Source organism: Chitinophagaceae bacterium (assembly GCA_016717285.1).
Lineage (GTDB): Bacteria > Bacteroidota > Bacteroidia > Chitinophagales > UBA10324 > JACCZZ01.
The window spans coordinates 230,687-346,029 of the sequence record JADKFU010000004.1 but is presented as its reverse complement, the minus strand read 5'-3'; the positions used below and the strand labels follow the sequence as shown (position 1 = coordinate 346,029).

At 41.7% G+C, this 115,343-nt stretch carries 96 protein-coding genes (2 of these 96 running past the window's edge); 49 read left to right on the top strand and 47 right to left on the bottom strand.

Features of this window, described 5'->3' with window-relative positions; all coding sequences use genetic code 11:
- On the bottom strand, positions 1 to 31 hold the 5' portion of the coding sequence (locus IPO83_06770) for a sigma-70 family RNA polymerase sigma factor (protein MBK9730973.1). 536 nt of this gene lie to the left of the window's left edge; 31 of the gene's 567 nt are visible here — the first part of the coding sequence; the start codon lies at positions 29 to 31; the stop codon falls past the left edge of the window.
- A gap of 56 nt (positions 32 to 87) precedes the next feature.
- A complete protein-coding gene (locus IPO83_06765) occupies positions 88 to 1,701 on the bottom strand; it encodes a PKD domain-containing protein (protein ID MBK9730972.1) in 1,614 nt (537 codons plus the stop codon).
- Positions 1,702 to 1,939: 238 nt separating this feature from the next.
- Between IPO83_06765 and IPO83_06760 the strand changes: the two genes are divergently transcribed.
- Positions 1,940 to 3,589: an aryl-sulfate sulfotransferase gene (locus IPO83_06760; GenBank protein ID MBK9730971.1), complete on the top strand. Its 1,650-nt coding sequence runs from the start codon at positions 1,940 to 1,942 to the stop codon at positions 3,587 to 3,589.
- Between the two features lie 165 nt (positions 3,590 to 3,754).
- Positions 3,755 to 5,404: an aryl-sulfate sulfotransferase gene (locus IPO83_06755; protein MBK9730970.1), complete on the top strand. Its 1,650-nt coding sequence runs from the start codon at positions 3,755 to 3,757 to the stop codon at positions 5,402 to 5,404.
- A gap of 75 nt (positions 5,405 to 5,479) precedes the next feature.
- Here the strand turns inward: IPO83_06755 and IPO83_06750 are convergent, their stop codons facing one another.
- From IPO83_06750 to IPO83_06740, 3 genes are all read right to left on the bottom strand, one after another.
- Positions 5,480 to 5,962, bottom strand: a complete 483-nt coding sequence (locus tag IPO83_06750) for a nuclear transport factor 2 family protein (GenBank protein MBK9730969.1) — start codon at positions 5,960 to 5,962, stop codon at positions 5,480 to 5,482.
- Between the two features lie 136 nt (positions 5,963 to 6,098).
- The gene (locus IPO83_06745; protein MBK9730968.1) at positions 6,099 to 6,533 is read right to left on the bottom strand and encodes a L,D-transpeptidase; all 435 of its coding nucleotides are present in this window, start codon (positions 6,531 to 6,533) and stop codon (positions 6,099 to 6,101) included.
- 379 nt (positions 6,534 to 6,912) lie between these two features.
- Positions 6,913 to 7,785 (bottom strand): WG repeat-containing protein, encoded by an 873-nt coding sequence (locus tag IPO83_06740; GenBank protein ID MBK9730967.1) that lies wholly within the window; start codon positions 7,783 to 7,785, stop codon positions 6,913 to 6,915.
- A gap of 233 nt (positions 7,786 to 8,018) precedes the next feature.
- Between IPO83_06740 and guaB the strand changes: the two genes are divergently transcribed.
- Entirely contained in the window at positions 8,019 to 9,488 is a 1,470-nt protein-coding gene (gene guaB, locus IPO83_06735) for an IMP dehydrogenase (protein MBK9730966.1), read from the top strand.
- A 52-nt stretch (positions 9,489 to 9,540) separates the two neighbouring features.
- Here the strand turns inward: guaB and IPO83_06730 are convergent, their stop codons facing one another.
- A complete protein-coding gene (locus IPO83_06730) occupies positions 9,541 to 10,983 on the bottom strand; it encodes a hypothetical protein (GenBank protein MBK9730965.1) in 1,443 nt (480 codons plus the stop codon).
- 583 nt (positions 10,984 to 11,566) lie between these two features.
- On the opposite strand from IPO83_06730, the gene IPO83_06725 reads away from it, so the two are divergent.
- Together IPO83_06725 and IPO83_06720 are read left to right on the top strand one after the other, a co-directional pair.
- The gene (locus IPO83_06725; GenBank protein MBK9730964.1) at positions 11,567 to 12,358 is read left to right on the top strand and encodes a M48 family metalloprotease; all 792 of its coding nucleotides are present in this window, start codon (positions 11,567 to 11,569) and stop codon (positions 12,356 to 12,358) included.
- Positions 12,359 to 12,678: 320 nt separating this feature from the next.
- Entirely contained in the window at positions 12,679 to 13,938 is a 1,260-nt protein-coding gene (locus IPO83_06720) for a hypothetical protein (GenBank protein ID MBK9730963.1), read from the top strand.
- A 156-nt stretch (positions 13,939 to 14,094) separates the two neighbouring features.
- Here the strand turns inward: IPO83_06720 and IPO83_06715 are convergent, their stop codons facing one another.
- Entirely contained in the window at positions 14,095 to 15,813 is a 1,719-nt protein-coding gene (locus IPO83_06715; protein ID MBK9730962.1) for a DUF4397 domain-containing protein, read from the bottom strand.
- 442 nt (positions 15,814 to 16,255) lie between these two features.
- Between IPO83_06715 and IPO83_06710 the strand changes: the two genes are divergently transcribed.
- The 4 genes from IPO83_06710 (at position 16,256) to IPO83_06695 (ending at position 22,295) form a co-directional block, all read left to right on the top strand.
- Positions 16,256 to 17,239 carry an NAD-dependent epimerase/dehydratase family protein gene (locus IPO83_06710; protein MBK9730961.1) on the top strand — a complete coding sequence of 328 codons (984 nt, stop codon included), beginning with the start codon at positions 16,256 to 16,258 and terminating at the stop codon, positions 17,237 to 17,239.
- Positions 17,240 to 17,384: 145 nt separating this feature from the next.
- Positions 17,385 to 18,824, top strand: coding sequence for an aminotransferase class V-fold PLP-dependent enzyme (locus IPO83_06705; GenBank protein ID MBK9730960.1), 1,440 nt, complete (start codon positions 17,385 to 17,387; stop codon positions 18,822 to 18,824).
- A gap of 138 nt (positions 18,825 to 18,962) precedes the next feature.
- Positions 18,963 to 19,877, top strand: a complete 915-nt coding sequence (locus IPO83_06700; GenBank protein MBK9730959.1) for a hypothetical protein — start codon at positions 18,963 to 18,965, stop codon at positions 19,875 to 19,877.
- A 6-nt stretch (positions 19,878 to 19,883) separates the two neighbouring features.
- Positions 19,884 to 22,295, top strand: a complete 2,412-nt coding sequence (locus IPO83_06695; protein ID MBK9730958.1) for a TonB-dependent receptor — start codon at positions 19,884 to 19,886, stop codon at positions 22,293 to 22,295.
- Between the two features lie 309 nt (positions 22,296 to 22,604).
- Here IPO83_06695 and IPO83_06690 read toward each other — a convergent pair whose 3' ends face one another.
- Complete coding sequence (locus IPO83_06690) at positions 22,605 to 23,513, bottom strand: SDR family NAD(P)-dependent oxidoreductase (protein ID MBK9730957.1); 909 nt, start codon at positions 23,511 to 23,513, stop codon at positions 22,605 to 22,607.
- Between the two features lie 183 nt (positions 23,514 to 23,696).
- Between IPO83_06690 and IPO83_06685 the strand changes: the two genes are divergently transcribed.
- The gene (locus IPO83_06685; protein MBK9730956.1) at positions 23,697 to 26,351 is read left to right on the top strand and encodes a carbohydrate binding family 9 domain-containing protein; all 2,655 of its coding nucleotides are present in this window, start codon (positions 23,697 to 23,699) and stop codon (positions 26,349 to 26,351) included.
- Positions 26,352 to 26,387: 36 nt separating this feature from the next.
- On the opposite strand, the gene IPO83_06680 is transcribed toward IPO83_06685, so the two are convergent.
- Entirely contained in the window at positions 26,388 to 27,005 is a 618-nt protein-coding gene (locus IPO83_06680; GenBank protein MBK9730955.1) for an FMN-binding negative transcriptional regulator, read from the bottom strand.
- A gap of 61 nt (positions 27,006 to 27,066) precedes the next feature.
- On the opposite strand from IPO83_06680, the gene IPO83_06675 reads away from it, so the two are divergent.
- The 4 genes from IPO83_06675 (at position 27,067) to IPO83_06660 (ending at position 30,241) form a co-directional block, all read left to right on the top strand.
- A complete protein-coding gene (locus IPO83_06675) occupies positions 27,067 to 27,960 on the top strand; it encodes a DNA-3-methyladenine glycosylase 2 (protein ID MBK9730954.1) in 894 nt (297 codons plus the stop codon).
- Between the two features lie 523 nt (positions 27,961 to 28,483).
- Positions 28,484 to 29,191: an SDR family oxidoreductase gene (locus IPO83_06670; protein ID MBK9730953.1), complete on the top strand. Its 708-nt coding sequence runs from the start codon at positions 28,484 to 28,486 to the stop codon at positions 29,189 to 29,191.
- Between the two features lie 91 nt (positions 29,192 to 29,282).
- Positions 29,283 to 29,792 carry a DUF4199 domain-containing protein gene (locus IPO83_06665; protein MBK9730952.1) on the top strand — a complete coding sequence of 170 codons (510 nt, stop codon included), beginning with the start codon at positions 29,283 to 29,285 and terminating at the stop codon, positions 29,790 to 29,792.
- Positions 29,789 to 30,241 carry a GNAT family N-acetyltransferase gene (locus IPO83_06660; protein MBK9730951.1) on the top strand — a complete coding sequence of 151 codons (453 nt, stop codon included), beginning with the start codon at positions 29,789 to 29,791 and terminating at the stop codon, positions 30,239 to 30,241. The genes IPO83_06665 and IPO83_06660 overlap by 4 nt, the downstream gene beginning before the upstream one ends.
- Before the next feature lie 275 nt (positions 30,242 to 30,516).
- Here the strand turns inward: IPO83_06660 and IPO83_06655 are convergent, their stop codons facing one another.
- The gene (locus IPO83_06655) at positions 30,517 to 32,343 is read right to left on the bottom strand and encodes an ABC transporter ATP-binding protein (GenBank protein MBK9730950.1); all 1,827 of its coding nucleotides are present in this window, start codon (positions 32,341 to 32,343) and stop codon (positions 30,517 to 30,519) included.
- Between the two features lie 306 nt (positions 32,344 to 32,649).
- On the opposite strand from IPO83_06655, the gene rbfA reads away from it, so the two are divergent.
- The 5 genes from rbfA to obgE all read left to right on the top strand — a co-directional run bounded on the left by rbfA (position 32,650) and on the right by obgE (position 36,873).
- Complete coding sequence (gene rbfA / locus IPO83_06650; GenBank protein MBK9730949.1) at positions 32,650 to 33,018, top strand: 30S ribosome-binding factor RbfA; 369 nt, start codon at positions 32,650 to 32,652, stop codon at positions 33,016 to 33,018.
- An 80-nt stretch (positions 33,019 to 33,098) separates the two neighbouring features.
- Complete coding sequence (locus IPO83_06645) at positions 33,099 to 34,325, top strand: FtsX-like permease family protein (GenBank protein ID MBK9730948.1); 1,227 nt, start codon at positions 33,099 to 33,101, stop codon at positions 34,323 to 34,325.
- Between the two features lie 187 nt (positions 34,326 to 34,512).
- Positions 34,513 to 35,046: a hypoxanthine phosphoribosyltransferase gene (gene hpt, locus IPO83_06640; GenBank protein ID MBK9730947.1), complete on the top strand. Its 534-nt coding sequence runs from the start codon at positions 34,513 to 34,515 to the stop codon at positions 35,044 to 35,046.
- Positions 35,047 to 35,217: 171 nt separating this feature from the next.
- A complete protein-coding gene (locus tag IPO83_06635) occupies positions 35,218 to 35,811 on the top strand; it encodes an adenylate kinase (GenBank protein ID MBK9730946.1) in 594 nt (197 codons plus the stop codon).
- Positions 35,812 to 35,880: 69 nt separating this feature from the next.
- Complete coding sequence (obgE, locus tag IPO83_06630; GenBank protein MBK9730945.1) at positions 35,881 to 36,873, top strand: GTPase ObgE; 993 nt, start codon at positions 35,881 to 35,883, stop codon at positions 36,871 to 36,873.
- Positions 36,874 to 36,996: 123 nt separating this feature from the next.
- Here obgE and IPO83_06625 read toward each other — a convergent pair whose 3' ends face one another.
- Both IPO83_06625 and IPO83_06620 read right to left on the bottom strand, forming a co-directional pair.
- Entirely contained in the window at positions 36,997 to 38,769 is a 1,773-nt protein-coding gene (locus IPO83_06625; protein MBK9730944.1) for a gliding motility-associated C-terminal domain-containing protein, read from the bottom strand.
- 32 nt (positions 38,770 to 38,801) lie between these two features.
- Positions 38,802 to 40,142: an insulinase family protein gene (locus IPO83_06620; protein MBK9730943.1), complete on the bottom strand. Its 1,341-nt coding sequence runs from the start codon at positions 40,140 to 40,142 to the stop codon at positions 38,802 to 38,804.
- Between the two features lie 460 nt (positions 40,143 to 40,602).
- Here IPO83_06620 and IPO83_06615 point away from each other — a divergent pair, with 460 nt between their 5' ends.
- Positions 40,603 to 41,268 (top strand): hypothetical protein, encoded by a 666-nt coding sequence (locus tag IPO83_06615; GenBank protein MBK9730942.1) that lies wholly within the window; start codon positions 40,603 to 40,605, stop codon positions 41,266 to 41,268.
- Positions 41,269 to 41,292: 24 nt separating this feature from the next.
- Here the strand turns inward: IPO83_06615 and IPO83_06610 are convergent, their stop codons facing one another.
- Positions 41,293 to 43,104 (bottom strand): agmatine deiminase family protein, encoded by a 1,812-nt coding sequence (locus IPO83_06610; GenBank protein ID MBK9730941.1) that lies wholly within the window; start codon positions 43,102 to 43,104, stop codon positions 41,293 to 41,295.
- Positions 43,105 to 43,165: 61 nt separating this feature from the next.
- The gene (locus IPO83_06605) at positions 43,166 to 44,404 is read right to left on the bottom strand and encodes an insulinase family protein (GenBank protein MBK9730940.1); all 1,239 of its coding nucleotides are present in this window, start codon (positions 44,402 to 44,404) and stop codon (positions 43,166 to 43,168) included.
- A 211-nt stretch (positions 44,405 to 44,615) separates the two neighbouring features.
- Here IPO83_06605 and mqnC point away from each other — a divergent pair, with 211 nt between their 5' ends.
- Positions 44,616 to 45,740, top strand: a complete 1,125-nt coding sequence (mqnC, locus tag IPO83_06600) for a dehypoxanthine futalosine cyclase (protein MBK9730939.1) — start codon at positions 44,616 to 44,618, stop codon at positions 45,738 to 45,740.
- 54 nt (positions 45,741 to 45,794) lie between these two features.
- Here mqnC and IPO83_06595 read toward each other — a convergent pair whose 3' ends face one another.
- Positions 45,795 to 47,483, bottom strand: a complete 1,689-nt coding sequence (locus IPO83_06595; GenBank protein ID MBK9730938.1) for a L,D-transpeptidase family protein — start codon at positions 47,481 to 47,483, stop codon at positions 45,795 to 45,797.
- Between the two features lie 114 nt (positions 47,484 to 47,597).
- Positions 47,598 to 48,143 carry a DUF421 domain-containing protein gene (locus tag IPO83_06590; protein MBK9730937.1) on the bottom strand — a complete coding sequence of 182 codons (546 nt, stop codon included), beginning with the start codon at positions 48,141 to 48,143 and terminating at the stop codon, positions 47,598 to 47,600.
- Between the two features lie 186 nt (positions 48,144 to 48,329).
- Between IPO83_06590 and IPO83_06585 the strand changes: the two genes are divergently transcribed.
- Positions 48,330 to 50,780: a hypothetical protein gene (locus IPO83_06585; GenBank protein ID MBK9730936.1), complete on the top strand. Its 2,451-nt coding sequence runs from the start codon at positions 48,330 to 48,332 to the stop codon at positions 50,778 to 50,780.
- 255 nt (positions 50,781 to 51,035) lie between these two features.
- Here IPO83_06585 and IPO83_06580 read toward each other — a convergent pair whose 3' ends face one another.
- The 4 genes from IPO83_06580 to IPO83_06565 all read right to left on the bottom strand — a co-directional run bounded on the left by IPO83_06580 (position 51,036) and on the right by IPO83_06565 (position 53,796).
- Positions 51,036 to 51,719: a hypothetical protein gene (locus tag IPO83_06580; protein ID MBK9730935.1), complete on the bottom strand. Its 684-nt coding sequence runs from the start codon at positions 51,717 to 51,719 to the stop codon at positions 51,036 to 51,038.
- 336 nt (positions 51,720 to 52,055) lie between these two features.
- Entirely contained in the window at positions 52,056 to 52,337 is a 282-nt protein-coding gene (locus IPO83_06575; protein ID MBK9730934.1) for a hypothetical protein, read from the bottom strand.
- 206 nt (positions 52,338 to 52,543) lie between these two features.
- The gene (locus IPO83_06570; GenBank protein MBK9730933.1) at positions 52,544 to 53,152 is read right to left on the bottom strand and encodes a hypothetical protein; all 609 of its coding nucleotides are present in this window, start codon (positions 53,150 to 53,152) and stop codon (positions 52,544 to 52,546) included.
- On the bottom strand, positions 53,131 to 53,796 hold the full coding sequence (locus IPO83_06565; protein MBK9730932.1) for an acyloxyacyl hydrolase: 666 nt from the start codon (positions 53,794 to 53,796) through the stop codon (positions 53,131 to 53,133). The genes IPO83_06570 and IPO83_06565 overlap by 22 nt, the downstream gene beginning before the upstream one ends.
- Positions 53,797 to 54,066: 270 nt before the next feature.
- Here IPO83_06565 and IPO83_06560 point away from each other — a divergent pair, with 270 nt between their 5' ends.
- Positions 54,067 to 54,774, top strand: a complete 708-nt coding sequence (locus tag IPO83_06560) for an isoprenylcysteine carboxylmethyltransferase family protein (GenBank protein ID MBK9730931.1) — start codon at positions 54,067 to 54,069, stop codon at positions 54,772 to 54,774.
- Positions 54,775 to 55,128: 354 nt separating this feature from the next.
- Positions 55,129 to 56,208 (top strand): PD40 domain-containing protein, encoded by a 1,080-nt coding sequence (locus IPO83_06555; protein MBK9730930.1) that lies wholly within the window; start codon positions 55,129 to 55,131, stop codon positions 56,206 to 56,208.
- A 138-nt stretch (positions 56,209 to 56,346) separates the two neighbouring features.
- Here IPO83_06555 and IPO83_06550 read toward each other — a convergent pair whose 3' ends face one another.
- The 4 genes from IPO83_06550 to IPO83_06535 all read right to left on the bottom strand — a co-directional run bounded on the left by IPO83_06550 (position 56,347) and on the right by IPO83_06535 (position 59,187).
- Entirely contained in the window at positions 56,347 to 57,126 is a 780-nt protein-coding gene (locus IPO83_06550) for an enoyl-CoA hydratase/isomerase family protein (protein MBK9730929.1), read from the bottom strand.
- Positions 57,127 to 57,141: 15 nt separating this feature from the next.
- Complete coding sequence (locus IPO83_06545) at positions 57,142 to 57,846, bottom strand: ZIP family metal transporter (protein MBK9730928.1); 705 nt, start codon at positions 57,844 to 57,846, stop codon at positions 57,142 to 57,144.
- Complete coding sequence (locus IPO83_06540) at positions 57,847 to 58,344, bottom strand: phosphatase PAP2 family protein (GenBank protein MBK9730927.1); 498 nt, start codon at positions 58,342 to 58,344, stop codon at positions 57,847 to 57,849.
- Between the two features lie 108 nt (positions 58,345 to 58,452).
- Complete coding sequence (locus IPO83_06535; protein ID MBK9730926.1) at positions 58,453 to 59,187, bottom strand: class I SAM-dependent methyltransferase; 735 nt, start codon at positions 59,185 to 59,187, stop codon at positions 58,453 to 58,455.
- A gap of 240 nt (positions 59,188 to 59,427) precedes the next feature.
- Between IPO83_06535 and glmM the strand changes: the two genes are divergently transcribed.
- Both glmM and IPO83_06525 read left to right on the top strand, forming a co-directional pair.
- Positions 59,428 to 60,819: a phosphoglucosamine mutase gene (gene glmM / locus IPO83_06530; protein MBK9730925.1), complete on the top strand. Its 1,392-nt coding sequence runs from the start codon at positions 59,428 to 59,430 to the stop codon at positions 60,817 to 60,819.
- A gap of 33 nt (positions 60,820 to 60,852) precedes the next feature.
- The gene (locus IPO83_06525) at positions 60,853 to 61,995 is read left to right on the top strand and encodes a cysteine desulfurase (protein MBK9730924.1); all 1,143 of its coding nucleotides are present in this window, start codon (positions 60,853 to 60,855) and stop codon (positions 61,993 to 61,995) included.
- Positions 61,996 to 62,012: 17 nt separating this feature from the next.
- Here IPO83_06525 and IPO83_06520 read toward each other — a convergent pair whose 3' ends face one another.
- A complete protein-coding gene (locus IPO83_06520; GenBank protein MBK9730923.1) occupies positions 62,013 to 63,020 on the bottom strand; it encodes an acyl-CoA reductase in 1,008 nt (335 codons plus the stop codon).
- A 130-nt stretch (positions 63,021 to 63,150) separates the two neighbouring features.
- On the opposite strand from IPO83_06520, the gene IPO83_06515 reads away from it, so the two are divergent.
- Complete coding sequence (locus IPO83_06515; GenBank protein MBK9730922.1) at positions 63,151 to 63,498, top strand: 4Fe-4S dicluster domain-containing protein; 348 nt, start codon at positions 63,151 to 63,153, stop codon at positions 63,496 to 63,498.
- 423 nt (positions 63,499 to 63,921) lie between these two features.
- On the opposite strand, the gene IPO83_06510 is transcribed toward IPO83_06515, so the two are convergent.
- Entirely contained in the window at positions 63,922 to 64,092 is a 171-nt protein-coding gene (locus IPO83_06510) for a hypothetical protein (GenBank protein MBK9730921.1), read from the bottom strand.
- Here IPO83_06510 and IPO83_06505 point away from each other — a divergent pair.
- From IPO83_06505 to rimO, 6 genes are all read left to right on the top strand, one after another.
- Complete coding sequence (locus IPO83_06505; protein ID MBK9730920.1) at positions 64,010 to 65,278, top strand: MFS transporter; 1,269 nt, start codon at positions 64,010 to 64,012, stop codon at positions 65,276 to 65,278. The two genes, IPO83_06510 and IPO83_06505, sit on opposite strands and share 83 nt — an antisense overlap.
- Before the next feature lie 373 nt (positions 65,279 to 65,651).
- Positions 65,652 to 65,888: a 50S ribosomal protein L28 gene (gene rpmB / locus IPO83_06500; protein ID MBK9730919.1), complete on the top strand. Its 237-nt coding sequence runs from the start codon at positions 65,652 to 65,654 to the stop codon at positions 65,886 to 65,888.
- 75 nt (positions 65,889 to 65,963) lie between these two features.
- Positions 65,964 to 66,146: a 50S ribosomal protein L33 gene (gene rpmG / locus IPO83_06495; protein MBK9730918.1), complete on the top strand. Its 183-nt coding sequence runs from the start codon at positions 65,964 to 65,966 to the stop codon at positions 66,144 to 66,146.
- Between the two features lie 8 nt (positions 66,147 to 66,154).
- Positions 66,155 to 66,343, top strand: a complete 189-nt coding sequence (locus IPO83_06490) for a DUF4295 family protein (GenBank protein ID MBK9730917.1) — start codon at positions 66,155 to 66,157, stop codon at positions 66,341 to 66,343.
- A gap of 135 nt (positions 66,344 to 66,478) precedes the next feature.
- A complete protein-coding gene (gene ftsY / locus IPO83_06485; GenBank protein ID MBK9730916.1) occupies positions 66,479 to 67,435 on the top strand; it encodes a signal recognition particle-docking protein FtsY in 957 nt (318 codons plus the stop codon).
- 69 nt (positions 67,436 to 67,504) lie between these two features.
- Positions 67,505 to 68,815 (top strand): 30S ribosomal protein S12 methylthiotransferase RimO, encoded by a 1,311-nt coding sequence (gene rimO, locus IPO83_06480; GenBank protein MBK9730915.1) that lies wholly within the window; start codon positions 67,505 to 67,507, stop codon positions 68,813 to 68,815.
- A 110-nt stretch (positions 68,816 to 68,925) separates the two neighbouring features.
- Here rimO and IPO83_06475 read toward each other — a convergent pair whose 3' ends face one another.
- Positions 68,926 to 69,384 carry a DUF4920 domain-containing protein gene (locus IPO83_06475; GenBank protein MBK9730914.1) on the bottom strand — a complete coding sequence of 153 codons (459 nt, stop codon included), beginning with the start codon at positions 69,382 to 69,384 and terminating at the stop codon, positions 68,926 to 68,928.
- Positions 69,385 to 69,545: 161 nt separating this feature from the next.
- Here IPO83_06475 and IPO83_06470 point away from each other — a divergent pair, with 161 nt between their 5' ends.
- The 3 genes from IPO83_06470 to IPO83_06460 all read left to right on the top strand — a co-directional run bounded on the left by IPO83_06470 (position 69,546) and on the right by IPO83_06460 (position 73,385).
- Complete coding sequence (locus tag IPO83_06470) at positions 69,546 to 70,391, top strand: OmpA family protein (protein MBK9730913.1); 846 nt, start codon at positions 69,546 to 69,548, stop codon at positions 70,389 to 70,391.
- A gap of 442 nt (positions 70,392 to 70,833) precedes the next feature.
- Positions 70,834 to 71,676, top strand: a complete 843-nt coding sequence (locus tag IPO83_06465; GenBank protein MBK9730912.1) for a hypothetical protein — start codon at positions 70,834 to 70,836, stop codon at positions 71,674 to 71,676.
- A gap of 242 nt (positions 71,677 to 71,918) precedes the next feature.
- Positions 71,919 to 73,385 (top strand): glycosyltransferase family 39 protein, encoded by a 1,467-nt coding sequence (locus tag IPO83_06460; protein MBK9730911.1) that lies wholly within the window; start codon positions 71,919 to 71,921, stop codon positions 73,383 to 73,385.
- Between the two features lie 69 nt (positions 73,386 to 73,454).
- On the opposite strand, the gene IPO83_06455 is transcribed toward IPO83_06460, so the two are convergent.
- Positions 73,455 to 74,087: a LysE family transporter gene (locus tag IPO83_06455; GenBank protein ID MBK9730910.1), complete on the bottom strand. Its 633-nt coding sequence runs from the start codon at positions 74,085 to 74,087 to the stop codon at positions 73,455 to 73,457.
- A gap of 358 nt (positions 74,088 to 74,445) precedes the next feature.
- On the opposite strand from IPO83_06455, the gene IPO83_06450 reads away from it, so the two are divergent.
- On the top strand, positions 74,446 to 75,819 hold the full coding sequence (locus IPO83_06450; protein MBK9730909.1) for a GIY-YIG nuclease family protein: 1,374 nt from the start codon (positions 74,446 to 74,448) through the stop codon (positions 75,817 to 75,819).
- A 41-nt stretch (positions 75,820 to 75,860) separates the two neighbouring features.
- On the opposite strand, the gene IPO83_06445 is transcribed toward IPO83_06450, so the two are convergent.
- Positions 75,861 to 77,441, bottom strand: a complete 1,581-nt coding sequence (locus tag IPO83_06445) for a S8 family peptidase (GenBank protein ID MBK9730908.1) — start codon at positions 77,439 to 77,441, stop codon at positions 75,861 to 75,863.
- Positions 77,442 to 77,882: 441 nt separating this feature from the next.
- On the opposite strand from IPO83_06445, the gene IPO83_06440 reads away from it, so the two are divergent.
- Entirely contained in the window at positions 77,883 to 79,217 is a 1,335-nt protein-coding gene (locus IPO83_06440) for a phenylacetate--CoA ligase (GenBank protein ID MBK9730907.1), read from the top strand.
- A gap of 19 nt (positions 79,218 to 79,236) precedes the next feature.
- On the opposite strand, the gene IPO83_06435 is transcribed toward IPO83_06440, so the two are convergent.
- The 3 genes from IPO83_06435 to IPO83_06425 are packed head-to-tail and all read right to left on the bottom strand — an operon-like array spanning position 79,237 to position 81,787.
- Entirely contained in the window at positions 79,237 to 79,617 is a 381-nt protein-coding gene (locus tag IPO83_06435) for a cupin domain-containing protein (GenBank protein MBK9730906.1), read from the bottom strand.
- Positions 79,618 to 79,671: 54 nt separating this feature from the next.
- A complete protein-coding gene (locus IPO83_06430; protein MBK9730905.1) occupies positions 79,672 to 80,871 on the bottom strand; it encodes a PQQ-dependent sugar dehydrogenase in 1,200 nt (399 codons plus the stop codon).
- A gap of 55 nt (positions 80,872 to 80,926) precedes the next feature.
- Complete coding sequence (locus IPO83_06425; GenBank protein ID MBK9730904.1) at positions 80,927 to 81,787, bottom strand: 3-hydroxybutyryl-CoA dehydrogenase; 861 nt, start codon at positions 81,785 to 81,787, stop codon at positions 80,927 to 80,929.
- 376 nt (positions 81,788 to 82,163) lie between these two features.
- On the opposite strand from IPO83_06425, the gene IPO83_06420 reads away from it, so the two are divergent.
- The gene (locus IPO83_06420) at positions 82,164 to 83,576 is read left to right on the top strand and encodes a hypothetical protein (protein MBK9730903.1); all 1,413 of its coding nucleotides are present in this window, start codon (positions 82,164 to 82,166) and stop codon (positions 83,574 to 83,576) included.
- A gap of 219 nt (positions 83,577 to 83,795) precedes the next feature.
- Here the strand turns inward: IPO83_06420 and pheS are convergent, their stop codons facing one another.
- Complete coding sequence (gene pheS / locus IPO83_06415; GenBank protein MBK9730902.1) at positions 83,796 to 84,800, bottom strand: phenylalanine--tRNA ligase subunit alpha; 1,005 nt, start codon at positions 84,798 to 84,800, stop codon at positions 83,796 to 83,798.
- A 213-nt stretch (positions 84,801 to 85,013) separates the two neighbouring features.
- Here pheS and IPO83_06410 point away from each other — a divergent pair, with 213 nt between their 5' ends.
- The 4 genes from IPO83_06410 (at position 85,014) to IPO83_06395 (ending at position 94,357) form a co-directional block, all read left to right on the top strand.
- A complete protein-coding gene (locus tag IPO83_06410; GenBank protein ID MBK9730901.1) occupies positions 85,014 to 87,245 on the top strand; it encodes a CotH kinase family protein in 2,232 nt (743 codons plus the stop codon).
- 268 nt (positions 87,246 to 87,513) lie between these two features.
- Positions 87,514 to 90,597, top strand: a complete 3,084-nt coding sequence (locus IPO83_06405; GenBank protein ID MBK9730900.1) for a TonB-dependent receptor — start codon at positions 87,514 to 87,516, stop codon at positions 90,595 to 90,597.
- 44 nt (positions 90,598 to 90,641) lie between these two features.
- Positions 90,642 to 92,054, top strand: a complete 1,413-nt coding sequence (locus tag IPO83_06400) for a RagB/SusD family nutrient uptake outer membrane protein (protein MBK9730899.1) — start codon at positions 90,642 to 90,644, stop codon at positions 92,052 to 92,054.
- 296 nt (positions 92,055 to 92,350) lie between these two features.
- Positions 92,351 to 94,357, top strand: coding sequence for a S9 family peptidase (locus IPO83_06395; protein MBK9730898.1), 2,007 nt, complete (start codon positions 92,351 to 92,353; stop codon positions 94,355 to 94,357).
- Between the two features lie 72 nt (positions 94,358 to 94,429).
- Here the strand turns inward: IPO83_06395 and IPO83_06390 are convergent, their stop codons facing one another.
- The 3 genes from IPO83_06390 to IPO83_06380 form a co-directional block, all read right to left on the bottom strand.
- Complete coding sequence (locus IPO83_06390) at positions 94,430 to 94,756, bottom strand: iron-sulfur cluster assembly accessory protein (protein MBK9730897.1); 327 nt, start codon at positions 94,754 to 94,756, stop codon at positions 94,430 to 94,432.
- Positions 94,757 to 94,878: 122 nt separating this feature from the next.
- Positions 94,879 to 95,298, bottom strand: coding sequence for a Fe-S cluster assembly scaffold IscU (gene iscU / locus IPO83_06385; protein MBK9730896.1), 420 nt, complete (start codon positions 95,296 to 95,298; stop codon positions 94,879 to 94,881).
- A gap of 65 nt (positions 95,299 to 95,363) precedes the next feature.
- Positions 95,364 to 96,581 (bottom strand): IscS subfamily cysteine desulfurase, encoded by a 1,218-nt coding sequence (locus tag IPO83_06380; GenBank protein MBK9730895.1) that lies wholly within the window; start codon positions 96,579 to 96,581, stop codon positions 95,364 to 95,366.
- Between the two features lie 85 nt (positions 96,582 to 96,666).
- Between IPO83_06380 and mce the strand changes: the two genes are divergently transcribed.
- The 5 genes from mce (at position 96,667) to IPO83_06355 (ending at position 102,237) form a co-directional block, all read left to right on the top strand.
- Positions 96,667 to 97,074 carry a methylmalonyl-CoA epimerase gene (mce, locus tag IPO83_06375; GenBank protein ID MBK9730894.1) on the top strand — a complete coding sequence of 136 codons (408 nt, stop codon included), beginning with the start codon at positions 96,667 to 96,669 and terminating at the stop codon, positions 97,072 to 97,074.
- Positions 97,075 to 97,268: 194 nt separating this feature from the next.
- Entirely contained in the window at positions 97,269 to 98,036 is a 768-nt protein-coding gene (locus IPO83_06370; GenBank protein ID MBK9730893.1) for a GNAT family N-acetyltransferase, read from the top strand.
- Positions 98,037 to 98,261: 225 nt separating this feature from the next.
- Positions 98,262 to 99,533, top strand: coding sequence for a serine--tRNA ligase (gene serS, locus IPO83_06365; GenBank protein ID MBK9730892.1), 1,272 nt, complete (start codon positions 98,262 to 98,264; stop codon positions 99,531 to 99,533).
- A gap of 299 nt (positions 99,534 to 99,832) precedes the next feature.
- Positions 99,833 to 101,407: a T9SS type A sorting domain-containing protein gene (locus IPO83_06360; protein ID MBK9730891.1), complete on the top strand. Its 1,575-nt coding sequence runs from the start codon at positions 99,833 to 99,835 to the stop codon at positions 101,405 to 101,407.
- Between the two features lie 263 nt (positions 101,408 to 101,670).
- The gene (locus IPO83_06355; GenBank protein MBK9730890.1) at positions 101,671 to 102,237 is read left to right on the top strand and encodes a fasciclin domain-containing protein; all 567 of its coding nucleotides are present in this window, start codon (positions 101,671 to 101,673) and stop codon (positions 102,235 to 102,237) included.
- Between the two features lie 98 nt (positions 102,238 to 102,335).
- On the opposite strand, the gene IPO83_06350 is transcribed toward IPO83_06355, so the two are convergent.
- The 5 genes from IPO83_06350 to IPO83_06330 form a co-directional block, all read right to left on the bottom strand.
- Complete coding sequence (locus IPO83_06350) at positions 102,336 to 102,623, bottom strand: hypothetical protein (protein MBK9730889.1); 288 nt, start codon at positions 102,621 to 102,623, stop codon at positions 102,336 to 102,338.
- 188 nt (positions 102,624 to 102,811) lie between these two features.
- On the bottom strand, positions 102,812 to 103,105 hold the full coding sequence (locus IPO83_06345; GenBank protein ID MBK9730888.1) for a hypothetical protein: 294 nt from the start codon (positions 103,103 to 103,105) through the stop codon (positions 102,812 to 102,814).
- Between the two features lie 37 nt (positions 103,106 to 103,142).
- Positions 103,143 to 103,505, bottom strand: coding sequence for a hypothetical protein (locus tag IPO83_06340; protein MBK9730887.1), 363 nt, complete (start codon positions 103,503 to 103,505; stop codon positions 103,143 to 103,145).
- Between the two features lie 48 nt (positions 103,506 to 103,553).
- Positions 103,554 to 105,221: a PspC domain-containing protein gene (locus IPO83_06335; GenBank protein MBK9730886.1), complete on the bottom strand. Its 1,668-nt coding sequence runs from the start codon at positions 105,219 to 105,221 to the stop codon at positions 103,554 to 103,556.
- Positions 105,214 to 105,594 carry a PadR family transcriptional regulator gene (locus IPO83_06330; GenBank protein MBK9730885.1) on the bottom strand — a complete coding sequence of 127 codons (381 nt, stop codon included), beginning with the start codon at positions 105,592 to 105,594 and terminating at the stop codon, positions 105,214 to 105,216. Before IPO83_06330 ends, IPO83_06335 begins: the two co-directional genes overlap by 8 nt.
- A gap of 412 nt (positions 105,595 to 106,006) precedes the next feature.
- Here IPO83_06330 and IPO83_06325 point away from each other — a divergent pair, with 412 nt between their 5' ends.
- Positions 106,007 to 108,592, top strand: a complete 2,586-nt coding sequence (locus tag IPO83_06325; protein MBK9730884.1) for an adenosylcobalamin-dependent ribonucleoside-diphosphate reductase — start codon at positions 106,007 to 106,009, stop codon at positions 108,590 to 108,592.
- A 284-nt stretch (positions 108,593 to 108,876) separates the two neighbouring features.
- Here IPO83_06325 and IPO83_06320 read toward each other — a convergent pair whose 3' ends face one another.
- From IPO83_06320 to IPO83_06295, 6 genes are all read right to left on the bottom strand, one after another.
- Entirely contained in the window at positions 108,877 to 109,518 is a 642-nt protein-coding gene (locus tag IPO83_06320) for a hypothetical protein (GenBank protein ID MBK9730883.1), read from the bottom strand.
- Between the two features lie 1,203 nt (positions 109,519 to 110,721).
- Entirely contained in the window at positions 110,722 to 111,558 is an 837-nt protein-coding gene (locus IPO83_06315) for an MBL fold metallo-hydrolase (GenBank protein MBK9730882.1), read from the bottom strand.
- 138 nt (positions 111,559 to 111,696) lie between these two features.
- Positions 111,697 to 112,035, bottom strand: coding sequence for a DUF975 family protein (locus tag IPO83_06310; protein ID MBK9730881.1), 339 nt, complete (start codon positions 112,033 to 112,035; stop codon positions 111,697 to 111,699).
- Positions 112,036 to 112,049: 14 nt separating this feature from the next.
- Complete coding sequence (locus IPO83_06305; protein ID MBK9730880.1) at positions 112,050 to 112,337, bottom strand: hypothetical protein; 288 nt, start codon at positions 112,335 to 112,337, stop codon at positions 112,050 to 112,052.
- A 505-nt stretch (positions 112,338 to 112,842) separates the two neighbouring features.
- Positions 112,843 to 114,291, bottom strand: coding sequence for a DUF1254 domain-containing protein (locus tag IPO83_06300; protein ID MBK9730879.1), 1,449 nt, complete (start codon positions 114,289 to 114,291; stop codon positions 112,843 to 112,845).
- A protein-coding gene (locus IPO83_06295) for a TonB-dependent receptor (GenBank protein MBK9730878.1) crosses the window boundary here: on the bottom strand, positions 114,288 to 115,343 show its 3' end. Its footprint extends 1,785 nt past the window's final position; 1,056 of the gene's 2,841 nt are visible here — the last part of the coding sequence; its start codon lies beyond the right edge, outside the window — the gene reads right to left on this strand; the stop codon is at positions 114,288 to 114,290. Before IPO83_06295 ends, IPO83_06300 begins: the two co-directional genes overlap by 4 nt.

The window sequence follows — 115,343 nt, the reverse complement described above, 5'->3', positions numbered from 1 at the left end:
ATCTCTTTAGTATGTCTTCGTTGATCTCCATGTAAGGCAAAAGAAAAGGAGCTGCAAATCAACTGCAGCTCCCTTTCTTCTTTGCACCTATTGCTTTACAAAGCTGCCGGTAAATATTTTTCCGTCACTTACAAGTTGTAACAGGTACATGCCTGAATTCAAGTGCCGGAGGTCAACCGTATTGAATCCTCCTGCATTCACTGCAATGTTTTTCTGATCAACCAACTGTCCTACCCTATTCAGGATACGAAGATTTGCAATACCATTAATCGATGCAGGAAAGGTGAATTGCAATGCATCATTTACAGGATTGGGAAATACAGTTAGTTTCTGCGTTTCAATGGGAGAAATTGCTGAAATAACTTGTGGTTTAACATTCAATACAAAACCTGAACGGGTTATGTCAACACCTCCATTTACGAGCGAATCCATTAAGCCTATCCATTGACAATAAGATGATGTGTTGTTACTGTCACACTCAATACTCAGGCAAACCTGGTAGGATCCATTTTGAGCGTAAGTATGGGATGGATATTGAACCGTTGAGGAAGTTCCATCTCCAAAACTCCACAGATAACTGTTCGCACCTGTTGACATCTCTGTAAGCCACACGGTAGAATTTGCGGTATCAATAGCTGCTACTTCAAATGCTGCTTCGCAACTACCACCATTGTTGCTGATGGAATCCGGCGAGTAATAAATGGACTGGCAGGAAGTGGCCATGCAAGAACTGTCTGACACTACAAGACAGACGGTATAAATTCCTTCATCCTGAAATTGATGCGAAACCGATGCATCTGACGCGTAGGTTCCGTCACCAAAATCCCAGAAGTACGTTTTACTTGGATCATAATTGTAGGACATAAAAATTACCGAAGCATACGATTGATAGGCATAAAAATCTGCGTAACAACTGTCGCCGCTGTTTACGTAAAAAGAATCACAGGCTGTTGCAGAACAATTACTGTCAGTGTATTGCAGGCAAACATTATAAAGGCCGGCAGCCGCATAATTGTGGAGCGGATTGACTTGACTGGAGGTTTCTCCGTCGCCGAAGTTCCAGCTATAAGTGCCTGTTCCACCGCTTCCATTGCTGGCATAAAACTGCACCTCGCTTCCAGCGGCCTGAAAGGTAAACGATGCCGAACAGCCGGGATTGGTAACCGTTACAAATTCACAATAGGTATCTGAACAACCCAGCAAACTGCTGATCTGGAGGCAAACAAGATACATTCCTGCCTGGCTGTATTCATGCACCGGTTCGAATGCGGTGGAGGTGCTGCCATCACCAAAATTCCAGCTGCAGGCTATCTGTCCCGCACCCGGAATTGAGCTATTGCTGAACGTGAGTTGCAGTCCATCTTCTGTATAGTTAAATCCGGCAAAACAACTTACTGTGTTTGTAGAATCTACATACAACGTATCACAGTGTTGATCGGCGCAGCCGTTTGCATTCTGCATAAATAAACAAACCTCATATATTCCCTGACTGCTGTAATAGTGTTCAGCATTGATGTCTGTTGAAGAAGTGCCATCACCAAAGCTCCAGACAAAACTGGTGGTACTGTCTATTGGTTCAGATAGATTGGCAAAGTAAACGTTGCTCGCGTTTTGTGAAAATGCAAAATCAACATAACAGACTTGCGCTTGCGAGCTGACTAACAAGGCTAAGAGCAGTGGAATGATGGTAAAAGTTTTCATGGTTTAAATTTATTTAATGGCTAACACGATAAAAAAGATGAAAAGGTTGGGTGACGGAAAAAATAAATATAAATCTAAATGCGGGAATTCTTTGTTCAATCCGGTTTCTAAAAATATTTTCAGAATACGTTTAATTCATCATCAATCTGTCAATTAATCAATAGGAAAGGAATTTCAAGACAGGTGTTAGGCGCATTTAACCTCGAATTGTACATTTGAATTCTTAAACAATGACCCGATGACACGATTTTTACTCTTATGCCTGTGTGCTTTTTCAATAGCAGGCAATGCACAAACAGTTGGCTGGTTTTATAGCAATCCCGGCACAGCAGACGGATATGTGTTGTTCGCACCCGGAAGCAGCAACAATACCTACCTGCTTGATAAATGCGGAAAAAAAATCCATCAATGGCAAAGTTTTTATGATCCCGGACTTGCTGTGTATCTGCTTGAAGATGGCACATTGCTTCGCTGTGGCAATACCAACAATAGTCAGTTCATGGGCGGCGGTCAGGGTGGAATTGTAGAAAAATTTGACTGGAACAGCAATCTGCTCTGGTACTACAAAATTTCCGACAGCGAACAATGCCAGCATCACGATGCCATTCAGTTACCTAACGGAAATGTGCTTGCTATCGCCTGGGAATATCACACTAAAGCTGATGCGCAGGCAAACGGACGCGTATCGTTGGGAACCAAAATGTGGTCCGATAAAATTGTGGAGATTCAACCTGTTGGTGCTGATTCAGGAATTATCGTTTGGCAATGGCGTGCATGGGATCATTTGGTGCAGGACGTGGATAACGCCAAAGCAAATTATGGTGTGGTGACGGAACATCCGGAGTTACTTGACATCAATCTCGGCACGTTAAATACACAACAGGCAGATTGGCTGCATTTAAATGGATTGTCTTATAATGAAACACTTGATCAACTCATGGTCAGTTGCCACAACCTTAACGAGATTTTTATAATCGATCACAGCACTACGCTCGAAGAATCTGCTTCACATGCAGGCGGAAATTCCGGTCATGGGGGTGATCTGATGTACCGTTGGGGCAATCCTGAAAATTATGATCGTGGTACTACTGATGATAGAAAATTGTATCAGCAACATCACGCGCACTGGACTTCCGATGATGATAATGAAATCCTGTACTTCAATAATGGAGTAGGTCGTCCGGGTACCGATTATTCAACAGTGGAAACTTTTAAACTTCCTGCAATGGTTAACAATAATTATCCATTGGGTGCTGATTCCGCTTATCTGCCATTAGCCCAGAACTGGATCTATGCGGCAAACCCGGTATCCTCTCTTTTTTCCATGGTAATGGGTAGCGCGCAGCGGCTGCCGAATGGTAATACACTGATCTGCAATGCTACTGCGGGAACATTTTTAGAAATTGACAGTCAGGGAAATAATCTGTGGAAATATGTGAACCCCATTGATCAGAATGGCAATACTGCACAAGGCGATCAGCCATTTATGAATTCCTGTTTCCGCGTCACCAACTATGCAGCTGATTATCCCGGATTAGCCGGCCAGGTGCTCACTCCCGGTGAACCACTTGAACTGAATCCTGACAATTATATCTGTTCTTCCATTCCCACATTGATTGCAGATGTAGATGTGGATGATCAAAATCCTTCTGTTTATCCTAATCCTTTCCGGAATAATTTTAACCTGCATATTCCTGCTGAATTAAAGCAGGCCAGCCTGCAGATTCATGATGTTACAGGACGATTGCTGTATGAAGAAAATAATATTGCTTTAGCAGCACATACAGATCATCAGGTTTCACTTTTATTGCCTCCCGGTGTTGTAATAATTTCAGTAAAAGATGCGCTGCAGCTTTATAGCTGGAATACGCGGGCAGTGGTGCAATAACCTTATTTGTAAGTGAACAGGACGCTAATTGTATTCGGCAATTCGCAGTTGACTTTTACAACAATCGAAATACTTATATTCTTGATAAAGTTTTGCAACCTGATTTTAAAATTCTTTCAGCGTGATTTCTGTCTGAATATTATTTCCATCTTTAAAAATCGCACCTTGACCAGATTATTAATTTTACTCTTCTGTGCATTTTCATTAACAGCCAACGCTCAAAGTGTAGGTTGGTTTTATAGTAATCCCGGTGCTGCTGACGGATATGTGTTGTTTGCACCTTCGAGCAATAAAACGACTTTCCTTATTGACAAATGCGGCAAACAAATACATCAGTGGCAAAGCGTTTATGATCCTGGCCTTGCTGTTTACCTGCTCAATGATGGCACGTTGCTTCGCTGCGGCAATACTGATAACTTTCAATTTCCAGGTGGAGGTCAGGGAGGTATATTGGAAAAATTTGACTGGAATGGTTCACTGCTTTGGTCTTATCTGATATCTGATAGTGAACAATGCCAGCATCATGATGCCATTCAATTGCCGAATGGAAATATCATTGCCATTGCATGGGAATATCACACCAGCACGGATGCACAAGACAATGGACGTGTAACACTTGGAACCAAAATGTGGTCTGATAAAATTGTGGAGATACAGCCGGTTGGCACTGACTCGGGAATAATTGTGTGGCAATGGCGCGCCTGGGACCACTTGATACAGGATGCAGATAGCACCAAGTTAAATTATGGAGTGGTAAAAGATCATCCCGAACTGATCGACATCAATCTCGGAACGCTCACTACGCAACAACCCGACTGGCTGCACTTGAATGCTTTGTCTTACAATGCAACACTCGATCAACTCATGGTCAGTTGCCACAACCTCGATGAGATTATTATTATCGATCACAGCACGACCCTCGCAGAAGCCTCATCACACCAAGGTGGAAATTCAGGGCATGGTGGCGATTTAATGTACCGTTGGGGCAATCCTGAAAATTACGACCGAGGTACGGTAGACGATAAAAAACTATTTCAGCAACACCATCCACACTGGATTTCAGATGATAATAATGAAATCTTGTTGTTCAACAATGGAGTTGGCAGGCCGGGTATTGATTATTCAACAGTGGAAACATTTAAACTTCCACCGATGATCAACAACAATTATCCGCTTGCAGTGGATTCATCGTATCTGCCACTTGCACAAGATTGGATCTATGCAGCTAATCCCACGTCGTCCCTCTTTTCTTTGGTAATGGGCAGCGCACAACGACTCCCGAATGGGAATACCATCATCTGCAATGCTACATCGGGAACATTTCTCGAGATCGACAGTCCCGGTAACAACCTCTGGAAATATGTAAACCCGATTGGTTTGAATGGCAGCACTTCACAGGGAAATCTGCCCTTGAAGAATTCCTGTTTCCGGGTCACTTACCTGTCAGCTGATGATCCCGGACTGGCCGGTCAGATCCTTATTCCCGGTGAGCCACTCGAGTTGAATCCTAATCCTTACCTATGTGAAAATTTGCCTACTGCTGCCGCTTCGATCAATTTCAATGAGCAGCGATTTACTGTTTATCCGGATCCATTCCGGAATAACTTTAACATTCATATTCCGGTTGCATTGCAAAATGCATTGCTGCAGATTCATGATGTTACCGGCAGACTTTTGTATGAAGAAAAAAACATGGATGCTTTATCTTCTTCGGATCACAGGATTGAGTTTAACAAGCAGCAAGGAATGATTATCATCACTTTGAAAGATGAAACGGGAAATTATCTGTGGAAGACCACAGCAATTGCTTTGTGAAGCGCTGTATAAATTCAATTGCTCCCGGCAAATTTTTTTGCATATGAGTTTATTGTGCATCAGTGATCTCTTAATTCATGGCAATAATCCTGAATTTCCCGTGTCCAGCACATATTTCCAATGGCCGCTGGTATCCTGTTTCCAGATGCTTACATAAGTTCCTGCTTCGGATTCATTTGTGCTTTTAATTTTGAATTTATAAGTGCCATACGTATAACCTAATTCACCGGAGGCAGCAATGTCTGCAAATAGTGGCTGCCAGGTTAGTACAAATGCAGTGTCCGGTTTTGCAAATAAATAGGAGTGCACAGAATCTTTTCCAATAATAGGCAGATGATTTGGCCTTAACAATACACCTTTATCAGCTACATAATTGATGAAGGCTTCATGTGTTCCTTTTTGTAATGACAAATCTGAAAAAGCAATATCTGTTTCCATCAACACCATTTTCATCGAATCAATATTCAACGTATTCTTTTCGGTGCTTTGCTGCGTAACGTGCGAAGTGCAGGCTGGGTTTAAAAAGAAAATACTGATGATCAGTAAAGTGTTTTTCATACTTCGGAGATTGTGAAATGCGGATTAAATCTTTTAGACGAAGAGCGCATTATAAAGGATGTACAATAAATAAAGGAAAAAAGTATAGTGCTTCTTAAGTGAATAGTCTGTTCTGACCTTTATGCAGAACCCGTTTTTATTTCCTGATAATTATCCTGGTTCCCTGCTGCACCCGTTCATATACTTCACTCACATCCTTATTCCTGAGTGATATGCAGCCAAGCGTCCAGTTTCGCTGCTGATCAATCAGCCAGTCCATTCCTGCCGGCACACCATGAATGCCCACTTCTCCACCGATCGCTGTTCCCGCTGCAATATTTCCAGCGGCAATTGCTGCTGCCTGCTTTTTTCTTGAATCATCATTCGGATAATCAATCCACATAAACTTATTCCACTTGCTATGAGGATATTTATCACGAAGAGAAAATATCCCTTCCGGTGTGCAACCATCTCCTTGTCTCAGCTTGTCATCAATGGCATTTGATCCCAACACCACCGCATATTCCTTCAGGAATAAAGTATCCTGCAATAGGAAAAGCCGGTAATCACTCTTATCAAGAAAAATGAACACCTCCTTTGATTGGAAATGTATAGAATCAAGAAATTGAATGATTGATCTTTTTTCCTGTGATGAAACCTCAGCCGTATGAGCAACCATAGCTGACCATACATGAGTGACCGTATTTTCGTTAGTGCAAGCAGTTAAAAAAAGGAACGGCAGCAATGAAAGTATATTCATAAGTGCCATCAACGAAACACTATCGCGAAAATTTTAATTGGAAAAACCTGTCATTCATAGTAAAGGAGAATCTAAGATGCAGTTTGCGAAAAGAATTTAAAAGACAATACATTGAAGACTGCAGGTAAATTTTAATTGTATGGAAATTAATTGCCACAATATATAGATCTGATACAAGGAACAATATCTTCCCTGCAAGAGCAGTCCGGAACTATTTGCCGCAAGGCAGACCATCATGCTCTACGCAATTGCCCTTCCGGTCAATATAAAACTGTTTGCCATTCATTTCAACCATAGAGAGTCCTCCCGAAAAAGTGCCCGTCTTATCATAAATAAGTGGAATTACGATATTCCCTTGCAAATCAATATAACCTCCTTTTTCAGCAATCATTACAGCGGCCAATCCTTCCGAAAACGGGGAGGCATAGTCATATTCCGGTTTTATCACTTCCTGACCTTGACGGTTAATGAATCCCCATCTGTTATCCTTGTTAACCGATGCAAGACCTTGTGAGTAATCGTCAATTTCGAGGTATTTCATAGGAACTACAAAATTGCCTTTAAGATCAATAATACCGGAAAAGCCATCCTTTTCCACAACGGCTAATCCCTGAGAAAACGACATCCCGTAATCGTAAATCAATGGTATAATCACTTTGCCTGTTTTATCAATGGCTCCGGACGAACCATTTTTGGCAACAAAAGCGAGACCTTCATTAAATGGATTGGCCTCATCATATTCAAATGGTAATACAACTTTACCGGTTTTGTCAATATATCCCCAGCCTGTTCCATCAGAAACACTGGCCAGACCTTCAGAGAAAGAGGTGGCTTCTGCATATTGCGGCGCAATCACTTCTTTACCGGTCTTGTCTACATATCCGTATTGCTCATCAAGCGTAACGATTGCCAGACCTTCTGAGAAAATATAAATCTCATCGTACCTGGGCGCCATGATCACCTTTCCGCTTATAGATTCCTTCATTCCGTATTTCCCGTTTGATTCAAAAGTCTCCAATTGCTGGGCGATTCCCGGTAGGTTAAAAGAAAGTGACAGCGAGAAGACAAGAAGTAATTTGTTCATACCATTCATTTTTTCAGTGCGCAAATATCTTTATAGTTTCGATAATTACCATCATCGCTCACCGGATGATTAAAAAATCCTCTTTTTTCTCTCAAAGTGTCGGTGAGAATAAAATGCCAGTCTGCCTGATGAGAAGTATGCTAACCATCTGAGATGCAACTGTCGGTCACAGCTTGCTTCCACGTAAACTATGAAGTGCTATCTTTGCCAAACTTTTTTTAAACCTTACAAATATGCCGGCAAATGCTTCCAAAATATTGTTAGACGGACTAACTTACGATGATGTGCTGCTTTTACCTGCCTATTCTCAGGTGTTGCCACGCGAAGTGGATACAACCTCAAAACTTACCAGGAATATTACTATTAATGTTCCGGTAGTTTCTGCAGCTATGGATACGGTTACGGACTGGGAAATGGCCATCGCGATGGCCAGCCAGGGAGGCATTGGAATCCTGCATAAAAACATGTCCATTGAACGGCAGGCTGAGGCGGTACGCAGGGTAAAAAGAAGTGAAAGTGGTCTCATCATCGACCCGATTACACTCGAAGCGGATCAAACAATTGGCCAGGCTTTGCTCATAATGAAAGAGCATAAGATCGGTGGTATTCCTATCGTGAATAAACAAGGTTTGTTGGTAGGAATCCTTACCAACAGGGACCTGAGGTTTGAGAAAAACACGAAGCGGAAAATTTCGGAAGTAATGACGAAAGACCGGCTGATAACCGCTCCGGAAGGCATGGATCTTAAAAAGGCCGAGGGCATTCTGCAGGATTATAAGGTGGAAAAACTTCCTGTAGTTGATAAGAAAGGTAAATTAAAGGGTCTCATCACCTATCGTGATATTTTAAAACTGAAGAGTCATCCCAATGCCTGCAAGGATAAATATGGTCGATTGCTGGTAGGTGCTGCAGTAGGTGTTACCAACGATATATTCGAACGCATTGCGGCATTAATTCATAACGGAGTGGATGTGATTTGTATTGATACGGCCCATGGTCATTCAAAAGGGGTACTCGATGCTGTGAAAAAAGTAAAGCAGCAATTCAAGGGACTTGAAGTAATCGCAGGTAATGTGGCTACCAGGGAAGGTGCACAGGCATTGGCCGAAGCAGGCGCAGATGCTGTGAAAGTGGGCGTGGGACCTGGTTCTATTTGTACAACTCGCATTGTAACCGGCGCAGGTGTGCCGCAACTTACGGCAATCATGGAAGCAGTTCAGGGCTTGAAAAAATATAATATTCCACTGATTGCGGATGGAGGCATCCGTTATACAGGAGATATTGTGAAGGCTATTGCAGCAGGCGCTGATACCGTGATGGCAGGTTCCCTGTTTGCGGGAGTTGAAGAATCGCCGGGCGAAACTATCATTTTTGAAGGCCGAAAGTTTAAATCTTACCGGGGAATGGGTTCTGTGGAAGCCATGCACGAAGGATCAAAGGACAGATATTTTCAGGATGCTGAAGATGACATTAAAAAACTGGTGCCGGAAGGAATTGTAGGGCGTGTTCCATTTAAAGGTACGTTGGCAGAAGTGATGGTGCAATGTGTTGGTGGATTACGCGCAGGAATGGGTTATACCGGTGCCAGGAACATTCTGTCGTTGCAGGATGCACGCTTTGTAAAAATTTCTACCGCTGGTATTCGCGAAAGCCATGTGCACGACGTGGTAATAACGAATGAAGCACCTAATTATAGCAGGTAGTCTTTGCTGCAGCGTATTTAAAAATGTTACGGCTTTAGCTTCGCCTTACCTGTTATTGAGATTTTTTCACCTGCTTTCTCAGAATTCCGGACAGTGAGGCGTTTTTCACTTTACTTTCTATCCAGCCATTGATGTAAAAATATTTTACTGGAAGTGCGTCCTGGTGGCTATTGAAATGAGTTGTCATGAATGCCTGCGCCTTTTTCCAGGCTTGCTTCTTCTCCTGTTCTGTTTTGATTTTTATCAACTTCTTCAGAAACGACAGAAGAAACATTTCGAAAGCATATGATTTGTTTTTTAAGCGAAGATATTTTTCGGCAGCAGCTATTTTCGAACGGACGATCCGGAGATTGCCCAATTCATAATGTGTTAAAATCTCATCAATCTTAATTCCATTCACTACATCTGCAAGAAAGGAAGAAGGTGTTGTATTAATCGCCCGGTTAATCCAACTCATGGCATCTTCGAATTTTCCTTCAATAAAACAGGCCTGGCCAATCCGCTGCAACATTTGGAGTTCGAATGTTTTACCAATGCTACGTCCATGCAGTTGATATTCCTCGTAGAATGCCGGAACCCTTTCAATCAATGCCTGGAATTTTCCCGTTAGCAGGTAGATGAGAAATTCCTGATGGAAGCCATATTGAAATATCAGGGCACGGTATTTTTCATGAACAGCTTTCAGGCAGCGCATCTGGTCAATGTCTTTCATTGACAAGTCAAACCTGCCCAACGTGCTTGCCGTTATTGATTTGCGCTGCAGCGTTTTTATTCGGGCAGACACACTTTCTTCAAATAATGCCGGATACTCGTGAAACAGCGTTTCTGTTTTTTGTAAAGAAGCATAAGCGGCTTCATACTCATGACCACTATTCTGAATGATGGCACGAAGCGTATAAAAATGATATTTCGCAGAACCGGACAAGGGTACACTTTCCGATGCAAGTAAGGGATGTTGCAACAGCGATTTGTACTTCAACACCTGCTCCTCGTTTCTTGCGTAACCAATTGCAGCCTGCAACTGGTTGAGCTCAATACGAAGTTGATAGTATTCGTAGAGGTTATCTATTTTTTTTCTCAGGTCTTTTAAATTGTTGTTCAGTACTTCCCGTTCCAACTGAATGCGTTCTTTGTTTTCCTCATCAGCAAGGAATTCATAGCGAAGGCTTGTTAGATGAAGCAGGTACGAAAACTTTTCTTTTTTTCCTGCGAATGCCATCGCCTTATCCAGCAATTTCCGGCCTTGCCCAACCAGTCCTTTTTTATGCAGGATCTCTATCTTGCAAATTAATTTGTTGATCTCCACATTGCTGCTTTGATAATACTGATCAAGCGCCTCCAGCAATTGATGATACAAATAATGCTTCAGGAAGGAAAGCTGAGAAGTAATCTTACCATGCAAGTTCTTCTTTAGGATACGCTCATCATATTTATCCATTTTATCAATGGCATCAAATAAAAGCAGATAATTGTTCCGCTTTCCCTTGATATGCACTGAGCTTATCTTTTTAAAGTATCCCTTTTCTGATTTGGATAAAGACTTAATGAGTTCAAAAAGTTGATCGTGTGAATTCATCAGAATCAAAGAAGTGAGTAGTGTAAAGCATTGATTACATTCATTTTAAAGCAATGTTCTTCGCTTTTGAAAACAAAGAATGCAGCCTTAAAGTTATGCATAAAAATAAGTACTCTCTCGTGTATTGCCAATAACTTGCAGCGTCAGTTTTTTTACCTGCATCGTGTAACAAATTTGACAATTGAGAATCAAACCTTTCAATTCATTTTTCCAAACCCCCACCCAAGCATGGACAATCATTTTACTTTTGATTACATCGCCTGTGCAAAACCCAAAGTGAAGTAAAGCTTACCTTAAAATGTTATTCATAACCTCAGGATTAATTTCCTGCTAATGAACACCAACCTTTAAAAAGGTTATGAAAAGCAATGATGAATTAAATGGTACTTTATTTCAAAGCCGTTCCGAAACCGGAACGGCTTTTCTTTTTTTATAGCACCAGGTAAACTACCAATCATTTTTTGGGAACAATAGTTGTCAATGCTCTTTTAAAATTACACCAATGAAATTCAGATATTGGATAACAGCATTGATAGTGATCGCAGTTTCGTGCAATAATCCTGATGATAACAGCATCAATATATTTTCAATTGAAGATGATATTGCACTGGGCAAACAGGTGAGTACAGAAATAGCAAGTGATCCTGTTACCTATCCGTTGCTTGATTCGGTTCAATATGCAGCAGCTTATGATTATGTAAGCAATATCCGCAATAAGATTTTAGGCGCGGGGAAGGTTTTCTACAAAGATGAGTTCGCCTGGGAGATGCATATTATCAAGGACGATAATACCGTAAATGCTTTTTGTACGCCAGGCGGTTATATCTATATCTATACCGGACTGTTAAAATATCTTGATTCAGAAGACCAGCTTGCCGGAGTGATGGGACATGAAATGGCGCATGCGGACCGCAGGCATACCACTGATCAATTGACAACGAGTTATGGCGTGGATTTTCTGCTCTCCATCCTCTTATCAGGAAGTGCTTACGACTATGCATCTATCGCTGCAAGCCTGGCTTTCCTTGAATTCAGTCGGGAAGATGAAACAGAAGCTGATGAATATTCAGTGATTTACCTTTGCCCAACAGATTACAATGCTGCAGGCTCAGCAGGTTTTTTTGAGAAGTTGATTGCTGATGGAAATTCCGGTGATGTTCCTGTTTTTCTAAGTACCCATCCTGATCCGGGAAACAGGGTGGAAGATATTACAGCTACTAAATCAGAACTCGGTTGCTCCGGATCTGCAACGTATGATGAGGCCTACCAGAACTTTCTGGATTTACTTCCCTAATTATTAAGTGGTAAAACAGGCTGACTTAAGTTCAATAGACAAAGACTGAACGCCAGCTAAAACCTTTCTAATAAGCCGCCGTGTATCGAACACTATACAAGGTGGTGTGAGAGCACAGTTAGCCAACTGACCACCTTCCTGCTCGATTTTAAATCAATCCTGAGCTATTAATTATTTACCCGCGATTTATTTGAATCCATTCATTACCCAGCTCAAATCAGAAATTAACCTCTTGAGTAAGAAAGAGTGACAGCGCTGAATCTGTACTGTCTATTTTTATAGCTGTCAATTATACATGACGGAAGATCAAACGATCTGCAATGAAACTGACAGTGATCATCGTTTCAGTAGTTTTTCTATTTGTTTCGCAAATTATGTTCGCGCAAAACCTGGTTCCCAACAACAGCTTTGAAACTAATTCCGGAATGCCGCTTGGTTACGGTGAATGGTCGAAATGCACTACCTGGAACAACGTAAACATGTATCCATTTTTTGTTTTCCCCTATGCAACTCCGGATTACCTTCATGCTAATGCAACAGTAGCAGGTGTAAAGTTACCGACAACAACTTTTGGAACCATCAATGCACACACAGGAAATGCTGTGATGGGTATTGCACTTTACATCGCTTCCACGGCTGATTTCAGAGAATACCTTGCTACAATGCTAACTGTTCCACTGGTGATCGGCCAATTGTATGAAATTTCGTTCTATGTTTCCAACGGAGCCAATGCTTATGATGGTACCGGTTGCAACGGACTGGCAGTAAACTTTTCATCTTCACCACTGACACAGTTTAATCATGAGCATATTAACATTATACCACAATGTGAAAACACAACGCAGATCTGGAATTCAGGATGGGAACTACTAACTTTTTATTATACCGCAACAGCCGCCTATCAATACATTACCATCGGTAACTTCAGAAGTGACGTCGCTACCGCACACACGTACCATGGGCCGGGAAATGATGCAGCCTATTATTTTATTGATGATGTTGAAGTGAAGGCATCCATCGTGCTTCCTATTGAACTCCTGTCCTTTTCAGGCCAAAGAACCGGCATAAAAAACCGACTGGATTGGAAAACTGCTTCCGAAATCAATTCCGATCATTTTGAGATAGAAAAAAGTGAGGATGCAAAAACTTTTTACAATACCGGAATAATCAAAGCTGCGGGAAATTCGTTGCTCCAGTCAGCCTATACTTTTTACGATGATTCGAATCTCCATGCAATTGATTTTTACCGTCTGAAGTTGGTGGACACAGACAACCGTTGCAGTTATTCAAAAGTGATTGCGATAGAAAGTTTATCACAGGAATTTTCTGCCACTGTACTGGAAAATCCGTTTAGCAGCAGGTTGAATATAAGTTGTGAAAGCAATAAAGAATTATTCTGCAGCTATCAGGTTTGTAATCAGCTCGGTGAAATTGTTTGCAACAACTCGCAAAAACTTTTTCCGGGGTCGAACATAATTACCATCAACAATGCTGATTGGATGGATGGAATTTATTTCATCACGCTCATGACAGGTAGCCGGATAATAAATTTAAGAGCAATAAAGCATCGTGTTTGGTAAGAGAGATATTTTCACTTTGATATACTGATGAAGTAAAGTTTTAAAAGCGGTATTTAATGCAATGATTTGTGTCAACTTATTTCAGGATGAGGCATGTCATGTAAAAAAAAGGGCATCCGCTATGATGCCCTTTTTTAGAAAATGATGACTTCCGTTTTACCGGTTCACCACCCATCTTGAAACCTGTTCATCCGCACCGGCCACAATTTTACTGATATAGAGGCCTTCGGGAAACTGATTCACATTGATTATCTCATCGTAAGATCCTGCCGCTTTCATTCCTAAATTTTTCACAAATATTTTTGAACCCAATACATTGTAAACTTCCAAACGAACATCGCTCGCCAAATCCAGATTGAATTGCAATTTAACGTCGTCACTCGCAGGATTGGGAAACAGGGTTACGCCATTCACATTTGCTGCAACATCATCTATTCCGGTAGCTAATGGTAAAGGCACCAATGCTCCACCAGCAGACAATGCCACATATAAACCAAATGCAGCACCATCGCTGTTGTTGGCCGGATTGAGGAATCCGGAAGCAAGCACAGTAAGTGCCTGATCCTGTAAAGCAAGTGTGCCAAGAGGGGCTTCATAGGTGGCAACTGTTGTTGTACCTGTTTCATCCCGCACATCAAGTTTATAATCTGCTGTGAGTAATTCAAGGTATCCGGCGAATTGTGAATAGGAAATATCGTTCACAATTGTGCCAGCTCCAGCTCCCGTTTCCACTACATCTACTGTAGGCGCGTCCGTTGAACCATGATACACTAAAACATCTGTGTTCACCGCTTCTATTGCACGTTCACGACCTGTTGCAAACACATCCAGGTTAAAGGCCGGTGCAGGAAAATAACCTGTTGCACTTACAATACCATTGGCAACAAGCAAATACGTAGCACCGCCCGTAAGGGTATAATTAAACGCAGCTATCGGATCTGCAGCGCTTGTGCTATTTTGATCTTTGATGGCGATGGTTAAGTTTTCTCCTGCAGGTGCATCAATAAAAGGAGTGGCCGTTCTGAATTCAAAATTGTCAATCAGCTTTGTATCATTCAACCATACATCTACTGTTGCTGCTGCTGCATCGGCTGCATTGTGAATCACCTGTACACGAGCGGTTGATATTGCTGCTGAAGGAAGCGCAACTAACGCACCACCTGTCGGGAGTGCCACATAAATTCCAAATGCAGGACCATTGCTGTTAACGGAAGGATCCAAAAATCCTGATGCCAGTGCAACGGCCGCAGCACCATTCAAGCCCAGTGTTGCAAGTGGAGCGTCATATTGCGCCACTGTAGTGATGCCATGCGCATCGCGCACCTGTAATGAATAATCAGCGGTAGGTAAGGCAAGATATCCGGAAAACTCACTGTATGAAAGATCATCTATTACAGTGCCGGCCCCAACGCCCACTTCTTTTACATCTACTGTAGGCGCATCAGTTGCACCATGAAATACCATTACATCAGTATTAGCTGCAAGAGTCGCAGTTTCTTCACCCATGTCATAAGCGTACAAATCAAAAGGTGTTGCCGGTGCATATCCTGTCGGGCTTACGATACCATTTGCAATCACCACGTACGTTTTTCCGGCAGCCAGTGTAAAAGTTTTTGTAAACAAGGCATTTATAGTATCTGTGCTGCCTGCAGGTTGAATACTCACTTTAAAAGCAACTCCGGAAGGCGCATCAATAAATGGTGAAGCTGTCCGGAAATTGAAATCATTAAGGAGCAGCGTATTGTCCAGCCATACGTCAACTGTAGTAGCTGCAAGGTCTGCTGAATTGTGGATTACTTGTAAACGCGCCGTTGCAAAAAGGTTGACACTTGTAAGAAGCAACAAGGCGGATAGGAAAATGCTTATTCGTTTCATGGTAAAAATTGGTTTTAGTTTTTGATTGATTGATTAATTATTCGCAGTATAACTGCGAGTGCACCATTTTGTTTAACATTTGAATTAAAACATTAAACAATATGGCAATCGTATGACAATTTGCGGCAGGTAATAATTTCGAAAGAGGAATCGGAGAGAAACAACCGGCTCTTGAGGTCCAATAGTTACACTAAAAGGATGCTGATTTTTTTAGCAGCTTAATTACTGCTTAACTGCACAGGCGGCTGAGGTACACGACAAATTAGCAACGAAGAAGCTGACGTGATAAAAGCTTATGCTACTTAAGAAATCGGCGTGTTAAAAATCACCAGCTATCTATTAGTATAGCCGGGGCCGCGGTTACAAAACTTGCCTCCAAAGGCGTCATATGTGTTCGATACCCTAAAATTTATTTATCTATTTTTCGTCCAACAAACAACCTATGAAATACTTTGTTACCGGAGCTACCGGATTTGTTGGCGGAAAAATGGTGCGGTTGCTCCGTTCCAAAAATCATGAAGTGAACGCCATTGTACGCAATCCTGAAAAGGCAAAAGATCTGAGTGACATCGGCATTACCGTTGTGAAAGGTGATGTGACGGAAAAAGAAAGTATGCGGGAAGCGATGCGTGGCTGCGATGGCGTGTTTCACATTGCCGGTTGGTACAAGATCGGCGTGCGTGATAAAACACCCGGCCAAAAAATAAACATCGATGGAACCCGCAACGTGCTGGAGCTAATGAAAGAACTCAATATTCAAAAAGGAGTTTACACGAGTACACTGGCCGTTAATTCTGATACACAAGGTCAGTTGCGTGATGAATCTTTTCAGTTTTCTGGTAAGCATCTAAGTGAATACGATCGTACCAAGGCCGAAGCGCACCATATCGCCAAAGAGTTTATTCAACAAAGCTTACCGCTTGTGATCGTAATGCCCGGATTGATTTATGGACCGGGCGATACCAGCATGAGCGGTGATTCTCTGCGCGATTATCTCCGGAAAAAATTACCAATGCTTCCCAAAATAACCGCTTATTCATGGGCTCATGTGGATGATATTGTTACCGCACATTGGCTTGCGATGGAAAAGGGAAAGCCGGGAGAAACTTACATTATCTGTGGACCTTCACATACGCTGAGGGAAGCTTACCAAATCGCAGAAAAAATAACCGGCATCAAATCACCCATGTTTATCTCTCCCGCTGTGCTTAATATCAGCGCAGGCATCGCTTCCGTTATTGAAAAAATAATACCGTTGCCGGAATTGTATGCTTCTGAAACACTGCAGGTGACAGCAGGACATACATATCTTGGCGATAATACAAAGGCTAAACAAGAATTAGGATATGCACCCCGCGCTTTGGAAGTCGGACTTAAAGAAACGTTGCTTTATGAAATGGATGAAATGGGAATAAGACTTAAGTAATCAGCATGAAGAATGTGCCAATGTGCCAATGCTGTAAGGTGCCAATGAAAAAATGACGAATGACCAATCACCAATGACTAATTATCAATGACCAATTAAGAATGGCAATGACTAAGGACTGACGACACTGGACTAACGACTTTTTATGATATCACAACTTGAAGCGCTGGAAAAAATTTCACGGTTACTGGAACCTGTAGCCGGTAAGCGTGATGTCGTAAGAAAAAAAGTGATTGATTATTCGGAGAACTTCATCAACCATATTGAAACACTAAAAGCGTTCGAAGTCAATGATGAAAATGGTGCAGGCCTGCTTTCATTTCCTGTAAGTGAAGAGCCCATCGATATTGAATTGGCGCTTGCTATCCTTAAAAGTCAGGTTGATCATACAGGGCTCAATCCTGCTTCCGGTGGTCATCTGGGTTATATTCCCGGAGGTGGTATTTACTATGCTGCATTAGGTGACTATCTGGCTGATGTATTCAACCGCTATGCCGGTGTTTACTTCGCTTCACCAGGTGCCGTGAGAATGGAAAACTTGCTCATACAATGGATGAGCGGGCTGATGGGTTACCCTCAAAATGCTATCGGTAATCTTACATCAGGCGGAAGTATAGCAAACCTGATGGGTATTGTATGTGCGCGTGACGCTTCCATGATCAAAGCACGTGACTTTGAAAAGGCTGTTATTTACATTACTTCTCAGGTACATCACTCCATTGAAAAAGCCATCCGTATAGCAGGTCTTAAAGAATGCATTATCCGGCATGTGCCATTAGATGAGCGCTACCGGATGAAAGCAGATGATCTGGAAAGAATGATTGTGCTTGACAAAACTAACCGACTGCTTCCATTTTTAGTGGTCGCTTCTGCCGGCACAACAGATACCGGCGCTATTGATCCGCTGGATGATATCGGAAACATAGCAAAGAAGCATGAACTGTGGTACCACATCGATGGCGCATACGGTGGATTTTTTATGCTCACTGCTGAAGGAAAAGAAAAACTAAAAGGCATTGAGCAATCAGATACATTGGTGATTGATCCGCATAAGTCATTGTTTCTACCCTATGGATCTGGTGTATTGCTGGCAAAGGATCCCAGGCAACTGAATGCGTCTCACTTTTATTTTGCCAACTACATGCAGGATACCTTGCAGGCCACTGAAGAAGTATCGCCTGCTGATGTATCGCCTGAACTCACCAAACATTTCCGTGGGTTAAGACTCTGGTTGCCTTTAAAATTACTGGGACTAAAACCTTTCCGTGCGTGTCTCGAAGAGAAGCTGCTCCTTGCAAAATATTTTTATGAAGAAGTTCAAAAACTTGGGTTTGAAGTGGGAGCAGCGCCACAGTTGTCAGTAGTCACCTATCGGTATATTCCGGAAACAGGTGATGCCGATGCCTTTAACAAGCAACTGGTAGAAGCAGTACAGAAAGACGGTCGTGTATTTATTTCGTCTACCATTCTCGATGGAAAATTTACGCTCCGTGCCGCCATCGTTTCTTTCAGAACGCATTTGTCAACGATTGATCTGTTGCTTGCTGTGTTGAAAGAAAAAGTACAATTGTTGAATAAGCAATAAAATCTGCACGAAACATCTGGAGCTACGTATAATGGCATTTACCTCCTTAATGCTATCTAGTCCTCATCACACTTCCCAAACCTGCTTTCCCATATTCCTTCATCATTTTTCTTAGATTTGCTCACCAAATACAACGCTATGCGTAAACAATTACCTCACCTGTTTCTGTGCACTTTGATTTATTTAGTCACTGTCTTTGCTCCGGTTTCCTCCAACGCTCAAAACGCAACACCCAATGCGGGTTTTGAGGACTGGACAGCAGTAAATTTCTTCGGCAATTTTTTTATACCCAACAGTTGGGACAATCTTGATTCAAGTACTGCGATCATTAATATCCTCACTTGTCAACGCACAGAGGACGCTCATTCAGGAAGCTATGCAGTGAAGCTGGTTTCTTATTATGTAAATATTGGGACTATTGTTGATACTGCAAACGGTATTATAACTACCGGTAACCTGATTACCATTCCTCCTTATGGTAACGTAGGGGGCATTACCTATCATGAACGTCCGGACAGCATCTCCGGCTGGTTTAAATACGCACCGGTCGGCGGCGATTCCACCTTTATTGAATTCAGCCTTTTTGCCCCGAATGGCGATACGATCGGTATTGCACTTTTAAAAATCGGAGCCACCATTTCCAACTATACCCGCTTCTCTGCTCCGGTGAAATATTTTTCTTCTGAAACACCAGACCTTTCCAGGTGGCTCATTTCGTCAGGCAACGGATACGACGCAATTCCGGGAAGCACGTTGTTCGTAGACGATGTTTCATTGCTCTTCACCACAGGCATTCATGAAGTGCAAAGCAATTCAGGCATGCAACTGATCAATACAATGGTAACAAACGAAATACTGCTTTCTAATCCCAAACATTTAAAATCAAAATTACTATTGTATAATACGATCGGTGCATTGCAGGCATCTTTGCCGGTAGAAAATGAATCTGAACATTTCACACTTCAACATTTAAGCAATGGCATGTATTCCTGTATAGTAATTGGTGATGACGGTTCCATCCAGTTGAGTAAGAAAATAATCGTGCAACAATAATTCTGCATGACACGCACCTTTTTATTATCTATTACTGCTATCGTCAAAATTGTAGCGATAGCATCCTGTATATTAATCCCTTCCTTTTCTTTCAGTCAGTCTTCCGGCACTTTGAAAGGACTGGTGCTGGATGAACAATCGCGTGATGCAGTGATAGGTGCCAACATCTTTTTGCTTTCATCAAAAGCAATCGGCACCGCATCAGATAATGAAGGTAAATTCACCTTGCTGCTTACGTCCGGCAACCAGACATTGGTTTGCTCCTACCTCGGTTATGTCAGCGATACTTTCACGGTAGTAATGGAAGCCGGAAAAACCAGCGAGTATAACATCCTGTTAAAGATGGAATCAAAAGTGCTCGACAACATTGTGGTATCAGCAGGTAAGTACGAGCAACGATTGGAAGATATCACAGTTTCCATGGAACTGCTGAAACCCAAAATCATTGAATCGAGAAACACGACCAATATTACGCAGGCACTCGAACAAGTTCCCGGATTAAATATTCTGGATGAAGAACCACAAATCCGTGGCGGCAGTGGTTTTGCTTTTGGAGTAGGAACACGCGTACTTTCTATGATTGATGGCATTCCCATTCTTACCGGCGATGCCGGCAGAACCAACTGGAGTTTTATTCCCATCGAAAACCTGAACCAGGTGGAAGTGATCAAAGGCGCTGCATCTGTATTGTATGGTTCTTCCGCACTCAGTGGCACCATCAACTTTCTCACCTCTTATCCAACGCAACCTCACGAAACAAAAATCCGCCTGTACACAGGATTTTATAGCGCACCTTCCAATGGCGCTGCGAAGTGGTGGACTGGTGCCGCGAATTTTTCGGGTTTGAACATCAACCATGCGATGAAAACAAAACTGTTTGATGTAATTCTCGGCGGTCAGATTTTATATGATCACAACTACATCGGTCCGCCTGTGGTTGACCCAACATTGCCTTTTTCACAGGACAGTTTAAGCAACAGCGACATCGGCGACCGTTCCGGACGTTTCAATTTTAATTTTCGTTACCGTCCTGCAAATGTTGACGGACTTTCGATGGGTATCAATGGCAATGCCATGCTGGAACATTCCAATTTTTCATTGGTGTGGGGCGACGACAGTGCAAAAATTTACCGCGCTTTTCCATCCACCATGACCATATCAGATTCCTGGCAATTTTATCTTGATCCGTACATCACTTACTTCACTCCATCAGGATTACATCATCAACTGAAATCGAGACTCTATTTTACCGATACCGATAATTCCAACTCGCAATCTACAAAGTCAGAAAATTATTACTTCGAATACACAGCTTCAAAAGAACTCACTGATGTTGGTATGTTGCATGTCACAGCCGGGTTTGTAACCAACCAGAATTTCGTGCATGCAGCACTTTATTCCAGCAGCGGAAAGGCTGACAATCACTTGCAGAATTATGCATTGTTCATGCAGCTTGACAAAAAATTCTGGGATGTGTTAAATCTCTCACTCGGTTTTCGCGGAGAATACTTTCAGATTAATGCGACAGAGAATACAGTGAAGCCTATTATACGTTTAGGTGCCAATTTACATTTGGCGAAAAGCTCTTTTCTCCGCTTCTCCTATGGACAAGGTTACCGTTATCCCACCATCACGGAAAAATACATCAGCACTTCTGTAGGTGGCATTACTGTATTTCCCAATCCCGATCTTCAACCTGAAACAAGCTGGAATGCAGAAGTTGGTATCAAACAGGGATTCAGGATTGCGAAATTCATGGGCTTCATTGATCTTGCAACTTTCTGGCAGGAATACTTTAACACGATTGAGTACAACTATGCATTGTGGGAACCCGGGAAAGCAGGATTTAAGTTTGTGAACACAGGTCATACAAGAGTGAGAGGTATTGATTTGTCTTTAACAGGTGACGGTCAGCTTTCTTCCACTGTCGGGCTCACTGTGATCGCCGGATATACTTACACTTTGCCACAGTCAGTAGAACCACATTTTGAATATGCGGTAGATAACCCTTCAGAAGGATTTATACCCAAACCGTTGAGTTATATTTCCACCAGTTCCGATACCACCAACTACATTTTGAAATACCGCTTTCAGCACATAGCTAAGATTGACGCGGAAGTTTCCTGGAAATCATTTGCTTTCGGTGCCAGCGAACGCTATTACAGCTTCATGCAAAACATAGATCAGACTTTTTATGACCTCGATCGCCCCGGATTTTTACCAACAGGCATTACCAACTACCGTGAAGTTCACAGCAACGGCACCTGGGTTACGGATATGCGTCTCAGTTATGTTATCAAAAAAAATTATCACATTGCCATTGTGGCTAATAACATTTTTAACCTTGAATATTCTTTGCGGCCGGTGAAGATTGAATCGATGCGCTCCATAGCATTACAGCTAAGGGCAGATATTTGAAACAAAGAATCCTGCATTTTAGAATATGGAAGAACTTATTGCACGCTATCAAAAGGGTGACAATCGCTATTTACCATCACCCGGATTTGAGTGGTCGAAAAGTTATTGATAGAAAATAATTTCTTACTGTGAATTATTTGCGCAATTGTGTTGGGACAGTCCTATCACAGGGCTTCTGTTTAAATAGATTCCAGGTATAAGGATGTTTTATTGTGTGATCTTTATTCGCTATCATTTAATGGTATTGTTATCAAAATAAAAAGACGGAAGCTGGTGCTTCCGCCTTACTATTTATCAAATGCATTTATGCTACGCTGTTACACTTGCAGCACCTTTGTAAGCACCTGCAAACCATTGCGCAAATTCTTCAATGGTAGTGGGTGTGGTACTCGTTGCATCACGCAGTTGATGATTCAACATATCTCCTTCGCTGAGGTCCTTTGCCATTTGCACCATTCTTTTCGCTGCATCAGCACTCATCATCTGACTCATGGCTTGTTCAGCCTGATCATAAGGGAACGCTACATACGCCAGATCAGGTTTTCCAATAGCTTTTCCCAGGATTCTGGCCACTTCATTGTAAGAAACATCCCTGCTGCCCAGCAGGTATTGATGAGATTTTCCTGCAAAATCCATTGACAGCAGTCTCTTAGCAGCATAAGCACCAATGTCAACTGTTGCGATCATCGGCATCATTAAATCGCCCCGAACCGGTGAACCCATGATTCCCATCTGTTGAATAGTACCTATCTGCCAGTAAAGGTTTTCCATAAAATAAGCAGGGCGAAGGACAAGTACATTCACGCCGTCCATCTGTTCAAATGCTTTTTCCATTTTCATAAGACCTTCAATGATGCTGGTTGTATCTTCATCATGGGCGCCCACACTACTGAGCAGTACAACGTTTTTAACTCCGCTGTTCTTTACTGCAGCAATGTAGGATTCCCTTACCTGACTGCTGTACAAAGACTGATCAGCGGCAGCAAGGTTCGGAGGCACCATCAGAAATGCTGCATCGACACCCGTTAAAACACTGGTCATGAATTCAGCATTAGTTACATCACCTGTTATCATGCTGGCACCTTTCGCTGCCAGTTCATTCAGCTTTTCAGGATTGCGGGCAATCACTGTTACTTTTTGACTGGCCGACAACAGTTGTTCAGCCAATACTTTTCCAATGTTACCGGAAGCACCGGTAATTAAATACGTTTTACGCATGCGATTTAATTTTTGTTTTGTTAATTAAGACGCTATCGTAAACCTTATATTTTACTTTAGGTTCAATATCCAATGCTAATTTCTTGTACTATTTTTGATTTCATAATAGAGATCATTGTAAATAAGTGCCATAAAAATGGACATACAAAAACCGGCATCTTTTATAGCAACATTTTTTGTCGAATGAATTTTCTGTTTGATCAGAAACCTTCGGTATTATGTATAATAAAAGAAGCTTTCAACACCATAAGTGATACATTCGCCCGTTACTGGCCAATGTTTTACCGCACCCTGCTTTTCATTCCCCTTTTTCTCATTTTAACCGCCGCTATGGCGCAGGATTCACCTGCGAAAATTTCTAAATCACTGCAGGCCGTTCGTATCGATCAGCCTGTTCAGATTGATGGCGATTTGAATGATGTACCATGGATCAATGCGCCTGTTGCAAATGAGTTTATACAACTGGAACCTGCGCCAGGACAACCGGCTGTGCAAAAAACAGAAGTCAAAATACTGTATGATGATGTTGCTATTTACGTTGGAGCCGTGATGTATGATACTTCCGGCAAGCCCATCAATACTGAACTTTCCGACCGCGATAACATCAATGTAGCCGACTGGTTTGGTGTGTTTATCGATTGCTATCGCGACGGACTGAATGGCGTTGGCATGATCATCACTGCATCAGGTGTTGAGAATGACGCCAAGTATTCTGTGTTGGGAGAAGACTTTAGCTGGGATGCTGTCTGGAGCTGCAAGGTGAAAGTAACCGATCAAAAATGGACGGCGGAATTCCGCATTCCATATTCCGCTTTGCGATTCCCGGGAGATGCTGAACAGACCTGGCGTATCAACTTCGGACGGTTCATTACTCACAGCCGCGAAAAATCATTCTGGAGTGAAATTGATCCGGAGGTGAATGGGTTTTTAAACCAGGCCGGCATGTTAAACGGTATAAAAAATATCAAGCCTCCCATACGTTTGGCATTGTATCCTTACGTTGCAGCGTACTATGAAAACTATAATGATAAAAGCGCTAACCCTTCTGAAAACAGTTATGGCTTCAATGGCGGACTTGATTTGAAATATGGAATCAACGATGCCTTTACGCTCGACATGACGCTTGTTCCTTATTTCGGACAAGTGCAATCAGATGCGCAGGTGCTCAATCTTTCACCGTTTGAAACACACTTTGATGAGAAGCGGCAATTCTTTACGGAAGGAACAGAGCTTTTCAATAAGGGCGGATTGTTTTATTCACGCCGTGTTGGCGGCACACCAATCGGATATTATGATGTGTATGGAGAAACTGCCGACAATGAAGTAATCACAGAAAATCCTGCGCAGTCACAACTGATCAATGCCACCAAGATTTCAGGCCGTACAGGTAACAATCTAGGCATCGGTTTTTTCAATGCTGTTTCTACACCTACGCATGCTGTTATTACCAATACGGATAATAATTCTGAAAGAGAAGTACTTACTGATCCACTCACCAATTACAATGTGCTGGTATTTGACCAGGGATTAAAAAACAACTCCTATGTTACCTTCATCAATACCAATGTAATGCGCGAAGGATCTTACTACGATGCCAACGTAACCGGCGGAGAATTTCAGGTGAACAACAAAAAGCAATCGTATGGAATTTATGCCAATGCTGCTGTGAGTCAAAAATATTACGGCGGTCTTAAAAATCCCGAGACTGGATTTAATACAGGACTGAACCTCCGGAAAATAAGCGGAAAATTTACAGGAACGCTTTGGCAATATATTCAAAGTGATACGTATGATCCGAATGATCTTGGTTATCTTCCCAATAATAATACCTGGGGAGAAGGAGCAGATGCCTACTATAATATTTATGATCCTTTCGGTCCTTTTCTCAGCATGTCTTTTTCTTTGAACACCTCGTATGTCAGGCTCTATAATCCAAACGAGTTTCACAATTTCTCCATTGGTGGTGAATGGTGGATGAAGTTCCGGAACTACCTTGCAGGCGGTATTTTTTTCTACACAGAGCCGGTGATTACCTACGACTGGTGGGAACCAAGAACGCCCGGAAGATTTTATACCTATCCCATCAATCACAACATCGGAGGTTGGTTTGAATCAGACTACACAAAGAAATTTGCTTTCAGTTTCAATACCAACTACAGAAAGTTTATAGAGGATGGTCGCTACCGGTTCAACTTTTATGTCTCACCACGTTTCAGGTTGAATGATCACCTTTCCTTTGCAGTTAATTATTTCCACAATAGCTGGATCAATGATGTAGGCTACGTTGATGATGAAGCAGGTAAAATCCTTTTCGGAATCCGTAATAACATCACGAATGAACTTTCGCTGAACGGAAGTTATGTATTCAACAATGCGATGGGTATCAGTCTTAACGTACGGCATTACTGGTCGTTTGCAGACTACAGCAGCGTGAAGGAACTTGATGAAGAAGGCATGCTGGTGAATACTGAATGGTCTGAACAATTCAATCCTGCGGATTATAACATTAATTACAATGCATTCACTGTCGATATGGTGTACCGTTGGCGGTTTGCACCGGGCAGCGAAATTGATATTGTTTGGAAAAATGCGATCTACCAGTACGCGCAAGGAAAAAGTTCGCTGGTAGATGATTATGTTCAGAATTTTGAGACAACCTTTGATGCACCGGCCACGAATAACTTATCAGTGAAACTCATTTATTATATTGATTACCTGATGGTAAAAAACTGGTTCAAGAAAGATGCTTCCAGTGCTTTTGTTCCCGATAAACAAAACAATGCTCATTATTCAGGTTATCCAATGGACGAACGAAATATGTATCGGCCCGGAATGTAAGACCCGTTGAGTCCTGATTTATTGAGCTATCAAATTTTACGGCCGCATTTTTTTCATCGCTTCAGCAATTAAACCCGCATTCAGCTCATTCAGTTTTTCAAGTTCTGAAATAATGTTCACATAATTTTTATCATCACGGTTCTGGCTCAGTTTCCAGTTTCCTTCCATCTTATCTATAGAAATTTCCAATCCAACCACACCTTTCATTTCTTTGCGCACATAATCCTGTGGCATCGTTTCTATGCTCACAGGTTGTTTTGAAACAGCTTCATATTTATTCACCAGTCGTTTCAGTGATTCATACAATTGTTCACCTTCTACTATTTTCACTTTGCCGGTAACATGCACCGCAATATAATTCCACGTTGGAACATTTACATGATCGTACCACGATGAAGAGATGTAAGTATGCGGCCCCATAAAAACAGCAAGCACATCCGGATGTGCCTCGAAACTTTTCCATTGTGGATTAGCCCGTGATAAATGTCCCCACAAAACCCGCTCATCCTTTTCATTCGTTTGCAGTTCGAGTGGAATGTGTGTCGTCCAGGGTTTACCTTCATGCACACTGATTAAGGAGGCAAAGCTGTTTTTTTGCAGGAACTGTTCTATTTCCGGAAAATTAGTGTTGCGGTATAGTTTAGGTACGTACATGATGATTGATACTGAGTTGTTCAAAGATACTTTCTTCAAATCGAATTACATTCGCCGGTTCATGACATCTTTTATAATTACTACACCCAAAGAATTCAGCTTTCCGCAATGCCTTCATTTTTTGAAACGGTCGCCGCATGAATTGTTGCACCACGTGCAGGATGAGCAGGTAGAAAAAATAATTTATAGCAATGGAAAAACTGTTTTGATTTCCGTAACCGCTGACCCGGAACAACAACTTATTGTTGCAGTTTTGAATCGCCGCCTCACTTCCATACTTCAGCAATCCATCACTCATTATATGCAAGAATGGTTCGATCTGAAAACCAACCTGCAACCGTTTTATAAAATGGCCGCGAATGATGCAGTGCTTAAATCATTGGTGAGAAAATATTCCGGTTATCGCATTGTCAGTATGCCGGATTTGTTTGAATCACTCAGTTGGGCGATTATCGGTCAGCAGATCAACCTTACTTTTGCATATAAGCTGAAACGAAATTTTGTAGAGACTTTCGGAACAAAATTTTTATGGAAAAGAAAAACCTATTATCATTTTCCCTTACCGGAAACAATTGCAGCGCTTGAACCTGCTGCTTTACTTGAACTGCAATTCTCCCGGCAAAAAGCGCAGTATGTGATCAATGTTGCAAATGCATTTACATCCGGTGCTGTTTCAAAGGAAAAACTTTCACTGCTTTCCTTTCACGATGCTAAGCAGGCATTGACAGCATTGAAAGGCATCGGTAACTGGACCGCTAATTATGCATTGATGAAAACATTTCATTATCCGAATGCTTTTCCTTTGGAAGATGCCGGACTTCATCAGGCCCTTAGAAAACACCTGAACCTACAGAGAAAACCAACACTTCAACAAATTGAAATGCAGTTTAAAAAGTATGCCGGATGGGAAGCGTATGCTACTTTATATTTGTGGAGGAGTTTGAGTGAGGATTAATTGAAATTTTACGACAGGTTAATTCAATGGAGAGTTGCTTTTAATTTTTTGCCACCGGTTAAAACCGGAGGCAATAGATACCCGAGTCGCAGTCCGGAAATTTTATCATTTATTTTAATTGATGATAATTATTGAGTGGTAATTGAATGGTTGTAGATTTTTAACGCAAGCTTAAATCGAAGTGAACGGAAAATAAATAGACACTCCGGTGTCTCTTGCCGTCGATTTTAATAGATAACGGATTTGCAGGCAGCATCAATTGTTGTTGATTTAATCGATGGCATTTGAGCCCTGTAAGGGCGGAATTATGGTAGTGTATAAAAGATTAGATTTAGGGCAAGCCCTGTAAGGGCGACATTATTTTGCAGGTAACAATTTTTTATCGGTCAGCAATGAAAGATTTTCTTATATTTTTTTCCACAGTTAAAACCATATGCAATAGAAAACGTAGTAGATCAGTGTTATCTATAGCCATCGATTTTAATCAACGGATAATTTTCTTCAACCATTAAATTTCATTACCATGAATTTAAACGAAGCAAAAGTGCTCATTACAGGAGGAAGCTCCGGCCTCGGCTATGAAACAGCAAAGCAACTGCTTGCAAAAGGTGCAATGGTGATCATCAATGGCAGAAACAAAACCAATCTTGAAAAAGCAGCGAAAGAACTTGGTGCTGTTTCTATGGCCGGTGATGTAAGCAAGGAAGAAGATGTGATGCGAATGATTGAAACGACCATTAAAACTTTTGGAAGTTTCAATGTGCTCATCAACAATGCTGCTTTCGGCCATTTTGAATTACTGGTGAACATGAATACAGAGAAGATGCGTCAGTTATATGAAACCAATGTGCTGGGTGCTATGATGGTGGCACGGGAATCCGCCAGGCATTTTATCGAAAAGCAATACGGAACCATCGTGAATGTTTCATCGACTGCGGGCCGCGCAGGTTTCTCCGGCGGCACTGCTTATGCATCCACCAAATTTGCATTGAGCGGCATGACGGAATGCTGGCGTGCCGAACTGCGGCAACACAATATCCGGGTGATGCAGGTGAATCCAAGCGAAGTGCAAACCAACTTTGGCCCGAATGCCGGACGTCCGCCTAAACTGTACAATGCAACTAAATTGCAATCGCCGGATATTGCGCATACCATTGTAAGCATGCTGGAAATGGATGATCGTGCTTTTATTACAGAAGCAACTGTTTGGGCTACCCATCCCAAAGACTGAAACAATAGGCAAGTTTCGGGCTTTGATTTTTGCGTGATGTTTTTATCAGAAATTCCGCTTTATTTCTTTTCTTCATTGGAAATTGCTGACTATGAATCGTGCTGTTTTAAAATACCTCGCAATTGCCATCGGCTTTGCTGTCGTTTGGATACTGCTTGAGCATGTACTCGGATTCAACACCGCGCGACATGAGATTGGTCAGTACACCCGCAACGCGACCATGATTTTTTTCTGGGTCACTATTTTTCTAGTGATTCGTGAAACGAAAAAAAGTCAGGGTAATCAGCTCACATTTTTGCAGGGCTTTAAGACTGGAGTCATGTACACAGTGCTTTTCAGTCTTGCATTTGTATTGATCATATTGCTCTATGTGCAATTGATCAATCCTGATTTTTATGTTACTTACAAGGAATTTACCATGAATCAACTGGTCGCTTCACATGCCACACCTAAACAGATCAAGGATGCCATGCGCGAAGTAGATATGTCATACAACGGATCATTTCAATCCTATGCAGTACTCTTTTTATTTTCCACCATTTTCGGTGTTGTCATTTCATTGATTGCAGCACTCATTTATCGCACGAAGTCAGGGTCATGAAAATACTGATTGCAACCGTTGAACACCTTGATGAGCTGGCACTGTTGTTTGATGCTTACAGGATGTTTTATAAAAAACCTTCTGATGCGGAAGCGGCAAAAATATTTTTAAAAGAACGGATAGAAAACAAAGAATCTATCATCTTCATTGCAAAAGATGAACAGGGAATCATTGCAGGATTCACGCAGCTCTATCCGTTATTTTCTTCCACACGCATGAAGCGCTGGTGGCTGCTCAACGACTTGTTTGTGAAACCTGAATTCCGCGGCAATGGATTTTCAAAGTTGTTAATGGAACGGTGCAAAGCGTTGGCGATGGAAACCGATGCTGCCGGACTTTCACTTGAAACAGAGATCTCCAATCATATCGGCAACCGGCTGTATCCTGAAGTGGGATTTGAATTGGATCGGGAGCATAATTTTTATTTTTGGGAGAATGAGGTGGGGTAATTGTTTAATTGCTGAATGGTTGTAAAATCGCTGTTTCATTCTTCAAATTTATATAAACATTTGCCGCATGGTGGATTGTATTCTGAACTGGTGAATCAAATTTTTTTGGAATCTTTCGTAGCAGATGAACAAAGCAAAGCATTGAATAGATATGAATTAAGATGATCAATTTCTACAAACGTTGCTATTGTTAAATTGCTCAATTGTTCAGCAAGGTATCAGATATGAAACTTCATGCTTACCCTTTGTGAAACTCATTGATGGTTATGTTTTAATCACAACATCTGCAAATCCACCAAATGTTTATACACGCCATCTTTTCCCAATAACTCTTTATGTGTACCGCGTTCTTCCAGTTTTCCTTTTCGCAGCACAAATATTTCATCGGCATTCTGAATGGTGGAAAGCCGGTGTGCGATCACGATGCTGGTTCGGTTTTCCATCAGTTTATACAAAGCAGTTTGTACCAGCCGTTCGGATTCTGTATCAAGTGAGGAAGTGGCTTCATCCAGAATTAAAATCGGTGGATTCTTCAACACGGCGCGTGCAATCGTAAGGCGTTGCTTTTCTCCGCCACTTAGTTTACCTCCACGATCGCCAATGATGGTTTGATAACCGTTTTCCAAACGTGAAATAAAATCGTGCGCATTCGCCACTTTCGCTGCGTTGATCACTGCTTCTTCCGTTACGTTTTCCAGGCCAAAGGCAAGGTTATTATGAACAGTGTCATTAAAAAGAACAGGTTCCTGCGATACCATTCCAATCAGGCCACGCAAATCTTTGATCTTATAATTTCTGATGTCGGTGCCATCTATCAGAATAGCGCCGTCAGTGGGATCATAAAATCGCGGTAGTAAATCGGCAAAGGTTGTTTTCCCGGAACCGGATGGACCTACCAGTGCAATCACTTTTCCTTTCGGAATAGAAACATTTATACTGTTCAATGCATAACGTTTGTCTTCATATCCGAATGAAACATTCCTGAATTCAATCTTATCGTTAAATGTCTGGATGCCTTTTGCGTTTGGTGCCTCTTTAATTATTATGGGTTCATCAATAATTTTTAAAACCCGTTCACCGGATGCCAGTCCGCGCTGAATGCTGGTGACTGCTGAAGAAATATTTTTTGCCGGTGGCAGAATCTGAGAATACAAGGCAATGAATGCGATGAACTCACTCGCCGACAGTCCTGATTGCTGCGACAGTACCATCGTGCCGCCATAAAGCATAATGCCAACCACAATGGCAATGGAAAAGGTTTCGGTAACAGGTGCTGCCAGTTCACGCGTGTTTAAGATAGATTTAGTGGATTGCCTGAAACGGTTATTCTCTTTCGTAAATTTTGCACGTAGCATTGGTTCGGCATTGAACGCCCTGATGATCTTGCTGCCGCTGATGGTTTCTTCAGAAATCGCCATGATGGCGCCGAGCAAACTCTGACTGTTGATGGATTCTTTTTTTAATCTGCGCGAGATCACGCTGATGATGATGCCGGAAATGGGAAGAAAGATCAGTGTGAACAAGGTGAGTTTTGCTGATATCACAAACAACAGGGTGAAGTAAGCGATGATCGTAGCCGGATCACGGAAGAAGACCTGGATGGAAGTGACGATGGAGCTTTCAATTTCCTGCACATCATTTGAAATCACAGAAAGAAGGTCTCCTTTTTTCTGCCGTTGAAAATAGCCGGCCTGTATATCTAGAAACTGATCATGTATGGCTGAACGGATGTTGCGGATCAGGTTGGTGCGCATGCGTGCAAGCACCCGAAGCGACCAATACCGGAAGACATTAGCGAGTGTGATGCTGCAAAGGATTACGATGCATACATACCATAATGCGCCTACTTTGCCACGTTCAGCAAGGATGTTCTGAAAAAAATAATTGAAGGTGTTGATGAAATAAGAAGCGGAAAAAGTGAATTCAGGTTTCACTACATTCTGCTGCAACTGTATGGTCCCGAACAATACATTCAGCAAGGGTACAATCAGAGAAAAGTTCAACGCGCCAAAGATCACACTGAGAAAAGCCAGTACAACATATTCCGGCATATAGCCGGAGTATGGTTTGGAAAAGGTAAGAAGCCGGAGGTAGGTTTTCAAATGATGGGTAGTGGCGCTTACTGGAAAGAAGTCCGCATTGTTTAAAGGGCAACCTTTTTAAGGTGATACAACAGTTGCCGGGTGAATTGAAAAATCAAATATCCCTGTGTTAGCTGATATTTTCAAACTTTAAGGGCATTGAAATGAAAGACAGGTATCTTTTTAATTTTCAACACAATCACAACTGTTTCCGTGGGACATACGTTTGATGGCGAAAAATATTTTTAGGTGTTGCACTTTATTGGTATAAATTCGTTCCGGTTCCAGTGCCGTTTTTGATTTAAATGCTACTTAATATTATTGATTATGGAAACCATCAAACAGAAGAAGATTGCCAAGCTGATCAAGGAAGTGCTGAGTGAAATTTTTCAGCGCGACGGCTTGTCGATGATACATGGAGGAATGATCACGATATCACATGTAACCGTATCAGGCGACCTTGTAAGTGCAAAGGTGTACCTGAGTTTTTTCCAGGTGAAAGACCAGGAAGAAGTGCTGGCATCGCTGACAAATAACGAAAGAGAATTACGGCATAAGCTGGGTAATGCCATCAGAAACCAGGTGCGAAGGATTCCGGAACTGCACTTTTTTGTAGATGATTCTCTCTCTGAAGTTTTCAGAATGGAGGAGATTTTCAAGAAGATCAAAGAAGAAGAAAATGGAAATGCAGATTGATGAAGCATAACTTATCTGTTGTCCTCACAGTATTGTAAGTGATTGATGTAAGCCGCAATGAAATCATTAAATACTCCTCTTTGAATCTTCCCTTCTCCTTCGCTTACCGTTACCTGTTCAGCAAAAAATCCAGCAATGCGATCAACATCATTTCCTGGGTTTCTGTGTTGGGCATGTTCGTTGGTTCCTTGGGTTTGATTCTCGTGCTCTCGGTTTTCAATGGCTTTGAAGGATTAGTGATTTCACTTTATAATTCCTTCAATCCGGATTTTACAGTAACTGCTAAAGCGGGCAAATCTTTCACACCGGATTCAATGCAAATGCTGGAATTAAAAAAGCTCGGTGGCATCAGGGCAGTAGCAGAAGTGGTGGAAGAAAATGCTTTGCTCACGTATGCAGACCGTCAATACATTGCAACAATAAAAGGAGTGGATGTTGATTATGGATCACTTACCGGAATAGATTCCGCGATGTACTATGGTGAATTCAAACTGAAAAACGTCGGCGAAGATCTTGCTGTTGTCGGATTGGGAATAGAACAGGCATTGGGCATCAACTACGATAATCCGTTTGGTTTTCTCACCGTTTATATTCCCCGCAAAGACAAAACCACCGCTATCAATCCTGAAGATGCTTTCAACCGCGGACCGATAAGACCTGCCGGCAGCTTCGCTATTCAATCGGAGTTCGACAGCAAATATGTTTTTGTGCCACTGAGTTTTGCTCGTTGGCTTACAGGGTATGAAAAACAGGTTTCGTACCTGGAAATTGCGACAGAATCCGGTGTAGATGAAGTAAAGCTGCAGTCTGCCATTCAAAAATTGATGGGAACTTCTTTCGAAGTGAGAAACCGTTTGCAGCAGAATGCCGTGCTTTATAAAGTGATGCGCACTGAAAAGTGGGCCGTGTATGCAATTCTTACGTTCATACTGATTGTAGCTGCATTTAATATTGTTGGTTCACTCAGTATGCTCGTGATTGAAAAGAAGAAAGACATCGCCATCCTGAAAGCAATGGGAGCTGATGAAAGCCTTATCAGGAAGATATTTTTATTTGAAGGCACGCTGCTCTCTTTCATTGGTTGTTGCTCGGGCTTTTTACTGGCAGCCATCATCATCATTGTTCAACACAAATTTGAAATATTGAAAATTGGTGGTGGCTCTTTTGTAATTGATGCCTATCCTGTTCAAATGAAAGCAGGAGATTTTGTGTTGGTTTTCATTACAGTTATCTCCATTGGTCTCCTGGCGTCATGGTTCCCTTCGTGGCGCGCTGCAAAAAATGAATACCGGTTGACTGAAGAGTAGTAGTGAGTCGTTAGTTGTTTCTTAGTCCTAAGTCTTACGTCTTTTAGTCTTACGTCAATAGTCACCGGTCATTGGTCATAAATCTTTGCATTGGCACATTGGCCTATCAAACCATCAGCAAATCATTTTCATCAATTCCTGATTCTCAATTTCCAATTCCTTTAAACTAATCTGCTATTTTTGCCGCATGGATGTTGTACGACTGCATGACCTGAATTTCCGCACCTATATTCCTTCTGAAACTATTCGACAGCGAATCAGCGAGATGGCGGCAGCCATGAATTATGACCTTCGGCATGAAAAACCGCTCTTCATCGGTATTCTCAATGGCGTCTTCATGTTTGCAGGTGAATTGATGCAGCAGTTGAACATCGAATGTGAAATCACTTTCGTGAAACTTTCTTCGTATGAAGGAACGTCCTCTTCCGGCAAAGTGAAAACATTGATTGGTTTAAACGCTGATCTGAAAGGCCGGAATGTGGTGATTATTGAAGACATTGTGGATACAGGCAAAACAGTGAGAGAGTTTTTGAAATACATTCATACCCTCCAACCTGAAAGTGTGCGCATTGCGGCCTTGTTATTCAAGCCTGATGCATTGGAATCCGATATGGAGATTGATTATATCGGATTTAAAGTGCCGAATGAATTTCTGGTCGGCTTTGGATTGGACTATGATGGTTTGGGGAGAAATTTAAAGGATATTTATGTGAGGGTTTGATGTGATGAGAATGCATTGTTTAACTGTTAAATTGTTTAATTGTTAATCTCACAATAATGTACTGATTCCGATTTTGCAACCAACAATGAAACAATTTAACCATTTAGCCATCCAACCATTTAACCATCTAAATGCCAAACACTTCCAAGTGAAAAAAAATAACTGATAACAATGTTAAACATCATCCTCTTCGGCCCTCCCGGCAGCGGCAAAGGAACTCAGGCAGTAAAACTGAAAGAGAAATACGGCTTAGCACATATTTCAACGGGCGATATTTTCAGAGCGGTAATCACTACGCCTTCCGATCTGGGAACGGAGCTGAAATCATACATGGACCACGGACAACTGGTGCCCGACGAACTCACTTTTCGCGTGCTCGCCAATTACATTGATGGTAAGGATCTGATGAAGAGTGAAGGCATCATCTTCGATGGTTTTCCTCGTACCATTCCGCAAGCCGATGCACTCGATCAGTTTTTCAGTGAGCGCAACTCCGATATCACCATCGTTTTATCATTGTTGGTGCAGGAAGAAGAAGTGGTGCAGCGACTCTTGCTGCGTGGCCAGAGTTCCGGTCGTACCGACGACAACAATGAAGTAGTAATCCGCAAACGCATGCAGGTCTATCGCGATCAGACACTTCCCTTAGCAGCTTATTACAGTGATCAGCATAAATTTATGGAGCTGAAAGGTGAAGGTACTGTGGATGAAGTTTTCGAATTGCTTTGCACGGAGATTGATCGCCTGCTTCCCGGTAAGGCTTAGCCAAATGCAATTGCTTACCTTCACGCATTGTATAACCATGTTGGTTATTGCAGCATTTTAATACTCGCAGTGGAAGGTTCAAACTTTGTTGATTACGTAAAAATTTTCTGCCGCAGCGGCAATGGTGGCGCGGGCAGCATCCATTTTCGCCACGATAAAGTTACAGCCAAAGGTGGTCCTGATGGCGGCGATGGCGGAAGAGGCGGCCATGTGATACTTCGTGGTAACAAACAATTGTGGACACTGCTGCACCTTAAATACCGTAAACATATTCATGCAAAAAACGGAACGCCCGGAAGTGATGGCCGTTCTACCGGCGCTAATGGAAAGGATATGATGCTGGAAGTACCGCTTGGAACAGTTGCCAAAGATGCAGTTACCGGCAACATTCTATTTGAAATTACGGAACATAAACAAGAGGAGATACTGATAAAAGGTGGCCGTGGCGGACAAGGCAACTGGCATTTCAGAAGTCCAACCAACCAGGTTCCCATGTACGCGCAGGATGGTGAGCATGGTGATGAAGGTTGGAAAATTCTTGAGCTGAAACTGCTGGCTGATGTGGGCCTTGTCGGATTTCCCAATGCAGGAAAATCAACACTGCTTTCAACTGTGAGTGCTGCAAGACCTGAAATCGGCAATTATCCATTTACTACGCTCGTTCCCAATCTTGGTATTGTTTCCTATCACAGCAATCAATCTTTTGTGATGGCCGACCTGCCGGGCATTATTGAAGGTGCTCATGAAGGAAGAGGATTGGGACAACGGTTTCTTCGTCATATCGAACGTAATTCGATGCTGTTGTTTATGGTAGCAGCAGATTGTGACGATATCAAAAAGGAATATAAAATTTTATACAACGAACTTAAGCAGTACAATCCTGAACTGCTCATCAAGCCACGATTGCTCGCCATTACAAAAAGTGATTTGATTGATGAGGAGCTTGAAAAAATGCTGAAGAAAGAATTGCCGCGTGCATTGCCTCATATTTTCATTTCTTCCTTAACAGGAAAAAATATCGACAAGCTGAAGGATAAGATATGGAAGATGCTGAATGAGTGAGTTCCTTACATTGATATAGAGAAAATACTGTAGGTTTTATCTCCAACCAGGTCGATGTACTATACTTGCAAACCCTGCAAAAGTTGATTTCACAATAAGAAGTGGGTACAGGAATCAGCACAATTATCTCACCACGAGCACTGTTCCTTTTGCTTCAATGCGTTTTTTATTTCCATCCACCACTACCACCTGGTAAGCATAAGCACCTTGTTGCACCAATATACCTTTGTCACGGCCATCCCATCCATCATCCTGGTTGAGTGAAGTAAAAATTTCTTTTCCCCATCGGTTGAAGATGGAGAAACTGAAAGAGGTAACACCTTCCATATTCAGGATCGGTTTAAAGACATTGTTGTTTCCTTCCGGCGCGAATGCATTGGGCATATAAATCTGGCTGGGTTGATTTAAACACAATACATTAGAGCGGCTATGAACTGTATCAATGGTTCCGTTCGGAAAAATCATGGAATCAATTCCTTCCACATAATAGCAGGGTGTTGGCCCGGGAAGATTTTTTTCCGCGTATTCCCTGGTGGTTTCATTAAAATTGGAAATGCTGTTGAAGCCATTGCCATCATCACGAAAGAGCTGGTAACCCGTTACTGTTCCATACTGCAGAAAAGATTCGTCCCATTTCACCAAAAAACTCAGATCGCTGAATGCATAACCGCTCAACAGTATGCTTTTACCGATGGTGGAGGTGTCAACGTTCCCACAACTGTCACTCGCAATGATGCGATAGTAGTAACTCAGCGAACTGGTAAGTGCAGTGGTATCTGTATACACATTGATTACTGAAAGATTTGCCGGTGGAACAATAACTGCAATTTGTGTGAATCCGGTGCTGTCGAGGCTACGCTGAATTTTCAGACTTAATAAATCAGCCAAAGGATCGACGGAGTAGTAGACATTCACTTTTCCCGGCGCTGCTACAGACACATTCCTGATATATAAATCACCGGATGGCTGCACAACGTTCAGCTTTGCACACAGTTCATTGGAGGTGGAAGTAATCAGCGTGGTGGTTTGCGTGGCAACTACCTGGAAACAAATAATATCGCCGTCATTCAAACCTGTTACCTGGTAACTTAATGTGCCTGGAGGCAATGTTTGAATGCTGTTATAAGGTCCTCCATTTACAGCAACCATAACATCATACTGAAGCACATCAGGCAACCAGTGAGTGTATGCATACCAATTCAGGGTAACGGTATTGTTGCAACGGTCAACTTCTTGCTTTAGAAAAATGCTGTGTTGCGGCATTTCATCTATCGGTCCGGTATTCAGACAACTATCAATGGAACAAAGCACATAGCTCATAGAATCCGTATTGGGCTGCGCCGTTAAATCGGTGTAGGTAGTATTGGTTCTTCCATAAATTGTATCCAGGTTTACATTGCCTCCATTTAAAAAACGATAAATGATATATCCATAGGTATCCGGTGTTATGCTTGGCTTCCAGTTTATTTCGACTGCATTATTTTTTACAGTAACGTAATTAATAAGTGGGAATGAAGGATCGGCGCTGTCCAGCGTATCTGAATGCAGAAAGTTACCACCCGGACAAGTGTAATCACTCACCATATAGTAATAATACACAGGTCCAACGGCAATTGGACCATCGTCATAGGAGGTAGCCGCTGCATTTGTTTCTGAATAGATCAGCGTATAAGGACCATTAATATTCGTGCTTCTATAAATGTAGTACGCGTTAAAAGTACCACATGCATTTGTCGGCAAAGTCCAGAGGAGGCGAATGTATGGATTGAAATTAATTGAAATCTGGGTAACACATTTTAGGACAGGAGCATTTACATCCTGGGCAATGCTATTTGTAAATGCCAGCAGGCAATGGAGAAAAACCAGGCATACTATTTTGCTGCAGTAATTCTTCATAAGAGTCAATTCCTTATAGCTGCTGATTGAAATTAAGACAAATGTGTTTCCAAATCAGGCATTACCGACGTATTATTTGTATCGGCGTAAATCGGATTTCCTGCAACTACTTCCAGCATGCCTTCAGTATTCATGTATTTATTGGCCAATGATTGTACTTCAGCCGGCGTGATGGTTCTAATAGTATGAATCAGGTTGTAAAAAAAATCTTCTCTTAATCCATACACCACCAGTCCACGCATTACTTCCGCCACATTAAATGCGCCATCTACATCTGAAAGAAACACACCCAGCAAATAATTCTTAACGAGTTGCAGTTCCTCTTCCGGCACAGGTTCTGAGCGTAAACGTTCCATCTCGTAATAAATTTCCTTCACGGCGTCCCAGGTTACTTCGCCACCTACTTCTGTGGTTACATACAAATGAGCATCGTGCAAATAAGAAGAGATGGAAGAATGCACACCATAACAATAACCTTTGTCCTCGCGAAGATTTTGCATCAGCCGGCTTCCGAAGTATCCGCCAAAAATGGTATTGAGCACCCGTAAAGAAGGATAGTCAGGATGCAGTTTGTTCACGAGCATTTTTCCAATGCGGATGCCTGATTGCACAGCGTCTTTTTTTGCTGTGAACATTTTTCCGCTGCTTGTTTTTTCAATGGAATGATTGTAAGGTGCAGGTGCTGCTTTAGAAAAATTGCTTTTTCCAAAATAGGTTTCCAGCAATTCGAAAAGATGATCGGTTATTTTTCCGGCTACGATAATTTTAAATGCACCATTGCGGTACTGCGAGGCATGAAAAGATTTCAGGATGGAAGCATCAATCTGGTCGTAATCTTCGGGTGAAGTAGTATAGCCTGATGGATAATTGCCACTGTACAGTTGTTCGTTGAAAGTTTTGTGTGCGAGGAAATCCACTTTTTGCAAATTCACCAGCAAGCGTTGTTTGCTGTTTTGTATATAGGTGGTTAATTCCTTATCAGGAAAAGTTGCGCCATAAATTACTTCCTGCAACAATGGAAATAAACGGTCGAGGTGTTTATTCAGAGAGAAAAGTGAAACCTGTCCGTAATCTATTGTCGCATCTGCGGTAATGCTTGCGCCATAGAATTCGATGGCTTCCGCTACTTGCTGCGCTGTTTTATCAGCGGTTCCTTCCATCAGTAATTTGCTGGTGGTGGCTGCCACCGCCCGTCTTGGTTCCTGCCAGCGTCCGGCGTCAAAAATCAATTCCACTTTGGTTACCTCCTGGCTTCCCGCATTAATACTTACCACAGGAATGCCATTGCTTAACTGAAATCTGTTAATAGGTGGCAGCATGATGGATTCAATGTCACGTAAAGGCGGAGCTACTGTTCTGTCGGTTGGGTTCATAGGCGGGTAAAAATACAAAAAAGGTGGGGAGGGATGGAAGTGAGTTTGTTTAGTTAAGTATGTTTATTTACAGGTAGTCCAATGGAAAAAGCGCTGCAATGAATTCATTGCATATCTGAGACAGCATCAAGCATATCCTGAAGAATATATCGGTTAATTATCATGAAAATTTTCTAAGCAGTTAGCAAAATTCAAAGACAAATTGCCAGTGTATGTTTCCTGTTTACGAAATTGAATTCATTACAAATGTATAAAGGGAGTCGCTAGCAAAGTCGCAAAGGTCGCAAAGGAAATAAGGGTATTTATCTTTACGTGCTTTTCGCCTTTGTGAGAAAAACCAAATGGCGTACATCTTGTATACCCTTGCGTCTTTAATAAATTTCTTAAGCTACCATTATCCTTATATTGCAACAAAATATATGCTTTCAAAATAGGTCACATTAAAAACAAACAAACAACTATGCCTAAGTCCGGTTGTATATTTTTACTTGCCATGTTGTTGATTACTGGTTTCCAAAGTTTTTCACAAGTCACCAATGACGCGCGTTTCAACCTGATGACTCCCGGAATCCGGCAATGGTTTCCGGGATGGTACGTTTCGCTTACGGGTGACACTGTCAAAGGATTTATTTACTTGTCGAATCAGATTGACAATCAGGTGCAGTTTCAATATTCCACGCATAATCCGCCTGATATGAATGCGCTGACAATAGATGCTGCAAAAGCAAGCGGATATCTTGTAAAGGACCGCGTGTATGAATCGTTGCTCATGGAATCTGTCAAAAATTCATCACCGGCATTTGTTCGAAGGTTAGAAGCTGGCCGTTTAAAATTATTTGCATGGTACAGTCTGCCTGCCAACGGAACACTTCATGATGGTACTAACGACCGGCCCATTACAGTTAATGATGAAAAATTTCATGAAAGCGTTTTTATTCTGAAAATGGGAGACGGACTACCATTCTTTATTCCGTCTTCCAAAAATTTTGCTGAAGCAATGAGTAAGCTGCTGGCTGATGATGTTGCATTAGCCAGCCGGATTTCCCAAAAACTGAATGGCTATCGCTCCACAGATATTCTGAATATTGTGCAGCAATACAACGAATGGTTCAGCAGTCTGCATTAATTTTTACCGCAGATTACTGAATGATCATCGGTTCAATGTGAATTTTTTTGACAGCAGTTTATCCCCAACCTGCACTTCTACAAAATATAAACCCGCAGGTTCATTTCCGGCAGCAAAAGTGAATTTGTGAATGCCGCCTTTTAATTCACCATCTGAAAGCACTGCAATGGATTGCCCTAATACATTCCTGATCAGAACTGTACAATGTGCATCATTGGGTAACATGATTCCAATCGTTACATTATCGGTGGCTGGATTAGGATAAGGATCATACAGCATCCATTCATTTGTTTCCGCATCATTTCTATTTAACTGATAGAAAAAATCAGGGGTTGGAAAGTGAATGGAATTCGTATACGTATGACTCTTCTGCACTTCAAATGTCCAATAACCTTCAGGCGCTGTCATCGGTTTGCTGATATTTCTTCCACTGTTTGAGGAAGCATGTATGTAATAAAAAACTTTTGTCGGGGCATTTTGTGCGGGCAGGTATGCATAAAAAGTATCATTGGCTGCGGCTGTCATGGGCACTTCAGCATATCCTGCAGTTGTATCCACCGTCCAGAAAACAGAAGCATCACTAACACCGGAAGGCGTTTTGATTTTGGCTTCTATTAATATGGGAGCAGATGATGCAGCTTTATTCTGAACCGGTGCATGTGAAATCCAGATCGGGTCAGCGTGGGCAATTTCCTTGGTTATGCAATGGATTGCACCCAAGGCGGAGATGATGTTTGCATTGCTATTGTCACAATCAATAGGGACAATCTTATAACCGGGCATATTCTCTTTATAAATTCTGATGGCGGTGGTATCGTACTCTTCCCGGTAGGTAGGTAAGATGACTGTCTTATTCACGATCACAGAGTTAGTATAAGTGCGGTAAGAAGATTGCGGAATATACTGGCCTGTTGTGCTTGGCGGCATAGGTATGTAAACAATTTTATAAGGCCGGCCAAAACAGGTGAGATAGTTATCCTTAACGTATTGAATGTTGGCTGCAATCTGCGGACCGTCTGCAACGCCTGTTGGAAACTGACCGACTAATATTGTTTCTTCATCCAGCAACTTCATGTGCATATCGATGTGATGAATTTCATCGAAGGGCAATGTTTCCATGGTGATGTAACGGTTAATGCCAAGATATTTACTCATAATCTCTTCTATATCTGCTTTTGTTTTTACAGTCACGTCATAATCATTTCCGGGTCCGTTTTCATCAAGAATCAGCTCAGAAGAAAATGCAGTGTTGTGACCATCCACCATAAAATTTCCACCTGTTGCTACAAGGTCATAAGGCGCTGCAGTCATCTCATAAATTGGCAAACCGATTTTTGTGGCAAGCGCACCCGGAATCACATCGTCTTTTGGGCGCGGACGATTGTAGATCCAATCGGTTAATGAAAGTTGCTGCACATCATTTTTGTAAATATTCCAGGGACCATAATCGCGGCACCAGATAGAATTAAAACTCTTCACCAGAAATTTCACATTCGTTAATGGAATACCTGAAGAAGTGAGTGAATTTTTTACACTGTTGGAATCTGTACAAACGATATAAACAACGCATTCCTCCTGTGCCGCATCCACAATGGCTTTGAGTATGGTAGTATAGCTTGTCCAGGTGATGGTCAACCCTTGAATCTCTTCCCATTCGGCTGATGCTCTTGGTGTAAAATCAGGCGGAGTAATATCACGGATGCCTTCTGTATTAATGAGGTAGGAAGGAAGCAGGGCACGTTCTTCCTCTGTCATCCAATGAGGAAGGTTTTGAGCAATCATTTTTCCGGAAGAAAAAATCAGGATCAAAAAAAGCAGGGGGAAAATTTTTTTCATGGCAGATTTTTTTATGTAGCGTAAAAAGGGTTGGAATGGCTAAAGTAGGATTTAATGAGTATCAGTTTTTCGAATGATAATACAACACCGAACAGTTATCCGGCGTAAAAATATTTCGTGCCTGTTCTAAAATGTCGGCAGCAGAAGTTTTCAGGTAATGATTTGTTTCTTCATTAACTAAACTTGCATCACCCAGCAATTCATAATAGGCGAGGTTCATTGCTTTATTCAGCAGTTCTGTTTCGGAGAAAATGATCTGCGCTTCTATACGGTTTTTTACCTTCGTCAATTCGGTTTCGTCAATAAGCTCACCGGTAAATTTGCTGATCTCTTCATCAATTGCCTTGTCCGCCTGTTCCATTTTCACACCCTTCACTAATTTTCCTTCCACCACAATCAGTCCCGGATCAATGGAACCGGTTTGATAAGCATTTATTTCTGAGAATAATTTTTTCTCCTTCACCAGTGATTGATATAGCCTGCTGGATTTTCCCCCTGATAACACATCGGTGACGAGGTCGGCCGCGTAATAGCGCGGATCCATGCGTGCCGGCATGTGCCAGGTTTTATAGATCGCATCCAGTGGTACATCAGCTTCCATGGTCAAACTTTTCAACCCTTTTTGCGGAGGTTCCTGCGGAATATTTCTGGGTGGTTTTTTCCCGGCAGGAATATCGCCAAACCATTTTTCAGCCAGTGAAAAAATCTCTTCTGCTTTTACAAAGCCGGCTACAACGAGAATTGCATTGTCAGGACGATAGTGTTTGTAAAAAAAAGATTGCACATCACTCAGCTTTGCTTCTTCAATGTGTGCTAATTTTTTACCGATGGTCGGCCACTGATATGGATGGGTGCTGTAAGAAAGCTCGCGGATCTTATGCCATACATCTCCGTAAGGCTGGTTGATGTAATGTTCTTTAAATTCTTCACACACTACTTTGCGTTGCACATCCAGCGAATGTTCGCTGAAAGCCAGCTCATTCATGCGGTCTGATTCGAGCCACAGCGCTGTTTCAAGATTGTGTGCAGGAAGTGTTTCGTAATAATTGGTGATATCAGTTGATGTGAAAGCATTGTTTTCACCACTGGCTTTCTGCAATGGTTCATCAAACACCGGAATGTTTCGCGATCCGCCAAACATCAGGTGTTCAAACAAATGCGCAAAACCTGTCTGATCAGGAGTTTCATCTCTTGAACCCACATTGTATAAAAGATTTACCGCAGCAAGCGGCGTGGAACGGTCTTCATGCACCAGTATCTTCAACCCGTTACCTAGCGAACTCTTTTTATATTCAATCATACTTTTTTGATTAAGCCCTAAAAATACACATTGCCTGTGAAAGAGTATCAGGTGCACTTGTTACGTTCTCCGGATTTTTCAGATGAATTCAGCAGCAAAAATAAATTCTTAAAAGATTATCAGATAAGACTTTGATTCGCGAGAAGATACCCGATATAAATACCGGGATACAACCAAAATAACTTTTCCGATCTATCTTTGCTCTATCAACATGAATACCGGACAACTCATACATCGCGCGCTCAACTTTGAATTTCTTTCTATTGAAGAAGGAATGCACTTATTTGAGCATTCACCAACCACTGAACTTATGGCGGTTGCACATGAATTGCGGATGAAACAGAAACCGGAGAAAGTGGTGACCTGGATCATTGACCGTAATGTGAACACTACGAATGTCTGCATAGCCAATTGTAAATTCTGCAACTTCTTCCGTAAGCCCGGCGCTCCGGATGCTTATGTAACTACCATTGATCAATATAAACAAAAAATAGAGGAGACCTATCGATTTGGAGGGGAGCAATTGTTATTACAAGGTGGCCACCATCCAGATCTTGGATTGAGTTTTTATGTGGATCTTTTTAAAGAACTGAAATCACTTTACCCCAATTTAAAACTTCATTCACTTGGTCCGCCGGAAATCGCGCACATCACCAAGCTGGAAAAATCAACGCATACTGAGGTATTAAAAGCACTGATGGAAGCAGGATTGGATTCATTACCCGGAGCAGGTGCAGAAATTTTAAACGATCGTGTGCGCCGGCTGATCTCCAAAGGAAAGTGCAGCGGTCAGGAATGGCTGAATGTTATGCGCGCGGCACATCAGCTCGGACTCACCACCTCCGCTACCATGATGCTGGGCCATGTGGAAACGCTTTATGAACGATTCGAACATTTGGTATGGCTGCGCCAGGTGCAATCAGAAAAGCCGGAAAATGCAAAAGGATTTATTGCTTTTATTCCATGGCCTTTCCAGGATGAAGGAACATTGCTGCGCAGAATTCGTGGCGTGAGAAACAGTGTGAACGGTGATGAATATATCCGCATGATTGCGCTCAGCCGGATCATGTTGCCCAATATAAAAAATATTCAGGCCTCCTGGCTTACCGTAGGTAAAGACATTGCAGAGATTTGTTTACATGCAGGTGCCAACGATTTCGGTTCTATTATGATTGAAGAAAATGTGGTGAGTGCTGCAGGAGCGCCGCACCGCTTCACTGCAAACGGTATTCAGCAAGCCATTCGCGAAGCCGGATTCGAACCACGACTCCGTAATCAACAATATGAGTACCGGGATATTCCCTCGAATATAGAACAGCAGGTGATCAATTATTAACCTGGAGTTTTCAAAATGCAATACGACTTTAATAAGTCCTTATGCTATTGCTGATTATAATGTCGGATTGTTAAATAACAATTTTGCCATTCGTCCATCGTGTCCATAGATATCATTCCTGAAATTTATGCGGCCTTTACGGTCAACCCATGCGGTGAAATAAGCGATGAAAACAGGTACCGGAGTTTTTAGCGTTACTGTAGTTTCTTTAGTGCTGTTCATCGCCGGAGCAATTTTTTCAGGAGTCCACAACGAATCATTTCTCAATAGGTATTCAGCCAGTCTTACCGGCTCGCCCACTCTTATGCATCCGTGACTGAAAGCACGTGCCGGCTCATTGAATAAACTCTTTGACGGAGTATCGTGCAGGTAAATGGAATAATTATTAGGGAACAGAAATTTTACGCGGCCGAGTGAATTGTTCGGTCCGGGTTTTTGCCGGATGGCATACGGAAAATTGTAACCTGAATAGTTGCTCCAGTTAACAGAAGAAGGACTGATCACTTTGCCACCTGCCACCACTTCCATATTGTGGCTTGCAATATAATTCGCATTCCGTTTTGCTCCCGGAACAATTTCTTTGGCAATAATACTTGTTGGAATATTCCAGTACGGACTAAATACAATGTATTTCATGTTGCCGTTAAAAATTACCGTTTGATTATTCACGGAACCTACCACCACATTGCATTCCCAGACTAAAGAATCATCATCATACACATGAAGTTTGTATTCAGGAATATTCACCGCGAGATAATCACCTTTCAATTGCACAGGCACCCATCGTGAACGTTCCATGTTGATCATGATCTGCTGAATGCGTGAACTCAACGGAACATTCAGCGCAGTAATCATGGAAATGCCTATCACACCATCTGTTGCAAGTCCATGACGGTCCTGGAAGTTCTTCACGGCTATTACAAGAGTGCTGTCGTAAATATTACTGGTTGTATCTGTTGATGCAAGATCGCCGAGGAGGAATAACCGTTTTCGGATGGCATTTATTACGGTGGAAGAATCACCGGTCTTATAGGATTTTTTATCGGCTACTATCAATTGCCAGCTGCCTGACTGTTCCAATTCATGATATTTTTTCAATTGCGACTTCAGCAAATCATATTGACGGTAAACCGGTTTTTGCTGCGAGAAATATTGTGGATTGGACAGCATGGAGTCGAGCAGAGCCACATACGGTAAACGTTTCTGCTTGATGTACCAGTCCACATCCTGCAGTTCTTTTTCACCAAGACCTCCCCAGATTTGCTGCGCATACTTGAAAAAGGAAGCAGAAAGCAACAACTCCGTTTCGGTTATTAAAGGATCAACCCCTTGAATTACGTGAGAGCCACTTGACAGCGAATCATACAGCGATTTCAACTGAGGATTAAAAACAGTAGTGTCGGTAATGCCTTCTTCACGATAATTCATCAGCATATTCATGAAGTTGGCTGCATGTTCTGTAATTCCATCGTTGTTGAACCATGCGAATTGGTAATTGCGACGCTGATAAAATTTCCAGGCCTGCTCCTGTTGGTTTTTGAACTCAGGATGCTTTATTAAAAAATCTGCAACAGCAATACTATCTAGAAATAAATTATTGACACTTACCGGTTCGATCAATGAACTGTCCGTTTGAACCTGATTATTTTTTGCAGCACGGTTACCTAATCCTGCACCGCACCCATGCAGCAGCAAAAGAGGAATCAATCCAAACAGGAAATTATTTCGGATAAAGAGCATCATAAAAAGTCGTGTTGATAAGCAAAGGTAGGTATGAAAAAATTGATGTTTGATGTGCAAATGTTTCAATGTGCCGATGTGCCAATGAAATGACTTCTAATGACTCATGACCAATTCCTAATTCCTCATCCTCGGCGGCACATGCGGTTTCTTCTTCCTGAACACAATGCTCTTCTCATCCTTAAATCCCACCACACTGATGTTGCCATTCGTTTCCAGTTTTGCAAGACTCACTTCAGTGATATTTTCAAAACCATTTTCACGGATGGCGCCTTCCAGTTCGTTTTGGGTGATTTGTTCTTTGCGTATATTTTCAATCACCATTTTGCCATGATAAATCAGCAGCACGGGTTCACCTTCAATCAGCTTATTGAATTGTGAACTTTTATACACCAGATTTTTAAAGAGAAGGTTTAATGCAAACAAGGTTATTGCTGCTACAATACCCACCCATAAACTATCCCAGTCGCCATCCACCATGGCATTCTGAACGGCATTGCTGATTAACAACAGAAACACTAAATCAGTGATGGACAATTGGCCGATCTCGCGTTTGCCAAAAATGATAATTGCCAGAACCAGGAAAAGATAAACAGCAGTGGTAGCGCCTATTACAATCAGGTAATTAGGATGTGTGGCAGAATTTATAGCATCAGTGAGCATAAAATTGTTTAAATAATATTCTAAGGTCGGATTAATTTCTGTTTAGTGAAGTATTGGCTGGTCACGGATGGGCGAAACTGCATGATTGAACGAATAATTTCCAGAGCATGAGCATGCAATTACAGTACCTTTAGATAATAAAAATTTCTGCTGATGTCAATTTATGAAACGGTGCCTGCCGTGGTTATGCTCTTTGTGATTGTTTTATTTAAAAGCGCTCTTGTAAACGGCCAGCCATTGCATTTAAAAGTTGTGGGCGATAAACAAACCGGTTTTTCTGTAGAAATCTTTGATGAAAATAAATTGCTGGTTACCAATACCGAAGAATTTTCACTGCAACTATTTAATAATGATTTAAGTACCGTAGCAAATATGCCGCAATGGAAAGGCCAGGCATGGACAGGTGATGAACATCACATCACTTTACAGGGAGATTCGTACACCAATGAGTTTGATGCGAACCTGTCTGTAACGGTAACCTACGAGGTGATAAGTGATAGCATTGTTAAAAAGACGATCGGGTTGTTTCAACCTTCCATGCCTGGCATGCTGTATATTTTGAAAGAAACAGCAAGACCTGCGGAAGAACCAGAGAGATACATCACATTTGAATTTGATAGTTTTCCGGGTGGCTTTGTACATGAAATGTTTCCTGCTGCAGGTTTTATTACGCCGGATAATAAAGTAGTAGGTTTTTTAACAGATGCAGGATACAAAAATCAATACACCAGAAATACGCGTCGCCGGTTCAGCGGCCGTGGTGGTGGTTTTGTAGGTATGCGCAGATTACCTGACGTTAACTTATTGTATGTAGCAACATTAGAAGACAGGCTGGCACATAAAAATTACATCAGCCAAACATTTGGCGAGTTGTATAATCTAGATGCTGGTACTGAAAGGGTTTTAAAATTACCGGAGTCATATAAAAAAGAAGGCAATGCTGAAATAGTGAAAGTGAACGACGTTATTTCAATAACCGGGCATTCCGGTGGCAGAGCCGGAATAGAATTTATTGCGCCATTGAAAGATCAGCAGGTTTACACGATCACTTTCTCGTGTAAAGGAAATGCACCGGTGGCCTTGAAACTTTTCAGAGTTAAGAACGGAAAAAAAACAATTGAGCTGGAAGATGGTGTTAAGTACATTGATAACTTTCCCGCAACAACAAGTGAATGGACGCTTTTTAAAGGTAGTATTTTGGTGCCTTATATTGAACATGACAGCGTATCCATGTTTATTGGTACGCAATCAGATAAAGAATGTGAGCTGCAGATAAAGGACCTGCAATTTACAGAGCATCAGCCGCAGCCGTCACCCTACAATGTTCTACCCATGGGTGAAAGGGTGGAGAAGACCACCTATATTTTTGTGGAGTCCTGGAAATCGCATCAGCAATTTATGATCTCCTCTCAAGCGCGGTTGGCTGAAGCAAAGGGCTTTCAAGGATCTTTGATTGAAAAAATGCTCTATGCCAATTTTAATATGCTCACCTGGATTACGGATGTAAATGACTTTACGCCGTTCAATGTGCCCAATATGAATTACGCTCCGGATATGTATAACAGGGATTGTTTTTTTTCAACCATTTCATCGTATAATAAAGAATTGAACGAAAGTCTTTGGGAACAATGGGGAAAAACACAAACACCTAAAGGCGGCATCGGTACTATTATTACACCGCTCATGGGTTCAGTAGAAGCAAAAGACAATGAAGCGACTATCGAATGGCTCATTTGGGCAATGATGAACAAGCGACGATTCGGCAGCACGCTTCCGAAAGAAAAAATTGAAAAGGCGGTTGATTATGTATTGAATGAATTTGATGCTGACAGGGATGGAAAATGCGAATCACATTTTTCATTAAGCCAGGTGGATATTGTTGATTTTAATCCGAAGACAAACCGGCTCGCAGTGAATCAGGGCATGCTGGTGATTGCGTTAAAAACTATTAAAGAATTGGGTTTTGATATTTCTGAAACCTACGTCCAAAAAGCGGAAGAAGAATACAGGAATTTTTATGACGTAAAAAGAAAGCACTTGTTGTTTGACCGGAATTTCCCGGACATCATTACGCTTACTGATCTGGAACCGGAATTTCTTTCTTTGTGGCTGTTCAACAGTCCCATGCTGACAGATGAAATGGTAAAAAATCATTTGGATCAGATGCCTGTGCTGAATAAAGTTGCTAACTCACCTCACCCTGAATATGGTACTACTGCACCCATCTGCGTAAGGTTAACAAATGATAAAAAAGGCTTTGCCTATCTCAGCGGAGATTATCAGCCCTTTGATAAATTCGGAGCAGAAAATTACAGTAACGGCAAGAGTGATGGCTTTTATTACAATGGCGGCAGTTGGTTCAGGGCGGAATATTGTGCTTACGTGGCAGGATTAAAACATGGTTGGACAAAAGCGGGTATGTTGATGGAAAACAGGGTGTGGGCAGAAATTTATCTGAATCCGGAATGGCCATTCAGCAAAGAATTTATTCCTACAAAATGGACCACAACGGATAGCTGGTGGACATCTACCAAAGGGCTTTGCTGGAACGTATTTATTTTAATGGCAGATGAAGTGGCAGGATTGCGTACACCGGATATGGACCCCGATTACAAGAAAGATACTTTAACTAAGTAGCTGCGCATTATTTATTTTCCCATTATTTTCTTGCGGTGTTTCAAGCCCCGGCTTTGAAGTTCCTGAATTATATTATCCAATGTTTTACCATAAGTCGTCATTAAATATTCAACGGTAACAGGAAAGTATCATACACGGTTCTCTTAAACAGTGGAGGGCAACCACCTGTAACAGTCATACTTTTAATTTTAGTCTGGATATCAATGTTCTTGCGGAACAGAGAAATGTTTTTGCAACCTTCCTTTCAGAAAACACTTAGGCTTTCAGCAACACCTTGATTTTTTGAAACAATGCGATACGTTCGGGCAGGCCATTTTCACCTCCGTTAACTTTGCGCGTGATCGCTTCATTGGGCAGGCAGGTATAATCATACCATTTCTTCACCTTATCATATCTCCTGATGGTAACCTTTTGATCCGGCGGAAGGCAAAGATGGTTCAGGTCTTTAGCAACCCAATAAATCATTGCTGATAACGCCGCCCATTTTGGATTACTGAGCAACAGTGGTGTTTTTACCACACCATCATCTTTAAATAATGCCTTTTCTGCAGGAGTTAAAAAATCCAGTTTTAAAAGTGCTTCATTGGCTAAATGATGATTAGTGCGTCCAGTTGTTTGTAAAGCACCATGTCCCTTAAACTTAACACCATCACCTTTATAAACATTACCAAGATCTTTTCGTCCTTCATACTTTTCGCCGGTTGCATATTCTTCAAATGCGTTAAACTGATCCGATTCATGGCCAACCTGCGAGAAGAAATAAGCCACCTCTAACGGCGAGTCTATGCCAAAGTAATCCGCAAAATTGTTATAAGCATCCACAAACCCATTGAGGTTGGCCATCTTTTTTTCCTTGCCGGTTTTGGGATTTACTTTAGGAAAGATGTTAAAAACATCTGTGGGCTTCAGTTGAATTTTTGCCGGGTACGTGGTAGGCATGGGTTTGCGGTTTTAGTGGTGTATTCAAATGTAACAGTTTTCGAATGTGGTGAGATGTTTACATCAAAATATTAATGCATCTACTGTGCAATCAATCACCGATTCAACAGGTGTGCCGGAGACTACCGCATACTTTCCTCACCACATGCTGAAGAAAATGCCCGGATAAAACATGCATAAGTCGTGTTTTATTCGCAGGCATTGTGGCTAATTGAAAATGAATGCTGTCTAGTTCTTGTTTTATCTTAATTATTGAGTGCTGCGATTGTAAAAAGCAAAACCCCTTCAGAATTTAAATTCCAAAGGGGTGTTTTTTTGAAAAGATAACAGTGGAAATTATTTCTCTTCTTCCTTTTTTGAAGAAAACATACCGGACAATTTCTCTTTTACATCAGCAATTACATCTTCAGCCTTATCCCGAAACTCACCGGCCACCGCATTCATCTTAGTCTTCATGCCTTCCGTAAGTGTTCCTCCATTTACCAGGTTATCAATCTGATCTTTGAAGCTGTCCGGTAATCGGTCTTTGACATAAGCCGAAACCGCTTCAATAGATTTCTTTGCCTGTTCTTCAGTGATCCCGGCTGCGGTGGTCACTTTTTTAATAAGATCTTCCATGGGTTTAGTTTTTTTAGCACGTTAAAATTACGGGTTAGAACACGGATAACACAGCGTCAGCAGATTTAAATGGATTTTAATTTGATTGAGGTGTGAGTAATTGTTGAATTTGAAAATGTATTGACGGGCTAAAGATTTCTATTCGACAATAAATCATTTCTCACCCTATGAGTTTTATATCTGGGTGATCTGTGTTCTATTGCAGCTTAAAAATGTATCCGTCTCCTTTCATACGGAGCATAGCGGTTGAAAAAAACATTAAAGCCGAGCCCTGCAACAATCCTGATCTCATCAAGGTGGAAGCTTTCTGGCGATTCAGGGTAGTAGGTTCCGTGTACATAACCCACAGAAGTATAAAAATGCAGGTTGTTGAAGAGGTAATAACTAAGTCCGCCATTCATAGCAATCACCGGTTCAACGCCTGTTTCAACCGGAATAGCCGTATTCCCGGAAGAGAGACCGGGAAAAGCCAAGCCGGGTTGAACGGAAATGTAAGTGTCCCAACGCTTATAGGGAAAGTGATAGGCAGCTCCCATTAATAGGCTGCTGTTTTTCTGTAACTGTCCTTCAAAATTATAATCAGGCATAAACAGAAAGGCGTCAATCTTCACTGAAATTCTTCGCTCCATAAAATATTCAACACTGCCATTGATGTAAATATCCTGAATGGGATGACTTACGAAGATACCACCTGCCACACCGGCCCCGCAGGAAAACATGTCTCTTTGAAGAAATGATTTTTTGTTCCGCTGTGCAAAAAGGCACGATGGAACAAGCAACACCAAAAGCAAAATCACCACTGTATTCTTTTCCATAGATCGAGCATTTTAAAATTCATGCTGATGGTAAGCATGAACTGTCCGTCAACTCCGCTTCCATTTGCTACATAAACTGATTGATCACCTGAGCTTACCGTTTCAATCTTGGGACCGAAGTGCCACATATAAGCTGTACTAATCGTAATATCCGATCTCCAGGTAACATTCAGGTGCATCCCTAATCCTGCATGAGCTGCAAAATTCCAACGGCTGGCAGCATTAGTTGCATCAGTTGTTTGATGAATCTTCTCATAATCAGCGTCCGGACCGGCAAAGAAAAATGGTTGCACCCGTTGAAGTTTACGCTGGGTACACAACATGAAGGAAGCGCCGATGTGAGCATTGCTTTTTATCGCGCTGTCGCCATATCGTCCCTTTAGAAATTCGCCATAATATTCTGTGTTATAATGTGGCGCCAACTGAACCCTGCTGCTTAATCCGAGTCCTTGTGAAATATTCAGACCATCCGGACTACCTGCAAAGCCAAATGGAATTCTCGCTCCCAAAGAAAAGATGCCGCCTGTGGTATATTTTATCTTCATCGGCCGTTGTGCAGCAACAAAATATGGAAGCAGCAACAAGAGGAAAAGTAATTTCCACTCTTTAAGGAATTTATTAGCTATATGTTTTTGTGGTTTCAAGTTCATTACAACATTTCGAAAACTACCAAAAAGAAATGGATTCTAATAAATACGGCTATCTGAGAAAGTGCTGACTCCATATCGTATTGTAAAGTTCTTTCCGTATAAAATTACGTTTCCGGTTATTTCAAAATTCAAAAATTAAATAACTGATTAATTGATCGCGCAGTTAACAGGGTTTTGAATAGCAACTTTTCATTTTGAAATGGATTTTAACTTACTTTGAGCAGAATCAATCAGCATTTTCTTCATTACAGAATTACATCAGGTATGGTTAAGTTCGGAAATACAATTTTTCATTACCGCAATTTTTTATTTCCGCTGTTTTATGCCATGCTTTTTATTCCATCACCACCGGTTTTTTCCAGTTATGTTACTGCAGTTATCACCGGATTGATCATCACTGTTACCGGTGAAGGCATTCGCGGTTTGACGATCGGTCTCGTTTATATTATTCGTGCCGGAAGAGAACGAAGAATTTATGCAGAGGGATTATTTACTTCGGGATTGTATGCTCATTGCCGAAATCCTTTGTACATCGGGAATATCATGATCCTGCTTGGATTGGGTGTTGTTGCCAACTCACTCCTTTTCCTGTTGATCTTTGTGCCGTTATTTATTTTTCTGTACCAGTCCATCGTGATTGCAGAAGAAGACTTTCTACAGCAAAAATTCGGTGTGGCTTACAGCGAATACAAAAGCCATTCTAACCGATGGTTTCCGAAAACAGATGGATTGATGACAACCATGCGCGAGATGGATTTTAATTGGAAGCGTGTTTTTATAGAAGAATACAATTCAACTTATATCTGGATGACCGGTGCCGTGCTGTTGATTATGAAAAGCTATTATCAGCAGGAAGGAAAAGATAACTTCAGCCAAAACCTGCCTTTCTTTATAGCAGCATTATTGTTTTTGCTATTGCTTTATTTTCTTATCCGCTACCTTAAGAAATCAGGCATTTGGAAAGGGGATTAATATTTCAGTCTCCTCTGCGTAAATTGTTGCATTGCTAAACTGTTTAATTGCTGCTACACCTTCATGGAAACCCCCAAAAATTAAACAATTTGACAATTAAGCAATGTTAAAGTATTTCATGCAAAGGAAAGACACACGTATAAGCACTGTGTGCGCAAAGAAAAATCCTACTTCATTCCTTCGCGGGCTTTGCGCCTTTGCGGGAACATACCAGGATGGCCGCTTTGCCGTACACACTTCATTTCCAAAATTGCAAGAGTATGCTTTGCACCACTTATCTTTGCGCGTTTAAAATAAATCCTGCTGATGAAGAATCACTTATCATTTTATTTCTTTTCTGCTTTACTTGTATTTATGTGTGCCTGTAATAATCCTTCCGGCAAATCAGTAAATAACGCTTCAGATACAATCGCTGCTCCAAAATTTGATTCCACCAAAGCACTTTTATTTCCCGGTGAAAAGCATTTGAAAAATGTACAACAACTCACCTTCGGTGGCGACAATGCTGAGGCTTACTGGAGCTACGACAGTAAAAAAATCACTTTTCAACGCACAGATCATCAACAGGTAATGTGTGATCAGATCTATTTTGGCACAGTGCCTTCCGATAGTTCTAAAAAGTTTGATTTCAAATTGCTGAGCACCGGAAAAGGTAGAACCACCTGCAGTTATTTTCTTCCCGGCGATTCATTAATTCTTTATGCATCAACGCATCTTACACAAGACACCTGTCCACCTGTTCCGGATCGTGAAAAAATCAAGAAGTACGTTTGGCCATTGTATAAATCTTTTGAGATTTATACGGCTCGGTTGGATGGCAGCATTAAAAAACAATTGACCGCCAATAAATTTTATGACGCCGAAGCTACCATTTCTCCAAAGGGAGATCGTATGATCTTTACTTCCACCCGTGATGGCGATCTTGATTTATATACCATGAATCTGGATGGCAGCAACGTGAAACGTATCACCAAAGAATTGGGCTATGATGGTGGTGCATGGTTTTCTCCGGATGGAACAAAAATTGTCTGGCGGGCTTCACGACCAAAAACGCCGGAGGAAATCATGGAATACAAGGATTTACTGAAACAGGATTTGGTAGCGCCCACTCATATGGAAGTTTACATCGCCGATGCAGATGGAAGCAACATGCATCAGGTCACCAACATGCCTGGCGCAAATTGGGCGCCTGTATTCACGCCCGATGGCCAACGGATTTTGTTTGCTTCCAATTATGAATACGAACGTGGTTTTCCATTTAATTTATATCTCATCAATCTTGATGGAACCGGTCTGGAAAAAATTACGCGGTCAAATATGTTTGATGCATTCGCGATGTTTTCGCCGGATGGAAAGAAACTGGTTTTCTGTTCAAACCGCAACAATGGCGGCACGCACGACACGAATGTTTTTGTTGCCGATTGGGTGGAATAGCAGGAAGCAAATGATCAAGGTTTGGAAAAGATTTGCGAACAGCCTGACTTCTATTGATTATCTTGAATCTTTTCCAAACCTATGACAGACTTCTTTACTAACGAAGGCACGATTGATAAAAATTTATTCTTCAATAAATCAATTCCCTTTAAACTCGGGTTTCCTTTTTTCCATAAAAGCATGCATGCCTTCTTTCTGATCGTTGGATGCAAAGCAGAGATAGAAATTTTTTCGTTCAAGCAGTAATCCTTCCTCCAGGGTCGTATTGAATGCCTGCAACACGGCATCTTTGGCAAGTTGCGTGGCAATGGGAGAATTTTCGGCCACTTGTTTGGCAAGCTTAATTGCTTCCTGAAGATATATTTCAACAGGCACCACCCTGTTGATCAGTCCTGTTTTAAGTGCTTCTTCCGCATTAATTAAACGTCCGGTGAGAACAAGTTCCATGGCAAGTGCTTTTCCCACGGCGCGTGTTAATCGTTGTGTGCCGCCGGCACCTGGAATTACGCCGAGTTTAATTTCCGGCTGTCCGATTTTTGCAGTTTCGCTGGCAACAATCAGATCACAATGCATCATCAGTTCGCAGCCGCCGCCCAAAGCGAATCCGGATACAGCAGCAATCATTGGCTTCCTGGTTTTCTTTACCTGGTCCCACGTGCGGAACTGATCTGCCTTCAACATTTCCATTGCAGATGCTTCTGACATTTCTTTGATGTCGGCACCGGCAGCAAACGCCTTTTCATTGCCGGTAATAATAATCGCCCGCACATTTTCATCTGTGTCCAGTTGTTGCAAAGCTTCCATTAATTCAGTCATCAATTGCCTGTTGAGGGCATTCAGTTCTTTCGGCCGGTTCAGCGTGATCAAAGCAATATGCTGCTCCACTTGCGGATTTACAATGATAAATTCAAAGCTCATTTTAGTATTTGGATTTTATATGGTGAGCAAAGCGATGCCTGCACCGAGCAGAATGGCAAAGATTTTTTTTCTTCCGAATAAATGTTGTCCTGATTCTGATTCAAAAAGAATAGTGGTGGAAACATGCAGAAATGAGCCAACAGCCATGGCAACGATGATGGAAAAAATAGGCGCATCAACTGCACTGAATTGATTGGAAAGCAATACGGCTGCCGGTGCGACCAGCGAAAACAGCACGACAAAAACCAATACATTCCACTTCTTATAGTTTGAAAAAAGAAGTACTGATGCCAGCGCAAAACCCTCCGGAATTTTATGCACGGATATTCCATAAAGCAATGAATGATGCCCATCGTCCAGCATTTGATGATTGGAAAGCGGGATGCCATCGAGAAATGAATGAATGGTTAATCCCAGCAGCAATGCGAAAATGTAAGAGTTGTTTTCAATATGCTCATGAAAGTGACCGTGCTCAATTCCATGGGTTAGCTGTTCAAGAAATATCTGTATAAAAAAACCTGCAAGTACATAAACGCCTGCATGCTCGTTGTTCGCAAACACTACCGGAAACAGGTGAATCAGTGTAATACTGAACAGGAATGCGCCGCTGAAGCTGAGCACCAGTTTATAATGTTCCCTGCTTTTTGTTTTGAGCAGCAGTGCGGCAAAACCTCCAATCAGCGGTGCTGCAATTAAGATGATAAAATCGAGGGCGTTCATTTATGCAAGTGGCTGCGGATTATTTTTTTTTAAAATGGTTTTACAAATTCTTCCGGTTATGGTTCCGGTCACTATTCCCAGCGCAGCACCACATATAATATCGACCGGATAATGAAGGCCGACATAGATTTGAGCAAAGGAAACTAGTGCCGCCCAAAAAATGGCAACAGGCGCAATCCATTTAAACCGGTGACTCAACAGAACGATTAAAAAGCAGGCAATGCCAAAATGATTGGCTGCATGTGATGAAACAAAACTAAAGCCGCTGCCGCAATTCACCAGCAGGTGAACCTGCGATGATATCAATGGATCATTGCAAGGACGCAACCTTTGAATCCAGGGTTTGATGACAGTGCTGCTTAACTGATCGGTAATAAGAATAGTGATTGCGGCCATTACCATGGGAATCCACGACAACTTTCTGAACCTCCAAACAAAATAAATAACCAGTAAAATATATAGAGGAATCCAGAAGTTTTTATCACGCACATACGGCATGATATAATCAAATAACGGATTTCTTAATTGTCCGTTAATAAAGAAGAAAAATTGCTGATCAAGGTGAAGGAGTGAATCCAATAGTTAATTTTTAACCGGTGTTGCGTATCAGACCTTCTCGCCAATGATGATCATCCTGTTTGAATTGGGCTCATCAAATGGATTCAAATGATAATCGCCGAATACGGCAGTGATCTTCAATTGATTTTTTTCAAAAAGCCTTTCAAAATCAGCCAGCCGAAGTGATTGCACCTTTTCTACAAATTCGAAATCCCTGCCCATGTCCTGAAAATAGATGCGCTTCAGCACTGCGTTTTCCACGAACTTTTTTTCAACCAAAAACATAATTCCGTCACGGGTAACGTATTCATGAGGAATCAGCTCGTTTGATATTTTAGCAGCATTAAAAAAATCAATCACGAGCTTGCCCCCTTTCTTCATTGCAAGGCTCATGGAATGAATTGCTTTCATGTTTTCCTGCTCTGTTTCAAAATAACCGAAACTGGTGAAGAGGTTAAAAACAACATCAAAATAATTGATATAAAAAACGGTGCGCATGTCATGCAGAAAAAACGAAAGGTTCTGGCTTTCGAAATGGAGTGCGTGACCAATGTTTTTCCAGGAGAGATCAATGCCGGTAACTTCAAGACCTTTGGCAGCAAGATATACTGCATGCCTTCCCTTTCCACAAGCAACATCAAGCGCGAATGTTTTTGCGGAAAGTTGTAAATGAATAAGCAGATTGTCTATAAATTGTTCTGCCTCCTGCTCGTCCCTGTGTTGGTAAAGAATGTGATAATAGGGAGAGTCGAACCAGGTTTCAAACCACTCTTTTTGCTTCATAGTGTTTTTTTACTGATGGAGTAAAGGTAATTGAAATGACTTTATTGCTTCATGGAAATGCGAGAATAATTGCCCGAATGAAAACCCGAATGTGACAAAGCAACCTTGCCGTTTTGAAGTCGACGCCAAGCCGTTCACCGGATCGAAAGTGTAAAAAGCTGACTGCTATCTGCGTAAAAACTCCTTGAGATTTTGGTTATTTTTGCGCCTTTCCTTTAATACTTTCGCAAGTCGCAAGCTTTGACACTCATTAAATCCATTTCAGGTATCAGGGGCACCATTGGCGGTAATGCAGGTGATAATCTTACGCCTGAAGACATTGTGAAGTTTACTGCGGCATTTGGTGCCTGGCTGCAAAAAGGATCAAAAAGTAATAAAGTGGTGATCGGTCGTGATGCGCGTACTTCAGGTGAAATGGTATCCGCTTTTGTTACTTCCACTTTAAAAGCGATGGGCATAAATGTGATTGACCTTGGATTGTCAACCACTCCAACTGTTGAAATAGCGGTGGTGGAGGAAAAGGCAGCCGGCGGCATTATCATCACGGCCAGTCACAATCCTGTTGAATGGAATGCATTGAAGCTGCTGAATAGTAAAGGAGAGTTTATTTCTGATGCGGATGGAAAAGAATTGCTTTTGTTAGCAGCGAATTCGAATTATCAATTTGCAACGGTTGACAAGCTGGGCAGTTATAAAAACGATGATAGTTACATTGACAAGCACATAAAAAAGATTCTTGCGCTCAAGCAGGTGAATGTAAAAACCATCCGCTCAAAAAAATATAAAATTGTGGTGGATGCTGTCAACAGCAGCGGCGGTATTGCCATTCCAAAATTGTTAAAGGCACTTGGCGTAAAGGAAGTGGTACTGCTCAATTGCGAACCAACAGGCAGGTTTGCCCATAACCCGGAACCATTGCCTGAAAATCTGAAAGCACTGGCCTCCAAGGTAAAGAGCAGCAAAGCCGATCTTGGAATTGCCGTAGATCCTGATGTGGATCGTTTGGCCCTGGTTTGTGAAGACGGTAGCATGTTTGGTGAAGAATATACTTTGGTCGCTGTTGCTGATTATGTATTGAATAGCAAAACAGGAAATACTGTTTCCAACCTTTCTTCCACACGAGCATTGCGCGATGTAACCGAAATGGCTGGCGGAAAATATTCCGCGGCTTCAGTAGGTGAAGTAAATGTGGTGAAGAAAATGAAAGAGGTGCAGGCCGTAATCGGAGGAGAAGGAAATGGTGGCGTTATTTACCCGGCATTACATTATGGACGAGATGCATTGGTAGGTATCGCTTTGTTTCTTTCACACCTCGCTGCTTCAGGTAAAAAATGTTCTGCACTCAGAGCTTCCTATCCCAATTATGTAATTTCCAAGAATAAAATCCAACTAACAAAGGAAGTTAACATCGACCTGGTTTTTGATGCGTTGCAAAAAAAATATGCGCAGGAACAATTGAATACTGATGATGGTCTTAAAATAGAATTTGATAACAAAAGCTGGGTGCATTTGCGCCGTTCAAATACTGAACCCATCATCAGGATTTACGCTGAAGCAAAACAACTGAAGGAAGCCGATGCGCTTGCAAATAAAGTGATCAAAGACATTAAATCAATAAACCACATAACCTGATAACTTAGTAATTCAATAACAGCCACCATTTCTATGAGAATTTACTTCGACAATGCTGCCACTACTCAGATGGACCGTGAAGTGATTGATGCAATGATACCATTTATGGAATCGCATTTCGGAAATCCTTCTGCCATTCATTTTTTCGGACGTGAAACACGCGCTGCAATTGAAAGAGCGCGCAAGACGGTAGCGAAATGCCTTCATGCAACACCTTCAGAAATCTTTTTTACTTCCGGAGGAACGGAATCAAATAACATGGCCATACGCTGTGGTGTACAGGCTTATCAAATTAAGCACATCATCACTTCTCCTATTGAACACCATTGTGTGATGCACACTACGGAAGCGTTGGAAAAAAAAGGACTGGTCAATTTGCATTATGTAAAAGTGGATGAAAAAGGACGTTTTGACCTTGTGCATCTTGAACAGTTGCTTGCCGAAATCGGTGAGAGATGTCTCGTAACACTCATGCATGCCAACAACGAGATCGGAACCATGATGGACATTAACGAAGTGGGAACAATTTGTAAAAAATACAATGCCTTATTTCATTGTGATACAGTACAGACTGTTGCTCATTTTCCTTTTGACCTGGAAAAGACACCCGTGGATTTTATTTCAGGTGCCGCTCATAAATTTCACGGTCCAAAAGGAACAGGATTTTTATACATACATCATTCGATAAAAATTCCACCACTGATTTTTGGCGGGGCACAGGAAAGAAATATGCGTGCCGGAACAGAAAATGTTTATGGCATTGTAGGCCTTGCAAAAGCACTGGAAACCGGTTATGAGCACTTTGAAGAAACCCGGGAACAGATTACGGAAGTGCGCAGCTATATGAAGGAATCTTTGAAGAGCAATTTACCGGATGTGGTTTTTAATGGTGATGTGGATGGAAATTGTTTGTATACGGTATTGAACGTGTCTTTTCCCATGAATAATAAATCACAATTGCTGTTGTTCAACCTGGATATGGCTGGTATCTGTGCTTCGAGTGGAAGTGCATGCAGTTCAGGCAGTAACGAAAATTCGCATGTGCTTGAAGCCATTCATGCTGATTCGAATAGAGTCGCTATCCGTTTTTCGTTTTCTAAAAACAATACGAAGGACGAAGTGGACTTCGTGATCGCAAAGCTGAAAGAACTAGTGGGCGAGCCGGTTACTGTTTAATTGAAACAGAAAACTGTTCAGAGATTATTCAGGAATTGAAGGGTATCAACATGATCTGCATACTCCCATAACTCCGGCCATTGCGTTTTTCCCAAGGGAATAAATTTCTCTCCTGCAATACATTGAATCTCTTCTTGTTTTCCTGCAAGTTTTTCCCGCAGAGAGTCCTCGTTTTTATATCGTTCATAATGCAACATCGCAACAGGTGATACAATGCGTTCATCTTCCCGCAACATTAAAAAGTCGTTGTTGAAGTGCGGTTCTTTATTCATCATAAGCAAAGTCAGATTGTAATCGAAGTTGTTTTTGTATTTGTTGTGTTCAATCACTTTGCGGAACGGCTCTATTGCTTCAAAGAAAAAGTCAAAAGTATATTGCTCCGGCACCATCAGTTTTGAAACATTTCTGCATCCAAGACCGAAGTAAGAAAAAATATCATTCCCTAAAAGTTGCAATGCTTCTTTTGATTCATTGCCTGTAAGCACCGCCACCGATCCGCGGTTTTTGCGTATGATGTGCGGAAATTTTGAAAAGTAATAATGGAAGTACCGCGAGGAATTGTTGGAGCCCGTGGCAATCGCCGCTTCCATGCCATTGAGTAATTCAGCGATGGTGATTTGTGAACGCCATTGTTCATCCGTTTCAAATAATTTTTCGAGGAGCCAAGGCAAAAGGATGTTGTCTTTTGAAGATAGTTTAATAAGTGCTTTGTTACCGGAAAGCAATACACAAAGTAAATCATGGAAACCAACGAGCGGAATATTTCCCGCCATAATTAATCCCACTGTTTTTTGTGGATGCGGTTCTTTCAGGGAATATTTTGAAAGCCATGCCTCCAGTTTTTCACCCGGCAAAAACTGATCGCGGATATTTTCCATCATTCGAAAAGTGTTGTCGCGTGTAAACCATTTGTTGTGCAGAAAAGCGGTTTCGGCAATGTCTTTTACTTCCTGTGCTCCTGTGTTCAATGCTTTTGCAAGCTGACTGATGGACGTAATTCTTTTTTCTAAGTTCATACGATGTATTTTCATTGTTCAGCAACAGTTTTGATAGTACTTTGCTGCAACAACAATTAACGGTTGAAATATTTTAAACGGTGAACCTGCTTGAAAAGCTGGTTTCTTTTATAATTTTGACGACGCAAAACTAAGAACTATGGCTATTCGAATTACTGAAGAATGCATTAACTGCGGCGCCTGTGAACCGGAATGTCCGAATAATGCGATTTATGAAGGCGGTGCTGAATGGGCAGTTGCTGATGGAACCTCTGTTAAAGGGAGTGTTACTTTGCTTGATGGCACAGCGGTAGATGCTGATCAGCGTTTTCCTCCTATTTCCGACGACATTTATTACATTGTTCCAAACAAGTGTACAGAATGTGAAGGATTTCATGAGGAACCGCAATGCGCTGCCGTTTGCCCGGTAGATTGCTGCGTACCTGATCCGGAACATGTGGAAACGAAAGAACAATTGCTGGAAAAGAAAGCCAAGATGCACGTCTGAACCACGAACACATAAACGAAAGCCCTTTCAGAAATCCTGATAGGGCTTTTTATTTGGAACTCTTTCTACCGTGAATAATTTACACTTTCTTAATTGATTGATAGAGATTCATTGGCTTTAACGACAATTTCCGATTCATACTAAATTACCGGAAAGCAACATTCGATGTTTTTATGGCATGCTTAGCGCGTTTGCGAGTCACTCTTTTTCTAAGAATCTGTTTTGAAATCAATTAATTTTTTTACAATGCTCTTTGGTTCGGCTTTGCCAGAAGCGCACCCTGAGCGCAGCCGAAGGGTAAGCGATGTAACAATTATATTGATTAATCATAGGAACTTCTAAGGGTTTAACAATAGTTTAGTCTTTAAAAGTAAAGAAACCATTGTGGTCTGTCTTTAAATGCTGTTAAGTGTTAAAATACTTTTAGAAATTCTTTGCGTGATTGTCATTCACCTTATTAGTATCCGGTTCAGTCGGGTCTCCAACTTCCATCTTATCTTCACGGGATAATATGTCCAACGAACCAACTCCTCTCCACCAACCATATGCTTCGTTACAAGTCAGAGATTTCCGGCTATACCTATTGGCGCGCATGTTTATTACTATGGCACTCCAGATGCAGGCTGTAATTGTCGGCTGGCAGGTTTATTCCTACACTAAAGATCCACTTTCACTGGGCTTAATCGGATTGACGGAGGCATTACCTTATATTATTTCCTCCTTATTAGGCGGTCATGTTGCGGATATTATAGCACGCAGAAAACTAATCATCATTTTTTCGCTATTGCTGATTTTGTGCTCCGGAAGTTTGTTTTTTTTCACGTTGCCTTTCAGCCATTTGCTCGAAAAGTACCACACCTTCCCCATTTATGTAATCATTTTCCTGATAGGAATAGCCAGGGGTTTTCTGGCACCTGCCATCACTGCTTTTTTTGCGCAGATCGTTCCAAGGAATTTATTTGCCAATGGTGTTACCTGGATTTCAAATACGTGGCAATTTGCTGCTATCTCCGGTCCGGCTATTGGAGGTCTGGTCTATGGTTTCGCAGGGATCAGTTGGGCGTATGGCATGCTTTGTTTTTTCCTGGTTTTGAATGCGTCCTTATTTTTACAGATTCCTTCAAGACCTTTGCCTGTTAGTGATAAAAAGGAACCATTAATGGCGGGGTTGACAGCAGGAATCAGGTTTGTTTTTAAAAATCCTGTCGTGCTAAGTACGCTATCGCTTGATCTTTTTGCTGTTCTATTTGGCGGAGCAGTGGCCATGTTACCGGTTTTTGCTGCGGACGTTCTTTTAGTGGGTCCGGAAGGATTGGGCATCATGCGGGCAGCTCCGTTTGTTGGCTCTGTGATTACCGGACTTTTCATGGCCCACCGCCCATCTATGAGTAAAGCCGGCAGGAATCTGTTACTGGCTATTGCAGGATTTGGAATCGCCACCATCTGCTTTGCGCTTTCCTCAAACTTTTATCTCTCCCTGTTGCTGCTGTTTCTTACCGGTGCTTTTGACAGTGTCAGCGTCATTATTCGCGGAACCATTCTGCAACTGATGACGCCGGATCACATGAGAGGCAGGGTTTCAGCCGTAAACAATGTATTTGTGGGTTCTTCCAATGAGATTGGCGCCTTTGAATCAGGAGTAGCCGCTAAACTGATGGGACTTGTCCCTTCCGTCATTTTTGGCGGATCAATGACCATTCTGATTGTATTTCTTACGGCATACATTTCACCGTCGATCCGAAAACTTAATATGCGGAAACTTCAGGAGCAGGTGAATTAGGAATTAGGAATTAGGAATTAGGAATTAAAGGCTAGGCGATAAGATGAAGCAATTAGGCCTTTATCGGATTATAGCAGCATTAGGCATGTTGCGAATTTAGGCATTAGGCATTGGCATTGACTACGAATTAGGAATATTAATTTGTGGCTTATAAGGTAGGATTTTCCACAAGATTAAAGACAGGCTCAGAACCAAGGACTCTGGACTTCCCATTGAAGAGCTAACCAACCCAAACATTTCAAAACACCTAAACCATATAAACATTTCAAACCACCCAAACCCTTCAAACCTTCAAACCTTTCAAACTTCATTCTTCCGTTTGCAGAAAAGGAAACTTGTGCTATCTTTGCCGTCCATTTTTAAATTTATCAACATGTCGAAAGTTTGTGAAGTAACCGGGAAGAAGTCGATGAGCGGCCATAAAGTGTCGCATTCCAACATCAAATCGAACCGCCGTTTTATGCCGAACCTGCAGAAAAAGCGATTCTTTATCCCTGAAGAAAACCGTTGGATAGAACTCAAAATTTCTACCGGAGCCATTCGTACGATTAACAAGAAGGGGATTTCGGCTGTGTTGCGGGAAATGAAGGAAAGAGGCGTTACCGTTTAAATGTGCTGGCAAAGCCCTTAAAGGGTTATCAGCAGGAACCAATTATTTTCAAAGATTCAAGCGTAATTAGAAACAATGGCAAAGAAAGAAAGCAGGGTGCAGGTGATTCTGGAATGCACAGAGCATAAAACCACTGGCATGCCGGGTACTTCCAGATACATCACAACTAAGAACAAGAAGAACACTCCCAACCGGATCGAATTGAAAAAATACAATCCGACGCTGAAAAAATATACCATTCATAAAGAAATTAAATAAGCACAATTATGGCAAAAGATGCAGGTAAAGTATCCAAGAACGCGAAGGTTGTAAAAGATGCGGCACAGTCGGCTGCTTCCAAAGCGTTTGTTCGTGTGATCGTTTCTGAGCGCTCCGATAAATCCGGCGCTTATGTTTTTAAAGAGAAAATGATACACAAGGACAAGGTGAAGGAATTTCTGGCTAACGGTCAATAATCCTTCCCATCAGGAAATCCGAAAGCTTCTCTCATTTGGGAGGAGCTTTTTTTGTTTGAACCCGTATCGCGACATACATGTCGCGTGATTAAACAACTACTGCGACAATCATGTCGTTAACAAAAAATAACTCCTATGGCCCTATTCAAATTCTTTAGCAAAGAAAAAAAGGAAGACCTCGACAAAGGGTTGGAAAAAACCAAGGAGAATTTTTTCACCAAAATTGCCAAGGCGGTAGCTGGAAAAGCAACAGTTGACGATGAGGCGCTTGATGATGTGGAAGAAGCACTGGTGGCTTCTGATGTTGGCGTTGAAACAACAGTGAAAATTATTAAGCGGTTGGAAGAACGCGTGGCACGTGACAAATATTTAAACACTTCCGATCTCAACCGGATTCTGAAAGAAGAGATGGTACAGCTTCTATCGGAAGCTACGGGTGCCCCGGCAAACGATTTTGAAATTCCCTCCAATATTCACCCTTATGTAATTATGGTAGTGGGCGTGAATGGTGTTGGAAAAACGACTACAATCGGAAAGCTCGCGCATCAATTCAAGCAGCAAGGGAAGAGTGTCTTGTTGGGTGCTGCCGATACTTTCCGCGCTGCAGCTGTTGACCAGCTTACCATCTGGAGCGAAAGAGCGGGTGTACCTATTGTAAAGCAACCTACCGGCGCCGACCCTGCTGCCGTTGCTTTCGATACATTGCAATCAGGTGTAAGCCGCAATTCGGATGTGATTATTATTGATACAGCAGGAAGGCTTCACAACAAGGTGAACCTGATGAATGAGTTGGGCAAAATTAAAAGAGTGATGCAGAAAGTGATGCCTGATGCACCACATGAAGTGCTGCTGGTGCTGGATGCATCAACCGGACAAAATGCGATTGAACAGGCGAAACAATTTACAGCGGTAACTGAAGTTACTGCCATTGCACTCACAAAATTAGATGGAACAGCCAAAGGCGGCGTAGTAATTGGCATTGCCGATCAGTTCAAAATTCCGGTTAAATATATTGGAGTAGGAGAAAAAATAAATCAACTCCAGGTTTTCAATCGCAATGAGTTTGTGGAGTCTTTGTTTGAGGGGAAATAGGTAAAAGTCATTGGTCATTGGTCATTGGTCATTGAGTCATTACAGTTGCTGATCATTAACTGAAAAAAAATGCGCACGAAATCAATTCATAAGCCCACCATCAACGTAATCACACTTGGCTGTTCAAAGAACATGGTGGACAGTGAAGTGATGATGGGACAATTGCGGGCGAACGCTTTTGATGTGACACATGAAAAGGAAAATGCTGACAGTGATATTGTGATCATCAATACTTGCGGATTTATTGATCGGGCAAAAGAGGAATCAGTGAATACCATTCTTGAATATGCGAATGTTAAAAATGAAGGCGGCATTCAAAAATTATATGTTACCGGTTGTTTAAGCGAACGCTATAAGAACGAATTGGAAGTGGAAATTCCGGAGGTGGATGCTTACTTCGGCACCATGGAATTGCCTGCATTGCTGCATAAGCTAGGAGCGGATTATAAACATGAATTAATTGGTGAGCGGCTGATGATCAATCCGCAACATTATGCGTATTTGAAAATTTCTGAGGGCTGCAACCGCACCTGTTCCTTTTGCGCTATTCCATTGATGCGCGGTCAGCATGTTTCCAAACCGATGGAAGACATTGTTGCGGAAGCAAAAGGTTTGGTGAGAAACGGTGTGAAGGAAATTATTCTGATTGCCCAGGAACTCACTTACTATGGATTGGATATTTACAAAGAACGCAGACTGGCTGAACTACTGCATGTTTTAGCGGATGTTCAGGGTTTGGAATGGATTCGTTTGCATTATGCTTATCCCAGCAAATTTCCGATCGAAATGCTGGATGTGATTCGTGAACGCGATAATATCTGTAACTATTTAGACATTCCATTGCAGCACATCAGCGATCCGGTACTCAGCAGAATGCGCAGACAGATTTCAAAACCGGAAATTTATGAATTGATTGCAACGATTCGTGAAAAGGTGCCGGGCATTGCACTGCGGACGACTATGTTGATGGGCTTTCCGGGCGAAACGGAAAAGGATGTAGCGGAACTGATTGAATTTATTGAAAAAATAAAATTTGAACGGGTGGGCGTATTCACCTATTCGCATGAAGAAGGAACTTCCGGATACGAATTAACAGATGATGTTCCGGAAGAAGAAAAGCAATTGCGTGCTGCCCGTATCATGGAAGTTCAGGAAGGAATTTCTTTTCAACTCAACCAGCAAAAAGTCGGTAAGAAATTTAAGGTTTTAATTGATCGGAAAGAAGGAAATTATTTTATAGGAAGAACTGAATTTGACTCTCCTGAAGTAGATAATGAAGTGTTGATTGATGCTGCTAAACATTATCTGCGTGTTGGTGATTTTGCCAATATTGAAATCACACATGCCGAAGAATTTGATTTGTACGGAGAACCGGTTTGATTTGTGTAGAAACGCAATGCTTTGCGTCTCCTCCTATCATGGTATTTGCCACCTAAATACTAATGGCACTGAAAAATATTTATTAGTAAAAGCCGCGATGCAGCGCGTCTCTACCGGAGAATTACACCATCCGCAACAAATACCAATTGACGGCTCGGCTTGTTGATAGCCTTAATTTCTGCTTTTGATTTTCCGGCATCTTCCGCATAATGGCGTTGCTCATCTACCGAAACTGTTTCCACCATGGCGATGCCTTCCATTACCGCCGTTTTTCCAGCACTGTTTTTTGGAACAAAAAATCCATAGTCTTTGAATTTTACACGCATGGTAGTTCCATCACTTTTATCGATAGTCATCCAGCAGCCTTTCGCCTGGCAGCATTCTACCACCTTGCCGGTGACTTTGGTTTTCAGTGTGTCTTTATTTTCCAACTCTTTTTCAAGACTGGCCATTGATATGGCACCTTTATCATCAATTTTTTTTCCGAAATACGCAGCTTCCTGGGCATACAAACGGCCTGTCAATGCAATGCTTAACAACATGGTGAAAACGAATCGGAAAGTTGTCATGATAGATGGAATTTTTGCCAAAAATACAGTAATCCACAATCAATGCAAATGACTTTGAAACAACAGTACATTGCGTATGATAATAATCATTGAAACGTATACTTTCAAAATAGAAAGAATTGAGTTACATGACTTATTTTTGCGCTAAATCTAAAAAAACTATGAATCTGAGAAATCTAACGTTATTCATTGCCTTGTCGATGGTGATGACTTCCTGTGTAAGCACAAAAAAATTTAACAGCCAGGTGGCAAAGTATGATTCCTTAAAAACGGATTATGCGAAAGTGGAAGACCAATTAAAAACCTGTCTCACCCAAAAGGAAATTAATGATAAGAAATTGAGTGACCTTGAAAAGGAAAATGCTTTCTATAAAGAAAATTACACGACTGCGGTCAATCAATTACAAAACCTCTCCGTGATTTCTGCAACACAGGCCGAAAGCATCAAGAAATCGTTGGATAACCTGAACCTGAAAGATGCCTATATTAAAGACCTGCAGGTTTCGATGGCGAAAAAAGACTCCTTGAACATGGCGTTGGTCATGAATCTGAAAGGCGCATTGCAGGATGTGAATGATCAGGATGTTGAAATTAAGGTGGAAGGAAGCGCGGTTTTCATATCTATCTCCGACAAGATGCTGTTTAAAAGTGGTAGCTATGAAGTAACCCCTGCTGCTAAAGCAGTGTTAGGCAAAGTTGCCGCGGTGGTAAACGCACAACCTGACATACAGTTTATGGTGGAAGGTCACACTGACAACAAAGCCATCAAAACCAGTTTTATAAAAGACAATTGGGATCTGAGCGTATTGCGTGCAACTGCTGTAACACGCATTCTGCAAAAGGATTATGCTGTTGATCCGAAGCGTATGATTGCTGCCGGAAGAAGTGAATATATTTCAGTTGCCGGGAATGACACTGACGCAGGACGTGCTGCAAATCGCCGCACCCGCATTGTCATTCTGCCACAGTTGGATCAGTTTTTTAAGTTGCTGGAGACCCAGAAATAATAACTGACGTGAGATTTTTTTGCCTCAAAAGGCAGCGACCGATTCGCTGCCTTTTGTTTTTTAACTTAATAGCAGGACACTATTTATAAGGCGATCCAAAGCAGCAGCCTTTGCAAATGAAAAATCCGGATTAATCGTAATACCAATAAAGGAAGATTGCATATAAAAGAAATTAAATAATGTTGATATGCAATTCGATTAAAATGGTTCTTTGGCATTTTGCTGATAATATATATGATACAAGCTGCTGGCAAAAAAGAATCCTGCCGTGAACCAATCTTGAAAATATTACATCCTTAATCGACTGAAATTTAGTGGCATTCTGTTTTATTAGCAAAACATAATGTTTGGTTAAGTCTGTTTGTCATAGTTGTGTCGTATAAAACAATACTCCTATGGCATGGTAGTTGAAAAGTGATGTTTGTACTAAAAATTTTCAACTATGAAATCAACCAAATTAATTCTCGGAACGCTGCTTATAAGTGGCGCCTCGATTTTCACAGCATGTCAAAAAGATCCTGCTCCTGGCGCATTTCTGAATACTGATATTTCAGCGGCTAGAAGTGAAGCTGTCGCAGATAACGAATCAGCAATGATAGATGATATTGCAAATATTGTTGCTTATGATCGTATCTCCGGCACGCGCGGCCTTTTTGATCAATTACCTGCCTGTGCAACCGTTACTTATGACACGATGGTTACACCTAAATCTGTAACTGTAGATTTTGGAAACACTCCGTGTTTAAGTGATTGGGATAGCAAATACCGCACAGGTATCATTAAAATTTCCTGGACAGGTCCCATGCAGCAAGTTGGAACGGTGAAGACTGTGACAACCGAAAATTATTTTGTCGGTACTTCAACAGATACACTAAACCAATATCAGTTTACAAAGACCATCACAAACCTGGGATTAAATGCAAATGGAAATGTGCATTTTTCCATTGATGTTACAGCTGCAACGATTACATTTATTGATGGCTCTACCATTACCTGGACAGCTAACCGGGATCGTGAATGGACGCAGGGAATCGGTACACCGGATCCTAATGATGACGTATTCCTTATTACCGGTGGAAGTTCAGGAACAGACCAGCTTGGTCAGTCTTTTACAGTGCAGATTGTAGAACCTCTTGTAAAGGATGCATGTGCCTGGATAGTTAGTGGCGTTAAAAAGATAACCCACGGAACGGACGTAATGTCGATTGATTATGGAAATGGTGATTGTGATAATTTAGCCGTTGTGAAAGTAAATGGTGGAACAGAAAAAGTGATTCATCTATAGTTAAATTCAATTTTAAAATACAACGGGAAACTGCGCAAGCGGTTTCCCGTTTTTACTTCTGAGCCATGAAAACCTGGTAAGAAAGAATTTAATCAGGTTTAATTATGCATGAATATTTTTTCCGCGGGATATTAAGGTAAATATTATAGTAAATGTTTATCGGAGGTAAAAACTCCTCTTTACCATTTTGTCTTCTATCTGAATATCTTTGATGATTCCTGCCTATCATCAGAAAGTCTAGCATGAAAATTCCGGTCATTATTTCTTCACCCAACAATTTTGTGGTGGCCGGGCTTTTAATCGGTTGTCAAATGTTGGCCGTCATCTGCATGCAATTCAACGGGCTGTATGGTCAGGATGCTCATGAATACCTTCGACTTACCCGTGCATTGAATTTGTATTTTCAATCAGGAGTGACAATTGAACATTCGTATTTCCCCCTTTTCTATCCGCTGATTGCATGGTTGTTTTCAAAAATTATGTGGAATGATATTGCGGCGCTCCAATTAGTATCCATGATTTTTTTAGCTGCTGCTTTTATTTATCTGAAGAAGTTAATTCAGTTTTTGTTTACTGAGCAACGATTGACCACAAGCTACCTTTTCGTTTTCTTTTTTTTGTCGCCCTATGTGTTTAGGTTCGGATTGCTGGATATGTCGGATATGCTTTGCCTGTTTTTAGTGACTGCATCTGTTTATTATGCCATTCGTTACTGGAAAACACCACTTCTAAAATATGCAGCATTATTTAGCTTGTTTGCCGGATTTGGATTGTCTACAAGATATGCCGTAAGCATCCTACTCCTGTTTCCAGCTCTTCTTTTATTGAGAAAAATATGGATGGCTAAAGACTATAAAGCAGTGGCAGTTGTGATACTTATTTTTGCTGGCACTTTCTTTCCTGACTGGCTGATACGCGGAAGAATTCTCTTTCTGCAAACTTCTGAAGGAAATTTCTTTATTGATTATGCTTCGAATGCATACGCCTGGTCTCCACTGAATTTTTTCAGAAGCAGTTTTGAAAATCCGGATGGCGCTCAGCAGTATGATTGCTGGAATCTTGCTGCCTCAACCTTCAACATTATTCATCCGGCTTTTCTTTTTGCGGGAATCATTTTTATTTTTTTTCTGAAACGGAATGATTTTGCCGCGATAGAAATCAGAATGATAACAGTGATGATAATTGCTTACGGATTATTCATTGCCGGATTGCATTACCAGAACAATCGTTACCTGTTGCAAAGTTTCCCGTTTGTGTTGCTGATTTTCTACTCTGCATTTTTGAGATTAGAAGCGCGGTATTTTTCCACAACGAAACTTAAATGGGTTGCCTTTTTAACGATTGCAATTATTCAACTGTCGCTTTTCTGGTATTCCTTTCAAAAAATTTATTCGATCAATTGTATTGAAAAAGAGTTTGCCGTTTCCCTGAAGGCTTATGCCGGTCAAACAGTGTATACATGTGATATCATAGGTGCCCTTACATCTTACAAAGTTGAAAATAAAGTGATTGATATCTTTTTCAATCGTATCACAAAGCCCGATTCAAATTCATTGTTGCTCTTTAATTACAATTACTTTTCTAAACATTTTAAAGATCAAAATCCAATGTTGAACTGGTCATTTCTTAATGAAAACCATCAACTTAAAATTATCAGCTCCTATCCTGATGGATGGGAGCTCTATGCTATTGATACTAATCGTAATTGATGATTTGGGATTGAGAATTAAAAATAAAGAATTAGGAATTGCATTAATGATACCTGATCAAGTACATTATCACGTAATAATGGTCTTGTATAAAAGCCGCGCTCCAAAATATATAATGCCACAACCCACGGCTTTTGAAATAAAATTCATAGTACGTTGCGTCATCAGGTGCTTCAGCCTGTTCGCGAGAAACGTTTTTACCAGGTCGAAGAAAAAATTACACAAAACGGCGGCACCAAAAAACATGATCTTCTCCGCTTCATTATAGTCTTTGTCTACGGATACAATGCTAACTGCACTCAACCAATAAATAAATACAAACGGATTTAGGGTGTTAATCACCAAGCCTTTGATAACAAACAACAGGTGGCTGAAATGTGACGGTCTGGTGATGTCAACCGTTTTAGGTGTCGCAACCGGCTTCCATAAATGATAGAGCCCGAAAATGAGCAGCAATCCTCCGCCGGCGGCTCCGATCGCATTGGAGATAATTTCATTCTGCATCAATGTTCCGACACTTAAAAATGATGCGCCAATGATGAGGATATCACTTAGCAACACTCCAATGGCAATGCTGATCGCAAGACGATGTCCGCGGGTAATGCTGGTTTCAATAATGGTAAAGAAGATCGGACCAAATGAAAATGCAGTGATCACTCCTAAAAACACTCCTTTGTAAATGAGTTCATATAGAGTATGCATGCATAAATATTTTAGGAATCCAAGCTTAACTTTTGGAAGGTATAAATAAACCTGAAATTTTCAGAATTGTTTCTCTAAGTGTTCCTGCGCAATACATTAAAATATCAAAACCTGAATGATTTAGTTGAAATCAGAAGAGGGTTTGAGCCTGACGTATATAACTGTTCGTAGTCTGTCAGGTATTTCTTGCATGAAAAATCTGAGCAAATCCATAGTAATTCTAAATTGAAGTGGAGCGGTATGTTGCAAATGGAAAATCCGGGTTAAATTTGGTTTTCCGTTTTACAAATGTTCATGAAGTCCGGTTGATAAAAGGATTTTACTCTTTCTTATTGTCATTGTTCCGCACCTTGCATCCATGTATTCCATACTAGACATAGAAACTACCGGTAATCATGCACAACGTCACCACATCACGGAGATTGCCATACTGAATTTCGATGGAGAAAAAATCACTGACCGGTACATCACATTTGTGCGTCCTGATTCTTTCATCCCCTTTTTTATCAGCCAGTTAACAGGAATCACCAACGAGATGGTTGATGATGCTCCATCGTTTTCATCCATTGCAGATGAAATTGAATTCTTCACACGCGACCGTACTTTAATTGCGCACAATGCTCATTTCGACTACACTTTTCTGAAGCAGGCATTTCAACGTGAAGGAAAAATATTTCAACGAAAAACATTGTGCACGCTGCGCCTTAGCAGGAAGATTGTTCCCGGATTAAAATCTTACGCGCTGGATTATTTGTGCCGCTTCTTGAAGATTACGCAACGGTCTGTTCACCGTGCAGAAAGTGATGCTGAGGCAGCATTGGAAGTATTCAGTTATTTACAGCGCACAGATAAAGAAGGTGTGATTGAAGGATTTCTGAAAAAAAAGACGGCTGAATTTAATTTTCCTCCTAATCTCCCGAAGGATGCAGTAACAACATTACCGGAAACAGCGGGTGTATATTATTTCCTGGATGCGCATGGAAAAGTGTTGTATGTCGGGAAAGCAAAGCATTTAAAGAAAAGAGTGCAGAGTCATTTTTCGGGCACTTCGTCCACACGATCCAGTACGCGCCTGATGAACCAGATTCACCGCATCAATTACCGGCTCTGTGGCAACGAACTCGTGGCCATGCTGCTCGAATCCGCCGAGATCAAAAAACATTTTCCACCTTTTAACGCGGCGCAAAAAATTACAGACGGCAACTATGGTTTGTATTGTTATGAAGACGGAAAAGGATATCAACGTTTCGGCATCAGAAAATTAAAATCGCTTGATCGTCCGGTAGCCTCTTTTGCTTCACTGGAAGCCGCGCGTAGTTTCCTCTTGGAAAAATTACGTGAATTCAAATTGTGTCCGAAGTTGTGCGGACTACAACGTTCAAATGATGCCTGTTACGATCATGCTTCCGGCATTTGCGATGGTGCATGTTGTGGTAAAGTGAGCGCTGCTGCCTATAATCTCCGGATAAATGAAACGCTGATGATGATTAAATCAGACCGCAAAAGTTATGCGCTTATTGGTGCCGGAAGATCTTCAGATGAATGTAGTGTGATTGTGATGGAAGATGGTAAATATCTTGGGTTTGGTTTTCTCGGTAGGAAAAAGACGCCACAAAATTTTTATACAGCAAAAGAATCCATTGAGCATTACAAAGACAATCGTGAAGTGCAGGGAATTATTCAGACGTATATGCGAAAATATTCCGACTACAAAATCATTACGGCCAGCTGATAATCAATAAGCAATCACCTGATATGATCAACAGCAGGAAACTATTTTGAGGTTTCCTTAATCGCCAGTTGAACCGCGTTGTATGCATTCACTACTCCGCCGGAAGCGCTTATTTTTTTCAGCTTCACCATTTTGGGTTTATCATCAGGTAATACAGGCAGATCCACTTTCTTCTCCATCTTCACAACTGACTGTTTTATTATTTCCTTTACCTGTGGTGCAGTAAGTTGTGGAAAGTAGGAACGAAGCATTGTTGCCACGCCGGCAGCTACCGGCGATGCCATGCTGGTGCCTTGAAGGTTGCGATACTTGTCTCCGGGCACTGTCGCATAAATGGCCACGCCGGGTGCAAACACATCCACATTTTTCTTACCATAATTGGAAAAAGAAGCCACGTTATTACCATAAGATGATGCTCCGACTTCCAGCCAGTTTGGTGCGGTGGTTCCATCTGTAAACTGATCACTTGGAAAACGCGCATTTTTATCATTGCTGATCGCATCGTTTCCTGAGGCATGCACGAGTAAAACATCTTTGGAAGCAGCATATTTTACAGCATCATCAACAGCTTTTTTATCATAGCCGTACGCTTTGCCAAAGCTCATGTTGATCACTTTCGCGCCATTATCTGCCGCATAGCGGATGCTGTTGGCAACATCCTTGTCGCGTTCATCTCCATCCGGCACAGCCCGCAAAATCATGAGTCGCGCATGGTCAGCAACACCATTTATGCCAATGGCATTGGTACGGTCAGCGCCAATTATTCCTGCCACATGTGTTCCATGCGTGGCATCGGGGCCCTTTACATCAGCATTTCCATAATACCGTTCCGTATCATCTCCATAATTATCGCCCACGATGCTGCGTGGATCAAAATCCGGATTGTAATGGTAGAGCGCGTCAGTGGCTACGTCATTTGCTTCTGATTTCAATTCCTCCATTATTTCAGCTACAGAGTTGCCTTCTTTCATTATAGAAATCAGCATTTGTTGTGCAATCATCAATGTGTCGCCGGTTGGCTGATAAGCTTGTAACTCCTCCAATGTTGGATTCTCATTACCCAAATCTGCAAGCAGGTTGGTGATAGCCTGCTTTACGCTTTTGTAAAATTGATAATTGTATACAGGTTCTTTTGACAGTCTTTCAAAATCATTTTTAATACCGAGGTATCGATTGTAGTCTGCGCGTTCTGCCGTAGTAATTGCTGCGGAATTTTTGCTGCCGAACCGGTCATTCAGCATTTTATAGAGACGTGTGAGTTCAAAAGTATCGTATTGTACATTCCCTGTTTTGCCACCAATAAAATTCCAGCCGTGTATATCATCAATGTATCCATTCTTATCATCATCAATACCGTTTGCGGGAATTTCATTTACGTTGGTCCAGATGTTGGCTTTCAGGTCTTCGTGATTAATATCTGTTCCGCCATCGATAACGGCAACAATCACCGGTTGACCTGTTCTGCCTTTTAACAATTCATCATACGCTTTATCGCTGCTTACTCCAAAATAACCATCTGTCACAGGATCAAGTTGAAACCAGTTTTTCGGAGGCGACTGTGCCTGCGTATTCACGTTCAAAATAAGCGCAAGAAGCATTACACAGATTTTTCTGACCAGCATTGGGCTATTCATGTTTATTATTTATGGAGAAAACTGAATTAGAAAATGTACTGCATTACCTTCATACAATTGAATTCCGGCTTACAAAAAGCAAGTGTCCGTTAAATTCTCATCGTTAAAAATGAGCAGTGTAAAAAGAGTGCCGAAAGTACTACATAACAAGGCAAATTCATGTTTTTCATTCTGATTTTCGACCAATGGAAATTTGCATTCGACATACCGGCATCCGCACAGAATGAGTCCTTAAATCTAATCAGGTTCATTGCAAACACAACAATTAAATTGCAACGAGAGAAAAGAGAAAGCATGTTAAGCTGAGTAATCCGGCAGCAGAGTATTCGCCTGTTGTTTTACTATCTGATAACATCCTGCATTTTGCTGAACTGAAAAATGCGGATTTTTCTTCGGGCATTCCATAATTTCAACCACTTATAATGCTGAATGTATTTTAATCAATACATAGAGACACTTCCACTTCCGCAACTACGATCCCTGCAATCTGAGCGGTTAATCCGTTTGTTGCATTACGTGAATCAACAAGTGCCTTTTTACAGGAAGCAATGGCAGGATGCAAATATTCAACTGTCCTCCATCAGATCGATAGAGGATTTGCACAAGCTTCCCTTTACCAGAAAAACTGATTTGCGTGACCATTATCCATTTGGATTGTTTGCCGTGCCGATGAAGGAAGTGGTGAGAATTCATTGTTCAAGCGGTACCACCGGCAAACCTACAGTAGTTGGCTACACCAGAAACGATGTGGAATTGTTTGCGGAGGTGAATGCACGGTCGTTAGTTGCAGCGGGAGCGAGACCCGGAATGAAACTTCAAAATGCTTATGGTTATGGTTTATTCACGGGCGGACTTGGACTGCATTACGGAGGAGAAAAGTTAGGCATGGCAGTGATTCCGGTTTCCGGTGGTATGACTGACAGGCAGATTTTGTTGCTCCGCGATTTTCAACCTGAAGTAATGTGTTGTACGCCTTCCTATGCACTTGCCCTGGCAGAAGAAATCAGGAATCGGGGCATTGGTCAGCAGGCGCTGAAGCTGAAATATATGCTGCTTGGCGCGGAACCCTGGACGGAAACCATCCGCGAAGAGATTCAACAATCACTCAACGTGATTGCCACCAATATTTATGGATTAAGTGAGATCATTGGTCCGGGCGTTTCGCAGGAAGATTTTGAAGAACGCGGTAGTGGAAGTTATGTTTGGGAAGATCACTTTTTTCCGGAGATCGTTCATCCGGATTCAGGTGAACCTGTACCGGAAGGCGAATTAGGTGTGCTTGTTTTTACAACGCTCACAAAAGAAGCATTGCCCCTGATACGCTACTGGACGAATGATATCACCAATTTGTATTACGATAAAAGCAGTAAGCGGTCGCACATTAAAATGGGACCTATCCGCGGCCGTGCTGATGACATGCTGATTATCCGCGGCGTGAATTTATTTCCTACGCAAGTGGAAGAAGTTTTGCTGGGCATGGTTGAATTGGCACCACACTATCAAATGGTGGTTTCAAGAACAGGCGCGATGGATGAGGTGGAAGTGATGGTAGAATTGGAAGAGCAAATCTACCGGGAAAATAATTTTCAACGCATTGAAGAACATATGGAATCGGATTTTGTGCGTGAGCTTACATACCGGCTTTCTAAAAAAATAAAGGATACGATTGGTCTCACCATGAAAGTGAGCATTCAGAATTACAACAGGTTGCCAAGGAGTGAAGGGGGTAAATTAAACCGGATAAAGGATTTGAGAAAAACTTAAGCGGTGCGGATGAAACCGGTTAAATCCTGTCTAATTCCTTTCGTGTCAATTCATTTTCTGTTTCACCTGTATTGACCACAGATTTAGGTTCGATCAGCATAATATGAACTTCGTCATCACTGTGTGGGCGATGTTCCATTCGTTTCGGAACAACAATAATTTCACCTTCATTAATTTCCACTGTTCTGATCCCTGATTCATTTGTTTCATCCCTGAAATCCATCAGCAACTTTCCTTTCAAAACCACAAATAATTCATCTTCATGGTCATGACTGTGCCAGATAAAATCGCCTTGCAATTTTACAAGCTTGATATAATTTTCATTCAACTCATCAATAATGCGCGGATTCCAGTGATCGTTGAACAAAGATAATTTCCCCGAAAGATCAATTTTATTCATACCATTCAATTTTTAAAAGTCAATGTCGCAACCCCGTTTCCCAGGTCGATTGTACTACTCGAACACCAATTGATACAACATGCCTGATCGTTGAGTGCCAATGGATGGCTGTCCCATTACATACAAAGTTTTATCTGCTCCTTCACCAAAGCTGTTGATGTAAAAATCACCTTCCACACCTTTAACTGTCATCACTCGTCGCTCCCAGTGATTGGAAGCAGAAGACTTTAACAGCATAAATATTTTTCCTGTCCAGTCGCCAAAAAAATAATTTCCCTGCATATCAGGAGATGAGGTTCCGCGATAAACATAACCACCAATTACGCTCTTTCCTTCAGCATGTGAATATTCATCAATGGGAAATGTAAGCCCTGCTGTTTGACAACCTGTGGACGGATTGTAACAATGTGTTCCCTCCATAATGCGCCAGCCATAGTTCCTGCCCTTTTCAACAAGGTCAACTTCTTCATATTCGTTTTGCCCGACATCCGCACAGAATAAACTTTCTGTTTTAAAATCAAATGAAAACCTCCACGGATTGCGAAAACCATAAGCAAAAATTTCATCAGCTCCATCCTTGTTTACAAAGGGATTATCAGGCGGAATTTTATATGCACTGCTGTTATTTACATCAATGCGAAGGATTTTTCCTAACAGAGAATTCAGATTTTGTCCGTTTCCATTCACATTATGTTTATCGCCGGCTCCGCCGCCGTCGCCAACCCCTATATATAAATAACCATCAGGACCAAAGCAGATTTGTCCACCGTTGTGATTAGATTCAGGCTCATCTATTTCAAGAATAATCTGTTCAGCAGTGTTGGCAACATCTGGATTCGATGAAGCTGTGTACGATGCAATCCTGCTTTTGTGATCCATTCCTTTTGTATGGGTTGGTGCAGAATAATAAACATACAACCTTCCGTTATTTTTAAAATCCGGATGAAAAGTGATGCCCAGCAATCCCTTTTCAGAATAGCCTTCGCTCACCTTAGCAAGCTTGTTTTCAATATTTAAAAAAGGTTGAACAATGAGTTGACCGTTCTTAATAATTTTAATTATGCCACGTTGCTCAATTACAAACAATCTTCCGCTATTGTCATCCGGTGCTGCCATGCCTATAGGTGCTTCCAGCCCACCGGTAATTTTTTTTAATGTTACACTGTAAATAATAGTATTGTCCTCTCCTGTATCAATCGAACAGGATAGCGAGATCATTAAAACCAAAGGCAGAAATGCAACCAATAATTTCATCGTAATTATTTTTTTATGAGTCTTCAGTTTGAACATGCGGTTCCTGTATCAAAAGCTAATATTCATAAAAACCACGGCCTGATTTTTTTCCCAGGAATCCGTCATCCACCAATTGTTGTTGCAAGACGCTCGGCCTGAACTTCGCTTCATGGTCAGATAATTCATACAACGACTTCGTAACATTAAGATTCGCATCCACTCCAATCAGATCAATCAGTTTGAAAGGTCCCATCCTGAATCCGCTTGCTTCCAGCAATTGATCAATCGTTTCAACAGATGCAATGTGTTCCTCAAGAATTTTTAAAGATTCAGTATGATACAATTTGCCAATGCGGTTGACGATAAAACCCGGCTTATCTTTCGTCATCACCGGTTGCTTGCCCATTTTTAATGCGAGGGCACAGATGGTTTTCGCGCAGGCAGCATCCGTTTTTTCACCGGAAACAACTTCCACTAATTTCATCAGGTGCGCGGGGTTGAAAAAGTGCATGCCCGCTATTCTTTCCGGATACGGAATTTCCTTAGCCAGCAGCGTAATAGGAATGGAAGAGGTGTTGGAACAAAAAATAGTCTCTCTATCATTTGTCAGCTTAGCTAACTGTTGGAAAAGCGTTGTCTTCACTTCCAATCGTTCCACAATCGCTTCAATCACTACATCTGCAACCAGATCGTTAAAATTATTGGAAGGAAGAATGCGTGACAGTATACTTTCCTTTCCTGCCGAATCTATCTTCTTCTTCTCCATTGCAATGGCCAGGTTATTCGTAATTCCGGTAATTCCTTTTCTGACCGCTGTTGCAGACACATCGTATAAAATCGTTTCATAACCGGCCTGAGCTGCAAGTTGCGCGATTCCGGCACCCATCGTACCCGCACCCACTACGGCGATGGAATGGATTTGTGTTATCGTTTTCACCTGGTTATGATAAGGACAGTGTTTTAAAACAGTAACTGCAATTTACGGTTGTTCTGTGAGTAATTTTATCTTGTCATATTTCGCATGCACGATAAACTATTTAAGGTTTTCAAAAACCATGGTCACAATTAATATACAGGTGCTCGCCGATGCGTTAAGCCCGTAAAGGCAATTGGGTATTTCCTTTGCTTGCTTAGCGCCTTGGCGATAAATATGCTGACGGCATAAAACTTCTTTCACTCTTTCGATTGGTGATGAACTTAACTTCCTGCCATCTTGCTATCTTTACGAGTTAAACTGCTTTTTTTGAAAACTTGCGCATAGAGATCAGTAGCATCAATTACACAAGCTCATCGTTTACCACCTGCCGTTGAAAATGGAAAAGGCACCACATCATTCCACATCCGCTTTGCTTGCTCCTTTACTGAAAAAAGTAAAGGACAAAGAGCTGCGGGAATTTATGGAATCGTATGCCGCACAAAACACAGCATTTGAAACAGAATTCCTCCTGAAGTTTGCAGACAGGCTTAAGATTTCAGGCAAAGAAAAATACCTGCTTCTTATCGAACAGGTCATTCGCGATAACGAAAAAGAAAACCATTACTTTCAAACTGTTGCAACACGTTTAGATGCCTTACTACAGCAGGCGGCAGATCAGTTAGCAATAAAAAATTACCTCGATCCTTTTTATTTGGCTATTGCATTGATTGAATTAATTCATCCACTGATCGGTCGTGAGGAGGATCAGGAATTTTTACTGCGTGGAAAAGTCATCAAGTCGTTTTCATTGCTTGATACCATTGTAAATATTGATGCCGGCACTCAACTGAAGGAGCTCATTTTTGAAACTGCTTTGCAGGAAGCAACACGGCCTGAATATCGTAACACCGGAATAGAAGACTATTGGTTCGATCTGCTGTCGGATGCCGCAAAGAATGAGGAGCAGCAATTCCGTTTGCTTAACCTCCTTGATCAGCTGATTACAGAAACAGGAAGTCGACAGAAAAATACCATCAATGAGCGCTACGAAGAATTTTTTCTCCGGAAAAAAATGCAGTTGCTTGAAAGTATGGGAAGGAAGGAAGACGCGCAAAAAGTGGTGGAAGATAACCTGCGCATCAGAACATTCAGGCGACAACTTATTGATGAATACATTCTAAAAAATGACTTTGACGCTGCAAAGGAATTACTAAAAGAGAGCAAGCGAAGTGATCAGCAAAAGGGACGGTTATACGAAAGTTCCGAATGGGATGAGTTGATTTTAAAAATTGCATTGCTGGAAAATGATGTGCGCAATATCCGGCAAACCGGTTTGCGATTGTTTTATGATCAGTTCAGGATCGAATACTATCGTACAGTAAAGACAACTTATGATGCTGAAAAGTGGAGACCTGAAGTGGAAAAAATTATCAGCACACTAAAAGCGGAGACCCATTTTGGTTTGAAAGGCATTCGTGCACTGGCAACAATTTTTATAGAAGAAAAGAACTGGCCGCGGCTGCTTGCACTGGTGCAGAAAAATGCATCGCTCGAGTTTGCAGAAGATTATTACGACCTGCTGAAAGACAAGTTTCCGGAGGAAATAGTAGAGATCTACCGCAAGGCATTGCGCCGCTATGCGGAGCAGAATATGGGTCGCGAACATTATGAGTATGTTGTAAAAATTCTTCGCAAGATTCAATCGTTGCCTACAGGTGTTGAGATATCAAAAACGCTTGCCACGGAGTTTAAAGTAATATACAGTAACCGCAGAAATATGGTGAAGGCACTGAATAAATTGGTTTTCTGAGAAATCAGGAATGCGATCCATCGTAGGTAAATAAGTTGAATGGTTGGATGGTTTTATGGCTATATGGTTATGGTGAAGCCGGAGCACTGTTTAAGGCGGCATTAACTGTTTCGATCCTGGTATTCAACGCATCATGGTTTGTTCAGTGCATCTGTACTTCGGCTTCGCCGCAATCATTTAACCATTTAGCAATGCAGCCATTCACCTGTTCAACCCACCTCACCACGCAGCCTCAAACTGTTCCAAAAACCGCACATCATTTTCAAACAACATGCGGATATCAGGAATATCATATTTGAGCAGCACCAATCTTTCAATGCCCATTCCCCAGGCGTAGCCGGTATAAACTTCCGGATCAATCTTGCAATTCTCCAGCACTTTCGGATGCACCATACCACAACCGAGAATCTCCATCCATTTTTCAGTTCCTTTCCGCCTGATATCTAACTCAGCGGATATTTCAGTGAACGGAAAAAAGGAAGGCCGGAAACGCCATTCGAAATCATCGCCGAAAAATTCTTTGAAGAAATAATACATCGTCTGTTTCAGATCGGCGAAAGAAACATTTTTATCAACGTATAATCCTTCCAATTGATGAAAGATTACATGATGTTTGTAAGTGATGGTTTCATTGCGGTATACACGTCCCGGTGCAATAATCCGGATCGGAGGTTTTTGCGTTTCCATTACGCGTATCTGCACATTGCTGGTTTGAGAACGAAGAATAACTCCTGGATTTTCGATGTAGAATGAATCCGTCATATCGCGCGCAGGATGATCTTCAGGAATATTTAATGCCGTGAAGTTGTGCCATTCATCTTCAATCTCCGGGCCTTCCGCCACCTGGAAACCGATGCGGCCAAAAATATCAATCACCTTTTTACGAATCACGGCAACCGGATGTCTTGAACCCAATGCAACAGGATTTCCCGGCATTGAAAGATCAACAGCTTCCGTTCTTGCAGCAACTACTGTTGATGATAACTGCTCTTTAAAAAGTTGGAATTTTTCTTCGGCCTTTAGCTTCAATGCATTCACCACTTGCCCGAACTCCTTCTTGCGTTCATTCGGCACCTGCTTCATCTCAGCAAACACATCCTTGATAATATTCTTGCTGCCGAGATACCGTATCCGGAATTGTTCAAGCGCTGCCGCATCTGAAATTACGTCCGTTTCCAGTTCCTTCAAAATTGCTGCTGCCTTGTCGAATAGTTCTGTTGCCATAAAATGTTCTGTTGCGCAAAGAACGTGAAGAAAAATTAAATTAATGAACAGCGTTTAGACTGTGACTGTCGAAAATGTTCCTTGAGCTTGCCGAAGTGCTTTTATAACTTCATCACAAAGCAATTCCTCAATCACACCCAACTGAAATAACTATTTTGCAACCATAAATACGTAGCTGCTTTCCATTTCAAAAAAACCAACCACGATTTTTTTATGAAAATAAAATTTATGTCGCTGGTTTTTCTTGTGATCACCACGCTTCATGCATCAGCGCAAACGTATTACACAGTAGTAAATGAAGTGATTCCCGACAATGGCACTGTGGTCACTTTCGATCTTGCAGTCAGCGGATTACCGAATGTAATTGACACCACTTTCGGGCTGGAAAGTGTTTGTTTCAATATCACGCATACCTGGGATTCCGATCTCCAGATTAAACTCATCTCACCGGATGGAACAACAGTGTTGCTGATTTCCGGCGTGGGCGGTGACGGTGATAATTTTATTTATACCTGCCTGAATGATTTTTCACCGAATCCTGTCGGTGGTGGTTCAGCACCGTTTACCGGTATGTATGCCGCCATGGGCGATCTCGGATTGATCAACAATGGACAAAATCCAAACGGTACCTGGAAGCTGCAATGCAATGATACCTACCCGCAGGATGAAGGAACACTGCACAACTTTCAAATTACTTTCGGTGATAACCCTGCCATTCCATTCATCTTCACTGAATCCAACCTGCCGCTGATACTTATCAATACCAATGGACAGGAAATATTTAGTGAACCAAAAGTTGCGGCGGAAATGAAGATCATCGACCACGGTCCCGGAATCCTGAACCATCCAACAGATACCGACTATGCGTATGTTGGAAAAATAATGACGGAGCTGCAGGGCTTTACCGGTCCGTATTATCCCAAAAAAAACTATGACTTTGACCTTGTGGATATTGACAGTCTTGAAATAGATACAGTGTTGTTAGGACTTCCTTCAGAAAACGATTTTATACTAAAGGCCGAATACCTCGACTTTAGTCTGATGAAAAATACGATCACTTATGAAATGAGTAGAAGGATGGGACGCTATGCACCACGCACCATGTTTTGCGAAGTGATGCTGAATGGCGAATACATCGGCGTTTATACCTTGACAGAAAAAATAAAACGTGATGAGAACAGGGTTGATATCGCTGACTTAAAACCTGAGGACATTGCAGGCGACGAACTGACAGGTGGTTACATTATTGAAATCAATGAAAACGGATATCCAAACGACTGGAACAGCTTATACCTTCCCATCAATTATTCAACCTGCCAATTACCCGTTGCCTATAAAATGGTGGAACCACAAATTGAAGATATTCAACCGGAGCAGTTCGATTATATTCATGCTTATGTTGATAGTTTTGAAAATGCGCTGCATGGCAATTTGTTTCTCGATAGTGTAAATGGTTACCGGAAATTTATTTCCGTAAAATCATTTATTGATTTCATGATCGTAAATGAATTCAGCGCCAACTACGACAGTTACGGTCGCAGCACTTTTCTGTACAAAGAAAAAATTACGAATGGCGGACAACTGAACATCGGCCCGCCGTGGGATTACGATCGCGCCTTTGCTCCCGGAACAGAACAAGGTTGGGTTTGGGAAATCACGCATCCTTACTGGCCTTTTCCTTTTTGGTGGAGTAAATTCCGGGAAGATCCTGAATGGGTGAATGAAGTGTATTGCAGGTATACTTCTTTGCGGGAGGCAATAATAAAAGATGAAGCATTTTTTGAAATCATCGATTCACTTCAAACTTTATTGGAACAACCTGCAGAACGCAATTTTAAAAAATGGGCCGAGCTGGGTGTCACCAATCCTCCTTATTTTGTTGATGAACTTAAAAATTTTATCACCAACCGTTTTGCCTGGCTTGATGATGCGGTGGCTATTGATTATGTAGCTGCTCCTAATGCAACATTTACAACCGAACAAATAGCGCCGGCAGGATTTAAATTTATTCCTGCAATTACAAGTGCTGATTTCAGTTGGAGTTTTGGCGATGGTACATTTTCAACCGAACAGATTCCTGTGCATGTGTATGCCAACACAGGCAGCTACACTGTTACATTAACTGTTAATCAGTATTATGGATGTACAGCAATGTACGATACCATAATTAATGTAAATGTTTTTACGGGAATAGATCAGCAGGTTAAAAATAATTTCAAAACATTTCCTTCTCCATTTTCAAATCAATTAAATATTCAGTTGCCGTTTGCAAATCAAGAAGTTGAAATATTACTCATCAACAGTCTTGGTGAAATAGTATTGAAACAAAAATTATCCGGAGCACAACCAATCAACTTGCTTACAGATAATTTGTCCGCAGGCATTTACCTGATTAAACTTTTTGACGGTTCAAAAAATTATTTCGAAACAGTAATCAAACAATAGCTTCCCCAAAGGCTTTCTGCTAACTCGTACTTTATTATAAGTCATACTTGATAAAAGCAAAGCAATTATAGATGCTTCCTTCATCAGAATGACTACAAAGGAAGCGATGCCCCAATTCTTAATCCCCAATTTCTTCAATCCATCGGAGGATTCAGAGCTAAGAATTAATTCCTGATTTCTAATTCTCAATTCCTAATTAACCTAATTCAAAAGGAATTTATTACGTTTATGTACCCTATAAGAACCTTGAACCAAAATACCTTGAACCATGAGAAAAATTTTACTCCTCGCGATGAGCCTGCTTTTTTATGCTCCGCTTATTGCGCAAAACCGGTCACTTTCCGGTACAGTCATTGACAAATCAGACAATGGACCACTTGATGGTGTAACGGTTATCATCAAAGGCACCCAAACAGCTACCATTACCAACGGACAAGGGAAATTTATCATGAATGTTCCCACTTCCGGCGGAACGCTCATCTTTTCATATGTTGGTTATGAAACACAGCAGATTGATTTCCTCCATCAATCTACCATTGACGTTTCGCTTTCCAATACAGAACAACTGTTGAAAGAAGTGGTGGTGGTTGGATATGGAACGCAGATAAAAACGGAAGTAACAGGAAGTATTGCCGAGGTGAAAGGCGAAGACATTGCCCGCGCGCCTGTTACTTCCATTGAGCAAGCTTTGCAGGGAAAGGCCGCAGGCGTGTTTGTGGAAACAAACAATGGAAAAGTTGGCAGTGCAATAAAAGTACGTGTGCGCGGCTCTTCTTCCATCACTGCCAACAACGAGCCATTGTACGTGGTCGATGGCATTCCGATTAATACCAAAGCAGTGAACGATGAAGTCAATCTTTCCATCAACCCACTTAATGATATTGACTTCAATAATATAGAGTCCGTAAGTATACTGAAAGATGCCGCCGCAGCCGCCATCTACGGTTCCCGGGGCGCAAATGGTGTGGTGCTTATCACCACCAAAAGGGGAAAGGAAGGTAAATCAAAAGTCACCATAGACTATCAGCAAGGTTGGAGCAAACCAACACGGCTGCGTGAATTCATGAACACTGATCAATACGTTAATTATTTTGAACAGGCTGCTGTAAATGGCGGTAAATATGATTTTGCAAATGGCCTCAGCAATTACGATACAGAGCAGGAAGCAATTGACGACTATCTCGAAGATGTACATAAACAATTCGACAGAAATTCTGGTTGGGCTGACTGGACAACCAGGGAAGTGAGCACCGACTGGCAGTCACTTGCTTTTCAAAAAGCTACTTCGCGCGATGTGAATGCTTCCGTTTCAGGAGGAACCGACAAACTGCAGTATTTCATTGCCGGCGGTTACTCGCAGCAGGATGGTATTCTGATCAATAACTATATGAATCGTGGCAGCATTCAAATTAATCTTGACAGCAAGTTGTCAGATAAGTTTGACCTGGGCACGTCGCTGCAGATGAGCCGCAGTCTGAATAATGATGTCCCGAACGATGATTACTTTGAATCACCCATGCAGATTGTTGCACAGTCGCCTTTAACTCCGCCAAGAGATACATTGGGAGAACTAAATGAAGAACCTGTCACGCTTTATTTTAATCCATTGCTCGAAGCGCAATACACTCAATCAAATAATTACACCTTCAGGACAGTTGGAAACATCTATGCGAATTTTCATATTCTTCCTTCACTTACCCTTCGTGGAGAAGCGGGCGGTGATTTTACCAACTTCACTTCCGACCGTTATTCAGGCAGCCGTTCCAACTTCGGCCAATCTGTTGGAGGATATGGTGAAGCCTATGCGTCGCGCGTGGAAAATTATGATACGAAGCTGTTGCTTACGTACCTGAAAAACTTTAATAATATACATAACCTTGAAGCAACCGGTGGCATGGAATACCAACCCTATTCTCAGTTTTATCAGAAAGTGGACGGTCAGGGTTTTCCAAATGATGATTTGAAAACGCTGGCAAGCGCTTCACAGATTGTATATGGAACAAGTTACTTCACACAGTATCGTTTTATCTCCTATTTCGCCAGGGCCAATTACAACTTCAAAGAGAAATATTTATTCTCACTCACAGGTCGTATTGATGGGTCTTCCCGCTTCGGGGAAAATAAACGCTATGGATTTTTCCCTTCTGCATCCGCCGGATGGATTTTAAGCCAGGAGCAATTCTTAACAGGAATTCCTGTCATCAGTTTTCTGAAAGTAAGAGCAAGTGCTGGTGAAATCGGTAATGCGGAAATTGGAGACTTTGATTACATCGGAAAATATGGTGTCGCTTCCTACAATGGCAATCCGGCATTGTATCCTTCTACTATTGAAAATCCTGATCTCACCTGGGAAAGAACCTTTCAGTTTGATTTGGGAATTGACTTTGGTTTCTTCGGCGACCGCTTAAACGGTGAACTGGATTATTATATAAAAAACACCTCTAATCTTTTGCTCGATGTTCCTGTTCCGGCCACCACCGGCATCTTATTGCAGACGCAGAATATTGGTAAGATGAAAAACAATGGTGTGGAAATCGTAGTCAATGGTGATATCCTGGTAAGGGAATTTAAATGGACAGCCAGTATAAATTTTGCCGCCAACAAAAATGAAGTGGTCGAACTCGCGCCGGGACAAGATATTATTGACAATGGAGGATCTGATGTTTTGAATGTGGTGAAAGTCGGAGAACCATTGGGCGTTTTTTATGGTGCAGAATACGCCGGTGTGGATCCTGCAAACGGAGATGCATTGTGGTATGTGAACGGAACAGAAGGCTCCACCGAAACCACCAACGATTTCAATCTTGCCAACTTTGTAGTGCTCGGTGATCCGAATCCTGATTTCATCGCAGGCTTTTCAAACAGCTTTTCGTATAAAGGGTTCTCACTGGATGTTGCCACACAGAGTGTTTATGGCAATCAAATCAACCTGAACGGAGATCATTGGATGGAATCGAATGGTGCTGTTTACGATAATCAAACAACACATATGCTGGATTCGTGGCAGAATCCGGGAGACATAACTGATGTACCGCAGGCAAGACTCGGATTTGACAATGGCGATCAGACGCGTTCCAGCCGCTATATTGATGATGGGTCGTACATCCGGCTCAAGTCACTTACACTTGGCTACGATTTTTCAAGCCGCCTCATAAAAAAAGCGAAACTGACGAACCTTCGGATTTACCTCTCAGCCTACAACCTGTTAACTATTACAAATTACCGTGGATGGGATCCTGAAGTTACATCAGATTATGTGCTGCCGGAAGAAGCAAATGTGATTGCTGGAATTGATTTTTATAGCGCACCACAACCTAAAACCTTTGTGTTTGGAGTTACGATTGGATTGTGATCAGATTGTTTCGAACCAATTAACTAACCGGTAAAAGAATCAAAATGAAAAATCTTACAAAAAGTAAAAAACATAAAATGAATATCATCCATTCCACCGCCTATCATTCATTTCATGCAATAAAAAAATCCATGCATGTTGCATCCATGGTGGCAGTAATTTTATTTTTTAATAGTTGCAAGGATACGCTTGATCTTCAACCTGCCCAGGACCTCACTAACGCAACATCGCTCAGCAATGATGCAGGCGTGAAACAGGTTTTAGTCGGTGCGTATGATGAGTTGTCGCAGGACGACTTATTCGGAGGTAACATTCTTAGAAATTCCGAACTCTATGCGGGAGAAGGAGAATTGGTTTTTGTAGGAACCTTTGAGGCGCCACGTGAAATTTTTAACCGCCAGATACTGGTCGCCAATTCTGATGTGGAAGCATTTTGGTCAGATGCCTATAATTGCATTAATATCTGCAACAATGTACTTTCTGCTCTGTCAGTAGTTAACGAAGAAGATCGCGCGCAGGTAGAAGGCGAGGCAAAATGCCTTCGTGGCTGGATGTATTTTGAACTGGCGAGGTATTTCGGACAACAATATGAAGTGGGCCAGGTAAACAGTCAGTTGGCAGTGCCGATTGTGCTTGCACCAACTATCGTGATTGATGAAACTTCTACACCTTCAAGAAATACGGTGGAAGAATGCTATGCGCAGGCAATCAGCGATCTTGTAGAAGCTGAAAGTCTGCTACCGGAAAGTAACAATGTATATGCTGATAAATTTGTAGCTGCAGCGGTGTTGGCAAGAATCTATCTGCAAAAAGGTGATTATGAAAATGCACGCGATGCCGCGGATCGTGTAATTTCATCTGGAAAATATAGCCTGATTCCAGCGTATAAGGATGTATTTAACCTATCGGAAGATTCCAAGGAATCTGTCTTCTCTATTCAGATCTCTGAACAGGATGGCAATAATTCGATGAATGAATTTTTTGCCAATGCTACCAACGGTGGCCGTCGTGATATTTTGATTGAAGACGCACACCTCGCTTTGTATCCTGAAGGTGATGATAGAAAAGCACTCTTCTATACCAGTTCCGGTGATTATCTTTCCGGCAAATGGAAAAATCAATACGCGAATATCGCTGTCATCCGCCTCGCGGAAATGTACCTCGTTCGTGCCGAAAGCAATCAGCGCCTCGGCACTTCAACCGGTGGAAATCCCCTGGATGATTACAACAGAGTACACGTAAGGGCAGCACTTGCCGCTGCTTCCACCGTTGCTCTCGATGATATTTTGCTGGAAAGAAGACTTGAACTTGCACACGAAGGATTCAAATATCACGATGTAAAACGGTTGCACCTGGTAGTAGGAACCATGCCTTACAACGATAATAAAATGGTGTTTCCCATTCCGCAACGTGAATTGGATGTAAATAAAAATCTCGTACAGAATCCGGGTTATTAAAACTCGAACATCCATCGGATAGTTTGTGAAGCTTTTGCGCAGAGACCTATCCGATGGATGTCCGCTACTTTTTTCTTCAGCGTGTTAAAATCAAACAATAAGCAGCAGCCGATTAAAATATCTGCAGTCGTTTAATTCCTAAATCTAAAATTGTTGAGCGAAATCCGACCTGTCCCGTTTTTTTTTATCGGGATATTCTAACCAATCTTAACTAAGCTTGTCGATAAATTGTAAGGCCACCTAAAAAGCACCATTCCTAATTCTAAATTCTTAATTCTTCAACTCAACCAATAATAATGCGCCACGTCATTTTCATTTTTCTTGTTTCAATTGCTTCCAGTATATGCTCTGCACAACCATCAAAAAACCCCATCACTATCGCAGACGCAGACAGTATTCATGATGTCACTGAACCTGCTATTTCTCCTGATGGAAAATGGGTGGCTTATACTGTCTCTTCCACCAACTTTGAAGAAGATGATTTCACCACCGACATATGGATGACTAGTTGGGATGGAAAAACAACGCTGCAACTCACCTATACAAAAGAAGAAAGTGAATCCACACCACGCTGGAGTGCTGATAATAATTACCTCGCATTTCTTTCTTCAAGATCAGATACCGACGAAATCAGCCAACTCTGGTTGTTGAATCGCAATGGTGGAGAAGCAAAAAAAGCAACTTCTTTTAAAGGTGGCGTTGAAGAGTATGCCTGGAGCCCTGATGGAAAAAAAATTGCGCTGATCGTTAACATAACCGACACTACTGAATACATCGAAGGTACAGAAACACCTGTGCCAATTGTGATTGATCGTTTTTATTTCAAGGAAGATTATTCCGGTTACCTCACTACTTCCCGCAAACATTTGTATGTGATGGATGCAATCACCGGCGACACTTCAAGAATTGTAGCCGGCGATTTTGAAGAACAACTTCCCTCCTGGAGTCCTGATGGAAAACAAATTGCTTTTATCAGCAAACGCGCACGTGAAGATTGGGACCGCGACGACAACTATGATGTATATGTTGTTGACGCCAGGCCAAACGCCACGCCCCGGCAACTCACCACGAATCCCGGCAATGATAATGATCCGTCTTATGAAGCAGCACCATCGTGGAGTCCGGATGGAAAATACATTGCTTACACAGCAGGTGGTCCGTTAAAATTGATTTACTATGCCACACAACGTTTAGCGATCGTGCCTGTAGCAGGTGGTGCTGCGAAAATTCTTACAGCATCATACGATCGTAATATTTGGAATCCGCAATGGTCGCCGGACAGCAAAGAAATTTATTTCATCGCGGAAGACGACCAGAACCTTGACCTGGATAAAATTTCTGTTGAGGGTGGAGAAATTAAAAAAGTAATGACCGGCCGCCATACAGTTTACGATTATGAATTACTTGGGGCCAATAAAATTGCCCTTCAATACACCACGCCAATGATTCCACAGGAAATTTTTGTGCAGGATGAAAATGGATTCAGAAAACTCTCTCGCCAGAATGATGGCTGGCTTTCACGACATCAATTGGCAACCACCAAAGAATTTCAATCGAAAAGTAAAGATGGCACCATGATCAGTGGCTTTATGGTATTGCCGGCTGATTATGTAGCAGGAAAAAAATATCCGGCTATTCTTCAGATACATGGCGGACCTACCAGTCAGAATCAGAATGAGTGGGCATTCGACTGGCAACTATATGCTTCCTGGGGTTATGTAACCGTTTCCATGAATCCACGTGGCAGTACTACCAAAGGCGAAAAATTTGCTACCGCGATATTTGCTGCATGGGGTTCAGTAGACATTGAAGATGATTTATCAGGTGTTGATTATCTCGTGAAAAACGGGATTGCCAATCCGGATAAATTAGCAGTGGAAGGATGGAGTTATGGTGGCATTGCGACGGACTACACCATTACACGCGATCAGCGATTTAAATGTGCGATCAGCGGAGCCGGCATCGGCAATGCACTCGCAGGTTACGGCACCGACATGTACATCCGGGAGTACGAAGCAGAATTGGGAACTCCCTGGGCAAACTTTGATAATTACGTCAAAAATTCAATGCCTTTCCTTCACGCCGATAAAATAAAAACACCCACACTTTTTATGTGCGGCGCAAAAGACTTTAATGTTCCCTTGCTCAATTCAGAACAGATGTACCAGGCATTAAAAAGTCTTGGTGTTGAAACACAACTCATCATCTATCCCGATCAAAACCACGGCCTCAGCATCCCAAGCTACCTTCGTGATCGTTATGAGAGGAGGAAAGATTGGTTTGATGGGCATTTGAAAAACTAAAAGTTTCAATGCATAAAATAAAAAAGTCTCTTCAATTTTCTGAAGAGACTTTTTTATTATTTCTTTTATCATTCACACTGCGAAACTTTCCCCACACCCACACGTCCTCGTTGCATTCGGATTCACAAAGTGAAATCCTTTGCCATTGAGCCCGTCAGAAAAATCAAGCTCCGTTCCGCACAGGTAAAGAAAACTCTTAAGATCGCATACGAGTTTCAATCCTTTGTCTTCAAATACCTGGTCGTCTTTCTTCGACTCATTGTCAAAATCCATTTTGTAGGAAAGACCGGAACAACCACCGCCCACTACAGACACACGCACAAAATAATCAGGGTCAAGCCCTGCCTCGTGGGTCAGTGCCTCTACTTTAGTTTTTGCTTTTTCGCTTACAGTAATCATGTTGAAAAGGATTAAAGACTTAAGGACTAAAGACTATGAGACTGAAGACTAAGGGACGTAAGACAGATAACATGTCTTCAAGTCTTACGTCTTACGTCTCACGTCTTACGTCTTTTTTCAGACTAATGCACCACACTTTCTTTCAGCTTAATCGGTTCCATTCCGTTCTTCACACGGTAATCGTTGATCGCCGCTTTCACTGCATCTTCAGCTAATACCGAACAATGGATTTTAACAGGAGGCAATGCAAGCTCTTCTACAATGTCCATATTATCGAGTGTGGCTGCATCGTCCAGTGATCTTCCTTTCAGCCATTCTGTTGCTAAAGAAGAAGAGGCAATGGCAGAACCACAACCGAAGGTTTTGAATTTTGCGTCAATAATGGTTTGTGTTTCAGGATCTACTTCAATCTGCAAACGCATCACATCACCGCATTCAGGTGCACCTACCAATCCGGTTCCTACTGTGTTCTTGTTCTTATCGAGTGTTCCTACATTTTTAGGATGCTCGTAATGTTCCAGCACTTTTTCTGAGTATGCCATGAGATTGATGGTTAGTTAATGATGAATAGTTAATAGTTGTTAGTCGTTGATAAAAAATTTAAAGTTTAATGCGCTGCCCACTCAATTTTGTTTACATCAATTCCTTCCTTAAACATTTCCCACAGCGGACTTAATTCACGCAATTTATTTACTGCATCTGTCAAACGTTGAATAGTGTAGTCAACCTGCTCTTCCGTAGTAAATCTTCCCAGCGAAAATCGAATCGATGAATGAGCAAGATCATCACCTAATCCAAGCGCTTTCAAAACATAAGATGGTTCAAGTGATGCTGAAGTGCAGGCACTGCCGGATGAAACAGCAATGTCTTTATTAAACGCCATCATCAATCCTTCACCTTCCACATACTTAAAAGAAATGTTGGCGATGTGAGGAAGTCTGTGTGCGGGATTTCCGTTTACATAGGCTTCTTCTAATTTCAACAACGCATTTTCCAGCTTATCACGCAACTTAGAAAGCCTTACTGATTCACCTTCCATTTCTTTCATGCAGATTTCACACGCCGCACCAAAACCCACAATACCAGGCACATTCATCGTGCCAGAACGCATAGCGCGTTCATGTCCGCCACCATCCATCTGAGCGGTTACTTTCACACGGGGATTCTTGCGACGAACATACAAAGCTCCAATGCCTTTCGGTCCGTACATTTTATGTGCAGTAAATGACATCAGGTGAATGCCGTCTTCCTGCACATCTATTGGTACTTTCCCAACAGCCTGCGTGGCATCGGAATGAAACAGCACGCCATGTTTTTTCGCGATAGCAGCAATTTCCCGGACAGGATGAATGACGCCAATCTCATTGTTGGCATACATAATTGAAATCAGAATAGTTTTATCGGTAATAGCTGCTTCCAATGCATTCAAATCAATCTCTCCCTGATCATTCACCTGCAAATAGGTTACCTGACCACCCAGCTTTTCAATATGCTTGCACGTATCAAGGATGGCTTTATGCTCAGTGGTAACAGTAATGATATGGTTTCCTTTAGTAGCATACATTTCAAAAACACCCTTTAAAGCAAGGTTGTTTGACTCTGTAGCTCCTGAAGTAAAAATGATTTCTTTAGGATCCGCGTTTATCAGCTTGGCTACCTGCTCGCGCGCATAATCTACGGCTTCTTCACCAGTCCAGCCAAATGGATGACTGCGGCTTGCAGCGTTCCCGAATTTCTCAGTGAAATAAGGAATCATGATGTCCAGCACACGCGGATCAACCGGAGTAGTTGCACTGTTATCGAGGTAAATCGGTAGTTTTAACATAAATTTCGCGCAGTAGATTTTCTTTATTTAGAATTAATCTAAACGCAAATTTAGGCAAAAAGTTTACAGTAAACACTTCTTTTTCATGGAAAAAATAGAGCATATCGGCATCGCAGTGAAAGACCTTGCAACTGCCAATGAAACCTACCGGAAATTGCTTGGTGTGGCGCAGTACAAAACGGAAGTGGTGGGTAGCGAGCATGTTACCACCTCTTTTTTCCTGGTAGGTACGAACAAAATTGAATTGCTTGAATCCAGTGATCCGAACGGAGTGATTGCAAAATTTATTGAAAGGAAAGGTGAAGGCATTCACCACATCGCTTATGCGGTGAGCAATATTCGCGAAGAAATGAGCCGGCTTAAATCTGAAGGTTTTGTTTTGCTGAATGAAGAACCCAAACGTGGTGCCGATAACAAATGGGTCTGCTTCGTGCATCCTAAAAATTCGCATGGTGTATTGGTAGAATTGTGTGAGGAAATCAGGGAGAATTAGGAATCAGGATTTGGAGCGTCGCTTTGAAGGAGCAATTGATGCATTGTTTAATTGCTAAACTGTTGGGCAAAGCCGGTGGAAATTCCTGTTAAGCAGAGATGGCAATGTTTCAACCGCTCCGGCTTCGCCGCAACCATTTAACCATTTAGCAATTTAACTATTCACCATCAGTCGTGACAGCTTCACTGAAAGCCATGAAATTCATCCTCGAAACACCACGCCTCTTACTTCGTGAACTTTCACAAGATGACTATCAAAATTTCTTCGACCTCAACAATGATCCGGAAGTGGTAAAGTATGTGGGTGATGGTGCATTTGCCAGCGTAAATGCCGCAAAAAACTTTCTACTCAATTATGATCAGTACAAAAAATATGGAGTTGGCCGCTGGGCCGTGATTTTAAAAGCAAGCAATGAATTTACAGGTTGGTGCGGATTAAAATTTCAGCAAGACTTGAGTGAAACCGGTGAAGTGGATCTGGGGTATCGTTTTTCAAGAAAATTCTGGGGACAGGGCATTGGAAGCGAAGCAGCAAAAGCTTGTGTAGATTACGGTTTTCATCAATTGCATTATAAACGCATCATCGGCAGGGTGATGGCTGGTAATATTGCTTCAGTTAAAGTGCTGGAGCATTGCGGGATGCATTTCGTGAGGGAAATGAAATTTGATGAGCATCCCGGATTATGGTTTGAAATAGAAAATCCTGATTGGAAAGAACCAAGCTATTCGCCTATCAATTGTAATTTTTATGATGAACTGGAAGCACTGGCCACATCAAAAAAGAATATTGAAATACTGTATAGGAATGAGATTGGAGTCCGGATAATTTCAACAGGAATAATCAAAACGTTCTTCATTGAAAACAAAGCAGAATTTATGCAACTGGAAAATAACCTGGTGATCCGATTGGATAAACTGATCAGCGTTAATGGCAAAATACTGCCGTCCATAGCAAATAATTAACAGTATGTCTGAATTCAAAGCTAAAATCATTTGAACGAATAATAATTCTGGAAGAGCGTGGAATGATATCTCGGTGCGACGTCTTATAACCACCATTGGACAAGCTCAGAAAATAATGTTCCCTGAGTTTTCGAAGGGAAATACAATCAGCACTCACAACACGATTTCAGCAAGCATCAATTCCATCTTAACCTCCTAGTGCTATCTTTACGAAAATTTTAATTCATGCTTACCCTTCAATATCTCAGAAGCAATACAGAAACCGCTGTCACACGTCTTGCCAAAAAGCATTTCGATGCAAAAGAAAGCATTGAAAAAATTATATCTATAGATGCTGATCGCAGGCAAACCCAGGCACAGTTAGATCAATTGCTTTCACAATCCAATGCATTGTCAAAAGAAATAGGGCAATTATTTGCGCAAGGGAAAAAAGAAGCGGCAGAAGAAAAGCGAAGTCAGTCTATTCAATATCGTGATGAAGCAAAGAAGCTGGAAGAAAAGCTGAAAGCACATGAAGAGGAGCTTCAGCAATTGCTTGTTCGTCTTCCCAATTTACCCAATGATTTGGTGCCGGAAGGAAGAACGCCTGAAGACAATGTGGTAGTTCGTGAAGGTGGTGCAATGCCCTTGTTGCCTGAAAATGCAAAACCACACTGGGAACTCACCTCAAAATACGACATCATCGATTTTGAAACCGGCAACAAAGTAACAGGAGCGGGCTTTCCTTTTTATAAAGGTAAAGGCGCAAAATTGCAACGTGCCTTGATTTCATTTTTCCTGGATAATGCGATCGCCGCAGGCTATATAGAATATCAACCTCCGTTATTAGTAAATGCAGAAACCGGATTTGCTACCGGACAATTGCCTGATAAAGACGGGCAAATGTACTTTGCGAGTGAAGACGGATTTTACCTGATTCCCACAGCGGAAGTGCCTGTTACTAATATCTATCGTGACATGATGGTGAAAGAAGAACAGTTGCCCATTAAGATGACTGCTTATTCACAATGTTTCCGTCGCGAAGCAGGTTCCTACGGTAAAGATGTACGCGGTCTGAACCGGTTGCATCAGTTTGATAAGGTGGAAATCGTCCGTATCAATCATCCGGAAACTTCTTATGCTGCTTTAGATGAGATGGTGAGCCACGTGGAGGGTCTGATAAAAAAATTAGAGTTGCCTTACCGCATTTTAAGATTGTGTGGAGGCGACATGAGTTTTGCTTCTGCCCTTACTTATGATTTTGAAGTTTATTGCGCCGCGCAAAAAAAATGGCTCGAAGTGAGCAGCGTTTCTAATTTCGAAACTTTTCAATCCAACCGTATGAAGTTGCGGGTTAAGGATAAAGAAGGTAAAATTCAATTGGCGCACACACTTAATGGCAGTGCACTTGCTTTACCACGCATTGTAGCTTCCTTATTGGAAAACAATCAAACGGCAGATGGAATAAAGATGCCGGCGGCCTTGATTCCTTATACAGGTTGGGAAAAACTTGATTAGCAATACAGTTTATTGAGCGTCTGGATTTTTGTTTCAGCTAATGATACCGGCTTTCAGTTCAAAATAAAATGACCTGTCTGAAAAAATGATATGATTGAGTAATTCATTTCTGTCTCCATATCATTTTTTACCCTTTTTATAATTGAATGATCTCAACGTGTTTCATTTCTAATTCTTTGAAAAATATAATTTCAACTTATTGAAGATTATTTTTTGAAGCTGGTTTTGCAAATCCTATTCAAAATACTCCTACATTAGATGATTCAAAATAAATCACAAAATTTTTAAATGGTCTCATTATGAAAAAAACACTACTATCTATTGCAACACTTTTCATGTTTGTGCTGTTTGCGCAAACAGTCTCTGCGCAACGTTACTTTGATGAAATATTTACCTCCACCACTTTCACCGGTCCTGTAGTTTACGGACAAAACTACGGTGTATTAACAGGTGTGCCTGCCTTGCAGCCATTGGTGATGGATGTGTATCAACCGCAAGGTGACACTGCGCAATTACGTCCTTTGGTGATATACCTTCATACAGGAAGTTTTCTGCCATTGCTGATCAATGGAACTGCTACAGGTGACCGTCACGATAGTGCTACCGTAGAAATGTGCAAGCAATTTGCCCGCCGTGGTTATGTATCTGCTTCCATGGATTACCGGCTTGGATGGAATCCGGTGGGTGCTACTCAGGATATTCGCACCGGCACCTTGCTGATGGCAGTGTATCGTTCGATTCAGGATGCTAAAACGTGCGTACGTTATTTTAAAATGGATGCAAAAGTGCAGGGTAATACTTTTAAGATTGATACGAACAGAATAATGCTGGTTGGTCAGGGTTCCGGTGGTTACGTTACCTTGGCATATGCTACGCTTGATAAAACTGCTGAAATTCAATTGCTGAAATTTATTGCTGCTGAAACAGATCTTACCTATGGATTTGTAGCAGGTCAGCCTTATGTAAATCAGGCATTATGGGGTGATTTTGATGGATTAGGCGGATTGGCCGGATTCAATCAGGATAACTGGCCACAATATGGAAATGATGTGAATATGGTAGTGAACATGGGCGGAGCTATTGGTGATTCCAGTTGGCTGGAAGATGGTGATATGCCCATCGTTTGTTTTCATGTTACCAACGATCCGTTTGCTCCTTATGGAAATGGAAACGTAATAGTGCCGACAACAGGTCAGTTTGTAGTGTATGTAAGTGGTAGCCGCGAAGTGGTTCGTCTTTCCAATCAATTTGGAAATAATGATGTGTTCAATATTCCTTACAACGATCCTTATACTACCCGTGCCAACCAGGTAAATGAAGGCTTTGAAGGTTTGTTTCCATTTATTTTACCTGATCCATCGATTGTAATTCCAGGTGACCCTTTTCATGGGCAGGCTGGCCCGTGGGAATGGTGGGATTCCGTGGCCTTGCAAACTGTTGCACCTGCTTATGGAGTTCCCGCTGCCAACGTAGCAGTGATTTATCAAAATGCATTTCTCACCAATCCGGATGGGTCTAAAGCCAAAGGATTGGCTTATATTGATTCTATACAGGGATATCTTGCACCAAGAGTTGTTCAGTCAATGCAGCTTCCTGGCTTTATCAGCAGCGTTCAAACGCCTGATATTTTTGCCTCAGATGTTAAGATGTTTCCTAACCCTGCTGTTACTTCCTTTACGTTGCGCTTAGAGGATCCGAAGCAAAAAATAAAGTACGTTCAATTGTTTGACATGACAGGCAGACTTGTGAGCGAAATAAAAGGAATCAGCACTACTGAAGTAAATGTAAGCCGTGAAGGATTATCCAATGGTTTGTATCTCGTTAAAATCGGTTTGGACAAGAAAGAAATTCAGGGCAAATTACTTTTTGAATAAATATAACGTCCAACCGATGTTTTTAACCGAGCATCGGCAGCATATTAAATATAAAAAGGTTGATCCATCCGGATCAACCTTTTTTGTTTTATACAACCGAAAAGAAATTATTTCAAACTGCAGTTTATCTGCTACGTAAGCTATGGTTGATTTGGATTTGCGATTTGTATAAATATAGTTTTTGACCGGAGAAAACCGACACGGTGTATTGTTGCGTAATTATCCGCACAAATAAAAAATCAACAATCAAAAACAAAATTTTTATGAAAAACAAAATTGCAGTATTCGCTTTAGCGCTCATGAGCGTTGTATTTACTTCTACACTTTCATTCGCACAGCCCATGATGCCAATGGTTGGAGGAGAAGCCATGTATCCCAGTAAAGACATCGTTGACAATGCAGTAAATTCAAAAGATCACACAACACTTGTAGCAGCAGTTAAAGCAGCAGGTTTGGTAGAAACATTGAAAGGCAAAGGTCCTTTTACCGTTTTTGCTCCCACAAATGATGCATTTGAAAATTTGCCAGCAGGAACCGTTGAAACATTGTTAAAAGCAGAAAACAAATCTACACTCACGAAGGTGTTGACTTATCATGTGGTTGCCGGGAAAATAACCTACAATGATCTCAGGGAAATGATCAGGAAAGGCGGAGGAAAAGCCACATTAAAAACTGTGAGCGGCGGAACGCTTACTGCCATGATGAACGGCGATGTAAGCATTACACTCACTGATGATGGCGGAAATACAGCGAACATCAGCACTTATGATGTAATGCAGTCAAATGGTGTGATTCACGTAATTGACCGTGTGCTGCTTCCTAAATACTGAAAGTTGTTTGTACTTCGTTGACAACAGGCATGCGCTAAAAAAAAGTCCTCTCGTTTAATAAGAGGACTTTTTTTATGGGCAGTAATTTAAGTGATTTCTTACTTAGGGCTTCCGCCATCAAGTACCGCCAGCCGCATCTTCATTTGATTAGCATCATTACAGTTAAGTGCTGAAGATGATTTGGTGTTAGAACTTTCAGGAGTTTTTGGAGTGGCTTCGGGTGTGGTGACTTCCTTTTTCTTTTGTTCCGTGGAAGTAGAAGAAGGAACAGTTCTCACGCGTAGCGAGCCGACGGCATTTGCAGGGATCACTGAAAGTTGCTGATCAACAAGTGCCAGGACCAAAGTGAAAAAAACAGCAAGCAAAGGAGTTTTGAAGGATTTCATAGATTGCTTTTGTTAAAGACGCATTAAAACGTGGAAAAGTTACAACTATTGGACAAATCAGTAAGCTTTTTAACTATACATTAACTATTTCCTAAAATTGTCCTTTTTGAAGTAGAGGCGAAACAAACGGGATTTGAAAAAGAAGGCGGGCTCTTCCTTTCCCGCCTTCACCCCAATCAATTACTGCTTTATCTTGATCCGGATTCCCGGGATTTAGCGGTAGCAATTGATTCCCTTTCAAGTCTTCTCAATGCAAGCCGGCTGTCGATGATAGCTGCCAGGAAAAGAACCGGTTTCATAACTGAAATATCTTCGGTCTCCTTTTGCAGCCTGTCAAGGGTGCCTGTCTCCGTTGGACTCGTATGTTGTACGGTTACCTCAACAGCTTTGTTTTTTGAAGTTGCAATCTTCGTATCCTGCGCATTCACCAAATTCGCGAATAATAACAGGAACAGTGAGGAGAGAATGGTGATCGTTTTCATAGGTTGTGTGTTGAGTGTGATAAAAACAGGCTGTTGATTATTTACCAGCTATGCCGGCCGTGCGTGTTACATGCGCTATCGCTTTTTGCGAAATAGTCTGAAGCGCACCAACAGTAATGTTTTCAGTTTCTTCCTGCATACTGCTCATGGATTCATGAGATTCACTTTCAAGAATTACTTTCTTTTGCACCTGTTCATGAACCGCGGCACCTGAATGTGTTAATATGGTTTCACTTTCGAATTGCAATTGATCAAGTATCATTTGCTGACTTTTAACAGTGGTAGTTCCTGCCTGATCAGTTACAGGGCAGCAATTCGCTATGTAATCCATAGAATCGGCAAAAACTGTTTGTGAACCGATGGTCAGAAAGCCTGCGAGAAGGAGGGTTATTGTTTTCATGATTTTACTTTTTAGGCGATTAAAGTTTCTTGTAGGTGAAGTGAGTTGTTAAAGCGTTTTGATTTCTATTCCATTAGAGTCGATGATGATTTTTTTCTCTATATGCCTTTCATCTTCTTTGTCGCTTATTCCCGGACACTGGTTACACTCTAATCCGTCTTTTGTCATTTTCCACTCATGTCCGAGCATGTCCCAATCCCAGGTATCAGTTACATTTGACACATCATTGAGCATATTTTGCAATGACTTGTCGAGCACAACTGTTTTACCAACAGGTAATTTGAGTACCATTCTCACGTGTTGTCCACGGAATTTAGAATTCGTGCTGAGGTTGAAATATTTGGGCAACTGAATTACTGAGTCAGTAACACGATAGCTGTATTTGATCCCATCAGCCAGTTGTTTTGCTTCATCATAGGTTTTACCACGTGAATACAGTGTTGTAACGAGATACACTGAATCGTTCTCGCTTTGTTCGATATCGAGACGCACAAACCTGTTCATTACTGAATCAGCATTTTCATCCAGGATAAAGAGATCGCCGAACTTTATGATTTCATCATTTCGGAAATCATAATCTACCGTTTCTGCATTCGATTTCAGCACCACATGGTTGCCTGTAATTCCGCTGATCTTATAACTCTTCTTGATAGTTGCTGAACGTTGATATTCACTTGCAATTCTTACTCCTGTAAGCACACAAATCGCTATGCCCACCAACCATAATCCTGCCATTACAGCACCTATCATCCGCAGGTTAAGCTTCACTTTGAAAAGGATTTTCAACCCGTTCAATAATAAAAGCGTGAAAGGGATACCAATTGCAAGTATTCCACCCAAAACCAGCCACCATAATTGAGAATTGGTAAGCACCATGTGTGTGAGTTCATGTGGCACTACGAAACTAAATACACCAACACCACTGAAAATTGCGATTGTTAAGCCAACCAGTACGGCAATACTAAATATGGTGATTACAATTCCGAATACGCCGGCGATAAACTTTCCGAAAGCTCTCAGCACATCACCTATAAAATCACCTACCTTCTGTGTCGATGATCTCACGCGGTGTTTCATTTCATCCGATGTTAGTTCGCCGGCGAAGACCTCCCCCCGTTTCTTCAGGCTTTCCATTTCTTCGCGAACATTTTTTTCAATCGTAGCAACATTCACTCTTTCACCACGCATCAGCAATTTGTCGGAAGTGGTTTTTGCTTCAGGAATAATGAACCAAAGGATGATATACAAAAATATTCCTGAACCGGCGAAGATGATGGACAATCCAAAAGCAAGACGCAGGTAGATTGGATCAATATCGAAGTAGGCACTGATACCGGAACAAACACCACCTAATATTTTGTCTTCAGGATTACGGAAGAAACGTTTGCGACCGTTCTCATAATAAATGGTCTGATCAGCTTTAGGAGTCGTTTTCTTTTCTTCTTCTTCTTCGTTGCCGGGAAGTTCTTCCGGTTTACCCATGGCCATAATTATTTCATCTACATCGGCAGCCATGATTACTTTGTTTGTATCAGCGTTGCGTTCTGTAAACATTTCAGCCAGGCGGCTTTCGATGTCGGCAATGATTTCTTCTTTCCCTTGAGTAGTTGAGAAATGAGCTTTGAGTTTCTCCAGGTATTTTTTTAAAAGCTCGTAGGCATTTTCATCAATGTGAAATACTATTCCACTGAGGTTGATGGTTACGGTTTTATTCATTGTTTGATTCGATTTGAGTGGTTTGAGAAGATGGGGCAGTTTCTGTTTTTTGGGTGGTGAGTTCTACGGCGAGCACCAGTTCATCCCAGGTTTTTCTAAGCTCTTCGAGAAATTTTTCCCCGAGTCCGGTGAGCTTGTAGTATTTCCTGGGTGGTCCCGATTTAGATTCAACCCATTGGTAGCTGAGGTAGCCGTCGTTTTTCAGACGGGTGAGCAGTGGATACAGCGTTCCTTCCACCACGATCAGTTTTGCCCTCTTCATACGAGCCAGAATCTCCGAAGCGTAGCATTCTTCATCATTACCTATGATGGAAAGAATGCAAAACTCGAGGATGCCTTTTCGCATTTGGGCTTGTGTGTTCTCGATGTTCATGGTATTAACTTGTTTTTGACATAGCAAAGATATATGCAGTGTTTGGTATTTTGTATCACATAGTACCATTTATTTTTCAAAATGCTTCATAACTGATTGATTATTAGGTAGTAAATTTTTCAGTACTTGGCTATAAAAAGTACTAAAAATGAACAAATCAATAATAATTACAGGGTATTTGAAAAGGTTTTGGAGATGCTAATCAGGAAAAATCAGTTATTAGTTGCTTCTCAGTTTATCCACTTTTTATTTATGGTAAAACGAACTTTTGGGAGGGCATTAATTCACAAATAACTCATTACAGGATGGTTATGGGCTGTCAACATTGTGTGTATAAAATTTGAAGGTGAAAAATCATGTTTGATCTACTTTCGTGTCCCCGATTTTTTCCAATCTTAAAAAGTTATTACCTATGTCAGAAGCAATCACCTTGAACAAAGGAGAACATACCACAACCCGTACTACTTACACCTATGAAGAAGTATTGCTTGCCGCTATCGAATACTTCCATGGCGATGAGCTCGCTGCAACTACGTGGATGAATAAGTATGCAGTGAAAGATGCGAAGGGTCATTACTATGAGCTTACGCCTGATGATATGCATTGGCGCATGGCACGTGAATTTGCGAAAATGGAAATTCAGTTTTCTGAAAAAGTAAAGCTGAACGGCGCGTTTAAAAATCTTTCCGGATACGGACAACAACGTGAATTTTTAAGCGAGAAAAAAATCTATGAATATTTTAAACGCTTCAACTACATCATTCCCCAGGGAAGTGTAATGAGTGTATTAGGAAATCATACCATGGTGGCCTCACTGAGCAACTGCGTGGTGCTTCCTGAAATTTATGATTCTTACGGCGGCATCTTTTTTACCGATCAGCAACTGGCGCAATTGTTCAAGCGCCGCTGTGGTGTCGGAATTGATATTTCAAGTATCCGTCCTGCAGGTGCTCCGGTGTTGAATGCGGCAGGCACCACTACAGGTGCTGTTTCTTTCATGGAACGTTTCTCCAATACAACACGCGAAGTGGCACAGCATGGCCGTCGCGGTGCATTGATGATTACGATGGACATCACGCATCCTGATGTGGAATATTTTATTACTGCCAAACAGGATCTTGCAAAGATTACCGGCGCCAATGTTTCTGTGCGGCTGAGTGATGAATTTATGAATGCCGTTGCTGAAGATGGTGACTTCACACACCGCTGGCCGATTGAATCACCCAATCCTAAATATACCAAGACGGTTCGCGCCCGTGAACTCTGGGAAACCATCATTACCTGCGCGCATAAAACTGCAGAGCCTGGATTGATTTTCTGGGACCGTCAGCACAAATATTCCACCTCTTCCGTCTATCCCGGTTATAAAAATGTGTCCACCAATCCTTGCAGTGAAATTGCCATGCAGGGCGGCGACAGTTGCCGGTTGATTGCATTGAATCTTTTCTCTTTTGTAGAAAATCCATTTTCCGCGCAGGCAAGTTTCAACTACAAAAAATTGTATGAAGTAGCGTATGAAGCGCAACGCTTGAGCGATGATTTAGTGGAACTGGAATTACAACACATTGATCGCATCCTTGAAAAAGTTGCGAATGATCCTGAACCTGATTATATCAAAGATGTGGAAATACGCACCTGGAAATTGTTACAGGACCAGGGAAGAAAAGGCCGTCGCACAGGATTAGGTTTTACTGCGCTTGGTGATGCTGTGGCAGCATTGAATTTACCTTTTGATTCAACAGCCGCTTTGAAAGTGATTGATGAAATGCAGAAGACCAAATGCAGGGCGGAGTTTGACAGTTCTATCGACATGTCTATTGAACGTGGCTCTTTTGAAGGTTTCAATACGGAAATTGAAAACACTTCCGAATTCGTGCAGATGATGCAACAGGAACTGCCTGAAGTATATGACCGCATGATGCAGTTTGGCAGGAGAAATATTTCACTGAGCACCGTTGCACCTACCGGAACACTCAGCATACTCGCGCAAACATCTTCCGGCATTGAACCTGTTTATATGCTCAGCTACAAGCGCCGCCGCAAGGTGAATCCGAATGATAAAAACCAGCGCGTTGATTTTGTGGATGCAATGGGCGATCCATGGCAGGAGTTTGAGGTGTACCATCCGAAATTAAAAATGTGGATGGAAGTAACAGGCCAGAAAGATTTGAAAAAATCTCCTTACTTCGGCAGCACCGCTCCGGAGATTGACTGGATCAAACGCGTGGAAATTCAAAGCGTGGTGCAGAAATACATTACGCATTCTATTTCCTCCACCATCAATTTACCGAATGATGTAGCTGTAGAAAAAGTGGGCGAGATTTATCTCGAAGCGTGGAAGCATGGACTGAAAGGCATCACCGTTTATCGCGATGGTTCACGTTCCGGTGTGTTGATTGCCAATGATGATAAAGGTAAAAAAACAACTGCCGATGAAGTGCTTACTTCCAATGCACCCAAGCGTCCGAAAGTATTGGAAGCGGATGTATTGCGCTTTATGAACGGCAATGAAAAATGGAGTGCGGTGGTGGGCTTGCTGAAAGGAAAACCGTATGAGATATTTACCGGTGTGGTGAATGAAGATTCTATTTTGTTACCGAACTATGTTGACAAAGGCTGGGTAATCAAAACCCGTCTCGAAGATAGAACCACGCGTTACGATTTTCAATACATTGACCGTGCAGGCTATAAAGTGACTATTGAAGGACTCTCGCGTTCCTTCGAACAGGAGTTCTGGAACTATGCGAAACTTATTTCCGGCGTATTGCGCCACGGTATGCCCATACCGCATATCATCGACCTTATCGAAAACCTCGACTTAAAAGCCGAATCGCTCAACACCTGGAAAGCCGGTGTAGAACGCGCTCTCAAAAAATACATCGAAGACGGAACACCTGCGGTTGACAAACAATGTCCTGAATGCGGTGACCTGAAAGGGTTGGTGTATGAGGAAGGGTGTTTGGTTTGTAAGAGTTGCGGGAGTAGTAAGTGTGGGTGATTTACTGTTGGATTAAAAATCCAACAGCTCAATCGGTCGGGATTAAAAAAAATCCTGACCAGCGCTGTGACATATCCGGGCCAACGGGAGTAGTAAGTGTGGGTGATTTATTGTTGGATTAAAAAATCCAACAGCTCAATCGGTCGGGATTAAATAAAAATTCCGACCAGCGCAGTGACATATCCGGGCCAACGGGAGTATACTCCTTCCCTGTCACAGTCCCGCTGGCTGGCAACTGAGCCTTGTAGGCGAAAACACAAGGGTGGCGCAAAAAAATTAAGTGACTATGGAAACGTCTTTTCAGGAAAGCATGATTGAACTCTATTCTTATCGTCAAAATTTAACTTGCTATAGTTACTCTCCATTTCTTCATTCAAATTACTTAAGAAATATTTCAATTCCGACTCACTGTTAAGACCAATTATTTGCCAAGGTATTGAAGCATACTGAATATAGATATTGTCCTCATATTTCATAATATCCAACGAGAATAAGGGCATAATTCTGTTTACAACTATATCAATGACTTCAATTAAGGCAGCAATCTCAAAAACAGAGATGCTTTTTTTGATAACCGAGAATCGTTTTGTCTTTTTGTGAAGATTAGAATGCGCTATCAAATTATTACGAATATCCTCAAACTCATTTGTTCGTTTATTGAGATACTTTGTCGCCGGCTTTATCACTTTCTTAACAGTTTCAAAATCACGATTATCGCGACATGCTGAATTGAGTTGTTGAAGTGCTTCATTAAATACTAAAATTCTAAGAAGAATATAGCGACTGACAATATATTCAAGATCAGTTGGTATGGATTTTAGTGAGTTGATAAAGTTTCTTATTTCAAGCAACTCCTGGCGAATGTTTTGGAGAATTATAAAGTTTTCGCCGGGTATTGGAGTAGATGAGTTTTTGTGTTTTCCCATTTTTTAATTTTGATTGATTTTATTCCTTCGCCAAGATGCTTATACAAGTATCAGAGTGATTGGCATCATTATAATCTGCTTTCTAAATCCCTAGTTGACGAGTTTGCCTGCGCCCGTTAAATATAGGCATTTACTCCACCCCCGTGGTCTTCGCCGCAAGCATTTGAGATGAGGTAGCGAGACATGAGGGAATTCATAGCTTTTGTAATTCCCCGTTAGTCCGGATTTATTTCAATCCGGTCTAATTGAGATACGGGATTTTTAATCCCGTTTTTATTAATGCCCTTGCGAATGTCACAATGAATATTTTATCAGAATAAAATCCAACTCGCGCGCGTCTGAAGTAAAGCCAATTGGAGCAAGTCGACGCGTGCGCTTGAGACTAATTTCAAAAACACAGAAAACAGTACAAGTCAAGCAACGCCAATCAGCGCACGCGTTCGCCTCCCTCATTGCCTGACTGCAAACGCGCGCGAGTATAAGCAGTCCCCATAAATTAGCTATACACCATTTCTGAAATCGAGAAATCATTGGGGGATTGCTTCGTGTTGCGGGGCAATTGTGTCGGATATGGAAAGGTTGTAGTCCCGCAACTCTCGCAATGACGTTCAATCATTCCATCATTGCGAGTACCCACCATTGAAGAAATGGAAAAAATGGGATGACGTCAAGGCAATTAAAAACCTCAATTGGTATTGCAATTCAAAAATTTGGGTGATCATTATCATGCATTTACAAAGACGTCATTGTAAGAAAAAATGGCAAGGGAGCCAAACAAAAGCAATGTCACAGCGAGCGAAGCCGAACTGCGACATTGCTTTTGTTGAGCAGTTCCTCAAAAAAAAATGTCCTGCTTCGCCTCCGCTCAGCATGACATTTTTTTGCACCTCCAACTTCAACTCGCGCGCGTCTGAAGTAAAGCCAATTGGAGCAAGCCGACGCGTGCGCTCTAAGCTATTCCTATAAACCCAAATACTGTTCGGAAAAAAAGCAACATGGATCAGCGCACGCGTTCGCCTCCCTCATTGCTTGTCTGCAAACGCGCCCGAGTTAAGGCAAGCCGACGCGTGCGCACATTCCTATTTTCAAAGAACCTGAAAACAGGAAGGTATTAAATGAAGCAAAGCTGATCAGCGCACGCGTTCGCCTCCCTCATTGCTCGTCTGCAAACGCGCGCGAGTTAAGCAACGCGAGTAAGGCCTCTCAAAACATTGCCAACTGCACCGTTTCCTTTCTTAAAGCCTGTGGTATAATTCCACACCGATCATTACCTGATCTTTCCACTGAATATACAGGTGTTGTTCCTGTACGCGGTGCAACAATAATTTTTACAGCGCCGGAATGTTTCGTAAAGAGTTCTTCAACAATCGCAGGATGATTGTTATTTGCTGACAGATGTGCTAACAGCAGATGACTCATGTAAGATGGCTTGTGTTTGAGGAAAAGTTCAAGCGCCTCCGTATTAGATAAATGGCCATTGCCACCGCTGATGCGCTTCTTTAAATGCTGCGGGTATCCTCCCTCTTCCAGCATTTGCTGATCGTAATTGCTTTCAAGGAAGCAGGCATGACACTGTCTGAAATAATGAATCACCGTTTTACAAACCCTGCCAATGTCGGTGAACACTCCTGCTTTAACACCATCGTGTTCCACTACGAAACTCACAGGGTCTGCAGCGTCGTGGTGTTTGGCAAAAGATACAATGTTCAAACTACCCACCACTATTTTTTCATTTATCGTTATAGTATGCACCAGCTCCGGTTCAATCCGCATCTCCGCGTTTTTCAAAGTGACCGGCGTTACGTAAACGGGCATCCTGTATTGCTTCGATAACTTTGCGGCACCGGTAATATGATCACGGTGCTCGTGAGAAATGAAAAGTGCGCGCACCTGTTCCATTGGAAGCTGCAAATTGCTCATTCGCTTCACGGTTTCACGACAGGATAAGCCGGCATCTATCAATACTGCATCCTGCCCGTTTCCTACGTAGTAACAGTTGCCGTTGCTACCGGAGTTGAGCGAAGTGATGAAGAGTGCCATGGTGTAAAGATTGTTTTAAAAACTTGAAAGTAGCAGCGTCAGTTTAAATGCTTCATTTACCTTCTTATAAATAGGAAGGCAGAAAGAATAGGAATCACCTGATAAGCGATTTCATCTTTTTAACGCATGGTTATTCACTTATTGATGAAGTGGAATTAAGGTGAGGTCTTCATGTACCTGCGGTTCTTTTACCTCATTATAAAACTTTGCGAGCGTAACTGACATGTAGGGAAATATCCAGAACAGAGCGATTCCTAAAGTGAAAACACTTAAAATTATCAGCAGGGCAAAATACAGTATAAGGGCAAAGTATTGTTCCTTGTTTCCATACATCATCTTTTTACTGGCATCAATTGCCTCCATAGCACCGATGGATTTATTGTCGGCGAGAATATAAAATGTCTGTGAATAAGCAAGAGCTGCTATGATACCAGGAATGATCAGCAGCAAGGCCCATAGAATGATGAACAAGGTCATTAAAAAATAAGCACCTACGGCAACACCAAACCTTTTAAAGCCTTCAAAAATTTGTGAGAAACTTGCTTCCTGTCCTCTTGCCAGCGAAAGGGAGAAAATCGAAAAGCCAAGTGAAAAGGGCCTCCAAGAATCAGTTGAAGGATTTCCACAGAAATATTTGTTCCGCCTTCCGTGCCCGCGGAAATAGCAGTGGTAAGAAGGAGAAAGAGTACGTAAATTGCATAACAGCTTACTGCTGTTCCCCACTTTCCTTTTAACGTTTCACGTGCCTGATGGCGGAGTTCTTTGTTTTCTGATTTCATCGATTCCCATTTTTAAATGAAGCTGAAGATTATAGCAGCATTTTGTTAAACTTTGTAATGATGACGAACGCATATTCATGAGGATAGGGAAATGCCCAACCCGTGTACAAGCCAACAAAGTCTATTGTAAAAAGCCGACGGGTAAGATAAATCAAAACAAATTATATTTATAAGCTTTCAATAACATGAATGATGAAATATATCTCCCATTAATCCGGCTTTTTGAAATAAGCTTTTGAATCCCGTTTTTAATAGGTCTTTGCGATTTACTCAATGTGCATTTTATCTCCATAAAATCCATTTGAATAATTGATGGAATTAATTCAGGTTGTTGATACTATTATCATTCTTATTAAACCAAACAATTAAAAGGGCGCTGTCATGCTGAGGAACGAAGCATTTATTGTTCTTCTATTAGATTCTTCCGTCATCAGAATGACAAAAATTTAAAACAAAAAATCAGCGTTGAAAAAAACACTGAAAATAATTCGATGGCACTCTTCGATCAATCTGCCTTCACTACAGCAGGTGGAATCCAGGAGCCATTCAACGCTGTTTCTTCCGGACAGTAGATCCGTAAGGTGATGTTGAATGTCCCTGGGGGAGAAGGAAGCCAATTTGGCACCTTCTCTGTTCCCGGATTTTCTGATTGAATAAAAATGTCGAGCGAACCATCCGGATTTTTCTTCAAATCATTTCTATCGCCGAGGGCAAAGCGATTAATAGCATTTGGAACGAGGTAATTTTCCAGGTTGTACATGGTGATGCTCCAGAAAGCTTTGGCCGGAGGAAATTTTCCGGCATCAAAATGCAACACATATTTATGCTTCGATCCGTCATACTTTTCATGATCCGCGTCTTCCGATGAAGAAGGATATAACGCGTCCGCATCGAGGTTTGCTCCAAGGCCTCTGCCTGCAATCATCGCCCGCAGATCATAATTGGTTCCATAATCGCCGAGGCCGCGGAAGATCAACCAGCCATTGATCTTTTCTTTTTTTGTGGCCAGGTCAGCGAGGTATTTTTTACACCATTGCGGCAGCATTTTAATTGAATCCTGAACAGCATTGGAGAATTTAGACAAGTCAAATCTGTTGCCCGCACCAATTCCAAGTTTTGAAATTTCATGCAGTATGGAAGAATCACCAGCAAACGGAGGGTTGTCAATCATCAATTGATTCAGTAAATTAAAATACGCTTCAACTGGCATTTCACTTACCTGTTTTACGGGTGGTTTCATGGAAAGGGAAGTGTCTTTCTTACCGGTTGGAGGAGTATAATTTTTTTTACCATAGCTGCTGAGTGGTACAAGGTGAAAGCCTTCCTGTAAGACTTTAACAACTGTTGAACCATCCTCTTTGCTGTTAACCTGTGTGCGGCCAACCAGCCAGGCCATTTTTGTAGGAGAAATTAGGTGCTTCATTAGCTTTGGCACTTTACCTTTCCAATCTGCTGATGTAATGAGGAATAATTGTGCTTGGGTGCCGGTTGTTCGTTTGCCGGGTGAAGCAATCACGTTCGTCCAGCCATCAAGTATCGGCAACAGGAAATATCTTTCGCGTGTATCAGGCACTTCAAGCACTAATGGTCCCTGACTAAGGTCTAACCAGGCCAGGGCATAATACGTATCGCAATTTGGTTTTACGACTGCCCTGAATTTATCATCCGGAAATTCTTCTTTTCTGCATATTTGGTTTACAGGAGCACCCAAGCTTGAAGCTGTTTCATAATTGGTCATTACTCGTTTTGAAATTTCCATCATGACCAGTGGATAACCATAGATATATGCATCCTTCGCCGCTTGTATATATTCAACATCAGAAGTTGCAATCGATGGTTGAATAATTTGCTGCTTTATGCTTTTGGAAAAGCAGCATATAAAATTAAAAATCAACAGTGAATATAAGATCACGAGTCCTTCCTCATTTTCTTTTGATGCATTAATATCATTCAACTATACATTAACCTGGCTGTGGTTATTCCGGTTGCGCGGATATAAGTTGACGAAAAGTTTATTTGAAAATCCCATCGTAAGTCAATGAAACGTAATACATGCCACCCACAGAAATACCTTTGTGCGAAATCCTGATGGTAATAGTTTAGAAGATTGGAAGCTCCGGCTTTAATGGTTGTTGCTGCTTTTGGCAGATGATAGCTCACCTGCGCATCAATAATACTGTAAGCCGGCAAGCTATTATCAATACTCTTGTCATCGCTCACATTCGACCAGTTGTTGATCGCGTCGGTCCATCGCCAGTTGATCATGAATCCCAGATTTTTTATTAAGTCGCTGTTGCTTATCGCGAGATTACTTTTAAGCGGAGGCGTGCGAATACCTGGTTCATCTTCTCCCGGTTTTACACTTGAATGAATCCACGTAAGATTTCCTGATAAGATATAACCTTTCGGGAGCAATATAGAGGTTCCGATTTCGATGCCATTCACCAACACTTTATCTGCGGCATTAACTACTGTCTGAAAATTTTCTACTCCCCCTGCATAAATAGCATGACCGGCTGTATCGATCGCAGCGGCATTCTGCGTACCACCTGAGTCGGTCACCACCAGAACTGTACTGTAAATAAATCCAGAATAATCATTGTGGAAATAATTGATATCGGCATAGATTTTTTCATCCCCCAATAATCGACGGTAGCCCACTTCGAAGGTTCTTACTTTTTCCGGTTGAATATAGTCGTAAGATGACTTTTGCAATATTCCCTGAAAGCGATTAACTGCTGAATCCAACTGATTTGGATGAGTGACAAGAAATTTATTTATGGAGTCCTTAAATTCTGTCACAGAGCTTCCGGTAAATGAATTTGTTCGTGAGTGATAGGGAGCATCTACAACAGCAGTTCCTCCCAACCGATGTCTGTTAGAAAGTACAATATCTATAAACTGAAGTTGCGGGTCGGGCAATCGAAAACCCTGCTGGTAGGAAGCGCGAAAATAGTTTTGATTGTCTGGATGATAAACAGCAGCGAAACGTGGAGCCCATACTCC

Bases quoted from the DNA above. Each gene is read 5' to 3' on its own strand.
- IPO83_06765 (MBK9730972.1), bottom strand. From the start codon at position 1,701: ATGAAAACTTTTACCATCATTCCACTGCTCTTAGCCTTGTTAGTCAGC.
- IPO83_06760 (MBK9730971.1), top strand. From the start codon at position 1,940: ATGACACGATTTTTACTCTTATGCCTGTGTGCTTTTTCAATAGCAGGC.
- IPO83_06750 (MBK9730969.1), bottom strand. From the start codon at position 5,962: ATGAAAAACACTTTACTGATCATCAGTATTTTCTTTTTAAACCCAGCC.
- IPO83_06740 (MBK9730967.1), bottom strand. From the start codon at position 7,785: ATGAACAAATTACTTCTTGTCTTCTCGCTGTCACTTTCTTTTAACCTA.
- guaB (MBK9730966.1), top strand. From the start codon at position 8,019: ATGCCGGCAAATGCTTCCAAAATATTGTTAGACGGACTAACTTACGAT.
- IPO83_06725 (MBK9730964.1), top strand. From the start codon at position 11,567: ATGAAATTCAGATATTGGATAACAGCATTGATAGTGATCGCAGTTTCG.
- IPO83_06720 (MBK9730963.1), top strand. From the start codon at position 12,679: ATGAAACTGACAGTGATCATCGTTTCAGTAGTTTTTCTATTTGTTTCG.
- IPO83_06715 (MBK9730962.1), bottom strand. From the start codon at position 15,813: ATGAAACGAATAAGCATTTTCCTATCCGCCTTGTTGCTTCTTACAAGT.
- IPO83_06710 (MBK9730961.1), top strand. From the start codon at position 16,256: ATGAAATACTTTGTTACCGGAGCTACCGGATTTGTTGGCGGAAAAATG.
- IPO83_06705 (MBK9730960.1), top strand. From the start codon at position 17,385: ATGATATCACAACTTGAAGCGCTGGAAAAAATTTCACGGTTACTGGAA.
- IPO83_06700 (MBK9730959.1), top strand. From the start codon at position 18,963: ATGCGTAAACAATTACCTCACCTGTTTCTGTGCACTTTGATTTATTTA.
- IPO83_06695 (MBK9730958.1), top strand. From the start codon at position 19,884: ATGACACGCACCTTTTTATTATCTATTACTGCTATCGTCAAAATTGTA.
- IPO83_06690 (MBK9730957.1), bottom strand. From the start codon at position 23,513: ATGCGTAAAACGTATTTAATTACCGGTGCTTCCGGTAACATTGGAAAA.
- IPO83_06685 (MBK9730956.1), top strand. From the start codon at position 23,697: ATGAATTTTCTGTTTGATCAGAAACCTTCGGTATTATGTATAATAAAA.
- IPO83_06680 (MBK9730955.1), bottom strand. From the start codon at position 27,005: ATGTACGTACCTAAACTATACCGCAACACTAATTTTCCGGAAATAGAA.
- IPO83_06675 (MBK9730954.1), top strand. From the start codon at position 27,067: ATGACATCTTTTATAATTACTACACCCAAAGAATTCAGCTTTCCGCAA.
- IPO83_06670 (MBK9730953.1), top strand. From the start codon at position 28,484: ATGAATTTAAACGAAGCAAAAGTGCTCATTACAGGAGGAAGCTCCGGC.
- IPO83_06665 (MBK9730952.1), top strand. From the start codon at position 29,283: ATGAATCGTGCTGTTTTAAAATACCTCGCAATTGCCATCGGCTTTGCT.
- IPO83_06660 (MBK9730951.1), top strand. From the start codon at position 29,789: ATGAAAATACTGATTGCAACCGTTGAACACCTTGATGAGCTGGCACTG.
- rbfA (MBK9730949.1), top strand. From the start codon at position 32,650: ATGGAAACCATCAAACAGAAGAAGATTGCCAAGCTGATCAAGGAAGTG.
- hpt (MBK9730947.1), top strand. From the start codon at position 34,513: ATGGATGTTGTACGACTGCATGACCTGAATTTCCGCACCTATATTCCT.
- IPO83_06635 (MBK9730946.1), top strand. From the start codon at position 35,218: ATGTTAAACATCATCCTCTTCGGCCCTCCCGGCAGCGGCAAAGGAACT.
- IPO83_06625 (MBK9730944.1), bottom strand. From the start codon at position 38,769: ATGAAGAATTACTGCAGCAAAATAGTATGCCTGGTTTTTCTCCATTGC.
- IPO83_06620 (MBK9730943.1), bottom strand. From the start codon at position 40,142: ATGAACCCAACCGACAGAACAGTAGCTCCGCCTTTACGTGACATTGAA.
- IPO83_06615 (MBK9730942.1), top strand. From the start codon at position 40,603: ATGCCTAAGTCCGGTTGTATATTTTTACTTGCCATGTTGTTGATTACT.
- IPO83_06610 (MBK9730941.1), bottom strand. From the start codon at position 43,104: ATGAAAAAAATTTTCCCCCTGCTTTTTTTGATCCTGATTTTTTCTTCC.
- IPO83_06605 (MBK9730940.1), bottom strand. From the start codon at position 44,404: ATGATTGAATATAAAAAGAGTTCGCTAGGTAACGGGTTGAAGATACTG.
- mqnC (MBK9730939.1), top strand. From the start codon at position 44,616: ATGAATACCGGACAACTCATACATCGCGCGCTCAACTTTGAATTTCTT.
- IPO83_06595 (MBK9730938.1), bottom strand. From the start codon at position 47,483: ATGATGCTCTTTATCCGAAATAATTTCCTGTTTGGATTGATTCCTCTT.
- IPO83_06590 (MBK9730937.1), bottom strand. From the start codon at position 48,143: ATGCTCACTGATGCTATAAATTCTGCCACACATCCTAATTACCTGATT.
- IPO83_06585 (MBK9730936.1), top strand. From the start codon at position 48,330: ATGCTCTTTGTGATTGTTTTATTTAAAAGCGCTCTTGTAAACGGCCAG.
- IPO83_06580 (MBK9730935.1), bottom strand. From the start codon at position 51,719: ATGCCTACCACGTACCCGGCAAAAATTCAACTGAAGCCCACAGATGTT.
- IPO83_06575 (MBK9730934.1), bottom strand. From the start codon at position 52,337: ATGGAAGATCTTATTAAAAAAGTGACCACCGCAGCCGGGATCACTGAA.
- IPO83_06570 (MBK9730933.1), bottom strand. From the start codon at position 53,152: ATGGAAAAGAATACAGTGGTGATTTTGCTTTTGGTGTTGCTTGTTCCA.
- IPO83_06560 (MBK9730931.1), top strand. From the start codon at position 54,067: ATGGTTAAGTTCGGAAATACAATTTTTCATTACCGCAATTTTTTATTT.
- IPO83_06555 (MBK9730930.1), top strand. From the start codon at position 55,129: ATGTGTGCCTGTAATAATCCTTCCGGCAAATCAGTAAATAACGCTTCA.
- IPO83_06550 (MBK9730929.1), bottom strand. From the start codon at position 57,126: ATGAGCTTTGAATTTATCATTGTAAATCCGCAAGTGGAGCAGCATATT.
- IPO83_06545 (MBK9730928.1), bottom strand. From the start codon at position 57,846: ATGAACGCCCTCGATTTTATCATCTTAATTGCAGCACCGCTGATTGGA.
- IPO83_06540 (MBK9730927.1), bottom strand. From the start codon at position 58,344: ATGCCGTATGTGCGTGATAAAAACTTCTGGATTCCTCTATATATTTTA.
- IPO83_06535 (MBK9730926.1), bottom strand. From the start codon at position 59,187: ATGAAGCAAAAAGAGTGGTTTGAAACCTGGTTCGACTCTCCCTATTAT.
- IPO83_06525 (MBK9730924.1), top strand. From the start codon at position 60,853: ATGAGAATTTACTTCGACAATGCTGCCACTACTCAGATGGACCGTGAA.
- IPO83_06515 (MBK9730922.1), top strand. From the start codon at position 63,151: ATGGCTATTCGAATTACTGAAGAATGCATTAACTGCGGCGCCTGTGAA.
- IPO83_06505 (MBK9730920.1), top strand. From the start codon at position 64,010: ATGTCCAACGAACCAACTCCTCTCCACCAACCATATGCTTCGTTACAA.
- IPO83_06510 (MBK9730921.1), bottom strand. From the start codon at position 64,092: ATGCGCGCCAATAGGTATAGCCGGAAATCTCTGACTTGTAACGAAGCA.
- rpmB (MBK9730919.1), top strand. From the start codon at position 65,652: ATGTCGAAAGTTTGTGAAGTAACCGGGAAGAAGTCGATGAGCGGCCAT.
- rpmG (MBK9730918.1), top strand. From the start codon at position 65,964: ATGGCAAAGAAAGAAAGCAGGGTGCAGGTGATTCTGGAATGCACAGAG.
- IPO83_06490 (MBK9730917.1), top strand. From the start codon at position 66,155: ATGGCAAAAGATGCAGGTAAAGTATCCAAGAACGCGAAGGTTGTAAAA.
- ftsY (MBK9730916.1), top strand. From the start codon at position 66,479: ATGGCCCTATTCAAATTCTTTAGCAAAGAAAAAAAGGAAGACCTCGAC.
- rimO (MBK9730915.1), top strand. From the start codon at position 67,505: ATGCGCACGAAATCAATTCATAAGCCCACCATCAACGTAATCACACTT.
- IPO83_06475 (MBK9730914.1), bottom strand. From the start codon at position 69,384: ATGACAACTTTCCGATTCGTTTTCACCATGTTGTTAAGCATTGCATTG.
- IPO83_06470 (MBK9730913.1), top strand. From the start codon at position 69,546: ATGAATCTGAGAAATCTAACGTTATTCATTGCCTTGTCGATGGTGATG.
- IPO83_06465 (MBK9730912.1), top strand. From the start codon at position 70,834: ATGAAATCAACCAAATTAATTCTCGGAACGCTGCTTATAAGTGGCGCC.
- IPO83_06460 (MBK9730911.1), top strand. From the start codon at position 71,919: ATGAAAATTCCGGTCATTATTTCTTCACCCAACAATTTTGTGGTGGCC.
- IPO83_06455 (MBK9730910.1), bottom strand. From the start codon at position 74,087: ATGCATACTCTATATGAACTCATTTACAAAGGAGTGTTTTTAGGAGTG.
- IPO83_06450 (MBK9730909.1), top strand. From the start codon at position 74,446: ATGTATTCCATACTAGACATAGAAACTACCGGTAATCATGCACAACGT.
- IPO83_06445 (MBK9730908.1), bottom strand. From the start codon at position 77,441: ATGCTGGTCAGAAAAATCTGTGTAATGCTTCTTGCGCTTATTTTGAAC.
- IPO83_06440 (MBK9730907.1), top strand. From the start codon at position 77,883: ATGTATTTTAATCAATACATAGAGACACTTCCACTTCCGCAACTACGA.
- IPO83_06435 (MBK9730906.1), bottom strand. From the start codon at position 79,617: ATGAATAAAATTGATCTTTCGGGGAAATTATCTTTGTTCAACGATCAC.
- IPO83_06430 (MBK9730905.1), bottom strand. From the start codon at position 80,871: ATGAAATTATTGGTTGCATTTCTGCCTTTGGTTTTAATGATCTCGCTA.
- IPO83_06420 (MBK9730903.1), top strand. From the start codon at position 82,164: ATGGAAAAGGCACCACATCATTCCACATCCGCTTTGCTTGCTCCTTTA.
- pheS (MBK9730902.1), bottom strand. From the start codon at position 84,800: ATGGCAACAGAACTATTCGACAAGGCAGCAGCAATTTTGAAGGAACTG.
- IPO83_06410 (MBK9730901.1), top strand. From the start codon at position 85,014: ATGAAAATAAAATTTATGTCGCTGGTTTTTCTTGTGATCACCACGCTT.
- IPO83_06405 (MBK9730900.1), top strand. From the start codon at position 87,514: ATGAGAAAAATTTTACTCCTCGCGATGAGCCTGCTTTTTTATGCTCCG.
- IPO83_06400 (MBK9730899.1), top strand. From the start codon at position 90,642: ATGAAAAATCTTACAAAAAGTAAAAAACATAAAATGAATATCATCCAT.
- IPO83_06395 (MBK9730898.1), top strand. From the start codon at position 92,351: ATGCGCCACGTCATTTTCATTTTTCTTGTTTCAATTGCTTCCAGTATA.
- IPO83_06390 (MBK9730897.1), bottom strand. From the start codon at position 94,756: ATGATTACTGTAAGCGAAAAAGCAAAAACTAAAGTAGAGGCACTGACC.
- iscU (MBK9730896.1), bottom strand. From the start codon at position 95,298: ATGGCATACTCAGAAAAAGTGCTGGAACATTACGAGCATCCTAAAAAT.
- IPO83_06380 (MBK9730895.1), bottom strand. From the start codon at position 96,581: ATGTTAAAACTACCGATTTACCTCGATAACAGTGCAACTACTCCGGTT.
- mce (MBK9730894.1), top strand. From the start codon at position 96,667: ATGGAAAAAATAGAGCATATCGGCATCGCAGTGAAAGACCTTGCAACT.
- IPO83_06370 (MBK9730893.1), top strand. From the start codon at position 97,269: ATGAAATTCATCCTCGAAACACCACGCCTCTTACTTCGTGAACTTTCA.
- serS (MBK9730892.1), top strand. From the start codon at position 98,262: ATGCTTACCCTTCAATATCTCAGAAGCAATACAGAAACCGCTGTCACA.
- IPO83_06360 (MBK9730891.1), top strand. From the start codon at position 99,833: ATGAAAAAAACACTACTATCTATTGCAACACTTTTCATGTTTGTGCTG.
- IPO83_06355 (MBK9730890.1), top strand. From the start codon at position 101,671: ATGAAAAACAAAATTGCAGTATTCGCTTTAGCGCTCATGAGCGTTGTA.
- IPO83_06350 (MBK9730889.1), bottom strand. From the start codon at position 102,623: ATGAAATCCTTCAAAACTCCTTTGCTTGCTGTTTTTTTCACTTTGGTC.
- IPO83_06345 (MBK9730888.1), bottom strand. From the start codon at position 103,105: ATGAAAACGATCACCATTCTCTCCTCACTGTTCCTGTTATTATTCGCG.
- IPO83_06340 (MBK9730887.1), bottom strand. From the start codon at position 103,505: ATGAAAACAATAACCCTCCTTCTCGCAGGCTTTCTGACCATCGGTTCA.
- IPO83_06335 (MBK9730886.1), bottom strand. From the start codon at position 105,221: ATGAATAAAACCGTAACCATCAACCTCAGTGGAATAGTATTTCACATT.
- IPO83_06330 (MBK9730885.1), bottom strand. From the start codon at position 105,594: ATGAACATCGAGAACACACAAGCCCAAATGCGAAAAGGCATCCTCGAG.
- IPO83_06325 (MBK9730884.1), top strand. From the start codon at position 106,007: ATGTCAGAAGCAATCACCTTGAACAAAGGAGAACATACCACAACCCGT.
- IPO83_06320 (MBK9730883.1), bottom strand. From the start codon at position 109,518: ATGGGAAAACACAAAAACTCATCTACTCCAATACCCGGCGAAAACTTT.
- IPO83_06315 (MBK9730882.1), bottom strand. From the start codon at position 111,558: ATGGCACTCTTCATCACTTCGCTCAACTCCGGTAGCAACGGCAACTGT.
- IPO83_06310 (MBK9730881.1), bottom strand. From the start codon at position 112,035: ATGACCTTGTTCATCATTCTATGGGCCTTGCTGCTGATCATTCCTGGT.
- IPO83_06305 (MBK9730880.1), bottom strand. From the start codon at position 112,337: ATGAAATCAGAAAACAAAGAACTCCGCCATCAGGCACGTGAAACGTTA.